At 41.0% G+C, this 91611-nt stretch carries 73 protein-coding genes and 2 tRNA genes; 44 read left to right on the top strand and 31 right to left on the bottom strand.

Features of this window, described 5'->3' with window-relative positions:
• Positions 1-78 precede the first annotated feature (78 nt).
• The 8 genes from BSHG_RS11510 to BSHG_RS11475 all read left to right on the top strand — a co-directional run bounded on the left by BSHG_RS11510 (position 79) and on the right by BSHG_RS11475 (position 12102).
• On the top strand, positions 79-1089 hold the full coding sequence (locus tag BSHG_RS11510) for a FecR domain-containing protein (RefSeq protein WP_008659096.1): 1011 nt from the start codon (positions 79-81) through the stop codon (positions 1087-1089).
• A 309-nt stretch (positions 1090-1398) separates the two neighbouring features.
• Positions 1399-4704, top strand: a complete 3306-nt coding sequence (locus BSHG_RS11505; RefSeq protein ID WP_005786045.1) for a SusC/RagA family TonB-linked outer membrane protein — start codon at positions 1399-1401, stop codon at positions 4702-4704.
• Between the two features lie 12 nt (positions 4705-4716).
• The gene (locus tag BSHG_RS11500; RefSeq protein WP_008659098.1) at positions 4717-6261 is read left to right on the top strand and encodes a SusD/RagB family nutrient-binding outer membrane lipoprotein; all 1545 of its coding nucleotides are present in this window, start codon (positions 4717-4719) and stop codon (positions 6259-6261) included.
• Positions 6262-6288: 27 nt separating this feature from the next.
• Positions 6289-7341: a glycoside hydrolase family 18 gene (locus tag BSHG_RS11495; RefSeq protein WP_008659099.1), complete on the top strand. Its 1053-nt coding sequence runs from the start codon at positions 6289-6291 to the stop codon at positions 7339-7341.
• A gap of 17 nt (positions 7342-7358) precedes the next feature.
• On the top strand, positions 7359-8495 hold the full coding sequence (locus tag BSHG_RS11490) for a DUF1735 and LamG domain-containing protein (RefSeq protein ID WP_008659101.1): 1137 nt from the start codon (positions 7359-7361) through the stop codon (positions 8493-8495).
• 22 nt (positions 8496-8517) lie between these two features.
• Positions 8518-9531 (top strand): BT_3987 domain-containing protein, encoded by a 1014-nt coding sequence (locus BSHG_RS11485; RefSeq protein WP_008659103.1) that lies wholly within the window; start codon positions 8518-8520, stop codon positions 9529-9531.
• A 249-nt stretch (positions 9532-9780) separates the two neighbouring features.
• Positions 9781-11049: an MFS transporter gene (locus tag BSHG_RS11480; protein ID WP_005786054.1), complete on the top strand. Its 1269-nt coding sequence runs from the start codon at positions 9781-9783 to the stop codon at positions 11047-11049.
• Positions 11050-11103: 54 nt separating this feature from the next.
• Complete coding sequence (locus BSHG_RS11475; protein ID WP_005786056.1) at positions 11104-12102, top strand: glycoside hydrolase family 130 protein; 999 nt, start codon at positions 11104-11106, stop codon at positions 12100-12102.
• A 103-nt stretch (positions 12103-12205) separates the two neighbouring features.
• Here BSHG_RS11475 and BSHG_RS11470 read toward each other — a convergent pair whose 3' ends face one another.
• Positions 12206-12679: a Dps family protein gene (locus tag BSHG_RS11470; RefSeq protein ID WP_005786060.1), complete on the bottom strand. Its 474-nt coding sequence runs from the start codon at positions 12677-12679 to the stop codon at positions 12206-12208.
• Between the two features lie 141 nt (positions 12680-12820).
• On the opposite strand from BSHG_RS11470, the gene BSHG_RS11465 reads away from it, so the two are divergent.
• Positions 12821-13747 carry a hydrogen peroxide-inducible genes activator gene (locus BSHG_RS11465; protein WP_032497454.1) on the top strand — a complete coding sequence of 309 codons (927 nt, stop codon included), beginning with the start codon at positions 12821-12823 and terminating at the stop codon, positions 13745-13747.
• A 104-nt stretch (positions 13748-13851) separates the two neighbouring features.
• Here BSHG_RS11465 and BSHG_RS11460 read toward each other — a convergent pair whose 3' ends face one another.
• A complete protein-coding gene (locus tag BSHG_RS11460; protein ID WP_005786065.1) occupies positions 13852-14604 on the bottom strand; it encodes a NigD-like protein in 753 nt (250 codons plus the stop codon).
• A 187-nt stretch (positions 14605-14791) separates the two neighbouring features.
• Between BSHG_RS11460 and BSHG_RS11455 the strand changes: the two genes are divergently transcribed.
• Both BSHG_RS11455 and BSHG_RS11450 read left to right on the top strand, forming a co-directional pair.
• Positions 14792-15340: an RNA polymerase sigma factor gene (locus BSHG_RS11455; RefSeq protein WP_005786067.1), complete on the top strand. Its 549-nt coding sequence runs from the start codon at positions 14792-14794 to the stop codon at positions 15338-15340.
• Between the two features lie 54 nt (positions 15341-15394).
• Complete coding sequence (locus BSHG_RS11450) at positions 15395-16654, top strand: outer membrane beta-barrel protein (protein WP_008659106.1); 1260 nt, start codon at positions 15395-15397, stop codon at positions 16652-16654.
• 232 nt (positions 16655-16886) lie between these two features.
• On the opposite strand, the gene pflA is transcribed toward BSHG_RS11450, so the two are convergent.
• Entirely contained in the window at positions 16887-17612 is a 726-nt protein-coding gene (gene pflA, locus BSHG_RS11445; protein WP_005786072.1) for a pyruvate formate-lyase-activating protein, read from the bottom strand.
• A gap of 4 nt (positions 17613-17616) precedes the next feature.
• Positions 17617-19845, bottom strand: a complete 2229-nt coding sequence (gene pflB, locus BSHG_RS11440) for a formate C-acetyltransferase (protein WP_008659111.1) — start codon at positions 19843-19845, stop codon at positions 17617-17619.
• Between the two features lie 254 nt (positions 19846-20099).
• Between pflB and BSHG_RS11435 the strand changes: the two genes are divergently transcribed.
• Positions 20100-20184, top strand: a tRNA-Ser gene (locus BSHG_RS11435).
• A 784-nt stretch (positions 20185-20968) separates the two neighbouring features.
• Positions 20969-21436, top strand: a complete 468-nt coding sequence (locus BSHG_RS11430) for a hypothetical protein (protein WP_005786094.1) — start codon at positions 20969-20971, stop codon at positions 21434-21436.
• A gap of 181 nt (positions 21437-21617) precedes the next feature.
• Here BSHG_RS11430 and BSHG_RS11425 read toward each other — a convergent pair whose 3' ends face one another.
• Both BSHG_RS11425 and BSHG_RS11420 read right to left on the bottom strand, forming a co-directional pair.
• Positions 21618-24191, bottom strand: coding sequence for a hypothetical protein (locus tag BSHG_RS11425; RefSeq protein WP_008659113.1), 2574 nt, complete (start codon positions 24189-24191; stop codon positions 21618-21620).
• Positions 24192-24242: 51 nt separating this feature from the next.
• On the bottom strand, positions 24243-24641 hold the full coding sequence (locus BSHG_RS11420) for a PH domain-containing protein (protein WP_008659114.1): 399 nt from the start codon (positions 24639-24641) through the stop codon (positions 24243-24245).
• 318 nt (positions 24642-24959) lie between these two features.
• Between BSHG_RS11420 and BSHG_RS11415 the strand changes: the two genes are divergently transcribed.
• Positions 24960-26615 (top strand): glycoside hydrolase family 31 protein, encoded by a 1656-nt coding sequence (locus tag BSHG_RS11415; RefSeq protein ID WP_005800839.1) that lies wholly within the window; start codon positions 24960-24962, stop codon positions 26613-26615.
• An 85-nt stretch (positions 26616-26700) separates the two neighbouring features.
• Here the strand turns inward: BSHG_RS11415 and BSHG_RS11410 are convergent, their stop codons facing one another.
• From BSHG_RS11410 to BSHG_RS11395, 4 genes are all read right to left on the bottom strand, one after another.
• A complete protein-coding gene (locus BSHG_RS11410; RefSeq protein ID WP_005786100.1) occupies positions 26701-27174 on the bottom strand; it encodes a copper resistance protein NlpE N-terminal domain-containing protein in 474 nt (157 codons plus the stop codon).
• Between the two features lie 36 nt (positions 27175-27210).
• The gene (locus BSHG_RS11405; RefSeq protein ID WP_005786101.1) at positions 27211-28500 is read right to left on the bottom strand and encodes a hemolysin family protein; all 1290 of its coding nucleotides are present in this window, start codon (positions 28498-28500) and stop codon (positions 27211-27213) included.
• Positions 28501-28656: 156 nt separating this feature from the next.
• Positions 28657-29457: a M48 family metallopeptidase gene (locus BSHG_RS11400; protein ID WP_005786103.1), complete on the bottom strand. Its 801-nt coding sequence runs from the start codon at positions 29455-29457 to the stop codon at positions 28657-28659.
• Between the two features lie 41 nt (positions 29458-29498).
• Positions 29499-31871, bottom strand: coding sequence for a TonB-dependent receptor (locus BSHG_RS11395; RefSeq protein ID WP_008659121.1), 2373 nt, complete (start codon positions 31869-31871; stop codon positions 29499-29501).
• A gap of 106 nt (positions 31872-31977) precedes the next feature.
• Here BSHG_RS11395 and BSHG_RS11390 point away from each other — a divergent pair, with 106 nt between their 5' ends.
• Together BSHG_RS11390 and BSHG_RS11385 are read left to right on the top strand one after the other, a co-directional pair.
• Positions 31978-32415, top strand: coding sequence for a putative signal transducing protein (locus tag BSHG_RS11390; protein ID WP_008659123.1), 438 nt, complete (start codon positions 31978-31980; stop codon positions 32413-32415).
• A 31-nt stretch (positions 32416-32446) separates the two neighbouring features.
• Entirely contained in the window at positions 32447-33265 is an 819-nt protein-coding gene (locus BSHG_RS11385) for an alpha/beta hydrolase (protein ID WP_005786111.1), read from the top strand.
• 216 nt (positions 33266-33481) lie between these two features.
• On the opposite strand, the gene BSHG_RS11380 is transcribed toward BSHG_RS11385, so the two are convergent.
• A complete protein-coding gene (locus BSHG_RS11380; RefSeq protein ID WP_008659124.1) occupies positions 33482-34306 on the bottom strand; it encodes a DUF4595 domain-containing protein in 825 nt (274 codons plus the stop codon).
• A gap of 169 nt (positions 34307-34475) precedes the next feature.
• Here BSHG_RS11380 and BSHG_RS11375 point away from each other — a divergent pair, with 169 nt between their 5' ends.
• Both BSHG_RS11375 and mnmA read left to right on the top strand, forming a co-directional pair.
• Positions 34476-35762 (top strand): O-acetylhomoserine aminocarboxypropyltransferase/cysteine synthase family protein, encoded by a 1287-nt coding sequence (locus tag BSHG_RS11375; protein ID WP_005786117.1) that lies wholly within the window; start codon positions 34476-34478, stop codon positions 35760-35762.
• A gap of 4 nt (positions 35763-35766) precedes the next feature.
• The gene (mnmA, locus tag BSHG_RS11370) at positions 35767-36828 is read left to right on the top strand and encodes a tRNA 2-thiouridine(34) synthase MnmA (protein WP_005800832.1); all 1062 of its coding nucleotides are present in this window, start codon (positions 35767-35769) and stop codon (positions 36826-36828) included.
• A gap of 124 nt (positions 36829-36952) precedes the next feature.
• Here the strand turns inward: mnmA and BSHG_RS11365 are convergent, their stop codons facing one another.
• From BSHG_RS11365 to tilS, 9 genes are all read right to left on the bottom strand, one after another.
• Complete coding sequence (locus BSHG_RS11365; protein WP_005786122.1) at positions 36953-37630, bottom strand: LuxR C-terminal-related transcriptional regulator; 678 nt, start codon at positions 37628-37630, stop codon at positions 36953-36955.
• A gap of 105 nt (positions 37631-37735) precedes the next feature.
• Positions 37736-38326, bottom strand: a complete 591-nt coding sequence (locus BSHG_RS11360; protein WP_005786125.1) for a DUF4251 domain-containing protein — start codon at positions 38324-38326, stop codon at positions 37736-37738.
• 68 nt (positions 38327-38394) lie between these two features.
• On the bottom strand, positions 38395-39825 hold the full coding sequence (locus BSHG_RS11355; protein WP_008659129.1) for a Na+/H+ antiporter NhaC family protein: 1431 nt from the start codon (positions 39823-39825) through the stop codon (positions 38395-38397).
• Positions 39826-39849: 24 nt separating this feature from the next.
• On the bottom strand, positions 39850-40722 hold the full coding sequence (locus tag BSHG_RS11350; RefSeq protein WP_005786129.1) for a VIT1/CCC1 transporter family protein: 873 nt from the start codon (positions 40720-40722) through the stop codon (positions 39850-39852).
• Between the two features lie 334 nt (positions 40723-41056).
• Positions 41057-41485 (bottom strand): hypothetical protein, encoded by a 429-nt coding sequence (locus BSHG_RS11345; protein WP_005795500.1) that lies wholly within the window; start codon positions 41483-41485, stop codon positions 41057-41059.
• 32 nt (positions 41486-41517) lie between these two features.
• Positions 41518-42693 (bottom strand): MFS transporter, encoded by a 1176-nt coding sequence (locus tag BSHG_RS11340; protein WP_005786133.1) that lies wholly within the window; start codon positions 42691-42693, stop codon positions 41518-41520.
• 24 nt (positions 42694-42717) lie between these two features.
• The gene (pbpC, locus tag BSHG_RS11335; protein ID WP_008659133.1) at positions 42718-45057 is read right to left on the bottom strand and encodes a penicillin-binding protein 1C; all 2340 of its coding nucleotides are present in this window, start codon (positions 45055-45057) and stop codon (positions 42718-42720) included.
• 8 nt (positions 45058-45065) lie between these two features.
• The gene (locus tag BSHG_RS11330) at positions 45066-50660 is read right to left on the bottom strand and encodes an alpha-2-macroglobulin family protein (protein ID WP_008659134.1); all 5595 of its coding nucleotides are present in this window, start codon (positions 50658-50660) and stop codon (positions 45066-45068) included.
• Between the two features lie 258 nt (positions 50661-50918).
• Positions 50919-52226, bottom strand: a complete 1308-nt coding sequence (gene tilS / locus BSHG_RS11325) for a tRNA lysidine(34) synthetase TilS (protein ID WP_005795493.1) — start codon at positions 52224-52226, stop codon at positions 50919-50921.
• A gap of 124 nt (positions 52227-52350) precedes the next feature.
• On the opposite strand from tilS, the gene feoB reads away from it, so the two are divergent.
• The 3 genes from feoB (at position 52351) to BSHG_RS11310 (ending at position 55166) form a co-directional block, all read left to right on the top strand.
• The gene (feoB, locus tag BSHG_RS11320; protein WP_005795491.1) at positions 52351-54834 is read left to right on the top strand and encodes a ferrous iron transport protein B; all 2484 of its coding nucleotides are present in this window, start codon (positions 52351-52353) and stop codon (positions 54832-54834) included.
• Complete coding sequence (locus tag BSHG_RS11315; RefSeq protein WP_005786141.1) at positions 54831-55043, top strand: hypothetical protein; 213 nt, start codon at positions 54831-54833, stop codon at positions 55041-55043. The genes feoB and BSHG_RS11315 overlap by 4 nt, the downstream gene beginning before the upstream one ends.
• A 51-nt stretch (positions 55044-55094) precedes the next feature.
• A tRNA-Cys gene (locus tag BSHG_RS11310) sits at positions 55095-55166 on the top strand.
• Between the two features lie 78 nt (positions 55167-55244).
• On the opposite strand, the gene BSHG_RS11305 is transcribed toward BSHG_RS11310, so the two are convergent.
• The 8 genes from BSHG_RS11305 to BSHG_RS11270 form a co-directional block, all read right to left on the bottom strand.
• Positions 55245-56447: a HEPN-associated N-terminal domain-containing protein gene (locus BSHG_RS11305; protein ID WP_008659135.1), complete on the bottom strand. Its 1203-nt coding sequence runs from the start codon at positions 56445-56447 to the stop codon at positions 55245-55247.
• A gap of 775 nt (positions 56448-57222) precedes the next feature.
• Complete coding sequence (locus tag BSHG_RS11300) at positions 57223-58281, bottom strand: hypothetical protein (RefSeq protein WP_008659136.1); 1059 nt, start codon at positions 58279-58281, stop codon at positions 57223-57225.
• Positions 58282-58321: 40 nt separating this feature from the next.
• Positions 58322-58990 (bottom strand): hypothetical protein, encoded by a 669-nt coding sequence (locus tag BSHG_RS11295; protein WP_032497376.1) that lies wholly within the window; start codon positions 58988-58990, stop codon positions 58322-58324.
• Between the two features lie 2 nt (positions 58991-58992).
• The gene (locus BSHG_RS11290; protein ID WP_155267956.1) at positions 58993-59364 is read right to left on the bottom strand and encodes a hypothetical protein; all 372 of its coding nucleotides are present in this window, start codon (positions 59362-59364) and stop codon (positions 58993-58995) included.
• A gap of 299 nt (positions 59365-59663) precedes the next feature.
• The gene (locus BSHG_RS11285) at positions 59664-60938 is read right to left on the bottom strand and encodes a site-specific integrase (RefSeq protein WP_008659139.1); all 1275 of its coding nucleotides are present in this window, start codon (positions 60936-60938) and stop codon (positions 59664-59666) included.
• Positions 60939-60974: 36 nt separating this feature from the next.
• Positions 60975-62159 (bottom strand): site-specific integrase, encoded by a 1185-nt coding sequence (locus BSHG_RS11280; RefSeq protein ID WP_008659140.1) that lies wholly within the window; start codon positions 62157-62159, stop codon positions 60975-60977.
• An 81-nt stretch (positions 62160-62240) separates the two neighbouring features.
• Positions 62241-63743 carry an Eco57I restriction-modification methylase domain-containing protein gene (locus BSHG_RS11275; protein WP_008659142.1) on the bottom strand — a complete coding sequence of 501 codons (1503 nt, stop codon included), beginning with the start codon at positions 63741-63743 and terminating at the stop codon, positions 62241-62243.
• Entirely contained in the window at positions 63737-64642 is a 906-nt protein-coding gene (locus BSHG_RS11270; RefSeq protein ID WP_008659145.1) for a hypothetical protein, read from the bottom strand. Before BSHG_RS11270 ends, BSHG_RS11275 begins: the two co-directional genes overlap by 7 nt.
• Before the next feature lie 869 nt (positions 64643-65511).
• On the opposite strand from BSHG_RS11270, the gene BSHG_RS11265 reads away from it, so the two are divergent.
• Together BSHG_RS11265 and BSHG_RS11260 are read left to right on the top strand one after the other, a co-directional pair.
• Positions 65512-66255 (top strand): Fic family protein, encoded by a 744-nt coding sequence (locus BSHG_RS11265; RefSeq protein WP_008659146.1) that lies wholly within the window; start codon positions 65512-65514, stop codon positions 66253-66255.
• A 767-nt stretch (positions 66256-67022) separates the two neighbouring features.
• Positions 67023-67616: a hypothetical protein gene (locus BSHG_RS11260; protein ID WP_009291886.1), complete on the top strand. Its 594-nt coding sequence runs from the start codon at positions 67023-67025 to the stop codon at positions 67614-67616.
• Positions 67617-68004: 388 nt separating this feature from the next.
• Here BSHG_RS11260 and BSHG_RS11255 read toward each other — a convergent pair whose 3' ends face one another.
• Positions 68005-71034: a glycoside hydrolase domain-containing protein gene (locus tag BSHG_RS11255; protein ID WP_008659149.1), complete on the bottom strand. Its 3030-nt coding sequence runs from the start codon at positions 71032-71034 to the stop codon at positions 68005-68007.
• An 18-nt stretch (positions 71035-71052) separates the two neighbouring features.
• Between BSHG_RS11255 and BSHG_RS11250 the strand changes: the two genes are divergently transcribed.
• The 3 genes from BSHG_RS11250 to BSHG_RS11240 all read left to right on the top strand — a co-directional run bounded on the left by BSHG_RS11250 (position 71053) and on the right by BSHG_RS11240 (position 74482).
• The gene (locus BSHG_RS11250; RefSeq protein ID WP_005800817.1) at positions 71053-72348 is read left to right on the top strand and encodes a hypothetical protein; all 1296 of its coding nucleotides are present in this window, start codon (positions 71053-71055) and stop codon (positions 72346-72348) included.
• Positions 72345-73358 carry a hypothetical protein gene (locus BSHG_RS11245; RefSeq protein WP_008659150.1) on the top strand — a complete coding sequence of 338 codons (1014 nt, stop codon included), beginning with the start codon at positions 72345-72347 and terminating at the stop codon, positions 73356-73358. The genes BSHG_RS11250 and BSHG_RS11245 overlap by 4 nt, the downstream gene beginning before the upstream one ends.
• Positions 73359-73477: 119 nt before the next feature.
• Positions 73478-74482 carry a hypothetical protein gene (locus BSHG_RS11240; protein ID WP_005800815.1) on the top strand — a complete coding sequence of 335 codons (1005 nt, stop codon included), beginning with the start codon at positions 73478-73480 and terminating at the stop codon, positions 74480-74482.
• Positions 74483-74593: 111 nt separating this feature from the next.
• Here the strand turns inward: BSHG_RS11240 and BSHG_RS23460 are convergent, their stop codons facing one another.
• Both BSHG_RS23460 and BSHG_RS21800 read right to left on the bottom strand, forming a co-directional pair.
• Positions 74594-74725 carry a winged helix-turn-helix domain-containing protein gene (locus BSHG_RS23460; RefSeq protein ID WP_229729471.1) on the bottom strand — a complete coding sequence of 44 codons (132 nt, stop codon included), beginning with the start codon at positions 74723-74725 and terminating at the stop codon, positions 74594-74596.
• Positions 74726-74816: 91 nt separating this feature from the next.
• Positions 74817-74987 (bottom strand): hypothetical protein, encoded by a 171-nt coding sequence (locus BSHG_RS21800; RefSeq protein WP_008659151.1) that lies wholly within the window; start codon positions 74985-74987, stop codon positions 74817-74819.
• 815 nt (positions 74988-75802) lie between these two features.
• Between BSHG_RS21800 and upaY the strand changes: the two genes are divergently transcribed.
• The 18 genes from upaY to BSHG_RS11150 all read left to right on the top strand — a co-directional run.
• Positions 75803-76321, top strand: coding sequence for a capsular polysaccharide transcription antiterminator UpaY (gene upaY / locus BSHG_RS11235; protein ID WP_005786163.1), 519 nt, complete (start codon positions 75803-75805; stop codon positions 76319-76321).
• Positions 76322-76340: 19 nt separating this feature from the next.
• A complete protein-coding gene (locus tag BSHG_RS11230; protein ID WP_005800814.1) occupies positions 76341-76814 on the top strand; it encodes a UpxZ family transcription anti-terminator antagonist in 474 nt (157 codons plus the stop codon).
• A gap of 30 nt (positions 76815-76844) precedes the next feature.
• Complete coding sequence (locus BSHG_RS11225) at positions 76845-78053, top strand: UDP-N-acetylglucosamine 4,6-dehydratase (RefSeq protein ID WP_008659156.1); 1209 nt, start codon at positions 76845-76847, stop codon at positions 78051-78053.
• Positions 78054-78064: 11 nt separating this feature from the next.
• Complete coding sequence (locus tag BSHG_RS11220) at positions 78065-79207, top strand: LegC family aminotransferase (protein WP_008659159.1); 1143 nt, start codon at positions 78065-78067, stop codon at positions 79205-79207.
• Positions 79208-79212: 5 nt separating this feature from the next.
• The gene (locus BSHG_RS11215; RefSeq protein ID WP_005776094.1) at positions 79213-79434 is read left to right on the top strand and encodes a phosphopantetheine-binding protein; all 222 of its coding nucleotides are present in this window, start codon (positions 79213-79215) and stop codon (positions 79432-79434) included.
• A gap of 1 nt (position 79435) precedes the next feature.
• Positions 79436-80653 carry an ANL family adenylate-forming protein gene (locus tag BSHG_RS11210; RefSeq protein WP_005795364.1) on the top strand — a complete coding sequence of 406 codons (1218 nt, stop codon included), beginning with the start codon at positions 79436-79438 and terminating at the stop codon, positions 80651-80653.
• Complete coding sequence (locus tag BSHG_RS11205) at positions 80650-81372, top strand: SDR family oxidoreductase (RefSeq protein WP_005795362.1); 723 nt, start codon at positions 80650-80652, stop codon at positions 81370-81372. The genes BSHG_RS11210 and BSHG_RS11205 overlap by 4 nt, the downstream gene beginning before the upstream one ends.
• 2 nt (positions 81373-81374) lie before the next feature.
• Positions 81375-82016 (top strand): acetyltransferase, encoded by a 642-nt coding sequence (locus tag BSHG_RS11200; protein WP_005795360.1) that lies wholly within the window; start codon positions 81375-81377, stop codon positions 82014-82016.
• A gap of 14 nt (positions 82017-82030) precedes the next feature.
• Complete coding sequence (locus tag BSHG_RS11195; protein ID WP_005795358.1) at positions 82031-83080, top strand: nucleotidyltransferase family protein; 1050 nt, start codon at positions 82031-82033, stop codon at positions 83078-83080.
• A gap of 15 nt (positions 83081-83095) precedes the next feature.
• Entirely contained in the window at positions 83096-84265 is a 1170-nt protein-coding gene (locus BSHG_RS11190; protein WP_008659160.1) for a glycosyltransferase, read from the top strand.
• Complete coding sequence (locus BSHG_RS11185; RefSeq protein WP_005795354.1) at positions 84252-84776, top strand: acyltransferase; 525 nt, start codon at positions 84252-84254, stop codon at positions 84774-84776. The genes BSHG_RS11190 and BSHG_RS11185 overlap by 14 nt, the downstream gene beginning before the upstream one ends.
• Positions 84773-85957 (top strand): hypothetical protein, encoded by a 1185-nt coding sequence (locus BSHG_RS11180; RefSeq protein ID WP_008659162.1) that lies wholly within the window; start codon positions 84773-84775, stop codon positions 85955-85957. The genes BSHG_RS11185 and BSHG_RS11180 overlap by 4 nt, the downstream gene beginning before the upstream one ends.
• Positions 85944-87200, top strand: a complete 1257-nt coding sequence (locus BSHG_RS11175) for a lipopolysaccharide biosynthesis protein (protein WP_005795350.1) — start codon at positions 85944-85946, stop codon at positions 87198-87200. Before BSHG_RS11180 ends, BSHG_RS11175 begins: the two co-directional genes overlap by 14 nt.
• A gap of 6 nt (positions 87201-87206) precedes the next feature.
• Complete coding sequence (locus BSHG_RS11170; RefSeq protein WP_005800803.1) at positions 87207-88244, top strand: EpsG family protein; 1038 nt, start codon at positions 87207-87209, stop codon at positions 88242-88244.
• Between the two features lie 10 nt (positions 88245-88254).
• Positions 88255-89511 carry a nucleotide sugar dehydrogenase gene (locus BSHG_RS11165; RefSeq protein WP_005795347.1) on the top strand — a complete coding sequence of 419 codons (1257 nt, stop codon included), beginning with the start codon at positions 88255-88257 and terminating at the stop codon, positions 89509-89511.
• A 7-nt stretch (positions 89512-89518) separates the two neighbouring features.
• On the top strand, positions 89519-90490 hold the full coding sequence (locus BSHG_RS11160; RefSeq protein WP_005795345.1) for a glycosyltransferase family 2 protein: 972 nt from the start codon (positions 89519-89521) through the stop codon (positions 90488-90490).
• A 9-nt stretch (positions 90491-90499) separates the two neighbouring features.
• Positions 90500-91306: a glycosyltransferase gene (locus tag BSHG_RS11155; protein WP_005795343.1), complete on the top strand. Its 807-nt coding sequence runs from the start codon at positions 90500-90502 to the stop codon at positions 91304-91306.
• A gap of 28 nt (positions 91307-91334) precedes the next feature.
• Positions 91335-91611: DegT/DnrJ/EryC1/StrS family aminotransferase (locus BSHG_RS11150; RefSeq protein WP_008659165.1), on the top strand; the 277-nt coding region annotated here is incomplete at its 3' end.

The raw sequence follows: 91611 nt of genomic DNA on the forward strand, positions 1-91611 counted from the left end.
TTATTTAGTAACTTTGTTTTCTGAACTGTATTATACGTAACAGTGTATGATATAGGTATTAAAGATTTGGTTAAAACAATGGATGAAACAAAACTACTGAACTATCTGAAAGGAGAATCAGATGCCGAAGAGTGTCTGGAAGTGGAGGCATGGTATTATGCTTCTGCAGAACACAAAAAACAACTGGACCAACTTTATTATATGCTTTTTGTCGGTGAACGTAAGGTGGCAATGGATGGTGTGGACACCGAAAATTCACTAAGCGTTTTGAAGGACCGGATAAAGCACAAAGAGTCAGAGAAAAAATCAGTGCATAGAATACGTGTATCAAAATGGAAACGTTACGCGATGCCTTTGGCAGCTTTCCTGTGCGGTCTGTTGGTGTCTGTCGGTGCCCTATACTGGATTTCCTCCGGAAAGTCGGCAGGATATATTTTTGCTACCGAATCAGGGCAGCGGGCACAGGCAGTTTTACCGGATGGAACGAAAGTATGGTTGAATGCTTCAACACAGATCGTCTATAAGCCTTCTTTCTGGAAGCGGGAAAGACAGGTCGACTTGAGTGGTGAGGCTTATTTTGAGGTATCACGTAATAAGACAAAACCCTTTGTTGTTAATAGTAATGATGTCAGGACTTGCGTGCTCGGTACAAAATTCAATGTCCGGGCACGTCCGTCCGAAGAAAAGGTGGTGACCACTTTATTGAAGGGATCAGTAAAAGTCCAATTGCCGGGGCAGTCTGAAGAGGAAGGTATTTTGTTGAAGCCGGGACAGATGCTGAGTGTGGATACCCGTACGATGCAACCCATGCTTACAGAAGCCAGCCGTCCGGGAGATGTATTGCTATGGATTAACGGAAAACTGAAATTCGAACAGGCCACACTTCAGGAAATAGTGCAGTGTCTTGAAAAACATTTTGATGTTCATTTCATTATTTCGGATGCACAATTGCAAAAAGACCGTTTTACCTGTACTTTTAGTACGGACGATGATATAAGACAAATTCTTTCTATACTCGCTCTTACCAAACGTTTCGATTATAAATGTGAGGATAACAATATAATATTGACTCCTAAGACGAATAGATAACAAAAATATTTTATAACCTAAATCACGAAGAGGGGGCTGTTTCTGTAAAGAAATAGTTCCCTTTTTTTATCTTCTGATCTGTATTCTTATTCTTTTTTTATTCTTTTTTCGAAAAAATCCGCTTCTTGATTTAGTATGTTTATAAGTTGAAATGTACTATTAACAGAAAAGAGATATAGTTAACCTAAAAATCTGTAGTGATGAATAATGACCCTTAATTTAAAACCAACCTTAACATGTATTAGCGATCCTTTATGCTAAACCTTTCAATTTTACCTAAAAACATTTTCTAATTAAAAAAAGAACAAGATGAAGAAATCAGTGAAACACAAGTTTCAGTACTTGCTATTTTTTCTATTGTCGATGCCTGCTTTTATCTTTGCTTCAGCGCAAGATATACGGGTGAATATCGACTTTACCAAAGCCTCTTTGGGCAGTGTCCTGAATGAAATAGGACGTCAAACCTCATTATCTATTGTGTATAACACCGGGGATGTTAACCCCACTCAACCTGTTTCTATCAAGGCTTCTAACGAAAATATCACGACGGTCATGAACCGTCTGCTTCGTGGGACGGGACTTTCCTATTCTATTATGAACAAACATCTTATTCTTTCGACCACTGATAAGAACCATTCGATTCAACAGGAGAAAGTTACGGTTACAGGAAATATTTCGGATGCCAAAGGCGAACCACTGATCGGAGTGAGTATTCTGGTGAAAGGAACATCGAACGGGACCATTACCGATATGAACGGGCACTTCTCCTTGCCGGTTGCGAAAGGAGATGTTATTGAGATCTCCTATATCGGTTATGCTCCGCAGGCCATTACGGTGACAGACTCCAAGCCTTTGAAGATTGTTATGAAAGAAGACGCAGAAGTGCTTGACGAAGTGGTAGTGACTGCCTTAGGTATCAAGCGGGCGCAAAAGGCGTTGAGTTACAACGTACAGCAAGTAGGTGGTGATGCTATCAATACAGTGAAGGATGCCAATTTTATCAACTCTTTGCAAGGTAAAGTTGCCGGAGTAACAATCAATAACTCAGCCGGTGGAGTTGGTTCTGCTTCGAGAGTCGTGATGCGCGGTACCAAGTCCATTACGAAAGATAATAATGCTCTTTATGTAATTGACGGTATTCCGATGTTCAATGTAAGCTTTGGTAAGAGTGAAGGTTCTTTTGCCACCCAAAGCGGTTCGGACGGAGTAGCGGATCTTAACCCGGATGATATTGAAAGTATCAATATGCTGACCGGTCCTTCTGCGGCAGCTTTGTATGGTAATGCGGCTGCCAATGGAGTCGTATTGATCAATACCAAGAAAGGATCTGCCGAAAAGACAACTCTGACTGTCAGCAATAATACGATGTTCTCTGACGCATATATGATGCCGGAGATGCAAAACCGGTATGGAAACAATCCGGGAGAATTTGCAAGCTGGGGCAATAAAACCAAGCAAAGCTATGATCCTTCCCGTTTCTTTAATACCGGAGTGAATGTAATTAACGCTATTTCTTTTTCGACCGGAACAAAGAAAAACCAGACCTATGCGTCGGCTTCAACAACCAATGCGACAGGTATTTTGCCTAATAACAGTTATAGCCGCTACAATTTCTCTATCCGGAATACGGCCACTTTCCTGAAAGATAGGCTGACTCTGGATGTAGGTGCCAGCTATATCATTCAGAATGACAAGAATATAACGGCACAGGGACAATACTTCAACCCGCTGCCGGCACTCTACCTCTTTCCCCGTAACGACAATTTTGAGGAGATCCGTATGTTCGAACGATATAGCGAAAGCCGTGGAGTGAACGTACAGTTCTGGCCTTACGGACATCAGGGATTAAGTTTGCAAAATCCATATTGGATTATGAAACGCATGAACCGCAAGACAGAAAAGAAGCGCTACATGATTAATGCAAGCTTAACTTATAAACTCACGGATTGGCTCAATGTAGCCGGACGTGTCAAGGTGGATAATTCCGATATTCGCATGACTCAGGAACGTTATGCATCGACTCTGACTACCTTTGCCGGTGCCAATGGTTTCTATTCCGATCAAAATCGTACGGACCGCAATACGTATGCCGATATGATGGTAAACATTGATAAGAGAATAGGGGACTTCTCGCTGAATGCCAATATCGGTGCGTCTATCAAGGATTTGGTTTACGAACAAATGGGGAATGAAGGTGATTTGGCAGGGATACCTAACTTCTTTACAGTGAGAAACATCAATTATGAAAGCAATTATAAACCTAAACAATTCGGATATCATGACCAATCTCAGGGTGTATTTGCCAATATAGAATTGGGATGGCGGAGCATGGCATATCTGACCCTGACCGGACGAAATGACTGGGAGTCCCAACTGGCATTTACCAAGCATTCTTCATTCTTTTATCCTTCCATCGGAGGTTCTGTCGTTTTATCCGAGATGTTCCGGTTGCCCGAGTTTATTTCTTATGCAAAGCTACGTGGCTCATACAGTTCTGTGGCTTCATCTTTTGAACGTTATTTATCGAATCCGGGTTTTGAGTTCAATGAACAATCCCATCAGTGGGGATCTTCAACCACTCTGCCTGCCACCAACTTGAAGCCGGAAGATACCCGTTCGTGGGAGATCGGTTTGAATGCCAGACTGTGGAATCATTTCAGTATAGATGCCACTTACTATCATTCGAATACCTATAACCAGACCTTTAATATCACTTTGGCATCGTCGAGTGGTTATTCTTCGGCCATTGTACAAACGGGTAATATTCAGAACTACGGTTTGGAGTTGGCGTTAGGATACAATAATACATGGGGAGACTTTAGCTGGAACAGTAGTCTGACTTATACGATGAATCGTAATAAAGTGAAACGTCTTGCCAGCGGTGCTACGAATCCGATAACCGGTGAAATTATCGATATGCCCGAACTGCGTATGGCTGTGCTGGGTGCCGACGGATATGGCCCCAGAGTTATATTGAGAGAGGGCGGAACAATGGGAGACCTCTATGTGGATAAAGGGTTGCGTACAGACGGTAACGGTAATATCTGGGTAGATTCTCAGACAGGCAAAGTTGGAGTGCAGGATTATGCCGAACCGAAGAAAATTGGTACGATGAATCCTGATTTCAACATGGGATTCAGCAATACATTCTCTTATAAGGGCATCAATCTGGGAGTGGTTCTGACTGCTCGTGTCGGTGGATTGTGCGTCTCGAACACTCAGGGTATACTTGATTATTATGGTGTGTCCAAAGCTACAGCCGACGCTCGCGATGCCGGAGGAGTGTGGATCAATAACGGATTTGTAGATGCCAAATCTTATTATCAGACCATCGGTGGTTCTACCGGAGGGTTGGGACAGTACTATACTTATAGTGCAACGAACATACGATTGTCCGAACTGAACCTAAGCTACACGTTACCTCGTAAATGGTTTAATAATAAAGTAGGCATAACGGCAGGTATCGTAGGGAAGAATCTTTGGATGATTTATTGTAAAGCACCGTTCGATCCCGAAATGACACCTTCCACTACCAGTAACTTCTATCAGGGAGTAGATTACTTTATGCAACCGAGTACACGTAATATTGGCTTCAATGTCAAATTTCAATTTTAAAACCAGTCGATCATGAAAAAGAAAATATTAAATATAGTTTTGGCCGCAGCTGTCACACCTTTCCTGTGCTGCTGTACCGATAATTTTGAGGAGTATAATACCAATCCCTATGAACCCCATTCACTCAATCCGCCCATGCTGTTTGCAACCATGATTACTACCGGAATCAATGTACAGCAGAATGACAATCAGATGATCGATCAAATGGTAGCCGGACCTTTCAGTGGTTATCTTACGATGGCCAACTCATGGGGTGGGTCCAACTTCAATACTTTTAATCAGACGGAATCCTGGAATCAGATTCCTTTCAACACACCCTTTGAAAAATTCTATTCCAATTACTTCAAGTTGGAGACTGCGACAGGTGGAAAAGGCCACTATTGGGCGATGGCAAAACTCCTTCGTGTGAATACAATGTTGCGTGTAACCGATTGTTACGGTCCCATTCCCTACAGCCAGGTGGCCAATGGTAAAACGGCTGTTGCCTACGATAGCCAGGAAGATGTGTATAAACATATGTTTGAAGATCTGGATTATGTAATACAGATGTTGGGTGAATTTGTAGATGAAGTGGGGGGACTGAAACCGTTGGAGGGTTATGATCCGGTCTATAATGGTGATTATAATAAATGGATGCGTTTTGCTAATTCACTTAAACTGCGTTTGGCTGTCCGCATCAGTAATGTGTCCCCCGAACTTGCCCGTACGAAAGCCGAAGAAGCGGTAAAGAGCACCCGCGGACTGATAGATACGAACGATAATAACGCGTATGTCGGTGTAGGTGCCGAGCCCAATCCTCTTTGGCTGGTGGCCTCCAGTTGGGGAGAGATCCGTATCAATGCCACTATAGCCAGTTATATGAAAGGATATTCCGATCCTCGCAGTGCAGTCTATTTCACCACCTCCAAGTTGGGAGGCGATAGCCCGTATATGGGTATGCGGTCAGGGTTGGAAGGAGTGAAGCCGGCAACTTATTCGGGATATTCCATGCCCAATTACGAACAGAAAGACGACATGTTGATGTTTTGTGCGGCTGAAACCGCCTTTTTGCGTGCTGAAGGCGCCCTGCGTGGTTGGGATATGGGAGGTAGTGCCCGTGACTTCTACGAGCAAGGCGTTAAGCTATCATTCGACCAACGGAAAGTGAGCGGGGCAGACGAATATCTGGCCAATGCAGTGGCTGTGCCTGAACCTTTTGTCGATCCGGTAAACCCGGCTAAATGTAATTATACACCGAAAACCAAGATCACGATTGCCTGGAACGAAGGTGCTTCGACGGAAGAGAAACTGGAGCGGATCATTACTCAGAAATGGATTGCTAACTTCCCTCTGGGCTTTGAGGGTTGGGCCGACTATCGGCGCACAGGTTATCCGGAAGTGTTTCCATCTGTCAGCAATTTGAGTAATGGAGTGATCGACACCAATCGGCAATTGCGGCGTTTACCTTTTCCCTTGTCCGAAAAACAGGGAAATTCAGCCAATGTTTCGGCTGCCGTTTCAATGTTGGGTGGTCCGGATACCGGAGCTACCGATCTTTGGTGGGCTAAAAAGAATTGATGTTTAAGCTAATAAAGAGAAAAGAAAATGAAAAAGAGATATTTAAATATAGTAGTTTTTGCATTGTTCGTCAGCATGCTTTGGGGTTGCAGTGACTGGACCAAACCTGAAGCGGAAGACTTTTTTGAAATGCCGGGAAATGATTATTACGAGAATCTGAGAGCATATAAACGTTCGGAGCATTCGGTTGCATTCGGTTGGTTTGGAGGCTGGACGGGTGTCGGGGCTTCGATGGTGGGCAGTCTGATGGGGCTTCCCGATAGTGTGGACTTCGTTTCGATTTGGGGTAACTGGAAAAATCTTGATGAGGCCCGGATGTTGGACAAAAAGAAGGTGAAAGAACAGAAGGGTACACGCGCCTTAATGTGTTTTATCGTGGCTAATGTAGGCGATCAGTTGACTCCGGAAGAGCATAAAGAGAATTATAAGGAGTACTGGGGCTGGAAGGATGGTGATCAGGAAGCTATCGACGGTGCCATCAGAAAATATGCGAATGCTATTTGTGACTCCATTGATAAGTATGGATACGATGGTTTCGACATCGATTATGAACCTAATTATGGTTCTCCCGGAAACTTGGCAAGTTATCCCGAGAATATGCTCACTTTCGTGAAAGCACTGGGAGAAAGAATCGGACCTAAATCGGGTACGGGACGGTTACTTGTGATTGATGGCGAGCCTCAAAGTATTCATCCGGAAACCGGGCCTTACTTTGACTATTTCATTGTGCAGGCATACTCTAACCTTGCGGGTAATTCCGACGCTAATCTTGACAGACGTCTGGCTGGTACGATTGCCAACTTTAAAGGAATACTTCCTCCGGAGAAAGTGGCTAATATGTACATCGTTACGGAGAATTTCGAATCTTATGCTCCGGCAGGAGGAGGTGATTATGTAGATCGTTACGGAAACAAAATGAGAGCACTTGCCGGCATGGCACGCTGGACTCCGACTATTGACGGAAAACAGGTACGGAAGGGTGGAGTAGGCACCTATCACATGGAATATGACTATCCGGGCGACATCGAATATAAGTACCTGCGTGAAGCAATCAGAATAATGAATCCTGCTGTAAAATGACTTTAAAGAATTTGATTATGAAAAGAATAACAATAAAACAATGTTTGCTTGCCTGTTTCGTTCTGCCGATGATCCTGGCAGGATGCAACGATGCCGATTACCAGGTTATCGACAATGCGATTTATTTGAATGAAGCATCCGAGAATGGTTCGGCAAAGGTTACCGTTGATCCTGAAAATGTAACAACAACTACTCTGACCGTACGTGTGGGACAGCCTGTAACCGAAAATGTGACTGCTGTCCTGACGGTAGATCCTTCTATTCTTAAAGAGTACAATGAAGCTAATGAAACTTCGTACGAAGTCCTTCCCGAGCAGTATTTTACTTATGACAAAGAGATAAAGATAGCGGCAGGCGATGTTAGCGCAATCCCCAGTGAGTTTAGAGTGAAACCTTATTCAAACGAAAACGGAGAATTGTATGCTATTCCGGTATCTCTCACAGAAATTCAGGGGCCGGTGTCCACAATCGGGCTTTCGTCGAAGTTTATCATTTTGCTGGATAAGCCGCTGATACAGTCTGTACCGTTTATGAATACGACCAATGCCGTGAAGCCCGCCAAGGACGAATTGTGGGGAGTGACAACCAATGAATGGTCACTCGAGGCTTGGGTACAGATGGACGGATTCGATATTAATAATCAGGCTATATTTAATTCGGGCAGCAGCGACCACGAGGTTTATATCCGTTTCGGTGACGCTATGATCCCTTATAATTCATTACAGGTGAAGACACTTGGAAGTCAGGTCAATACGGTGACTTTGTTTGAGAAGAATAAGTGGTATCATCTGGCCTTCGTTTATAATTCTTCCGGGTTATTGTCGATTTATATCAACGGAGTGCTCGACGTGACTCTGCAGACAAAGGGTGGCCCGGTTAGATTCGACAAGATGAACATGGTTTCGAGCGGTAGTTACTTCCGCAACAATTGTCAGATGGCCCAGGTGCGTCTTTGGAAGAGCGCAATCAGCCAGACGCAAATTCAGTCCAACATGTATTTTGCCGTGAAGCCCGCCGATCCGAACCTGATAGGCTATTGGAAAATGGATGAAGGTAAGGGAAATGCCTTTGTCGACTGTACCGGACACGGATACGATTTGGTGGCAGGAGGAACTCTTGTCTGGAAAGAGCATGTTCGTTTTGATAAGCAATAACTATGTAAAAAGAAGATAAGATATGAATAGACATTTGAATTTTGTGACCTTAATCTGCCTGATAACAGGCTTTGTATCGTTGGCTTCGTGCAGCAACGATGATGATGAAATGGACAAATATCAAAAGATATATATCAGAACGGGAGTTGCACCGGGGGCCGAAATGGGTGCTGCGGTAGTGGTGGATTGTGTGAGCAATTCCTCTACTGCCGACCGTTCTGATTTTGAAATACAATTGTGTGCCGTACAGCCGGTTACGCGGGATGTCACTGCCGCTTTGGGAGTAGATACGCTGAAAGTGGATACTTACAATTCTGCCAATAAGACGAAATGTAAGTTGTTGCCCCAAGATAATTATACCATTGAAACAAGTGAAGTTGTCTTAAAAACGGGACAGACAGTGGCCGATTCATCTTTTCAGGTCGTTTTGAAGAATATAGAAAAGTTGACTAATCCTGACGGATATGTGCTTCCCGTGGCGCTTAAAGGAGTTACGGGCATGGACGAACAGGCTGTCAGTACATCTATGAAGACGGTTTATATCCGGATTTATACCAGCGTGCTTTATACCAGTTATACGAAACCCGGGAATTGGTCCGCTGTAGATCGAAGTGCGTGGAGTGTAAGTTGCAGCAATGTTTATGCCGATGATGATGCCAAATATGGTGCACATCTGGCTATTGACGGTGAGATAAATACTACTTGGTTTACATGGGGAGTGGCTAATGCCGGAGAGTGTTGGTGGAATACGGTACTGGACCGGCCTGTTACCTTAACCGGATTTTCGGTCACTAAACAGAGTGCCTACGGATCGGGTTATAATCTGAGAAGTGCTGAGATTAAGGTTCGGAAAGAGGTTGAAACCGAGTGGGTTACTTACCCGAGAGTCTTGACTTTCAGAAATTTTAAAGGGGCTGATCCGCAATATGCGGCCATCGAACCACCTATCCCGAATGTAAAGGAATTCAGAATAAACTGTCTGACTCCGGATAATTATACCGGGTTTGCTGAGATAAATTTATATGTGAAGCAATAGAGGTGTTTAGATTGTAGATAAGGGGGCGAGAGGCATCGGGGATGAAAGTCTTCGGTGCTTCTTTGCGTGTGTCGTATTGATAAAGTTTAATAAAAAAAGGGTGATAGAGGTTAGTAGTTTTCCCGGGTGAGTTGTATTATTAAATAATGAAAGCAACTTCTTGTCGTAATCTTGGGTTATGTTTTTAATATCCCCTATCTTTGCTTACTGGAATTGTTAACCGATGGAATTATTATAAAAAACTAACTGATGAATAAAAAGCCGATAAGCCCTGTATGTTGGGTGCCTACTGTTTACTTTGCTATGGGATTGCCGTTTGTGGCCCTTTCGATGGTTTCTGTCCTTATGTTTTCCGATATGGAAGTGTCGAATGCACAGATTGCTTTCTGGACTTCTCTTATTATGCTTCCCTGGACATTGAAGCCTTTATGGAGTCCGTTTCTGGAAATGTTTAAAACGAAAAAGTACTTTGTTGTCGCTACGGAAATCATTACCGGACTGGCATTTGCATTGGTAGCACTTTCGCTGCCGCTGCCCGACTTTTTTCGTTATGCCATCGCTCTGATGGGGATCATTGCTCTCAGTGGTGCGACTCATGACATTGCGGGTGACGGAGTATACCTGACTGAACTGACTGCTACCCAGCAAGCCAAGTATATCGGTTGGCAGGGAGCTTTTTATAATCTGGCCAAGATACTTGCCAACGGAGGCTTGGTTTGGTTGGCAGGTATGCTGAAGGATGAATTTGGAGTGGTACATGCCTGGATGATTGTCATGTTGATGTGTGCGGGTATTATGATTCTGATCGGTCTTTACCACATCCGGATTTTGCCTTCGGGAGGAGGCGCTTCCGGTGAAGTGAATACGATGAGTGACGCATTGAATATGCTTTGGGAAGTCATCCGCTCTTTTTTCCAAAAAAAACATATTGCTTTCTACATTGTCTTTATCATTTTGTACCGGTTTGCCGAAGGATATGCCATCAAGATTGTACCGTTGTTCCTGAAAGCGTCGGTTGCGGATGGTGGATTGGGACTCAGCACTCAGGATATCGGACTGGTATATGGTACGTTCGGAGCGGGAGCTTTTATTCTCGGTTCGCTTTTGGCCGGTTATTACATTTCGGCTTTCGGACTTCGGAAGACTTTGTTTTCTTTATGTTGCGCTTTTAATATTCCGTTCTTGGTATATTTCCTGTTAGCCCTTTACCAGCCTTCCGATCTATGGATTATTGGTATGGCCATTGTGTCTGAATACTTGGGTTACGGGTTTGGTTTTGTCGGATTGATGCTCTTTATGATGCAGCAAGTGGCTCCCGGCAAACATCAGATGGCACATTATGCTTTTGCTACCGGTATTATGAATCTGGGGGTGATGCTTCCCGGAATGATGAGCGGATACCTGAGCGATTGGCTGGGTTATCGCGATTTCTTTATCTGGGTACTTATCGCTACCATACCGGCTTTTATCGTGACTTGGCTGGTACCTTTCACATATCCGGACGGAAAGAAGAAATAAAAAGAGATTTTCAATATAAACAAGATATATACATAATATTAATTTAATCGAATCATGGAAGAAATTAAAATTGCAGGTGCTGCTTTGCCGGCTATGCCTTGGGAAGAACGTCCGGCAGGATGTAAAGATGTAGTGTGGCGTTGTTCGGCCAATCCGATTATTCCGCGCGACTTGCTCCCTACTTCAAACAGTATATTCAACAGTGCCGTAGTTCCGTTTAAGGATGGCTATGCAGGGGTGTTCCGTTGTGATGATACTAATCGTCGCATGCGTTTGCATGTGGGATTCAGCAAGGATGCTGTTCATTGGGATATCAACGAAGAACCGTTAAAGTTTCAATGTGATGATGCTGAGGTTGGAACCTGGGTCTATGGATATGACCCACGGGTTTGCTTTATCGAAGACCGCTACTATGTGACCTGGTGTAATGGCTATCATGGTCCTACTATCGGTGTGGCCTACACCTATGATTTTGTTACTTTTCACCAGTTGGAGAATGCCTTTATTCCTTTCAATCGGAATGGAGTCTTGTTCCCTCGTAAGATAAACGGTCGTTTTGCGATGTTGAGCCGCCCGAGTGATAATGGGCATACTCCTTTTGGAGATATTTTCTATAGCGAGTCTCCCGATATGGAGTTTTGGGGACGTCATCGTCATGTTATGTCGCCGGCTCCGTTCGAAGACAGTGCCTGGCAGTGTACCAAGATCGGTGCAGGGCCTATCCCGATTGAAACCTCGGAAGGCTGGTTGCTGATCTATCATGGTGTATTGGCTTCCTGCAACGGTTTTGTGTATAGTTTTGGTTCGGCACTGCTTGACATCGATCAACCCTGGAAAGTAAAATTCCGTTCGGGGCCTTATCTGATTTCACCTCAGAAGGATTACGAATGTATGGGTGATGTGCCTAATGTCTGTTTCCCATGCGCGGCGCTTCATGATTCGGAGACCGGACGGATTGCCATCTATTATGGGTGTGCGGATACAGTGACCGGGCTCGCATTCGGATACATTCCGGAGATTATTGAATTTACCAAACGTACAAGTATCATCTGAATCGAATAAAACAGAAAGGGTGTAGCTATCCCGCCGGGATGGCTACACCCTTTTGCTTGTATGGCTACACCTTTTCGGTCAGATGGCTACACCCTTTCGGCTGTTATCCGTTGTATGCAGTCAGCATCCAAACCATCTTTTCCTGTTCTTTCAGGTAGTCGCTCATCATGGCCACTGTTACTTCGTCGTTGTGTGAAGAGGCGAGAGACAGGATTTTACGTTCTTCCGCAATCAGATGCCCGTAAGTTTCGAGAATATGATTCAGAGCGTCGTCGGCCTTATTCACTCCGTCCACTTCCTTGATCTGCGCCATCTTCAGATAGTCACTGTATTTATTGGCGGGAGTTCCTCCCAGCATCAGTATACGTTCGGCTATTTCGTCCACCTTTTCGGCGGCTCCATTATATAAATCTTCAAACTTGCTGTGCAGTACGAAGAAACCGTGTCCTTTGATGTTCCAGTGAAATCCTCTCAGGTTTGCATAATGAATCTGAAAATCGGCAAGCAGTTGCTGTAATGACAGTACGATGGTGTTAGCTCCTTTTTCTTCCAAATGTGTATAATTTAAAGTCTTCATAATGATATTGTTTTTTTTGAGTTAATACTATATTTCTTCTTTTTATCTGGAACAAAGATACGGCACAAAATGATTCGTGTCAAACTGAAAATTTCTATCTTTGCATTGATAGATTCTATATCTTTAATAAATCAGAGAACGATGACTATACAACAATTGGAATATATTCTGGCTGTGGACCAGTTCCGGCATTTTGCTAAAGCTGCCGAGTATTGCCGGGTGACGCAACCTACTTTGAGTGCAATGATCCAAAAGCTGGAAGACGAATTGGGGGTGAAACTGTTCGACCGTAGCATGACACCGGTTTGCCCTACTACCATTGGTAAGAAAGTGCTGGAACAGGCCCGTAAGATTCTTTCGGAAGTTATCTGTGTCAAGGAGATCATCAGCGAAGAACAGCACTCCCTGTCGGGTACATTCCGATTGGCAGTGTTACCGACGATTGCACCTTATCTTCTGCCCCGTTTCTTTCCGCAACTGATGGAGAAATACCCGGATCTTGATATACGGGTGATGGAGATGAAGACGCCCGACATTCGCAAGGCTCTGCTGACCGGTGAAGCGGATGCTGCTATCATTGCCAGCATGCTGGATGATGCCGCATTAACGGAAGAGACCTTATTCTACGAGCAATTCCTGGGCTATGTCTCAAAGAAGGAACCGTTGTTCAAGCACGATGTGATTCGTACGTCCGATGTGACAGGGGAACGGCTTTGGCTTCTTGACGAAGGGCATTGCTTCCGCGATCAGTTGGTTCGTTTTTGTCAGATGGAAGCGGTTAAGATCAGCCAAATGGCGTATCGGCTGGGTAGTATGGAAACCTTTATGCATATGGTGGAGAGTGGTAAGGGGATTACGTTTATTCCCGAACTGGCAGTGATGCAATTGAGCGAAGAGCAGAAAGAACTGGTCCGTCCGTTTGCTATCCCGCGGCCTACCCGTCAGATTGTCCTGGTGACCCGGAAAGACTTCATCCGCACCAGTCTGCTGCAGGTTTTGAAAGAGGAGATTCAGGCGGCGGTTCCCAAGGAGATGCTTACCCTGCAGGCCGTTCAGTGCCTGGTATAATATAAAAACGACGGCGATATTTTCACAAACATCGCCGCCTTATTTCTTTTATGTATCAGAATTATTACTCGTTTTGCCTGATTGTGTAGGTGTTTCTTGTTGTTTTATTGAGAATGAAATGATTTTATTTTTAAATTTTTGTCTTCGTTGATATCTATTGTGACATACTGTATATTGTCATAAATGGTGTTCACACGGAGTTTTATTCCTTTGGCTGTCGCCAATTGCTCGGCTATACTATCCAGCTTGAAAGAAACAAGGCTCGAACCCAATTGATTGGGGGAGTCATTAAAGGCATTATGCCGGAACTCCAGATAGATATATCCGTCATCTTTTATGGGACCTGTTATTTCGTTTTGTACCAAGTTCAGCATGTGTTTTTTATTTTCATTCATGCTGCCCAGATATTGATATTCGATGGTCAGATAATCTTTCGTAAGTGCATGCGCTGTGACGTTGATACGGTCGTCTCCAATGCTGTCTGCTGTAGCTTCCGTCAGTGGGATGATCTCTTTCGTCAATATATCTTCTATCGTGAATATTTTACCGTTCTCATATCCGGGCTTCTCTTTTCCCATCTGCAGATAGCCAACGAAGACTCTTTGACCTTCTGCAACAGTGTATTTCCTGTTGCGTATATCGGCCGTATCTGCCGGAAGTACATTGTCTCCATTGTCCAACGCAATGAAAAAGTCCCTTGGAGTGTCCGCATTGGGAATCTTCATTGTGCCGATGGCTAATATTCCACCCGGAGGACAAGTGACCCACTCGTCGTTGTTGGCATCGTCCAGACATGACTGTAATATGGGCAATAACATCAGGATGACGGCAAAAGTTATTAAATTAAATTTCTTCATAAGTTTCTTGTTGGTTTTATCCTATTTATCCATTGAGATTTATTCTTTATTGTATTGAAAAAATGCAGGAAGTGATGAAATATTGCATCCTAAAATGTTAAAGAAACAAAAGTGATAAAAGAGTTGTTCTCTCTGTGCAGTATTTCTATCTTTGCTGCATTTATAAGGTAAACACGTGTTTAGGAGAATGAATGAGTTAGAGCTGTCGGAACGTTGCAGGCAGGGAGATAATCGTGCCCGCAAAGAACTTTATGAGCAGTACGCAGGGCGCATGCTTGGTGTCTGTCTTCGTTATGCCGGAGACAGAGACATGGCACAAGACTTGGTACACGACGGTTTCCTGAAGATTTTCGACTCCTTCGACAAGTTTACCTGGCGGGGTGAAGGCTCTCTGAGAGCATGGATGGAGCGTGTAATGGTGAATACGGCTTTACAGTTCTTAAGAAAGAACGACGTGATGAACCAGACCACGGCACTGGATGAAGTTCCCGAAACGTATGAAGAACCGGATGCTTCGGCTGTTGAAGCAATACCACAGAAAGTGCTGATGCAATTTATTAATGAACTCCCCGCCGGATATCGTACCGTATTCAATTTATACACCTTTGAAGATAAGTCGCACAAGGAAATCGCACAGATGTTGGGGATTAATGAAAAATCTTCTGCCTCACAGCTTTTTCGCGCAAAAAGTGTATTGGCAAAGAAAGTGAAAGAATGGTTGGTGACCAATGGTTGACATGTATTTACAGATACTGAGGTGAACCTTGGATTTCAAAAATGAAATAGAATGATGAAAGAAGACGAAAAATGGATTAAAGCATTCAAGGATAAGCTCGAAGATTATTCGGAGCCGATGCCTGCTTCCGGTTGGGAACGACTGGAAAGGGAACTGATGCCTGTAACCGAAAAACGAATATATCCGTATCGCCGGTGGGCGGTTGCTGCGGCAGCTGTGGTATTGGTGGTAACGACTGCTGTCAGTTTGTATTTTCTGAATAGTCCGGTAGCTGATGAAATCCGTTATGCAACGACTCCTTCACTGGCTGTCAACCCGGATGTATTGCCGGAACCTGCCTTGCCGGATGTACAGGTAGCTGTATCCGAACCCGTTAAGCCGGTAGGAACGACGAGCATCAACCCTGTTTCGGGCTATTTGGCAAAAAATACTGATCCGGTGATTGTTCCGGAGGTATCCTCCCTGGCAGAGAAGCGACCGGAGGCAGTGACGGAGGAAAAGAGAGCTGAGCCGCAACAGGAAGCAACTGCTGCAATCGAGAAAAAAGAAAGTGCGACGGCGCAGCCTCCAAAGAGGAAAGAAGCGCGGCGACCGTCCGGTAAAGACAAGTATCAGTTGCCTATCGGAGACTCTTCTGCTAAACGTGGTGGTAAATGGTCGATGGGAGTGGGTATCGGTAATGGAGGTGGACTTCCGACAAATGGTTCCGAAAATTTTGCGCCCCGTCCGATGACTAACAGGGTCGACTTGATGACGATCATGAATGGAGCTGTGAGTATTCCTGCCGATCAGGAAGTTATATTTGAGGAAGGGGTTCCTTACCTGAAGTCCAATACAACTGCCGTGGTGGATTATGAACATCATCAGCCGGTTAGCTTCGGACTGTCTGTACGTAAGTCTCTTCCCAAAGGTTTCTCTGTAGAGACGGGATTGACTTATACGTTGTTGTCTTCTGACATCAAACGGCAGGGGGATACCAAGATGCAGAGTCAGAAATTGCATTATATAGGTATTCCTGTACGTGGAAACTGGAATTTTCTGGAAAAGAAATATTTTACACTCTATGTATCTGCCGGAGGAATGGTTGAAAAGTGTGTTTATGGAAAGTTGGCGGATGATAAGGTGAATGTGAAGCCTTTGCAATTTTCTGTAGCCGGTGCCGTGGGAGCGCAATTCAATGCGACAGATCATGTCGGCCTATATGTGGAACCGGGAGTTTCGTATTTCTTTGATGATGGCTCCAAAGTACAAACCATCCGAAAAGAAAGGCCTTGTAACTTTAACTTGCAGGCAGGATTGCGATTCACTTATTAAAGTAGGGTGGCAAAAAATATGCCGGTTACATTATTTCCCTGTTCTTGCCTTGTATTGTAATGAATTGAGGCAAGAACAGGGAGATTTTTATGTCGTGACTTACAAAATTATAAATAAGCGCAATCGTCATAATTCACCGCAGAGTGAACTTAATCTATTGATGGCCAATGAATCTTTATCTGTGTAAATTCGTGTAATCTGTGGCGAATACGAGTTTCGACACTTATATAAGTCAATTCACTTGTACGGTCCGGAAATATTGCCTGAATAGTTTCTCAGCCTTTTCTATCTGCTCCGGAGTATTCTCTTTCACTCCTTTCAGCATATATTCTTTGTTCATTGCTTCATATTTGTGAACACCCAAGGTGTGGTAAGGCAATATTTCTACACGCTGAATCATCTGGTACGTTCCAAGATGCTCTCCCAGCTGCCGGATATCGTCTTCGAAGTCACTGTAGCCGGGCACTAATACGTATCGCAACCAGAATGGTTTATGATTGGTTTCAAGCCAGGCTGCGGTTTTCAGGGTCTGCTCGTTGCTTCTTCCGGTTAAAGACTGATGATGTTCCGGATTAAATTCTTTGATATCTAATAAAACCAGATCAGTCAATTCCAATAGTTCCTCTACATCATTGTTCCATAGCCCGCCATTGGTATCAAGGCAAATATGGATTCCTGCTTCCTTTAGTCTTTTAAAAAGTGGGATAAGCGATTTTGCTTGAAAAGTAGGCTCTCCGCCGGAAAAGGTGATACCTCCCTTTTTACCGAAGAAAGCTTTCTGACTGACGGCCATGCGAACTATTTCCTCAGGGTCGGTTGCTGTCCCTCCTTTGGCTTCAATTGTGTCCGGATTGGCACAATAGAGGCAACGGAAGTTACACCCTTGAAGGAAAACGACGAGCCGGAGACCCGGCCCGTCGAATGTTCCCATTGACTCGTATGAGTGTACGTTTATCATTCAATTACATTCTTTCGTGGAAACTGCGGCTGATTACTTCCAACTGATGTTCGCGGCTCAATTTCACGAAATTAACGGCATATCCTGAGACACGGATAGTCAGTTGCGGATACTTTTCGGGATGTTCCATCGCATCCCGCAACATTTCCCGGTTCAGCACGTTTACGTTCAGGTGGTGTGCGCCTTTTGTAAAATATCCGTCCATCATGGTCACCAGATTGTCGATACGGTCTTCTTGTGTTGCTCCCAATGATTTGGGAACGATTGAGAATGTATTGCTGATACCATCCTGTGAGTCGCGATAACGCAACTTGGCTACAGAACTCAGTGAGGCGATTGCACCATTTTTATCACGTCCGTGCATGGGGTTGGCACCGGGAGCAAAGGCAATGCCTTTGGCGCGTCCGTCAGGAGTGGCACCGGTCTTCTTGCCATACATTACGTTCGAAGTGATAGTCAGCAGCGAAAGGGTAGGACGGGCATTCTTATATACGGGGAGTTTCTTTAATTCTTCGCTAAAGAAATATACCAGGTCCACACCCAGGTGGTCTACACGGTCATCGTCATTACCGAAACAAGGGAAAGCACCTTCGATATCGAATCCCTCCGTCAGTCCGATGTCGTTGCGACGGGCTTTCACATGTGCATATTTGATGGCGGACAGTGAATCGATGGCGATTGAGAGTCCGGCTACACCATAAGCGAGGTTAATGCGGGGATCAGTATCCACGAAAGCCATCTGCGCCTTTTCGTAGTAATACTTATCGTGCATGTAATGTATGATATTCATTGCTTCGTTGTATACACGTGCAATTTGTATCAATACTTTCTTATAGTTGGCCATTACTTCTTCGAACTTCAGTGTTTCACCGGTCAATACAGGGATGTCTTTTACCATAACTGTACCTGTATTTTCGCAACGTCCTCCGTTGATAGCCAGTAGCAGGGCTTTGGCAAGGTTGGCACGTGCGCCGAAGAATTGAATCTGCTTTCCGATTTCCTGATATGAAACACAACAAGCGATTCCGTAGTCATCCGATTGACGGACTTCACGCATTAGGTCGTCGTTTTCGTATTGTACGGAAGAAGTGTCGATAGATACTTGTGCACAGAATGCTTTGAAACCTTCGGGTAACTCAGGGCTCCATAGTACAGTCATGTTAGGTTCCGGTGACGGGCCTAAGTTATAAAGTGTCTGCAAGAAGCGGAAAGAAGTTTTAGTAACTTTGGTACGTCCATCATTGAAACGTCCACCGATAGATTCGGTCACCCATGTGGGATCACCCGCAAAAATATCGTTGTACGACTGCATACGCAAGTGGCGTACCATACGGAGTTTGATAACGAATTGGTCGATCAGTTCCTGAGCGAATGTTTCGGTTATCGTACCCTGGCTTAATTCATATTCAAGATAGATGTCGAGGAATGAAGATACATTACCCAGTGACATGGCAGCACCATCCTGCTCTTTTACGGCAGCCAGATAAGCCATATACACCCATTGTACAGCTTCCTGTGCGGTATATGCCGGTCGGCTCAGATCCAAACCATAATATTCGCCCAATACTTTAATCTCTTTCAGGGCCTTGATTTGCTCGGCTACTTCTTCGCGAAGACGAATGCGGGCTTCAGTCATAGGACCTGTCAGATTATGCAGATCTTCTTTTTTAGCTTCTATCAGACGGTCAAGACCATAGAGAGCCAGGCGGCGATAATCACCGATGATACGTCCGCGTGCATAGTTGTCGGGAAGTCCGGTAAGGAATCCCAATGAACGGAACGAACGAATTTCTTCGGTATACACATCGAATACCCCATCATTATGAGTCTTGCGATAGTGAGTGAAGATATCCTTAACTCTGTCATCTACTTCCACTCCGTTTTCACGGCAAGCTTTCATAACCACATTGATTCCGCCAAACGGTTTGATGGCACGTTTTAACACCTGATCGGTCTGTAGTCCGACGATCAGTTCGTTCTCTTTATCGATGTAGCCGGCAGGGTGAGAGGTTATAGTAGATACAGTTATGTAGTCGAGTGCACGAATACCATTATTGTTTCTCTCTTCTTCGAGAGCTTTGAGACAGTGATTCCAGACAGCTTTGGTGCGTTCGGTAGGTCCTTGCAGGAAAGAAGCATCCCCTTCATAAGGAGTGATGTTGTTACTAACGAAATCCCTTACATTGATTTCTTTGCTCCAAAGTCCATCTTTAAAGGTCTTATTCAGTTCCATAAAATTAATCAGTTAGTGGTTAGTTATCCTTTAGAGCGCGCAAATTTACAACCTTTTTTCGGTTTAGGTATATAAAAGGGTCCTATTTTATGTTGAATAGCATAAAAATACCTATTTATGGGGAGAAGCTAGATAGCAGTTATTACTTCCAAATATACTTTTCTAATATTTTTTTGCGGAATAATTTGCAAGTTAAAAAATGATTCGTACCTTTGCAGCGCTTTAAGAGAAAAGCACTACTTAACCGTAGTTCTGGAGAGGTGGCAGAGTGGTCGATTGCGGCGGTCTTGAAAACCGTTGTACTGCGAGGTACCCGGGGTTCGAATCCCTGTCTCTCCGCTGGAAACAAAAAACAAAGTTATAAGTCCTTGAATTTCAATAATTCAAGGACTTTCTTTTTTTAGTATATAACATATCAGTCTGCATAATAAAGAACGAGGAGCAACGTAGATCAATGATAACCCTTGGGGACCTACCTTATATGTAGAATAGTGGGAAAATCGATTTTATTTGTTCCGCTACTTGAGCAGATGTCATTACCACACCGTCGGTGTCTAGTTGTAAATGCAATAGTTGAGGCCTCTTATATAGACCGTTGGCTTGAACGTTACTTTTTAAGGAGCGACACACATTATCAAAGTTTATCAATCAAAGCAAGGTTCTATTTTTTGTATTCCTTTTGTAAGATATATAGTCGGGCTATTCCTTTATTTCAGTGTTTTGCTATCCTCTAATTCATTATACTACATTCTTTTTTACTTTTTTCTATATATCAGTAATTGACCTGAGGTCGACATTATTTAAAAGATTTTCAGTTGTCGTCATTTGTGAAATTTACACCAATGGCTGGTTGTTTTTTAAAGAGACAATAAACGGTAATGGCTGATAGCGTGTTGGCTATGAAATGAATACTAACTTTATCTTCGGTGATTATAGTGGTAAGTTGTTGAATCTTATGATTAAATATTCTAACTTAAATGATTTTATTGCTGTATTCCTATTTTTTTAAGATAACAGATTGATGAATTATATCGTATTCACGTTAAATTAAATAATTTATGAGTGATCAAAATCAAAGCTTTTGTCTATCTTTGTAAATAGACTTAATTCTAAAATAAATAGTATGGCAAAAGAGTTGAATTTTACATTGGAAGGTGTACAAGGTGATTTAAAGTTGAAATACGGTCCTTTTAATCAACGTTTATACCAAGACGGAAGAGAGATCAAAAAACAAGGACGATTCAATCCGAAATATTATGTGATTAACACCAATGGGGAAAAAGAAGAAATAAAGGTTGTCTATGGTTTTGATTTTGTCCATGTCGCTGTGTTCCGCGGACAGAAAATCGATCTGGAGGAACGGCTATCTATCCGCGAATACATAGTGGGCGGTCTGCCTGTGTTACTTGTCTTTCTAGGTGGGTTGATTGGAGCCTTGTTCGGCATCATGGGTGCTACGTTCAATTATAATCATATGCGGCAGGAAAAATCTTTTATAAAACAACTGCTTGTTTCCCTGGGCGTTTCCATACTCTGCTATGTAGCTTATTTTATATTTGCTATTGGTGTCCAGTTGATAGTGGCTAGATAGGCTGGAAAGTAAAAGAAAGGTGGCTTCGCGGTTATTCCGTATGCCACCTTTTTTAGTAAACTTCTGAATGTCCTCCCCACGGATGATGGCAACTATCCATATTGGGAAAAGTAAAAACAGGCGAAAGGAAAAATGAAAACTGTATTTTCTCTGTATTCTTTCGGGAGATTCCCGTTTTTTATCAATTCCCGTAGGTACCGATTAATCCATTCGTTGTGATAGTTTCTGCACTTATTTTCAGTTTCCGGCATCTACTGTTATTATAGAACCGGATATGTGCTTTTCCCTCCTTATCCGGAGTGACAGACGGATTCCAGTATAATGTACGACGATAGTCGGGGACAGGAGGGAGCACAGAATAATTGGGGTGATAGAATTCTTTAACTTGGCTGTAACCATCGAGCCATGTTTTTCGGACACCTTTCCCTGCTTCTGTCGGTATCTTACCTTCCGGATATGTTTCGATCAGTACGGCACAACTATATAAGTCGGATACATCGAACGGAGTCAATCGCGGATCTGCATACTGGCAAATCGTAGATAGATTTTCAGTGATATAAATCGATTTAATGGCTTCGAGTCTTATATATTTGTACTTATTATAATCCATTTCTGTATGCCGGGTGCGTTCATAGTTGATTACAAAAAGCGGCATTTTACTTTTATAATACAGGTAATTTCGTCCTGAAACAGGACTGAAATTTTTATTCATGTTCATCATAAGTTCGTGTATGTCGTCACCAATAAATTTTCCACTGTCTTTTATGTCGTCCAGTTCGGAATGTACATCATAATAAGCAATCGATTTCGAACGGCTTTCATATATCTCTTTTTCTTTGGTTCTCTTTTTGGCCTTGATGGTTACCTCTTTTAAACGGTAGTTCTTTTCATGGTTACCTGCCTTTTCCAGCGAATCTGCGTAAGCGGCAAAGAAGGCTTCGATATCCTCTTCAGGTAGGGGAGTGGTTTCCACTTCGGGCATAAGTTCTTTCTCTTTTTCTGCATTGGCAATGCTTACCTGCATATCCGCATAATGATATTTTCGGGGGGCAGGACTGAATAGCCTATCCAATAAAATACGGTAATCTTTCTTTTTTCTATTGACTGTAACTGCCAATATCAAGTCCCATTTTCCGTATATATCGGATATTAGTGAGAAGTGTCCTAAACTATCTGTAGTGATGGCTTCGATGAAACTGCTGTTTTCCTCATTCTCCCCGCGTTTCTTCAGGAAGCAGGACACTTCTACGTTAGGCTTGGGAAGTTGCCGGACGAAAGAGACAACCTGCCCTCGCGTTTCGATACCTTGCTCCGGTCCGTATTTAAGGTCAAGAGACTCAATTCCTGTCATTTGTTTCCAAGAGTAGCGGCGCCATCCCTGCACTCTTAATAAGAGATCGATTGCCTTGCGGTGTGTATCGTCCCGGGATTCGAAATAATATTGGGGATTGTTGACATATCCTTTTATTTCGGACATTAATAAAAGATCGGTCAACATATTGTGCCCTGATTCTACTTCATTCATGCCGTCTCTCACAGATAGGGCAAATGGGGTTTGTACCGGAATCTTTTCTTTTCCGGTCAGGGTGAATTCAAGGTTTACCAATTCGTAAGGGGCGTATGTCTCTTTGTCTGCCTGTACCTGAACGGATAATTGCTCTTGGGGATAGGTAAATATCAAACGATCCGATAGGACCTCTCCGTTACTGTTGAATAACGCGATTCGGGAAACTCCGGGTACTAATTTACTTTTATCTATTTTGAAGCGAATCGTTTCATTACCTTCGACATCGATCAGGCAGAATTTGTATAGTTTGCCTCCGCTGATGACTGCCAGTCCCAATACGTCGGAGGGGGTATTGGAATTCTTTTGCACTGCTATTTCAATGCTGTCTGTGTATGATAAATTGTCGGCATGTAATATATATCCTTCCGGTAAGGCTTCCGGCATATTGAACTGGTGTTTTTTGCCATTAAATTCGACTATTGCTTTTTGTTTCTCTCCCGTGGGCGTGTAATTGAAAATTCCCCGTCCATCATGTGTTACATTGAAACGGGCTGTTTCTTGTTTTTCTTCGTTAATAACAATACCGGTGAGGGTAATGGGGTTTCCATAGGTATCTGTCGCTTCAAAAGCCACTTCGGATTCTATCCCCCGAACCAGATTTCCACCTTCGGGGAAGAACTTTAAATTTACTTTTTTACCTTTTGTCGGCTTGGGACGCTCCAGCGGGTAGTTTCCTGTCGCATATTTCCGCATCTCTTTTTCCGTAAAGTCGCCTTCTGCCTTAGGTTTGTCGAAAACCGGCAACAGTCTTGAGAAAATGATATCTCCTCCAAAATTCAGCATATATTTTGTGTAGGCACGAACTTCATAAAATCCTGAATAAAACGGGATTTGGTTTAGTGTGAAATCTCCGTGGCATTGTCCGTTTTCTATTTTTAATGTCCGTTTGTCGATAACTTCACCACCGGGATTTAATAATTCGACATATAAAGTCTTGCTCAGGTCAGTGGCCGGATGCAGGTCGGAAGTGACCAGGAAACATTTAAACCAGATATTATCACCTTGGTAATAACTGGTATTGTCAAATTGCATGTAAACCTTCTCTTGAGGGATATATTTGGAAAAATTATCGATCAGGTAGGCGCATTGGCTTAGTTTTTGGACAATACTGTCCGTGGTTTGTGCAGATACACTCAGGCAAAACAGGTATAATAGCAAATGTACCTTTAATATTTTAGGTGTTTTCATTTCGTATCTTGGGTTAGATGGGAGATTGGTTTTTCCGTTGTGAGTCCTGTCTTAAATAAAGTTCTTTACTCTTACATCGGGATTCGTCTTTTGCAGGGCTTTTATCAGTTCCCGGGGTGATTGGGGATCTATCATGACAAACCCGGTGGCGTGTCTGATCTTTATTTTCTGCATGCCCAAGGCATGGCGAGTATACGTAACATCGGTGATATGACTGAATGTTCGTTTTTGGCGGAAGAAGTCATTTACTATTTGTAAATCTCCGTTTTTCTTGACAATGTATTTGCAGAATGTTTGTGAAAAATAGATGGTTACACTGGGACCTATACATGCGGTACCTATCCAGATTGCTTGTATAGTTATGAAACTGATCGCAATGCATGCTATTATACCTATGGCGAACAACCAAACTCCTAATTGGGGATTTCGCGCTTTAAATGTTTGTTCCATCTTTTTTTAGATTGTATGTGTAACTGTCTGATAAAGATAGAAAAAAATATAATGAAAGAATCTTTTTTCTATTCTTTTCTGAATTGTGACTGCGAAAATAATTATTTAGGGCCTGTTGGATTCCGAAAGTTCCGGTGAAAAAGATAAAAGCTTCTCTAAACCACCGTGGCTGCGATCGATGAAAAATAGGCAAGGGAGATTTGAACAGGTGCGTGCTTGTAATATGCAAAATTCGGACAAGAATTTGGAATCGGAAAATTTAGATTCTGTTTTTATGCGGGAAGCTACAGTCCGGAAATAATAATTCTTTGCCGATAGATGATCTGTTCTTTCTTTTTTATCTATTTTTGCCCCTTGAGAATTTTAATTATTAATCTAACTATCATGAAACGAAAAGCGACTTTACTATTTCTCGTGACATTCGTGCTGCTGCTCGGTGCAGTCGCACAGGAAAAATTGAAAACAGTGATCGAACCCCTGCAAAATGAAAGATGGTGGGGTGGATTCGTGGCTTTAGGAAATCAAATGCCATTCAATGATCACTTGCGGATGCAAGACATGTCACGCAATAATATGAACAACCAAGTAGTGCCGTTCATGCTTTCTTCGGAGGGCAGGTATATCTGGGCCGAAAATCCGTTTTGTTTTGAAGTAAAGGATGGGCAGCTGATTATTTATTCAGACTCGGAAAAGATAGAGCCGGTGAAGGCCGGAACTACGCTGAAAGAGGCTTTGCTGGCTGCATCGGCTAAACATTTTCCACCTTCGGGAAAGATTCCGGAACCTACTTTCTTTTCTCTTCCGCAATATAATACCTGGATTGAGCTGATGTATGATCAAAATCAGGAAGACATTATGAATTATGCCCATAAAGCTGTGGAGAACGGATTTCCTCAGGGGGTGTTTATGGTAGATGATAACTGGCAGAGATATTATGGTAACTTTGACTTCAAAACCGAGAGGTTTCCGGATCCGAAAGGGATGACTGACGAGTTGCACCGGATGGGATTCAAGGTGATGTTGTGGGTGGCTCCCTATGTTTCGCCCGATAGTCCCGAATTCCGTGAATTGGAAGCAAAAGGATATTTGTTGAAAGATAAAAACGGGCGCACGGCCATTATTCATTGGTGGAATGGTTACAGTGCCTGTTATGATACCACAAATCCGGAGGCTATGAATTATCTGAAGGAACAGTTAAAAGCCAATCAAGAAAAATATGGTATCGACGGATTTAAGTTTGATGGTGGAGACGTAGCTTATATGACAGGAGAGTATACTTTTCATGATAAGAATGCCAATGTGAATACTTTTATGGAAAAATGGGCTGAGATAGGTTTGAGTTTTCCTTACAATGAATTGCGTGCATCTTGGAAGTTGGGTGGCCAGGCATTGGTACAGCGGCTGGGTGATAAAGATTATTCTTGGCGTGCGACTCAGTTATTGATTCCCGATATGACTGCTGCCGGATTGTTGGGGCATTATTATACTTGTCCCGATATGGTAGGCGGAGGACAATTCGGAGCTTTTCTGAATGTGAAGAAATTTGATGAAGAACTTATTGTACGTTCGTGCCAGGTGCATGCCCTGATGCCAATGATGCAATTCTCGGTAGCTCCTTGGCGTATTCTCAGTAAAGAGAATGTGGCTATTTGTGCGAAGTATGCCCATCTTCACCAGCAAATGGGAGATTATATTTTGGAGTTGGCAAAACATGCGTCAAAGACCGGTGAACCCATTGTTCGCCACATGGAATATCAGTATCCTCACCAGGGATTCATCGATTGCAAAGACCAGTTTATGCTGGGGGATAAATATCTGGTAGCTCCGATGCTGACATCCGGAACAAGCCGTACCGTAATGTTGCCAAAGGGTAGATGGAAAGATGATCGGGGCAAGGTGTTTAAAGGGCCGCGGACAATGACAATAGATGTTCCCCTTGAACGTTTGCCATATTTTGAGAAACTGACGAAATAATTTCTGGGCCGATAAAACAAGAAAAGCCACACTGTCAATATGTACAGCGTGGCTTTTGTTTTTGTAAGTTTAAGCTAATTCGGCGTTACTTTACACGGATAATGTTGTAATTCAGATCGCTTTCCGATACTTCCAGGCTGTCATCAGCCAGTGTCAGGGTAGTATCATTGGCAATTACGAAATAAACAGGTTCACTTCCGTCACTCGGATTCAGTTTGATGGCCGTTTTCTTTTTATCTTTGACGGTTTTCTCCACTTTTACCGGCTTTCCTTTAGAAGTAAAAGTCTTGTCTTTGCCTTTACCTTCAGCATCCAGATAAGTGACGTCCAGTGTATACGTTGTATCGGTTGCGTTCGCCAGTGTGTTCAAAGTTAACACGTAACGGATGCCCGGACCGTCAGCAGCAGGAAGCACACCTTCATATACCTGGGTTTCTTCCATTGTGGGTTCCATAGCTACTGCCAGACTGTCTGCGACTGCTTCTTCAGCTTTCGTTCCTTTTGATTGGCAGGATACCAATGCAGCAACGACGGCTGCTAACATAATTACTTTTTTCATTGTTAAGTGCTTTAAATTAATATAAAAAGTGAGTTGCTATTCCTCCTCTTCTCTCTTAATAACCAACAGCTTATCGACTCTTCCACGGTCCATATCCACTACTTCGAACTGAAGGTTTTTGTAAGTGAATATATCTCCGGCTTTGGGAATACGTCCTATCAGGAACATAGCCAATCCGCCTAAAGTTGTAAAGTCTTCCGATTCGATATCATCATAAGAGAGTATTCCCATCTCTTCCATAAAATCTCCGATATTCATTGAAGCCTCTACCAACAAGGAGCCGTCCTGTCGGCGAACGATTTCCTCTTCTTCCGTATCGTCCTCTTCCAGAATGTCTCCAAAGATACTTTCGGTCAAGTCATGCAGGGTAATGATTCCCTCTGTGCTGCCATACTCGTTTACAACAACTCCGAACTTATTTTTGTTCTTCTTAAATAGCTCTAAAACTTTTTTAGCGTATAAACTTTCGGGTATAAACAAGGCGGGACGTGCGATTTCTCTAAGGTTGAATTCCTGTTCGCTACCTATCATCAGTATGATATCTTTCACAGAAACCACACCTGCTATTTCGTCGGTGTCGTCATCAATCAGGAGGTATTTACTGAAATGCTCGTTGTCGATGATCTGAAGCACTTTCTCTTTGCTGTCAGTCGTATGTAGCACCACCAGATCACGTCGGTGAGTCATCAGTTCGTTGGCACGTTTATCCGAAAAGCGAAAGACATCACGTAGCATTTCGGTTTCTTCTTTGTCAATCACACCCTGCTCCGAGCTTTGGTGAAGAATCATTTTCAGTTCTTCCTGAGTCATCAGGCGTTCTTCGCTTTTCAGACCGATCAGTTTGTTGAGCAGGCGGGTGGAAATGCTGAGCAACCAGACAAAAGGGAATGAAATCTTGGTCAGCAGAATCATGACGGGACTCAGCAAGGTTGCATAGCGCTCGGGATTGCTGAGAGCGATGGATTTGGGTACAAGCTCACCGATAATCAGTGACAGGTAGGTAATGACGATTACGGTTGTGATCATGGCCAGGTCCTTTGCATAGACTTCGGCTCCCGGTATCATGGCAAAGAGCGGAGTCACATCATCGGCAATGGCTACTCCACCGAAAGCACCCGATACGATACCGATCAGCGTGATACCAATCTGAATGGTAGAAAGAAATTTTTCGGGTTCTTCCAATTGTTTCAATACTCCCCGGGCAGATTTGTTCCCTTTGCTGACCAGGGTTTCCAGACGTGCTTTACTTGAGGATACTAAGGCAATCTCGTACATGGCAAAAATGCCATTCAGTACGAGTAAAAGAATAATTACTAAGAATTCCATATAAGTTTGAATAGTTTCATGACCGCAAATTACACCAAAGTACGGACTCACGCAAAAACTATCGGAATTATTAATGAATTTTTTCAAAAATACCGAGGCCGGACCTCATATATTGGGATCCGGCCTCGGTTAAACTCAGTTTTGTGGTTCTCGAACTTACTTGTTCTTAGTATAGTTGTCTGCTTTTTCTTTGGCGCGTGCTACACGTTTGGCTGTATCGGGGTGTGAAGAGAACATTTTCTGGAATTTAGACTCTTTGGGGGCCTCGGCTGAGAGTTCCAGTAGTTTGTTCAGAGCATTGTACATTGCATACGGATCAATGTTATGTTTGATGCTGAATTCGAAACCATAATCATCGGCTTCGCTCTCTTGCTTCTGAGAATATTGGGCACCGGCTAATGCTTCTGCCATAGCTCCCAGTTCCGAATCAGTCAGTTTGGAAACGGTAGAGCTGGCTGCTCCTGCAGCATTCTTTACTGCCGAACGAAGATATGCACTCTTCATGGCATCTTTAGAGTCTGTATGAATCACGTGACCGATCTCATGTCCGACAACTGCCATCACTTCATCGTCCGTCATAATATCCATCAATCCGGCACAGATGCGGACACTGCCGTCACCACAGGCAAAAGCATTCACGTCGACAACCTCATATACTCCGAAATTCACTTTCAGTCCGTCTACTTCTTTGATATGTCCGGTCAGTTTCTCCAGGCGTTTGCCGTATTCGCTGTCGGCTGCGGTCAGCGGATTGTGGGTGTCCATCCATTGCATGTATTCTTTGCTCATGGCTGCGATGTCCGAATCGGACAAGGTGATGGCTTTCGCTGCGTCGCTACCGGCTTGTACCACTTTGCCTACATTGATTTTCTTTCCACCGATTTTGAACTGTGCGGATGCTGTCGTGAAGCACATTCCGCATAAAAGTGCCGCAATAAAAACAATTCTTTTTTTCATTTTGTGAGTTTTTATAGTTAATAATATAGTTGTTTCGAGATTTAATATTCAAATGTGATACCCAAGGTTGGCATTAATGTTCCGCTTTTCTGGGTTATGTATTTCATTTTGTAGCGCTGTTCTGCCATGGGGGCGGATGGATTTTCGATAACGCCTGTACTCATCAGGATATCCGGTTGCTTGAATTTGCTGTTTGTCACATTCTGCAAATCGATGTAGAATCCCAACATACAGCGTTTCAGATAAAATGTTTTGTCCACTCGTACATCCAGTTGGCCGAAGGCGGGCAAGCGTCCGGTATTGTACTTTGTGTAGTCATAGTATGGACGTCCCTGTGCATTCCATGCCGTAACAAGAGATGATTTTTCCACATCATAAGGGGTATAGGGTGCTCCTCCTATACAGCTGATTTTCATGCCCAGGCTCCAGTTGTGTGGAAAGTTATAAGTTCCACTCATATTGAAAATGTACCGGTTGTCCCAAGCGGAAGCGATGTACTCCGATTGTTTGTTGTTGCGGTATTCGCTTTTGAACAGGGTGAACGAGGATGCCAGATTCAGTTTTTTAGCTATCAGCCATTTCATTAATATTTCTATGCCGTATGCACGTCCTTGGGCGGTAGAGGACAAGGCTTCGTTTCCGATGACTCCGTAGTCATTGCCTTTGCAAGCCAGGGGGATGCCGTCTGCGATGGAGAACGGTATTTTATCATATTGTTTGTAAAAACCTTCGGCAGACAGTTCGAATGTATTTCCCGGATGCCAACTCAGGCCGAGACTTTCTTGACTGACGCTCATGTAACGGAGGTATTTGTTGACCCATGCTCCATTGTTATCTTTAAATCCCAATCCGGTATAAGGCGGGAGCTGATAATATAGTCCTGCATTTCCACTTAAATATAATCCGTCTGTCAGCCGGTATGATAGTGACAGGCGGGGTGAGAGTTGGTCGCCCATCCCTTTCATGCCGGAAGAAAAGTTGTTGGCATCGGTCCGTACGCCGAGTGAGGCAGTGAATCGTTCATTGGTAGTTGCATAGTTGATGGTTCCGAATATGCCCCAACGCCACATACCCAGATACGTGTGATAATCAAACGTCCTGCCTTCATCAATATACACTCGTTGAAAGGTGGTGTTGGTGTATTGGGAATAATCCAGATTGGCTCCGAAATTAATTTTCCAATTACCGAAAGTCGAGGTGTTCTCTATCCGGAATTTGGTCTCCTGTTCCACTGAGCGCAACTTCAGGGATAAGTTGTCCGTACTGCTTTCGTCATTATTCAGATATTTGGTATTGCGGTTGTTCAGGTAACTGTGGCTGACGACTACAGATTGTACATGTATGCCTGCATAGTGACGGTATACGGCTCCCAGTGTAAAAGTCTCCTGCTGTATCTTGGGCAGGTAACTCAATATGTATTCCGCTTTTTCTCCATCCAGCTTGGTATTCAGTTTCATGTTATCGATTCCTCCGAGCCCCAGTATTGTCAACTCGTTGTTGGCATTGAAGCGAGTTTTCAGTTTAAATTGTGCGTCGGTGAAAGTTGGCAGGAAAGGTAACCCCAACATGTCAAATAAAAACTGGAGGTATGACTGACGCACCGAAACCAGATAAGATGTCTTCTTTCCTATATGTCCGTTCGATGCTAACGAGACTTCCGAGGCTCCTAAAGTTGCTTTTAATGAATTGCGTTCCATATCTCCGTCCCGAAGCTTAAAGTCGAGTACCGAACTCATGGCATTCCCTCTGTCGGTCGGAAAAGCTCCCGTATAGAAATTGACTTCACGAATCAAGTCTGCGTTGATGATGCCCACCGGACCTCCCGAGGCCCCTTGAGTGCTGAAATGATTAATATTGGGAATTTCTACTCCATCCAGATAGAAACGGTTTTCGGAAGGAGATCCTCCGCGTACGATCAGGTCATTTCGATATCCGGCAGGGGAGAAGGCAACGCCCGGATAAGATTGGACAATACGTGAGATATCCCGGTTGGCTCCGGGGCTTTTCTCGATTTCCTGCAATCCGATGATACGTAGCCCTACAGGACTCTCCGGGTCTCTTCGGAAAGGAGAAGCAGTAACCGTGACTCCTTCTAATTCGGTCAGGTTTTCTTCTGTTTCTATTTGGATGGTGAGATCTTTAGTAGAGACGATATATTCGGGGGTGAGTATGGTTTTGTATCCTACAGCAGACGCCTGCAGACGATAAATGCCCGGAGGGACTTCTCCGATGTTGAAGTGCCCTTCGGCATCTGTCACTCCTCCGCGTCCCAGCCCTAAGACCAGTACATTGATAAATTCCAGCGGTTGACGACTGGCTTTGTCAATCACAGTTCCCTTTATTCGGTGTGTCGGTTGCGCACTGACTGTGGTGAGCAGGCCGAGTAACAACAGGAACAAAACATTTTTCTTCATTGGCCCGGTTCGATATACTTTGTGAATTCTGTGCAAAGTTATATAAAAATGGTTTCGTCTCTCGTTTTTATCTGCTATTTTTGTGGGAAAGTTTTAAATAGAAAAGATGAAAACCATAAAACTGATTACTTGCGATGATGCCTTTCAAGCTCATATTATACAGGGAGCACTTGCTAATGAAGGTATTGATTCTCTATTACATAATGAAAATATGTCGACCTTGTTGCGGGGTTTTGTCCATGACATCTCAGGAGTGGATGTCTTGGTGGCGGATTGCGATTATGAAGCAGCCATGCAGTTGCTGAGGCAGAATCAGATGATACCCGAAGAACAGAAGTTTTGTCCTTTCTGCGGTTCGGACCGGATTAAGTTTGTTCTTAAAAAGGAGCATCGTGTGAGGGCTGTCAGCGCTGCCATTGTTTCTATGCTGGCTACTGTCCCGCCCGGAGGCAATCATTGGGAATATATCTGCGACCATTGCGGGAAAGCTTTCGAAAAGCCGGTTACGGAATTCAACCCTTCTGCTTTGGAAGAGAAAGATTGAAAAGACAAACTCTAAAAAACATAGATTAAAAATGAAAAGAAGAAATTTATTTTTGGCTTGTCTGCTTTTATTTGTATTGCCGCTTAGTGCCGCAAGGGTAGATACGCTGATGGTGAAGAGTCCCTCTATGAATAAGGAGGTGCAGGTGTTGGTAGTGACCCCTGATGTTGCTTTGGGAAAAAATGCAGCAGCTTGTCCGGTACTTTACTTGTTGCATGGGTATGGCGGTCATGCTAAGACCTGGATTCAGATAAAACCGAACTTGCCGGAAATAGCAGATGAAAAAGGGATCATTTTTGTGTGTCCCGACGGCAAAGACAGTTGGTACTGGGACAGCCCCAAGAATCCGGCGTACCGATATGAAACGTTTGTTTCTTCAGAGTTAGTGAACTACATTGACCGTAATTATAAAACGATTGCTGATCGGAAGGGACGTGCCATTACCGGTCTCAGCATGGGAGGACATGGGGCAATGTGGTTAGGTATTCGCCATAAAGACGTGTTTGGAGCGGCAGGAAGCACCAGCGGAGGTGTCGATATCCGTCCTTTCCCCAAAAACTGGAGCATGAACAAGCAGTTGGGTGAACTGGCCTCAAATAAAAGAATATGGGACGAACATACGGTAGTCAATCAACTCGATAAGATTCAGAATGGTGATCTTGCTTTAATTATAGATTGCGGTGAGGATGATTTTTTTCTGAATGTGAATAAAGACTTTCACGATCGGTTGTTGGGCCGTAAGATAGATCATGATTTTATTACCCGTCCCGGTGAACACAATGGAAAATACTGGAATAATTCCATTGATTATCAGATTCTTTTCTTCAGCAAGTTCTTTGCCGGAGAGTAAAGAGCGAGTGATAAGGGGCATCATGGGATTATACGTCCCGTTCCTCCCTCGGCGTATGGAATCCGGAGAGGTGCCGGTGAGTCCGGGGAGGAATTGTTTGTAAGGAAAATGCCAATATATGTAATGCCCCATAACAATATATGTAATCGAAATAACATATATTGTTATGGGGCATTACATTACTACTTCGTGGAGGCAGGATTGAAGTCGTTCCCCTTATTCGATGGTGATGCCGATGGTTCTCGTGTCTGTTTTTGTTTCATCGTATGCATTACCGTTTATGTCGATCACAGTACCTGTAGAAGTGGTCTTAGCGATGATTCCGGTTGGCTTTTCGTTTTCATCCAGTTCATAAGTGTATTTTGTATACTCCTCTTTGTTTTCTTTCGGAGTGTTGCCGATAATCAGGTGTTTGGACTGACGGCCCAACAGTCCGGCATAAATAGCGTCGTTGTGGAAAGACAGGGGGTAAGTTTCGCAAACTTGCAGGCAAGGGAGCTGATACAGGTTCTCCGTATTTCCCGCCTGATAATTGGTTTGCAAGCCATTGGCAATGATATGGCTTAAATTCCCGTTGTCGTCGTATGCCAACTCTACGGAAGAATAAGGCGTACTGTTTATTTCTTCATCGATCCGGGTAAGATATTCACCGGAATAGGTGAAGGTGTACTTTCTGACCTGGTCGGACAATTTGTAAGTACATTCGGTGGCATATCCCGCACTTCCTAAGATATAAATGGCGGTATTTCCGTTTTCATCTGCCAATGTCACTTCGTTACCGGAGTAGGAGAGAGTCGTTTCGTGGGTCAGGCTCTGCCCGTAGAACTCCTGTAATGTGGTATGGGTCGTTAGTTTATTGTTATCGTATACATAAGTATCGGTGCGTAATACGTCGCCTCCGTTACTGTGCAGATTCTCTTTCAGGATCATCAGGCTGAAATCGGGGGCCGGAGGAAATTCCCGTTCTTCCTTATCATCGGTACATGCCGAGGTAGCTATGACAGAAAATGATAAAAAGAAACAGTATAGAAGTTTATTCATATCAATAATGTTTTATTTGCCTGCAAATGTAGTTAATAACCTGCTCTATCTACCACGATTGTGGTATAAAAATGCCTTCAATGTGCGATTTCTTTCCATACCGGATTCCTCTATCTTTGCCACATATAAAGATTGGACACTGACAATGAACTCTAAATATAGATAGCAAATGGAAACGAAAAAATTACATTTTGAGACTTTACAACTCCATGTTGGACAGGAGACTCCCGACCCGGCAACCGATGCGCGTGCCGTACCTATTTATCAGACAACTTCCTATGTGTTCCGGGATTCGGCCCATGCCGCCGCACGATTTGGATTGCAAGACCCTGGGAATATTTATGGACGACTGACCAATTCCACTCAGGGAGTATTGGAGGAACGCATCGCAGCACTTGAAGGGGGAGTAGGTGGGCTTGCCGTGGCTTCCGGAGCTGCTGCCGTGACCTATGCTATTGAGAATATCACCCGTTCCGGTGATCATATTGTGGCTGCCAAGACCATTTATGGGGGCACATATAACTTGCTGGCGCATACTCTGCCTGCTTATGGAGTAACGACCACTTTTGTAGATCCGTCCGATCTTTTTAATTTCGAACGGGCGATTCGTGAAAATACAAAGGCGATATTCATTGAAACTCTGGGAAACCCCAATTCCAATATTATCGATATGGATGCCGTAGCTGCCATTGCCCATAAATATCGGATTCCGCTGATTGTGGATAATACTTTCGGTACGCCTTACCTTATCCGTCCCATTGAGCACGGGGCAGACATTGTGGTACATTCTGCCACAAAATTCATTGGCGGACACGGCAGTTCGTTGGGAGGAGTTATTGTCGATTCCGGTAAATTTGACTGGGTTGCTTCCGGTAAATTCCCGCAACTGACCGAGCCGGATGCAAGTTATCATGGGGTACGGTTTGTCGATGCTGCCGGGGCTGCTGCCTACATTGTCCGTATACGTGCGGTGTTGCTGCGCGATACGGGTGCTGCCATCAGCCCGTTCAATGCTTTTATCTTGCTGCAAGGGTTGGAGACTTTGTCTTTGCGTGTAGAACGGCATGTGGCCAATGCTTTGAAGGTTATTGATTTTCTGGTGAACCATCCGAAGGTAGCGGCTGTTAATCATCCATCATTGCCCGGTCATCCGGATCATGCCATCTATCAACGTTATTTTCCTGGCGGGGCAGGTTCTATCTTCACTTTCGAGGTAAAGGGAGGAACGGAGGAAGCGCAGAAGTTTATCGATAGTCTGCAGATATTCTCTTTGCTGGCCAATGTGGCCGATGTGAAGTCGCTGGTGATTCATCCGGCCACTACCACACACTCGCAGTTGAATGCGCAGGAGCTGGAGGAACAGGGGATTAAACCCGGAACGGTCAGACTTTCGATAGGTACGGAGCATATTGAGGACATTATTGATGACTTACGTCAGGCATTAGAGAAAATTTAAAAAAATGGATATAGCAGCATTATTATCGGGAGGAGTGGACAGTTCGGTTGTTGTACATCTGCTTTGTGAGCAGGGCTACAAGCCTACACTGTTTTACATCAAAATAGGTATGGATGGGGCGGAATACATGGACTGTTCTGCCGAAGAGGATATAGAACTGTCTACTGCCATAGCCCGACGCTACGGTTTGGCACTGGAGGTTGTCGATTTACATCGGGAATACTGGGATAATGTGGCTGCTTATGCCATAGAAAAGATACGGAAGGGGCAGACTCCGAATCCGGATGTGATGTGTAACAAGCTGATTAAGTTTGGCTGTTTCGAGCAGCAGGTCGGAAAAGATTTCGATCTTACGGCAACCGGACATTATGCTACGACCTTGCAACTAGGCGGGAAAACCTGGCTGGGTACAGCCAAGGACCCGATAAAAGATCAGACTGATTTCCTGGCCCAGATTGACTATTTGCAGGTTTCGAAATTGTTGTTTCCGATAGGTGGGCTGATGAAGCATGAAGTGCGTGAGATAGCGTTGCAGGCCGGATTGCCCAGTGCCCGTCGGAAGGATAGTCAGGGAATTTGCTTTTTGGGCAAGATAAATTATAACGATTTTGTCCGTCGCTTTCTGGGAGAAAAAGAGGGGGCGGTGATCGAATTTGAAACAGGTAAGAAGATTGGTACTCATCGCGGCTATTGGTTTCATACCATTGGCCAGCGAAAAGGATTGGGATTGGGAGGAGGACCCTGGTTCGTTGTGAAGAAGGATATTCAGGATAACATTATTTACGTCTCCCACGGTTATGATGCCGAGCAGCAGTATGGTTATGAATTCAGGATGAAAGACTTCAATTTTATTACAGATAACCCGTGGGAAGGCTCGACAGGCGAGGAGGAAGTAACATTTAAGATCCGGCATACACCTGAGTTTATCAAAGGCCGTTTGCTACATGACGAAGAGGGATACCGGATTATTTCTTCCGAAAAATTACAGGGAATTGCACCGGGACAGTTTGGCGTGATTTATGACGCCGAATCCCGGGTTTGTTTCGGGAGTGGAGAAATAGGATAAGAATATAACGAAAGCTCCTTCAGATGACACCGGTTTGTACAGAGATGCGGCTTAATAATCGGTCGCTGCTCGAGGTCTGTATGAATCGGTGTATTTGGGTTGATTTTCGGTACGCTCTTCTGCTTTAGATATAATATTCCGCCAGATCCACAATGCCTGCCCGCATGGCATATTTGGTAGCCTCGTGCACATTGTTCACTCCCAGTTTGCGGAATATATTTTTTCGGTGACTGTTGATGGTATGAAAACTCAGATGCTTCTCTGCCGCTATCTCTTTGGTCGTTTTGCCGGAAGCTATTTCTTTTAAGATTATTTTTTCCGTCGGTGTGAGCAGACGGTCTTCCTGCGGTACGAAAGTGTGCACGGCTGAAGCAGTGTTTACATTTCCACTTCCCGATAATAACAGATTGCTTACATGATTGCAGATAAAGCGCTCTTTTCGTGATGCGCATTGCAGGGCCGACATTATCTCTTCCTTGGAGTTGTCTTTCAGCACGACTCCGAAAGCATTGCTGCTGAACAATACCTGCCTCAGAAATCCGATGCTCAATTCATCCGAAAACAATAACCAGTCTGATTCTTTGAATCGTTCCTGAAGGATGATCAATTCATCTGCACCGGAAAAATCAAATAGTGTATAGTCTAAAATAACCACCGCTTGCGGATGAATGCGCAACAACTGGACCAACTCCATCTTATTGTCGGCTTCCAGCAACAAGCTTACCTCTTTTTGCTTGCTTAACAGAAACATCATTCCTGCTTTCGTGATGTCCTGATTATCTGCGATGATATATTCTCTCATAATCTGTCCATAAAAAAACTCCGTTGCAAATGTACACTTTTTGTGCGATTTGCAGCGGAGTTATGTGAATTAGTTACGAGCTTAAATAGAGTCTCGTCACTCTTATTACCATGAACGGCCTTTAAATACATCCGACTGGTTCAGCGGAACAAGGTTGCCGCTCAACGTTAATGTATTGGAGTTGAAGTTCGGATTAATGGTCACAGTGGCGTTGTTGCCTCCGTTTGTCAATGTGATAAAGACTTGTGCCGAGATACCGATACCTTGTACGCTGAAGTTGCAGTTCACATTGCCTCGTTTGTCGGTAGTCACTTTTACATCCGAAGTGGTTCCGTCCACTGTTACACCGCCAATTCCGTTAGGGCCGGGATACGGAGTATTGAACGCTACCTGTACGGTTGCTCTCTGTCCGTTCAACATTACAAAGTTAGTGTTGGACGATACGAAAGCTGTCTGGCCGCGTTTGAAGATTACCTGATCGGCTTCCAGTACAAACTGTTTGTCTTTGATAGCCTGTACGGCTTGCTGATAGGCCACTTGGTCGGCAGCTTGTTCCTCAGCTTTCAGTCTGGCTCTTTCTGCGTCTCTTTGTGCTTTACGGTCAGCGCGGCGTATGTCTCTCTGTGACTCTTGTGCATACATTAAAGTCGATGCACTTACTAATACTAATGCTACTAATGCAATAAACTTTTTCATAACTTTTTTTTGTTTAGGTTTAAAACTGTTGTTCGTTTATTCCAAGAACAACTCCCTTTTCAGATTGTTCACTTGCGTCTCACAATTTTATATCCGATGGCAGCAATCGTAATGCTCATTAACGGACTGATAATGTTGAAGAAGCAATAGGGAAGATAAACCAGTGTAGGAACACTCAGTATCGTGGCTTGCGTCATTCCGCAGGTGTTCCATGGTATTAATACGGAGGTCACTGTAACAGAATCTTCCGTGGTTCGACTGAGCAAACAGCTTTCATAACCTTTCTTTTCATAAATATCCCGGAACATGTTTCCGGTCAGGATAATGCTAATATACTGATCGGCTGTGGCGAGGTTCAGGAAAATACCAGAGCAAACCGTAGAGGCCACCATGCTGACTGTATTTTTCATGAAGCGGACAAATACGGAAGTGATACTTCCTAACATGCCGCCGGCAGTCATAGCCCCGCCGAAACACATCGCACAGATAATAAGCCATACCGTATTCATCATGCCTGCCATACCCCGGGTAGCCATCAGTTCGGTGAGTGCTTCATTGCTTGTCTGTAGACTGGTCCCTCCATAAAGAGTCATCATCAGTCCTTTGAAGATGGACTGTGTGCCTTCGGAATTTTGCAAACCGGATATTTCCTGTAACAGGTCGGGTTGGAAGAATACGGCGAATGCCCCTGCCAATGCCGCCGACAGAAATAAGGTGATGACGGAAGGTACCCGCCGAGCAATCAGTACACCTGTAACTACCGGTACAATCAGCAGCCATGGTGTAATGTGGAACTTTCCTGCCAGTGCGGCCGAGAATTCGGCTATATGTTCTGTGCTTCCGGCATTGTGTGACAATCCGGCTACTGTAAAGATAACCAAGGTAATGATTAGTGAAGGTACGGTAGTTATCAACATATAACGGATATGTCTGAAGAGGGGAGTATCGGTAACTGAGGCTGCTAATATTGTCGTATCCGATAATGGAGAGATTTTATCTCCGAAGTATGCGCCCGAAATAATGGCTCCGGCTATCCAGCCTTCTTCGAATCCCTGTGCTTTGCCAATGCCCATTAAAGCGATTCCGATGGTAGCAATCGTAGTCCAGGAGCTTCCGGTCATAACCGATACCAAGGCACAGATAATGCAGGTAGAGGTCAGGAAAAAACTGGGATGTATGATTTGCACTCCGTAATAAATCAATGTGGGGACCACACCGCTTATCATCCATGCACCGCTCAATGCGCCGATAATCAGCAGAATGATTAGGGCGGTAGATACGCCTGTAATGTTGTTTGTGATGGCCAGTTCAAAGTCTTTCCAGCCTATTTTGTAGAATCCCATACCGATCAGTATGCAAACGGCTGTTGTAGTCAGCAGGGACACTTGGCTACCTCCGCTGAGTGCATCGCTGCCAAAGGTACGTATGGTGGCAAATAGCATGATAACCAATACGACCAGAGGGATCAGAGAAACAAGAGGTGAGGGGGCTTTTTTCATGATTCTTCTTTTCCTTTTTTATGTTTAAGCGTCTATTCCTGTAAATGTTTTCAGTGCATAGCCTATCAGAAAGCTAATGCCGGCTACGCTGAAACTAAGTACTGCCATCTCGGTGAATCTTTTGCGGAAACTTTCTCCGCGTGCTACCGAATAGTAATAATTAAATAATGCAATGATTACCAAAGCCATGGCCAGCATTACTCCCAAAGCTATCAGTACGTTTTCGATCAGTATGAAGGGAGCAACCAGCGCCACTACCGTGATGATATAAGCAATACCCGTATAGATGGCGGCCTTTATGGGATGTTTCGTTTCTCCTCCTTCCGATTTGGTCGAGAGATATTCGGAAGAAGCCATTGATAAAGCTGCGGCAATCCCCGTGATGCTTCCCGTCAGGGCTATCAGCCTGGAGTCACTCAAGGCCAGAGTGAATCCCGCCAATGCCCCGGTAAATTCCACCAAGGCATCATTCAGACCGAGCACTACCGAACCCATATATTCAAGTCGTTCTTCGTTGATTAGCCCGATTAATTTCTGTTCATGAACTTCTTCTTCATTGGCCAATTGCCGGAGGTCCGGATAATCTGTATATTTGGCATAATCATGATGTGCATTCTCTTCACTTGACTCCATCAGTTTAATGGCAAATGTAATACCCAGGATTCTTGCCAGCCAGTAATATTTGGCTATACGCAACTTGTCTGGTGCAACGTCGGTTTCCGTATATTTCTTCAGTGTGGCATAGTGCGCTTTTTCTTCTGCTGAGATCAGACGTAATACTTTGCGGTTCGATTCGTCTTTTTCAATAGAGGCCAGTCGTTCGTATACGATACTTTCGGTTTTCTCATTTCGTTGGAAACGGATAAACTCTTCCTTCACTTCTTTCTTCAAGTCCATCTTCATCACTTTTAATTTTGCAAAGATACAATAAATGGCGCAAATGTCATTTATTTCATGAAGTTGAGTCGGGATATTTAAAAGTTCTTTAGCCACATTAAGAATAGGCAATGCTCCTTTTTTCTGAGAGCCTGTTGATTTCAGCCGTTCAGAAATACGTGGTAATTGGCGGTATGGACTTTAATAACTGTCCGGAAATACTAACTGATATTTGAGCTTTCTTTATAGGGAGGGTAGTTTATGGGGCATTAGGTCTTTTATTCCCTTCGGCTTTCCCTGCTGTTCTGGGGGCGACCTCAGTGAAAAACGAGCGGAGAGAGCTCTTGCATGGGTACTAAGTATGTGGTCTTTTGCGCCACCAGTAGCGTATAAATAATGTGCCTGTGAACATAAGTGCCAGTGAGAGTCCGGTGTAAAATACCGAAATGAAAGTGTCGGGCAACAGGTGTAATGTCCGGATGGTGATTCCCATTGCTATCATGAAACACATGACGATCCATCCCTTTGCATCGAAGAAAGAAAAGGGGCAATTTTTCTCTTTTTTCTTTTGCTCAATCCGGCGAGTGTGTTTGTAGTAGAGCTTTCGGAAGACAAGGACAAAAAAGAGCAGGAAAACAACTGTGGCTTCGCCTACCTTAAAAAGCCAATATTGTGAGTCATTAAGCCAGGTGACAATACCAATCCGGAGAATATTGGCTCCCGCCACTATCCAGACGATGCCGGCTGTGATTAATAACACTTGTCTGTTTACTCCGTACTTCATGATTTATATAACAACTTTTGTTACTATTCGGATTATCGTTTTGAAAAAAAAGTAATCAGCAGTGAGCCGGTAGTCAAGGCCACTCCTGTGCCTATGACTCCATGCCAACCGAATGCCTGCCAGAAAGTTCCTGCCAGAAATGTCCCGGTGGAGGCTCCTATGAAGTAAGTTGTCATAAAAATAGTATTAATGCGGTTCGAAGCACTCGGACAGAGTTCGAAGATACGGGTTTGATTGCTCAATTGGATACATTGCATGCCGATATCGATGATGATGATACCGGCAACGATTCCCCAATAGGAGTTCTCTCCGATAAAGAGAAGCAACCAAGCTGATAAGATCAGTCCGCATCCGATGAAATTGAATCGTCTGACTCCCACTTTCCGTACATACTTACCTACAAGAGAGGCTGATAAGGCGCCGGCAATGCCGCACAATCCTAACATACCGATGATGTGGCTGTCAGCGTAGAAGGGGGCACTTCCCATTTTAAATGCCAGACATGACCACATGGCTAGAAATGAACCGAAAGCAAGTGCGGCGCGGACTGAAAAGATGCGGAGCTCGGGATACTGCTTCAGCAGTGAAAGCAAAGACTTCATTAAGTCGCTGTATTTGCCCTGAAAGTTCGGGCGTATGTCCGGTAATACCCGCATGACTACCATACCACATATCAACATCATGCCGGCAGCGATGTAATACATCTCACGCCAACCAAACAGTTCTCCTATAAACCCGCTGACTACACGTGAGGCCAAAATGCCGGTCAGTAGTCCCGATACGACGATTCCTACATTTCTCCCTTTGTTTTCCGGACGTGAGAATTGGGAAGCTATCGGGATGAATATCTGTGGCATCACCGAACAGATGCCGGTGAGGAGCGAGGCACACAGGATGACGTGGATGTTGGGGGCCATCGCGATCACCAGCAACGAAACGATTAATATGGAGAAGCTGGTGAGAATGATCCGCTTTCGCTGATATAAATCGCCTAAGGGGACGATAAACAATAGTCCGAGGGCATATCCGATCTGCGTTACCATGGCAATCAGGTTTGTTTCGAACTCCGAAACACCCAATTCATGGCGGATCATATTCAGTAAAGGCTGGTTATAGTACAGATTGGCTACCGATATACCTGCAACAATAGCAAGTGTCCAAAGAATCGAAGCCGGTAGTCCGCCGTTTTCTTTCAAAATCTGTTTCATGGCACAAAGTTATCATTTTAGAGGCTATTCCACAAAGAACGTTGTCGAAATTGTATTTCCCTCGTCATCCACTGCCGTCAGGGAGTGTTTGCCGGGGGACGGACGGAGAGAAAGTTTGTGGAAGTCCTGCGTTTGCGTCAGGTATGTCTCGTCCAGATGCCAGTAGATGGTTGTATTCGGATGACTGTGAACCAGTTCGACAGTCAACTGCCCTTTGCTGCCATCCATCTGTTTGGGCAGATGGATACGGGCTCCCATTGGCGGATAAATAAATTGCATCGGTTGGAACCGGTCTTCTCCACATCCTGATTTAAAGGGAGGGAGAGGACGATATTCCGGGTGATGTTGCTTATAATACCATTCCCATACGGGAGGAAGGGTAAACCAGTTACGGCGGACAACCGGTTCGCTATTGGCACAATTCTCGTATATTCGGAACCGTTCATTTGCCGATAAGGTGACCGGGTGATGATAAGGGCAAGCTTCTGTTTTGAGACCTGCCGGAAGGATCAGCAAAGTATCTGTTTCTTCACAGAATCGTCCTTTCAGATGGCCGGACTGCCGACAAATTTCTGCTTCAACCAGTTCGCCCTGAGGACGTTCGAACCAGGGAGAAGAAGGGAGCAGGTTAAATACATCGAACAGGACAGGGCCTGCCGTACGGGCACCAACCAACCCGGGTTTTCCCTCACCCGTAGCATTCCCTACCCATACACCCACTGCATATTTAGGAGTTACACCCACTGCCCAGGCATCCCGGAAACCATAACTGGTACCGGTTTTCCAGGCAATGGTTTGCATGGAAGGAATGGTACGCCAGTCTATTTCTTCCGGTCGGTTCACTTCTTTTATTGCATCAAAAGTCTGCCAGACGGCTCCGGATTGGAACGATGGACGATGAACGGAGATGGAATCCGACAGGAGGAGTGTACACGGGAATTGAGGTAACCGGTTGAGGCTGCGTCCCATGTTGGCATAGGCCGAAGTGATATCCCATAACGTGGCTTCTGCACCTCCCAGAATCAGAGAAAGTCCGTAATGGCTTGAGGGACGGTTCAGGGTAGTCAGTCCGATTTGTTTCAGGAAACTGTGGAACTTAGGTACCCCGTAACGTTGCAGCATTGTTACCGAAGGTATGTTAAGAGAGCGTGCAATGGCTTCCGAGGCCGGTACGGCTCCTTCAAATTGCAGATTAAAATTTTGTGGAGCGAACCCATTGATGTTGACGGGAATGTCCGGCAACAAAGTATTTGGGAGAATTTCTCCTTCTTGTAGCATGGCATAATAAAGAAAAGGCTTGAGAATACTGCCGGTGCTCCGTGGCGACCGGATGACATCTACTTGGTTGCCGCTCTGCTCTTTGTCGAAATGTACATTGCCACAATAGGCTATCGCCTGATTCGTCCGGATGTCAATCACAAGAATCGCCAGATTACGGATGTCACTCCGTTTGAATTCACTGTTCCATCGTTCTACCAAACTTTCAATTTGGGTCTGTATACCTCTGTCGATGGTCGATACGGAGTATTTTCCATTTCGGGTTTGATAGAAATAGTCTGTCAGGTGAGGCGCTATGTGTGGAAGAGGTAAAGGTTCCTGCGGGAGTGGTTCACTGATGGCCAGTTCATATGTCGAAGTATCCAGAATTCCTTTTTTATGCAGGTGTGTCAATAGTCGGTTCCGTTTATCGAGGAGTGCTTGCCGACTCTTCGAAAGATGGATCATGGCGGGTGAGTTGGGGAGTACAGCCAACATGGCCGATTCTGCCCATGATAGTTCTTCAGCCGAATGTCCGAAGTATCGCCAGGCGGCCGCATCCAGTCCTACTACGTTTCCTCCGAAGGGGGCATGTGAAATGTAAAGTGACAGTATCTCTTTCTTAGATTTACGAAATTCCAAACGGGTGGCCCATACCATTTCAATCAGCTTTTCCTTGAATGTACGCGGCTTGTTCCGAGCCAACCGAATGGTCTGCATGGTAAGGGTGCTTCCTCCGCTGACGATACGTTTGTGCTTGAGGTTTTGAACTACGGCTCTGCCTATTGCCAAAGGATTGACTCCCCAATGATGGTAGAACTGGCGATCCTCGAATTCAATCAAGCAAGTGGCAACTTTCTCGGGAATATTGTCGCGCGGGGGAAAACGCCATTGTCCATCCGTGGCGATACGGGCACCGAGAAGTTCACCGTTCCGGTCTGTTACGACAGTAGAATAAGGGGAGGTGAATAATTGGCTGGGAAGGCAAAATATATACAGGACAAGAAGGAGGAAAAGGGCAGGTTTCCACCAACTTTTGATACTTATCTTCCACCCCCTCCCTTGAAAGGAGGGGGGAAGATTGTGTGGCTTAAGAATCTGATTCATCAGTTTTCTTATTCGATGCTTTGTCTGACAACTTTAGTTCTGCCTGCCTGTGTCCTTGCCTGTACATTGGCATCATACATCGCTTCACACTGGATGGCCGGCATGACAAAGTCACCTGAATACGTTGCCTGCAACCGGACGGTAAATGTTTTGGCTTGTCCCTGTTGCAAATTAAAGTAAGTCAGTATCCGGTCATCGCGGATATCCTGATAGCTATAAGGAGCAGAAGTGGTAATCTGTCCTGCCATTCGTTCATTGAAAATCTCCCATCCGGCAGGGATGATGTGTGTTAATGCCAGATTTGTATAATCGGTTGTACCGCTGGTATTGGCAACAGTTACCACTGCCATAAAATTTGTTCCTTGATGCAGAGAATGCGTATCTATCGGTGAACCGTTATTATCAACGTACTTTACACTTATCCGCAGGTTATTGGCTATCGGAGGCAGTGTGTCGTTCAGTAATTGGGTCCGTGTGATCAGGTCTGCATTCAAAGCTCCTTTTCCATTGTTTTTCAGAATTACCTTTCCTTCACGTGATGAAGTGGAAATAAGTGTCTCGTATACTGCTTTTGCTGATTTTACTGCCGGTTGCTGTTTTCCGTTCAGTGTCCAACTGAAATCCAATGTGCCGGACAACTTTTCTGCCAGACGTCCCATTGCCATCAGTGAGAAAGCGGTGGACTGTGTACTGAACCACGTCTCTCTTGTCAGATTATGTGAAACGATTTTAGCTTGTTCCATGGCTTCGCGCTGACGATTCATTAGCAATAGCGTTTCAAGTATCATTGCTTCGTCCCGGTCGGATGAACCATATACATAATTATTCGATGAATAGGGTTCTACAGTCGTTTTTGCACTGAATACCAGTTCGCCGGCTGCTTTTTCTTTACCGTTGAGTGCATAAGCGGCTGCCAAACGCCATTTGGCTTGTTGCGAAAGTGTAGGCAGTTCTTTCATGCGGTTCATTGCTCCATGTTCTGGTGCTCCGGCCATGGCCAATGTATAGAGGCGGAAGGCCTGCTGGAAATCTGCCTGCCAATACCACCAGCTCTGTTCTTGGGCAACGGGTTGCCAGTTTTGGGCTGCTGCCCGTTGGAAACGTTTCCATTTGTTCAGTACATTACTGTTTACTGCATAACCCTTTTCTTGTGCCAGTACCAGGAACATACCGGCATAGGAGGTGATCCACTCGTCTGCCGAGGCATTTCCGGGCCAATAAACGAAACCTCCGTTCGGTAGCTGGCGTCCGTATAACTGACGGATAGCTTCCTGTACATTGACTTTTATCTTTTCCGATTCTTCGTTGTCTACTGTTTTGAACTGGCTGATAAATAGCAAAGGGAGAGCTTTAGAGGTTAATTGTTCCGTACAGTTGTGCTGATAATTGTAGAGAAAGTCAAAACGGCGGCTGATGTCGACAGACGGAATACGTGAGACTTCGAGCTGTATACTGTTTCCTTCCGAGCCACTGCTTAACTGATAATTGAGTTCTTCGCTCTTTCCGGTTTCCACCCATTGGCTTTCACGCAGGGTGACCACCGGATTCGGATTACGAACCTCTATCTCAATGGTCTCTTTGGTGTTTTGTCCGTTTCCGTTGGCAGTAAGATGAATGGTGGCTTTTCCGGTTTTCGTACCTGTCTTTAACTTGAAAAAGATCAGGCGGTCACCCGTTTGAGTGAAGGTAAGCGTTTGTTGCTTGTTACCTGTCACTTGTGTTCCTGCACCGGAAGCTTGTATGGATACGTTGACGTTCTTTACATTGTTTTCCAATGCAAATACGTTGACTGGTACTTCAATCTCTTCATTGGTGCTCAAAACTCGTGGCAATGTTGAAAGAATCATCAAAGGGGTACGTACCGGAACTGTCTTTTCGGCATTTCCGTATGCTCCGTCCTGACCTGCTACTATCATAGCACGGACAGAACCTACATACATGGGTAAAGTGATTTGGTGCGTACGGCTTTTCCCCTTACCGATACTGAAAGGACCGATAAATTTCACAACAGGTTTGAAGCGATTCGCTTTTTGGTCCGATGGCTTCAGTGTCTCGTCACCACCTGTGCTGAACATTGATCCATAGCTTCCTGCCGTGGCTCCTAATACATCGTCGTACATATCCCACGTACGGATTCCCAATGCTTCGCGGGCATAAAAATTATTCCAGGGATCCGGTGTCTTGAAATTGGTCAAGTCTAATAGACCGTCATCTACAATGGCAAGTGTATATGTCATCGGCCTGCCATGCTTCTCGTTTATGGTAAGGTTGAATGCCTGTTCGGGACGAAGTACTTCCGGCATCTTGATTTGCGGTTCAAGAACGGTTTGCTTGTCGGTCACGAATACCGGCATAATGCCGTACATCCGGATAGGAAGATCGTTCACCGTCTGTGCATGGGGCTGTAGCAAGCTGATATGGAGATAAACATTCGGAGCCATTTCAGGGGTTACCTTAAATTGATATTTAGTGTCTTCTTTCCCTGATACCTCGATCCATTCCCGTTGAATTACAGACGAACCGTTTTCGAGCGTAACCAGGGCCCTTCCACCGGCAGATGCCGGTAATATGGCTGTTACGGTTTCTCCCGGTTCGTAAGAGTCTTTGTCAATGGAAAAAGATAACATTTTGATGCCACTCGGGTCACTCTTATTAGAACGCCCTCGCCAGTCAGGCCAGTCCACGTAGATGGTACCTCCTGTAGCATGTCCGCTTTCACGGTCTTTGACGTAAACCAAATAGCGTCCCCAATCCGGATAATTCACTTTGAAACAGAATTGTCCTTTGCCACCTGTTGTGTTGAGTCTTCCCGTAGCTACGGGGGTGATGGAACTGCTGTTGATGTATGTTTCAAATGATTCGTTGTCGTTTTCCCACCACCAACTCCAACTGATGCGGTATATTTTGTATTCCAGACCGGAACGATTTACCGGCTTTCCGTCGGAGTTGACCGTTACGATATCAAAAATATGCTCTTTGTCTGTTTCGATATATCTGCCTTGTGGCTGGTTCAGATTGATACCCACGTATGACGGGAAAGGAGAGTAGGGAACTGACAGAGTCTGGATACTGGCATCTCCGCCCGGTTCGAATACCTGAGTCGTGATATTGGCACGAAGCATTCCCGGAGCATTCTCAGAGGTCGGAAGTTTCAGCATGAACCCGGTATTACCATTTTCATCCAGGGTACCGTTGAAAATATCGGTTCTTATTGATGTGAATTCTGTTGCCGGATTATTAAAGATGTATGTCTCGTAGTTCTTGAATTGTGTATTGACTTTCGACAGAGACATTTCGACTTTTGCTTTCAGACGCGATGCCGTTGCTCCGGTCAGCCAAGCTGATGAAAGATGTGCTTGTACTTCTTTATCCGCAGCTTTCAGAATCTCTCCGGGCAGTTTCAGGTTTATTTTCAGACGGTTCGGCTTTATGGTCTCTACACGGAGTGATTTGTGGAAAGCGGTACCTCCCACTTTTACATAGGCGTTCCATAATCCGGTGGGATCTTCCGGTTGTGTCGGGACCTTGAATGTATAGAAACCATTCAGCCCATTGGTTGAAATTTGTTTGCTGTAAAATTGTCCTCTTGGATTGTAAAGCTCCAAAGTTACGGGATGTTTATCCGGAATACGTTTGTTACGGTCCTCCAGAACAAACGAGATATGCAAGGTGTCTCCTGGTCGCCATACACCTCTTTCACCGTATACAAATCCTTTCAAGCCTTTTTGGATGTCTTTGCCGCCTACATCAAAACGACTGGTAGACTGCTCTTCTCCATCGGCTACTTTTACATAAGCTTTCTGTTTTTCCGATTCTGCCACTACAATAAAAGGTGTTCCTTTCGTTTCTATTATTGCAAAACCTTCCGCATCTGTCAATGCTTCTCCGATAGGCTGTAACTGGAAGTTGTAGACAATGACTTTAGCTTTTTCTACCGGTTTGGTGTCCAGAATATTGCTTACGGCTATCCAAAGTTTGTTCATCGAATTACGTTTTACGATCATACCTATGTTGGAAGCCAGTACGTTACAAGCTGCTATCCGGTCGGACGTCATATAATAGGACGGATGGCAGGGATTATCCCGTTCATCCCATCGATATTGGCTCCAGTCGGCATTTTCATTCCCGCTGAAGTAATAATATGTTTCCGGTTTGTCCCAGACGGCTTCATCTTCTTCCGAAAGGATATCAGATTTGACCTTGGTCAGAGATTCGGTTTCTTCGGAAAATTGCATTTTCGGATTCTCACCACTGCCGCAAGGATAAGCCGAATATTCCTGCTTGAAGGATAGGATAACACGATAAATAGCACCCGGTTCCTGATGAATCAGGCCTGCCAGGTCGATGGAATAGTTTTCCCATTTATGGAGATCTTTTGAAGGATCTTTACCCAAAAACAGTGTCTTTTTATAAACCAGTCTTCCCGATCGTCTTAGTTCGTTGGCCGAGGACAGTGAGTTATTTTGCATAAACATTAGCACATTGTTCTCAAAAATGCGGATAACCCGTAGGTCTACAGCATACAGACTGACAGCCCGGAAAGGAATTACAAGATTTTTTGAATCGGGAATGATGGCACCTGCAGAAGATATTTCGACTTGAGGTTTCAGGTTCAGTTCGCTGAAAGAGATAGAATGGGAACCGCCCAATGCTTTGCCTTGATTGTTTTTCACTCCTTCATGTATTTTCAGGGTCAGTTTACTGAGATGACCGGCTTCAAAATAAACATTTACCTTATTATCCGTAATCTGGAAAATATAGGATGGAATCTCGGGTATTTCGATTAGACCTTTTAAATCCTGAGTATCAGAAACCGGATCAGAGAAGACGATTTGTATCCCGTTCTCAGGCTGACTGATACGTTCGGCGGAAAGGAAACGGAAGCTGTCTTTGGCAGGAATTGTAATGGACTCACTTTGTTTCCTGTCCATTCCGACAGGTTCCCCGTCTACTGTAATTTTAAGATCGTAATCCTGTTCTTTTCTTTGGATATTACTGATAATGAAACTATATTCTAATGGATTAGATGTGGATCCTATGGTGATTGTAGAGGTACCGTTAGTGGAAAGTATTTTTTCAACTTGTTCTTTAGTTATTTTATCACTAAAACGGATTTCTCCCTTTACGGTTACCTTATCGGGTGAAGAAGAGGCTATTTCCAATGGAGCGGTATGCAGTGTGAAATTACTTTCTTGTACCCGGAAAGAGAAATCGAAAACTTTCAATTTGCTATCCACTTCGACAAAATCGCCTAGTTGGAACGAGCCTTGATATAACTTGCCCGGCTTTAGTTCTCCTTCTTCCGGAAGAAATTCGATGGTGTTATTACTCACCCAATAAGCTTTGCCTTTTAACGATGGAGTAAAACTGAACGGACAGTCTTTCAGTTCATTGTTAAGGTCTACCATTGGTTGATCTTGAGTCAGTTCGATTCGTATGGGAGAAGATTGAGAAATGACTCCACCTGTATAAGCATTGACATAAGGAGCATATTCCGATGACGGAATAATTTCTTTTGCGCTGCGTGTGCAAGCGAACAGTCCTGCGATAATTACTGTAAGAACACAGGAGAATAGAATTAAAAGATTCTTTTTTCCTTTCATAGCAAATAAGCGTTTAGTTTATTATTATTTTGTCAACCAATGATTTATATTTCTTTACTCTGTACTGAATTTCACTTTAGGCTTTAACCAGCTTCCATCTGTCAGTCAAATCGCAGATATTATTACATCTGTATCTCTATCGGAAGTTTACAGGCCAGATCAATCATATATTTTCAAGGTTTATATTCACAAAGATACAATTTATCCTATAAAGAGTTTACTATTTGCACCCTCAAATTTATGCTTCGTATCTTTAGGTTATTCCTCAATAAAATCTGAATGTTCGGAAACGATTCGGACTATTATTACCCGCTTTGTGTTCTCGTTTACCTTAAATCGGTTATCCGTACGTTCTCCTATCAGCCAGGCTATTTGTTCTCCAAAGCATAATATCCATTGCTTTTCTTTTTCACTCAAAGAGAATTTTTTATCCGTCAGGTAGTCACTGACATGTTTTTTACCGGTCATTCCGAAAGGTATAAAAACATCTCCTGGTTTCCACTTGCGTATCTCCCATGTTTTATTTATTTTGTCAGCATCGAAGCAAGCCGTGTTTTTATCTTTTGGAATTATAAATTCAGAAGTATAATCGTACTCTTCCATAACTAACCGGAAAGGTGGCTGGGACTTTTCTGCAGTTGTATCTTCTTCGATTAATAACAGGTCACGGTCTTTTATGACTCTCCATCCTTTACCAAGGAAGGTTTTTCCTGGTTGTCCGTCGAGCGTTTGCCTTATATTATCTATTTGGGTCGTGTTGAATCCTAGCGGGTGTAATACTTCGAATAAAATGGCTTCGGGTACCGGTTCTTGCAGCAAGGCTTCTATCCGGATGCCTTCGGGGGTCAATATACGTTTACGCGCCTCCCCTATACTTTGATTGTATAAAGTTGCTGCGTCATTCAGATAGTTGGTAGTGCGGATGATACTCTCTTTCACCGATGGATTGATCTCTTTCATCAGGGGCAATAAGTTTAAACGAATCTTATTCCGGGTATATTCATCCAAAAGATTGGTGCTGTCCGTTACGTAATCTTGGTCGATATATTGCAGATAGGCTATTATTTCTTCGCGACTCAGGCAAAGTAAAGGGCGAACAATGTTACCGTTTCGTGGACGAATTCCGAGTAATCCGTTGATACCCGTACCGCGAATCAGGTTCAACAATACGGTTTCTACACTGTCATCTTTATGATGCGCTGTTGCGATAACACTGGCTTCACGTTGTCTCCTAAGCGTTTCGAACCATTCATAACGTAATTCCCGGGCAGCCATCTCAATAGAAATATGTTTCTTTGCGGCGTATTGGGTTGTATCGAAATGTTCTATGTGTAAAAGAACCCCTGATTCATGGCATAATCGGCGCACAAAAGCTTCGTCTCTGTCCGATTCTTTATCCCGCAAATGGAAATTGCAGTGAGCAGCTTCGCAGGTATACCCCATTGATAGCAGGAGACGTAGCAATGCCACAGAGTCGGCCCCTCCGCTTAATGTCACCAATACCTTGTCATTCAGACAAAACAGCTTCTCTTTTTCGATGTATTGTGCTACTCTATTTTGTATCATATTGCAAAGATAATAGTTTTGCTAATAATGATAAGAAATCTTCCTTATTTAAAAACAATCTAAATAATTTGCATGCCCCAAAGTTATGAATTATCTTTGCGGAAAATTTTGAGGTACACACACTATGCGATTGTCCGAATTAAAAACAGGTGAGAAAGGAGTCATTGTAAAAGTTTTGGGACACGGTGGCTTCCGTAAACGAATTGTGGAGATGGGCTTTATCAAAGGTAAAACCGTAGAAGTATTGCTTAATGCTCCATTGAAAGACCCGATCAAATACAAAATAATGGGTTATGAAATCTCTCTGCGACGACAGGAGGCTGATATGATTGAGATTATCAGCGAGCAGGAGGCAAAGTCACAAACACAGGAGGCTGCTTATCATCAGGGGCTTACTGAAGATATCGATGTGAAGGAGGAAGACTTGAAACGGGTTGCTCTTGGAAAGCGACGCACGATTAATGTGGCGTTGGTCGGTAACCCGAATTGCGGTAAAACGTCTCTCTTCAATCTGGCTTCAGGTGCTCACGAACATGTGGGTAATTATAGTGGTGTGACGGTAGATGCTAAAGAAGGGTATTTTGATTTCCAGGGTTATCACTTCAAAATAGTTGATTTGCCGGGTACTTATTCTTTGTCTGCCTATACTCCCGAAGAAATTTATGTGCGCCGTCATATTATCGACGAGACACCTGATGTGATTATCAATGTGGTTGATTCTTCAAATCTGGAGCGTAACCTCTATCTCACTACCCAGCTTATTGATATGAATGTACGTATGGTAGTGGCTCTTAACATGTATGATGAACTGGAAGCCAGTGGTAATACGCTTGACTATCTCCTGTTAGGAAAGTTGTTCGGAGTTCCGATGGTGCCTACTGTCTGTAAAAGGAATATCGGTGTGGACCGTCTTTTTCATGTAGTCATCAACCTTTATGAAGGTGCCGACTTTATTGATAAAAAAGGGCATATACATCCGGAGGTGGCAAAGGAAATTATGGATTGGCACCAGTCCTTACCCAATTTTAAAGACCATGGTGAACATCCGGCTGATTATACCCATGGCAAAGAACCGGTGGGTAAAGTGTTCCGCCATATTCATATCAATCATGGACCCGATTTGGAGAAAGCCATTGATGCAGTGAAAGAGGAGATTTCGAAGAACGAGTTTATCCGTCACAAGTATTCTACTCGTTATCTTGCTATCAAGTTATTGGAGAATGATCCGGAAATAGAACGTTTTATTCATACTCTGCCCAATGCTGTGGAAGTAGAAAAGAAGCGGGATAAAGCAGCCCGTCGCATTCAGGAGACGATGAATGAAGATAGTGAGTCGGCTTTGACTGATGCCAAATATGGTTTTATCAGTGGTGCTCTGAAAGAGACTTTTACCGATAACCACCTGGAGCAGGAACAGACAACTAAGGTGCTCGACTCTATTGTAACCCATCGCATTTGGGGATATCCCATCTTCTTTCTTTTTATGTATCTGATGTTCGAAGGTACCTTTGTGATCGGTGAATATCCGATGATGGGTATCGAATGGCTTGTTGAGGCACTGGGGAATCTGATCAGGGATAATATGTCTGAAGGTCCGCTGAAGGATCTGATGATTGATGGTATTATTGGTGGAGTAGGAGGAGTTATCGTCTTTTTGCCTAATATCCTGATATTATATTTTTGTATTTCTTTGATGGAGGATTCGGGCTATATGGCTCGTGCAGCTTTTATTATGGATAAGATCATGCACAAGATGGGGTTGCATGGCAAGTCGTTCATTCCTTTGATTATGGGTTTCGGTTGTAATGTACCTGCTATTATGGCTTCGCGTACTATTGAAAACCGAAAGAGCCGTTTGATTACCATGCTTGTTAATCCATTGATGTCATGTAGTGCCCGTTTGCCTATCTATTTGTTATTGGTCGGTGCTTTTTTTCCAAAGAATGGTAGCTTGGTCCTATTGGCTATTTATGCTATCGGCATTGCATTGGCAGTTATCATGGCGCGTCTGTTCAGTCGTTTTCTGGTCAAAGGGGATGATACTCCGTTTGTGATGGAGCTCCCTCCTTATCGCATGCCGACCATGAAATCCATCTTCCGCCATACATGGGAGAAAGGTGCGCAATACCTTAAAAAGATGGGAGGAATCATCATGATTGCTTCTATCATTATCTGGTTCTTGGGGTATTATCCCGATCACGATGCTTATCCTACCCAGGCAGAACAGCAGGAAAATTCTTATATTGGTCAAATCGGTCAGGCAGTGGAGCCTGTGCTCAAACCGTTGGGCTTCGACTGGAAGCTGAGTATCGGTTTGCTCTCCGGTGTCGGTGCCAAAGAATTGGTGGTAAGTACACTTGGCGTACTCTATACAAATGATGCCGATGCCGATGTAGTCAGTTTGGCCGAACGAATTCCGATTACACCGCTTGCGGCATTTAGCTATATGCTGTTTGTGTTAATCTACTTCCCGTGCATTGCCACGTTGGTAGCCATCAAGCAGGAATCCGGTAGTTGGAAGTGGGCTATCTTCACGGCAGGATATACCACGGCGTTGGCATGGCTTGTTTCATTTGCCGTCTATCAGATAGGAGGAATGTTTTTATGAATTGGCAGGAATGGGTAGTCGGGCTACTGATTGTATTGTGCGTAGCCCGTATTCTTTATGGTATTTATCTTTTTTTTCGTCGTGTGAAGGAAAATGATAACCCTTGTGCGAGTTGTGCAAGTGGCTGTGAATTAAAGGATATGATGGAAAAGAAGCAGAAGGAGTGCTCGTCCAAGAAAAAGAATACAAAGAAAAATTGTTGCAGATAGTTTGGTAGTTTCAAAATTTGTACTACCTTTGCAACCGCAAACGAGAAACAAGGTTCCTTGGATGAGTGGCTTAGTCAGCGGTCTGCAAAACCGTGTACGGCGGTTCGAATCCGCCAGGAACCTCAAGCAAAGCTCCGAAACTACTGATAATAAAGGGTTTCGGAGTTTCTTGTTTTTGAGGGGGCGCAAATAGGGACGCAATTATGTTATTTCTACAAGTTCGAGAACATCACTACTGGAACGCTGATTATAGAAAAGAACTATATTGTTATCAGTACTTTTCAAGGAACTCTTATAAATAATCCCATCTATTTTTTTTCCATTAGGTAATCTATGAATATATCGCAGGTACTCTGTGAATACTTGAGAAGGTATGTAATCTATGTGAATACGGTCATCTCTTTCTATTCGTTTCGTAATTTCCCGATTAAATGAATGTAGAAATTCGATGCCTTCCCAATCTTTTCCTATCCAGAAGCTTGGTTTTGGGAGCTTAGTCAAATCTAGAACTATCAAATTCTTTTTTAGATTGAATTTTCCTATAACATATTTTCCTGTACCTTCTCCATCTGGACTACTTTCAACTATTGCTGTCTTTTTGTCAAAGGCTCCATAAAACATAGATATGCCTGCTGGACTCATACGGCTTTGCTTTGCCTTATTATCTGGTGAAGATGTTATTTCATCAAATTTATTAACGGTTTCTCCTTCGTTAATAAATCTGCATCTATATAACTCTGTACCAGCACTAATGTTTGAGTAGAGATTGTGTGCAGTAATTTTGGCTCCCAATTCAGTAAGAATATCCATCAAGCCATTGTCATTTGAAACTTCCTCTCCCGTAAATTCTGGTCTTTTGAAGAAAGTGAACCGTTGTTCATGCTTTACCATTCTTTGGAATGTCTTCCACATAAATGATAGTTCTTGACTTTCAGACATCATATAAGGTGTATGCTGTATCCATTCATCATTTATAAAGCAGCTTTCCATATCGTTATCGAGTACTTCACTATCTGTAGTTAAGTTTATATCATAGAAAAGTTCTTTTGTACTTTCATAATTATGGGCAAAGGAAGGGGTCACATAGCATCCTACACGCTGAAACCCAGGGATTCTTTCTTTGTCATCGTCAAAAAATGAACTTGCTAAATACAAGCCTTCATCACTTGGATTGCCATAATAGGACATAATCTTATCGACTATATACCCCATTAAATGGTTTAAGTCAATAACTTTTTTCTTTTTACCGCAATAGCTACATGTTCCTGATATTGAATTTTTATTAATGTATTGTTTCAAATAGGAATCATCAAAGTGATTTGCACAAACATATTTTTCTTTCAATTCGGGAAGGCTATATCCCCGTTCTTGACTTTCTATCCAATCTTGTTTAATTCGTCCCATATTGTATTAATATAATGTAATATGGCAAAAGTAATTTTATTTTCGGAAGATTCAAACGATTAGTGAATTAACTTATTCTGGACAGCCTGCTTGAATGCTAAATTAAGGTGGTTACTTTCGCTTAGCAAGGTTTTCTCGATTAATACTACAAAGTATTCGCCCTGGAATTGAAAATGCCGTAGCCGGCTTAAAAAATGACTTTGTCAAGAAATCAAAAAAGCTCCACTATCTTTTAGTTATTCTTTGGCAATTGGGCTATATAGCATACCTACCAAGATATAGGTCAGTATGGCGTTGGGTTGTTATTAGCATAGCATTTCCTTTAGAAGCGTCAGCATACCACTGCATATACAGTGCTTCTTTCTTTCTGGTAAGACTACCAAAGCCCATAATAGCCAGATTGTAGTGTCTGGTCACTGCATATGATAGTTCTTCATAGGTCTACTCAATAGGAGCGAGGACTATCACGTACCATTCTTTACGCTTGTTCTACAAAGTTTCGATATTACGATTGCACTTTCTCCTTCTCAGTAGTGCTTCGGTTGCGTATTCCACCATTTACAAAGGAAGCGTAATAGCCACGACCATAATTCTGGAAGAAGTGTACATTGGGCTCAACGTTTCAACTATTAATGAATAGTGATTCATCTACAATACACTAAGGTATTCTATTTCACCCAAGGGGTACACTATATAGGGGGTTATCTATATTGTCAATACTTCACTGTATATTGTGTTATAATATAGGGTTACTTTTCTAACTTATTAAGAGATACTAATTATTCCATAAATTACCCCGTAGTAGGGGTAAATTGAAGCTCTCCGAGCGACTTTTCCGAATAAGGAATTTTTCAATATCTTTTTTGAAGTCGTTTATATTATACGAATGACGGTCATAGTATTTATCCAATACTTTGAGGATTGAGGTATAGGCTTTGCTTCTTGCGCTTTTAATATCTTTAGGCTCTTTTTTATCTTGAGAACGTAAATCTCGATACTCCTCGACAAAACACTCAAATCCTAACTGCTCTAATCCAGCTATAATATACTTATCCTTTGTTGTAGGTTTTGCATTACTATAATCCAACTGATTGTAGAAAACAAATTTTCCGACTTCTCTTGTCCAGAACTCATACAAATCATAGTAATTATCAATTAGGTCTCCAATGGTTTCTATATGCCCCATTTGATGACTTTGAAAAGAACTGTGAAAATTGAGTGTAAACTCTATCCTTAGCATATTATTCCCGCACTTTCGCATTCGGGCAAAGGCTTCATCTCTTCGCTCTCTTTTCTTCCAATGGGAATTCTTTGCAATCTCTATGTCTTTGGCATAGAGTTTCACTCTTTTGTTTTCATTCTTCTGCTTACCTTTTGTTTTAAAATAGAGTGTTCCTTGGTCTATACATTTATCATCTCGTTTTAGTGACGAATATGCAACCACCATATGAAGTATCTCTTTGGCAGGATAGCTCATGTTAATATTTGCCCCTATCTCACATTGAGTAAATTCAGCTTTGCGAATTTCTTCATAGGAAATATTAAAATCTTTAGCTAAATTGCGAATAGTCTGTTCAAATTTATCTTTGGTTAGGTCGTTAAAAGTCGCTTTATGGTAGGCTCGCTTGCGAAGGCTTCCAACAATATTTACAGTATTAGTTCCTTTGGCGTGAGCAACCTTTAACGAATGTTTGTCAAACTTCGTCTTGTTAGCAAGTCGATAATTGCCGTATTCCTTTTTATCTGGATGTTCAAATACTTCTTCAGAGGTTTCTCTGCAATTATCAAAATTCCCCGAAAAGTCTTTCAATGTTATTTTTATACTATCTATCATTAGCCATATTTTAACAGCTTCAAAGATAGTTGTTTTTGTATTAGAACTCAACTTTCACCGTTTGTTCTTCAATAGATTTTGCTTTGGATTTCTTTTTAACCCAAGTTCCTTTCTTGGAACTGTAATAGATTCCGTTCTTTTTAAGTACTTTATCGAAAGCCTTTTGAGATTCTTCGTCTTCCATTCCTGTGCAATTCCAGTCTGTCTCATCGTCCCAACCTGTGCTTGAATTGAAATAGTCATTCAAGTCAACTACTATTTCGCTATCTGTTTTCTCGATATTATTTGAATTGGATTTTTCCAAATATTTATCAATTTCTGATGCTAATCCTTTGGTGTTGGTTTTTATCGTGGCAAATAAAGAATTACTGATATTCGTAATGTTTGCCGATAAATATGAATTAAAATCATCAACATATTGAAGATATATTGTGACATTATTGGCATTCTTTTTTTTGTCGTTTTTGTTTGCTCCTTCTGTAATTTTATCAACAACATTGTTGAATTTGACAATCATAGTTTTCTCTGTTTCTGTTTTGCCAGTGGAAATGTCTATCTTATAGTTATCGAAAGGAGACTTTGAAGGTAAAGTTGTTTGAACCTTTGATAATAAATTTCCATTCTTGTTGAAAGATGGTAGAAAGGGGGAAATAATGGCGATTAATAAGCCGATAGCTATAATGCCCCAAAGTATATTTTCTTTCTTCATTGTCATTTTCTGTATAAATCATTAATGGTTTTTCCTGTGGAATTGTGAATGAGTGGAGCATTATCCTTTTCTTTCAGCCTTTCTTGTTCTTCTCTCATATTTGCACGTAATTTTTCCTCTTCAAAGATTTCTTTTCGTCTATATGCATCGGATGGCTGCAATGCCATGATAAGCAATGCAATGAAAATGATTAGAGTAAATATTCCCCATGTCCCAAATACATACTCTAAAAATCCAGAAAGATTACAAATTATGAAAGATAAAAATGTCCAACCCCCAAAGCTACGCATTTTAGATGAAGCAGCCCAACCGATTATGAAATGGGGGAGCAGGGCTATCAATAGAATGATTGCTACAAATGATATTACATCCATAAATATAATATTGAAGTTCTTCATAAGCAACCGATAGAAGAGTTATTCAAAGAAGAAGTGGGCTGCCGTCCATTTCCAGTAAGGTATCGCCAAACACCTGCACGCAGATAGACGAACAACCCACCCTATGATGAGTCATTCGTACCAAAGCGTGCACTTTTTAGGTTTAAATTGGCGATTTTAACTGGAAAGGCACTTCTTATTTTCAAAATCACGTTCCGAAGAACGCTACAAAGATAATAAGACTTTTCGTCTCTACATGCTATCTTATTCTGTTTTTCTACATAAGCATAATCTTTCTACGGTTTGTTTTTACGTGGAGTTCGCTTTTTGCTCGTTAATAATTCCTTGACTTGAAACAGGTCTACCTTTTGTGCGGAATATTCAGCAAGACTTGAACTCCATTTGGTATAACGTTCGGTTGTTTTCGTACTACTGTGTCCCATATAATTTTTAAGGTCATTCAGTGGTATACCTTGTATAATTGCCAGAGTGGCAAAAGTTCTTCTTGAGGAATGGAAAGTGATATGTTTGTCTATATTCGCTTTCTTGGCAAGTTCTCTCAAAGTCTTATTTATCAGTTCCTGTGGATATGTATGAAAGATTTTTTTGTTACGTTCAACATTATCAATATTCCCTTCAGGTGCATACATTAAAACTTCTTCTGCCAATGGGAATATTGGTACGGATACACACTTTTTTGTTTTAATTGCTACAAAGCTCAGAATAATCGGTGAGCGTTCTACATCCAAATCCCCCCATTTGACCGCCAAAGCATCTCCAATTCTTATCCCTGTGACACAAGAGAATAAGTACATCAATAAAACTCTATATTCGATTGACTTCTCTTTTACTTTGTTAATCAAACAAAACATTCTCCTTAATTCATCAATTTCAAGAAATATATTATTTTCCTTATCGTTTGGAATGGCTAAATCAAGTGTCTTATACGGATTCTTAATTGGAATCCTCAAATCTTCTATATATCGGATAACTGCTCTGATATGCTTGATTCGATTACGCCTGCTTCCTTCTACAGTTCCTTTGTGGTTCTCAGTTCCTCTCTTAATAAGGTATTTGTCAAAATCATCAAGTAGCTTCTTACTGATATCTATAATTCGTATCTCTTGACGAAATTCTTTAAGCGACCTCAATGTGGTCTGGTAGGTATTCCAAGTACTTTCTTGGATTTTACCTATTTCCCTCTTTTTTGATATGTATTCTTCAAAGTAATAATAGAAAGATTGGTTTTCTGATTGATTATATTTTTTCTGTTTCCCAGAAACAATCTCTTTTAGTAGCTCCTTAGTAATTTCAACCCCATTTACTTCGGCATTGCGAACTTCTTTCTTGATACGATTCACTTCCTCTTGAAGTATAATATCTAAACCGTCAGAATTTAATATACGCTGTCCTACCTCGTCCCATTGCTCTGGAGAACAATTGATACCTAATGAGAACTTCGGTTCTTTCTTATCTATTCTTTGAAATCGTATGCAAATGGGCATTTTGCCATCCTTCTTTTTTTTATCAACACGCAGGTATAATGTTGGTTCTTGTATTTTGATAGCCATATTTTTACATTTTTCTGCTAAAATAGACATTATTACTTAATTTTCACCGGAGAAAGTACTAATATCTTTTGCTGATTCTTTTGCAATGGAGAGGTCATATTTCAAATATCGCTGTGTCATATTGACTGACTTATGACCCAAATACTTTGATATTTTATATATATCGACATTGTCTATTACAAGCAGCGTCGCAAACGTGTGGCGGCTTGAATGGTAGGTTATGTGCTTGTCAATTCCTGCAAGTTTTGCCTCCTTGCGTAATGCTTGATTAACGGTAGGTTCTGCAAAATTATAGAAGACTTTTTCATCGCTACCAATCAGCTTACCATTATTTGACCTTTCCATTAATATATCACGAGCCATTGGAAATAATGGTGTTATTACCTCTGTTTTTGTCTTAATCATCATTCTTCGGATAAGACAGTTTGCAAAGTCAATATCTTTCCATCTTAAATCCATCGTATCAGAAAAACGTAAACCGCAGAAGCAAGAGAACTGATACATCTTTAGTATTTTGTATTCTTTGGAGCTTTTGTCAAAACGTTCTGTATACTCCATGATGGTGTGTAACTCTGACTTATCAAGGTATACTTCCTTTACCTCCGAACTGGGAATTTTAAACCATCGATAAGGATTATCAACTGGTATATTATGCTTTTGTATATCAAGAATGACCGTTCTAAAGTTCTTGTGCTTGGGATTTCTACCACCTGGCGAGTTACCATTCACTTCTCGCATGTGGTCGTCGAATTGCTCAATGAATGATAATGATATGTCACTGATTCGGAATTCGGCTTTGAATTCTTTCAGTACATTAAACGTGGTCATGTAGACACGGATAGTTTCTGGATTTAAACCTTCTTTGCGCTTGCGTTCTACAAATTCAAGATAGTAATCATAGAACGAACTGTTTTCAGGTTTTATTTTCTTCTTTCCTGAATAATAGTCTCTCACCAAATCCAACGTCAATTCCTGCCCGTCTGCCAATAAACGGTTTATGTATAGGTCTAACTCCAATACCTTCTTATTAAGCTGTATTAGCAATGCTTTATTCTTTGGCTCATTTTTTTTTATGTCCCAATGCTCTTTCCATACATCAAGATTTGTAGGAAACTTGGTATCTTTGAATCCAACCCGTACTCTTAGATAAATTGGATATTTGCCATTTCGCTTTACTGGCTTATCAGTTCTTATGCATTTGCAAATAGAGTATTCTGCCATTATTGTTAATAATTTATCTGGTTCACAAGAGCTAAGTTAGCTGGCATCTTCCAAACGGCAAAATATTTCCTTGCTTTTTAATTAAAAACCGTATATTTTGTAAAATATATTATTGTTTTTGTCTTCTAAATTGTGATAATCTAAATTTTCTGTAGTGATTCTGGTTATAATCTCTTTCGTATTTTTCGTTACTTCATGCAAATCTTCTATAGAAGGGGCAATAAATGGTATTTTCTTTATATAATTAGAAGAATTATTTGTAGATGAATTGATTGTTCTGATGAGTATGTTGCAAGTAGGAGAATTGAAAAATGCCAGTAGGTAGTATAAGAAATTTTCGTTTTTAGGAAATACTCCAACGATAGATTGGTCAAACAATCTATTATTAATTAAAGCGGCTGTTATAGAAGATGAACTAACCATAGGTATACCAATGCCTTGCTTGAAATAAAAACTCGAATTTTGATATCGAGATTTTTTATTTGTAATATAGTGATTTACATTTTCTTTGGTCCAAGACATAAACCACATATCGCTTTTCCAATATTTAGTATTTCCACCTTTGACTATCGGTACATAATACTTGCCATTTGCCAATCCCATTAAGTCCCGATAAGAACAGTTGTATTGAACTTTGTTACAATCAACAAGCTCATAGTGTTTGCTATTTTTTATGTCCCTGTTTAGAACTTTTAAAAAACTCTTATCATCACCAGAGTAAAACCCTGTTGCACAATCGCATATATCACCAATACACACGTTGTTGTTATTTATGCAATTTAACACATGTTCATTTGGGTTAATCACGAATGAATAATCACGATTGGTAAATATCTGATTTTGAGATAAGCTTACTTTGGAAATATTAGATAAATTGTTTTTAAGTAATTCGTCTACAGATTTGAAATTACTATATATATTGAATTTGTTGTTAAGATTTTCTTCTATGATTGAATTCTTTTTTAAAGAAATTATCATTAAATTAGCATATCCAAAATTTACATTAGGAAAAAATGAAGAAGGGAATAAAGAGATTTCTGTTATCATTGTATTGGTAAGAATGTACTTTCTTACTTGTTTATGCATATGTACATTTAGCCATGTATCTGGAATGATAAAAGATAATTTTCCTCCTTCCTTTAGTAGGTTTATACTATGAATTAGAAATAATGTGTAGCTCTCTTTGGCATACAATCCATTAAATTTGTCTTTTAGTTGTTTTCTTTCTTCAATTTCACGCCATGCTCCATATGGTGGATTGGCTATTATGGCATCATAAACTCCTCCTTTTACGATATAATCATCTAATGTTGTATCTTTTAAATAATCAGTTTGTCTAATTTGGATGCTTTTGCTTTTTCTATATTTTTGGAGAAGCATTTTTACGGAATCAATACTTAACTCCAAAGCATCTATTGAAATATTAGGGAATAGATTGATTATGCTGTCTATAAATACACCATCTCCAGCACAGGGTTCTAAAATACGTTCAGAACCATTCAAATTTAGTAACTTAGTCATATAAGTCACTATTGAATTTGATTTTGTATAATAAGCTTGATATTTTCGTTGATTTTCTACCATGTGAGATATTGTAATAAATTATTTATCCTCAGATGGGCTACGAAATCTTGAGATAAATCGTTTTCCCAATCTATGTTATTATCTATCCATTCTTTTATATTATATCCAGAATACTTATATATTTCAACATAAGTATCTGCACCAGAATAAGCGTTCCAAATACCACTATTTTTTAATGTGTTGAAATAATTGTTATTTTCCATTGATCGAACAAATAGCAATGGGTTGTAGTTGTCATTTAAATCATGATAAATTTGAGCTACCAGTAACAGTCTATTTGTATTTCCTTTTTCATTGGAACCAAATCCACTCTTAAAATCCACTACATATTTTTCTATTCCGATTTTAAAATGTAAGTCCAAGTTCATTTGAATTTCTCCAGATGTAACCATTTCCCATACAGCTAGATATGAATTTATAAGGCTTTCTTTTTTATTGTCTAAGATATCTAGTTCATTTATTTTGTTAGTAAACTCACTTGTCACTCTATTTTTTATATCAGAGAAAGAAGGGGGAGTAAACAACTCTAAGTCATTTATTGGATATTCAAATGCAAGCTTACAGAATGGCTCCCATAATTCACCTATCCTTCTTGAAAATGCCATATATTCATATGCCCAAACTGAATTTCGAGTTTCAAGCATGACAACATAATTGCAGTATGTTATCATTAATATACACTCTAAAAGCTCTATTTTAGTCCAGTTTTCCTCTGCTGCTTTCTTCTTTGTTGCTAAAATAAGTTCTTCTTTGCATGATACTAATTTTGAATTTAGTATTTTTGCTTTGCCTTTATGGTCTAATTTCTGATTCAATATACTTTTTAAGTTTTCAGATTCACTACGAAAATAAGTCATCAACTCATTTTTTGCATTTCTAGTATTCCTTGTTATATCCATTGTGAATAGGTATTAATTCTATTCGCAAAGATACACATTTTATCAGAATCATGAAATTTAGTGCTTAAATAGCTTTATGATAAACCTATCTACAATATTCATTCATTATTCATGAGCTAAGTTAGATGGCATTTTCCAAACGGCAAAATCTTTTGGGAAATTTCGATAAGAAAAAAGCTAAAATTTAACATTGCCATTGTTTTTCAGTGGCAAAACGGGGGCGCAAACAGGGGCGCACTATTTTGAGTTCTCCAAATCTTAATCTTTCATTGGATTTTCGAGGTATTTGTAACTTACTAAATTCCATTGGTATAAAATTCAATATGCTGATTGTCAGTAACACAAGTCTTCCGCCAGGAACCTCTTAAAAAAAACTCTTGTAACTAACTGAATTTCAGTATATGTTACAAGAGTTTTTTCTTTTTAGGATTAGAAGGGGCTCACCGTAAAAATCTTGACTATGTTCCTCCCTTCAGGCATACTCGCTTACTTTGATTTAGTCAATCATGTCTCCTGAGCAACTTGCTTCATCCTCTTCCTTGAGGATACTCTTAGGCAATTGTTGGCTAGAAGCCGGTATCTACTGTTCAAGGCACCGGGCAAGTGGACGGACAGCCAAAAACGGAGGGCTGGAATCCTGTTCAAGCAATTCCCGGATATAAAGGCCGTGTGTTATTATGCGTTAAGATTGGGAAAGATTTTTACTGATTATATAGACAAGGATGTGGCGTGTGCCAAAAACTTAGAGGTGGGTGTTAAGAATAGAACTTTTATAATGGAAGTGTGCTGTATCTAAGTACTTTTTAGTAGTTTTGCATAATAATGAAATCGAGAAATAAAATCTCTCTTTTAAGCAATAGATAGGATATATGAAACATATCTTCAATAAGGAACAATGCCAAAAAGCAACATTCATTCTTGAAAGCCCTTTGGCTAAACTGTCGGAACTTTACTCAAGCGAGATAAAAGACTTGGCTGTTGTATGGTGCTATTATTCGGGGAGAATAGAGGGTAATACCTATACCTATGTTGAAACAGAAGCATTGCTTAAAGACGGCATCACTTCCGAAAAAAAATATGAAGATGCTAAAATGCTGAAAAATCTATATAATACATTCATTTCCGAACTGGAATATATTCATCAAGAGAAAAATAAGGAGATTATAGATGAACGTACTCTTTTCAGACTTCATCAATCTATTTTCACAGGTTTGGTTTCTAATGAGGAATCAGGCTTTTTAAGGACACGTGCAGTTAGGATCAGCGGTACTGATTATGCTCCTCCAAAAGATTTGCAAGAAATAAAAAGTAAATTGGGAGAGATATTATATGAGCAAGATGTTTATACTAATCCATTGGAAAAGGCAGTTTTCTTACATTGTAATATTGCACGGCTGCAACCTTTTATAGATGGGAATAAAAGAACTTCTCGCATGATAGAAAGTGTTGTCATGATGAATGCTGATATTATTCCTGTATATTCAGCAAAAGATGCTGATATTTTGAATTACAGGAAAGGGTTGATTCGATTTTATGAAACGGGGGATTACACTAAGTATTCTGACTACTTTCTAAATAGGCAGTTGGAACGCATTAAAGAAATAGATATATAATTTAAATCAAGACTAATTTAGTCGAATGTAAGAACTGTATTTGCTAATTTCCTTGATAATCAATGATTTTAGGAAAATTTTAAAAAAACGCCAGGAACCTCTTAAAGAAAAGGGAGTAAAGGATCATATCTGAATTCGGGATCGTCCCTAAATTTTGAGGGATTATTTTATTATGCATGAGTCATAGCTACAATTCACTTTACAATTACCTCTGCTTACTCTATTCACAACCTACTTATGAAGATAAGAAGGATAAACAAAAGATATTTCGACTGTATAACGATTTGTTTTCTGAGCAAAAATAATATCCGAATGCTTATCCGTGTGCTATAATGGGTGACGGATAATACCAATGCGGTCTTGTTACTTGATGAAGAAGACTCTACACGTTATATCGTTTATGCAGAGCCGAAAAAATAATATCTTTTTACCATCTACTTTATCTATATAGGTACCAGTTCTTATTTCAGCTTTTCCAAGAAAAAAACTCTATTTATGCTTATGCTATTTGCATGTGCTGATTGTTTTCTTATTGCCAAACGTTACTTGCAGATTATTTTAGTATTCACTCTGGAGTGGATGTCCCGATATGTACTGATTTTAGTGGTATAGATGCTTGATTTTTGATGTGCGAATTGGGGTACTTTATAAGTTCTTACCGTTTAAATCCATATAAATTTAGGTTTTTCCCTATAAGTAATTATAGAATTCACAGATCAGGTATGATTTTCCTGCTTTACTTTTGTTGCAAACCTAAAAAAAACATCATGAAAAAGATTTTATTTATTCTATTTACAGTTCAGTTTATTCTGATCCCTCGGATAACAGGAAGTTATGGTGCAAATTCTATCGGAAATAATCATGGACATTCGGTAACTAATCAAGGAAAGAAAACCATCAAGAAAGACATCTTTGGAGATACTGTCATTGAGGACAATCACGGTAATAGGAAAACCATTAAGAAAGATATCTTTGGAGATACTGTCATTGAGGACAATCGCGGTAATAGGAAAACTATCAAGAAAGACATTTTTGGAGATACTGTCATTGAGGACAATCGCGGTAATAGGAAAACTATCAAGAAAGACATTTTTGGAGATACTGTCATTGAGAACAATTGCGGTAATAGGAAAACCATTAAGAAAGACATCTTTGGAGATACTGTCATTGAGGACAATCGTGGTAATAGGAAAAGCATCAAAAAAGATATCTTTGGAAATACTGTCATTGAAAATAATAAAGGTTATAAAAAGACCATTAAGACAGATATATTCGGTAATAAAATAATCGAAGATAATCATGGGAAAAAGCAAATTATTAAAAAAGATATATTCGGGAATGTTATTATTGAGAATTACTAAGGCATCTATCTAAGTATGATAAAGAGCAGGACTTGCAGTGTGGACTTATGCTCAGAATCAAAAACATTTTTTATATAATATCAACAACAATAGACTGATAATGACACGGACTATGGAGTATTACTGTTAACTGCTTCTCAGCGTGAGGATGACGAGGAAAAGAAAGAAAATCCGATACCGGAAAATTTTGTTTTTTACAATTGAACCTGAGGCCGTAGCATTGGCTGCAAGTGAATTTTGTCAATCTTGTGGATTCTTCTAATATGTCTGTTTTTTTATATGTTAGCTTCGAAAATTAGACTGAGTCAGTTTAAAAATGGAGGTGTGCCGGGATGTACTTTCCCGCCTGGTCAGCATTTTCGGCACGCCCCCATCCATGTATCTACTTTTATTCCAGAATAAAGATGAATCCTTTGTCTTTGGGAACTTTTATTTTATCTTTTGGCGACAGGCTGAATCCTTCCTGGAAACCTTTGATGTCAGGAGCCGTCAGCCTGGCTTTATCAGCGTCAATGCCCAGTTTCTCCCAATCTATCTGCAGTTTTATATCACTGTCTTTTTTTGCCCAACTGGCAATGGCAATCATTACTTTGCCATCTTTCACAAACGAGGTTGCCAGAATGTCATTGCGTCCTGTCTTCACTGGATTGTAGGATACCCAATAGCCCATCATGCGGCTGTCTTTTATGCCGAATGCATCCCACACCTTCCAGAGTTGTGAGGGGACGGATTCCATCGGTTCGCGTGCGGTCATCCCGTACAGCATGCCCCGGTAAGGATTGCCGCCATCCTGCAACATTTCGCTCATCATGCCGAAGGGGATACCCGATACGTCTGTCAGCCAGTATTCCGGTGACTTTTCGTATTTAAAGTATTCTCCAAACCAAAGGCGGTCCAGGTAAGGCATGTGTTCCATGTAAAGGAATATGCTGTTGATGTAACCGTCGGCCGGATTGAACTGATTGGCTGAATGGACATCGATGCGCGGATCGGGACGGTTACTTTCCAGTACCCGGCGGATGCGTTTCATCGTGTTACGATCGAAAGCCAAGTCATCGATATAGACTCCGTCGATGCCGACATTTTTTGTCAGCCAGTTCAGTCCTTCCACATAGAAGTTGTGCCAGCGTGAAATGCCGGTGTTCACGATTGCCGCATCCTTGTAAGCATCTACAAACCAGGCTCCGATGTAGTCGCCGTCCAGATGTTCCTGTAGCCAGGCATAGCCTCCTCCCTTGCCCGGTGAGAAGATTTCGTGTCCAAGGCTCTTCAGGGCAAACAGCTCCGGTGCATGGTTCGTCAGTTCGCGTACCGTATAGTATATTTTCACTTTATATCCTTTGGCATGCGATTCGTCTACGTACTGCTTCATGAAGGCAGGGCGGAAGAAAGGATAGTTGATATGCGGATTCACCGCATTGCCGTGATGCAGGTTGATAACGTTTGCTCCTGTTTCTCCCACAACGTCTACAGCCTGGTAGGCGTGTGCGTCGCCCTCTTTCAGTTTCTCGGCAGGCTGGTATCCGTGGTAGTAGTGGTCGGTCCATTGCTTCATCGTGTCGATGGGCTTGAAGGGAGTTACCAGTACCAAGAAGTCGAAGTTCAGCTCTTCGCCCTTTTGGAGGGTACGGCTGCCACTGTATGTCTTGATGTCTACCTGGTTTCCTTTCTCTTTATAGCTGATGCCGCCTTTACCGTCGTTAAACCAGGATGGAGGCATGTTCAACGGTTGCATTTTGTAGAAGTTTGTGTTTAGTGGACGGCGATAGTTCTCTGCACGGAACAGGCATTGCATGCCGGCGTTTACATCGCCAAACCAGAAACCTTCCTGATTCCGCTCCACATTCCATTTCCATTGGTCGCTTTTCGGGCGCAGTGAGCCTTCATAACCCATTCCCAAACGATATTTGGCCGTTGTTGCCGGCATGGAAGTTAACAGGGCTATATCGTCTACCGATGTATTTTCGGCAGCCTTTACTTTGATCTGATAATTCATGAAACCATCGAATTCCATACTTGCAAGTACTGTTATGTCCAGTGCCCCTGCTTTTCCGGTAGCGGTCCAGCTTACCGTTCCGTCTTCCTTCTTGCCGAACTTTAGCGGTGAAGTGATGGTGACGGGCAGTGGCTTTCCATTCTGGCGAATGACAAATTCCATCGGTTGTGACAGAATGTCTTTGGGTTCTTTGCCTATGGAAGTCATCTCTTCGGTGAAGTAACTCTGGATGGAAGCCGGCAGTCCCAGTTCGCCGGCAGTGACGCTGCGTCCCAGCACGCTGATTGTACGGTCTGCCACCTTTATCGGAATGAATGGCTTCACCGGCCGGTTATTGACTGCATACTGTGAATTCAGCCAGCGCAAACGTGACAAACGCCACAAGTCTCCGTCTCCTTTGTCTACCAGTACGTTGTCCGACAGGTTAATGGCTATGTTCACTTCCTGTGAAGCACCGCTCAGGTCGCTCACGGTGACCGTGCCCCGGTAGATCCCTCTGCCGGCATGTTCCGGCATCTGGATGCCGATCCATAAAGGTTGTACACGGCCTTTGCCGACGTTTACCTCCGGATGTATCGGGCGTCCCAGCCAGTCGGTTCCTTCTGTGTTGAAACACGTAAGAGCTGATGCAGGTATACTTCCGTTCTTTCCTTTCAGGTCGGTAAAGGTTACTTTGACTCCGTTCACCGGATTCTTGAATGCCCACAGTCCCAGTTGCAGCACATAGTATTCGTTCAGATCCGCTTCACCGAAAAACTCGCCTGTGGCTCCTTGCGTCACCTGGCGGTATGACAGATCATCGAACATGCGGATGGGATATTTACGGTCTTCGGGCAACAGCAGGAAAGGCTTGTTGCTGTTAGCATCGATCAATGCCTGCTTCTCCTGTGCTGTGGCGATGATTTCCATCGGATAGAAGCTGTTGAAACTGCCCAGCGATTCGAAACGTACCAGCTTGGCTTGTACCGCCTTTCCGGCCGGAGTGGCTTTACAGGTTGCTTTCCATTGCGGATCCGCCTTATCCGGTTGCTGAGGATAGTTTACTTTCGGATAGGGCCCTCCCGAGGTGTGGTAGGGGAGGTAGTACACATAATAATCTCCGGCATTTCCGCTTGCGTCAAATCGGATGCGTCCGTATTCACGGTTGATTTCCACCGGAAGTACATTGTCTACCGCTTTGCCGGTAGATGCATTGATCACAATAATCCCTTTTTGTTCGGGATTGGCGTCACGTCTGCGCCAGGGGATATAAGCTTCCGCTACGGAGGCGGGAGTGTTCACGGAAACAATGGCGCGATGGTTACCCAGTGTGTCGGGTGTCCAGTAGTTTTCGCCGTAAAACGAGGCTTCGGGGACGAAGTCTTGAGTCGCTGCCGGAAGGGTTAACAAAGCTGACAGTGCCCATAAAAAGAGTTTCTTCATAATGTTTATCTAATAACTATGTGCAAATTTACAAAGAATCATTTATGGATTTGGCAGATCGGCCGTTTTTTTATTATAAACCGTTTCTGCCCAAAAGCCTGTGTGGTAATCGGGTATGCGATTAGCGATGTTTCGCTCCGATTATCAGGAAGAATCTTTTTGTGGGAAAAATATTTTTTATATTATCTTTGCGCCCTCAAAATGAATAAACCCTACACTATGAACAGAAAGCAAATTCTGTGTATCTCGCTTCTGGCATTCTCGCTGTGTGCCTGTCAGGATGATGATACAGCCGATATTCTCGATGCTTTTGGCACTCCGCCTGCTTTGACGAAGATGACGGCACAAGAGTTTCTCGATCAGGGAGAACAGATGTTTGAAGATGGCGAAAGCGTGGACGAGATTGTTTCCGCCGATCGTGCCTTCTATGTGAATAACCCCTTTAATGTTTCGATGGCGGATGGAAAGCTCCGGCTGTTCAACGGCATGGCGCACGATTTCAAGGAAGTCTCCCTTTGGCTGACGATGCCCCATTTGCGTGACACCATCCAATTGATGCAATTTGAGGAAGTCCCCGGTTTTTATAACATCAAACTTGATTCTCCATTGAAAATGGGAGAGGTCGTCTATGCTTCGAAGAGTGGAAAGCCTGTCCGTGTGAATAATCTGGCACTACTGTCGCCCGACCAGTATGAATTGCTGCTTTCGTGCAACGACTCCGTATTCGATATGCTGAAGACCATCAAGATGAAAACCCGTATCCAGATGGGAAAGTACGGCAGTGGAAACTGGGGAGTCATGACAGCAAATGCAGCCCGCTACTATGCCACATCGGCGGTGAATATGGCTGTCATGTTCAGTTCCGAAATTTTTCGTGATTCATTGATGAACTACAAAGGTAGCATTCACAATGATGCAGGAAAGGAGATCGACCGTGAAGGGTTACTGAATTCAATTCTCAATAAACAAAGTCTTGTGTTCGGAGTGGTTACCGGTTCCGGTATCGCCGGGCTCGGTGGAGGAAATGCTTTGGGATTGCGTGAAGAATATCTGGCCGGATTCTTCTACCAGAACCGGGTGGCAATCGATTGCAACTGGGTGCTTCATGTCTGGATTCACGAGCTAGGGCACTGTCTGGGCTATGGTCATTCTAGCAGCCTGTGTTACGGGTCGGTGCCCGATGAAATAGTACCGAAAGTGTATCGCTACATGATGAAGCACCGCATGCTGCCTTATATCATCAATCCCTTTAAGAGTTACAATGATTATAATCCCGGCATCAATGATGCCGACAATCCCGACATAGAGCTATGATGAAGAGACATAATATACTGACGGTACTGGCAGTCCTGCTGCTCACCTTTGCCGCATGCGATAAAAATAGTGACCCCGGATTCAGTTTCACGACTGACTCCATCCTTACATTGACTTTCGATAAAGAGCTGGATGCCGCCTTTGTCGGAGTGGGGACCCAAAATTACAATCCGGTGGGAATGCGGCGTTCGGGCGATACTCTTTTCATTGCCAACCGTGCCGAAGGTTCTGACGGTGTGTGGGTGGTATGCGCTTCGACCGGGGAGTTGCTTTATTCGCTGACCGGCTGGACCTACAACGGGAAAAACGAGAAGTTCGACAATCAGGTGATGGATGTGGCGGTCAGCAGCGATTACATCTTTGTGGTGAACCGTTCGTCCCGGATCGACCTGTTCCGACGGAACGATTATTCGTATGTGACCACCATCGGGCGTACCGGATGGCAGTCGAGTTCTCTGTTGCAATGCGAAGCGGCCGAAGTGGCTGGTGATAAATTGTTCATCCGTGACAAACAGAAGATTAAAGTGGTGCAGATTTCAGATTGTACGCCTGAAAATCGTTTTAAGGTTCCTGTCTTTGCTCAGAATACGGACAGTACGTCTTCTAATAACGGTTTTAATCTTGAGTCCGTTGCGCGGCATGAAGGCTTGATCTATGTGTCCGACTACGAAACCTCACGCATCCTGGTGATCGATCCCGCCACCGTGGCGGTCAAGGGAGAGCCGGTACGCTTTTTGCGCTCTTACCGCATGCCGAACAAACCGCTCAGTATGGGATTCTTTCAGAACGAAATGTATGTTGTCTGCGCAAATAACCGCATCGTGAGAGTAGACCTCCGTACCGGGAAAGAGCTCGGCTCTTATTCATCCTTTGCCGGAGGAGTGGGGCTGGGAACTCCCGGACGCCTCTTTTTCCATAATGATACATTCTATCTTGCAGGGCGCAATGCCAATGCTCCCCGGCTGATACAGGGGAAAGTTATGTTTGTTGAAATATCCGAGCTGGACTAAAAAAATGAATAATTACGATTCGCTGCAGATTATGCAGGTTTGTACACTCCTCTATATCCGGATGACGGTTTAAGAGAAGAAAACTTTCTGTGTCGTCTGTGGTGAGAAAACAATCAAGCATGAATTTGAAATTTTTATATCTGTTATTATTGATATCTGCCCTGTGTATATCCTGTTCCAAGGACGAAGAACCTTCGGATAAGGGCAGTACTTCTCCCCAAGAGCCGGTTTACACCACCTTTACAGATGCCGGCGAAGTGGTTGTTCCCGGAGTGCTTCCGGCCAATTTCACTCCCCGGTCCGTACGGGTCAAGGGGGACACTTTGTTTGTTGCCAATACCAATGCCGCCGACCGTTCCGTGCTATTGCTGAACCTGACGACAGGCGAACTGATCGGACGTATCGATTCATGGGTACGGAAAGGTGTCAAAGAGACCTTTAATGCCGAGATAGGCGACATGGCTGTTTCTGACCGTTATATCTTTGTGGGTATGTACAACTCCCGTATTAATATTTTTGACCGTCGCACCCTTCAGTTTGTCAATGCCATCGGGCGTTCAGACGGAAAGTGGGGAGACGATATTTATAGCATGACCCATTGCTACGGACTTCGTGAGTGTGGCGAGAGACTGATGGTGCGTGATAAAAATACCATTCGCGGCTATTGGATTTATGAAGCCGTTACCGAACCTGCGTTCCGGGTTCCCTGGATCGGAAAGGTGAAAGTGCCCGAAGGAGTCGGATATGACTATCAGGCCCGTATCCATGGTATGGCAGAGTATGACGGGCGTATGTATCTGACCGACTGGTACAACAAGAGTGTGCAAGTGTTCACTCCGTCGAAAATGGAGATCGTGTTCGGTGAAGAGACACATATCACTTCCGATGCCGTGTTTAAGTACGATGATATTCAACCGCTCGGACTGCTTGCCTACGGAGGCGAATTACTGATGTCGGTACAGAAGAGTGGGAAAATACAGCGTTATGATCCGGAGACAGGAGACCTGCTCGGAGTGCTGGCCGAGTTTCCGGGTAAGGAGATCGGGCGCATGGAGATAGCCCGGGGAATGCTTTACTACATTGACCTCAAAGCCGGGAAACTGATGAAGGCAAAAGGAGAATAAAGAACGACGAGAGTGTGTCATGACTCACCACAGAGTAATCTGTGGTGAATACGAGTTTCGACACACCCTCGTTCTTTCATCTGCATGTCCTATCCGAAGCAGAAGTAATACTCAGAACCGTCGCTGACATAAAAAGAATCTGCTTTCTTTTCGATAAAAAGAACTGTTCTCTTTTGCCAACCATCCGACAGCAAGCATTACATCGTCTATATTCAGGCAGGTCAAGCTGCAAAGTTCTTTCACAGAGACTTTTCTTGCATGTATAAGTATTCGTCATACTTTTCTGGAGTTTTCTCCGATTTTCACTTTTTCCATATTACTATTTATAGCCTATTTAAATCAAATTTGGTGGTAAATTCTTTATCTCCAAGTTGATAATTGTCCTTTTTGCTTGCTTTGATAAGAAAAAACAGACACCGGCTGAATAAGATAACTCAAGTTTAGGAAGTGAATTTACGCCGTCTGAACCGGTATCTTCATCCTTATATCTTTCTTCAATTAACATTGTTAACGCATTTTACAGGTTGTCAGGTTCTTGTGCGCAAATAACAAGTCTTTTGCATTTAAAGAACTTCTTATTTATATCCAAAGAACAAGCTTTAACTCTGTGTTAAAACAAAGCTTTTGAAGACAGAAATCTTACTTTTTAAAGATGTTGATTTTCAGATAGTTTAGCCTAAGATTCGCTTCTTCACCTCACGAATGGACACTTCGGGCGAAAGCCGGGATACTTGCTTTTTTGTCAACTATAAACGAGGGCTTGCACTTCCGAAAACTGAATTAGATTCCATGAGTAAAAGAAAACTTACCACCAAACTTGACGAAGAACCTGTTTTCTAAAGTAGGTGTCGTCTCGCGCGTAAGGAGAAATTTTTTTGTGTAAATGATAGGAGGCTAGGGTACTTACCTATTGGACTACAAACAGATACGTAATATAAAGTAGATGGAAGAAAAGGGGAGGGTTGTTTCAAAAAACGTTCGTTTATAAACACAAAGGTAAGGCACATTTTTATAACAACAAAATATTTTTATAAATAAATTGAGTTTTTCTTTCTTTATCTATTTTAGTATACTGATTGTAAGAGCATTATATACATGAAATAAAATCTTTATATATGTGTTTTTTCTATAAGAACATGATTTTTAGAAAAGGTCGAAAAAAGGTGTTCCAAAAGACGAACGTTTTTTGAAACAATTTCATTCGTTTTACCACTAAAAATAGTTTCGGAAATTCTTACGGTTTGAATGGGAAAAGATGTCTCGTCCAAACCGCGTAGCGCACCCGAAAGTAACCTCTCGACTTTTAATATCCACTAATAAATGTCTGAACAACAGGAGTATTGGTTTGCCGCTCGGACAAAGAAGGATCAGGAGTTTTCTGTTCGCAATGCTTTAGAAAAGCTTGGAATAGAATACTTTCTTCCAACACAATTTGTCATCCGTCAACTGAAATATCGTCGTCGTAGGGTAGAAGTTCCTGTTATCAAGAATCTTATTTTTGTCCGGACCACGAAAGACCGTGCTTGGTCTATCACGAAGGATGATCATGTTCCTCTTTATTATATGAAGGATCTCTATACCCATACTTTGTTGATCGTTCCCAATAAACAGATGGAAGATTTCAAGTTTGTGATGGATTTAGCTCCGGAAAATGTAACTTTTGATGATCTTCCCCTTACTGTTGGTACAAAAGTGCAGGTCGTCAAAGGAGAGTTTTGTGGCATTGAGGGCGAATTGTCCAGCCTTGCCAACCGTACTTACGTAGTGATTCGTATCCACGGAGTTCTTTCTGCCAGCGTCAAAGTACCTAAAAGTTACCTTCGTATTCTTTCAGCGTAATTCGTAATTTCAAAATTATATGAATCAAGTCCAAAATCTGCAACACATTGCCCGTGAGTTGCTTTATTTGGGTATGGATGGTTCTCCCATCTATACCGATCATTTCCGTCAACTGAACACCGAAGTTTTTCGCTTGTCCGAAGCCCTTTTCTCTATGAAAGGTGCCACATCCGAGGAAGAAGCAGCGATTTGTCTGTCCCTGTTAATGGGCTATAATGCTACCATTTACAATGATGGCGACAAAGAATCTAAGATACAAAGCATTTTAGATCGCTCTTTTGCCGTATTGGACCATCTTCCCGCTTCTCTATTGAAATGCCAATTGCTGACTTATTGCTATGGCGAGGTATTCGAGGAGGATTTAGCACAAGAAGCACATCAAATAATGGATAGCTGGAAAAATAGGGCACTTTCAGAAGAAGAATTGGAAGTGATGGAGACATTGCAGACAATGGAAGATAATCGGTATCCGTGTAGTGAGGTAGAAGATTGATTGTATGCATTTTTGAAGAATAATATAAATATGCTTAATGTAGATAATTTTATCGGCGATCATATCACTTTTCGTCGTTCCAGCATGTTTGCTCCCGATATTGCAGCAAACAGTGATCGTCTTCGCCAAGAGGTTGAAGGTAAGAGTTTATTAGTGATTGGTGGTGCGGGTTCCATCGGTTCTTCCTATATAAAAGCCATTCTTCCTTTTAAGCCTTCCAAACTTGTTGTGATCGATTTAAACGAAAATGGATTGGCCGAACTCACCCGCGATTTGCGTTCCACTTACGGTCTGTATATTCCGGACGAGTATCGTACTTATACATTGAATTTTGCAGATCCCATCTTCGAGCGTATGTTCCGTAAGGAGCAGGGTTTTGATATTGTAGCCAACTTTTCGGCACACAAGCATGTACGGAGTGAGAAAGATGAATATTCGGTACAGGCTCTGATTGAAAATAATGTAATAAAAGCCAAAAAACTGCTTGATCTGTTATCGGAATTTCCTCCCCATCATTTCTTTTGTGTTTCTACGGATAAGGCTGCCAATCCTGTGAATATAATGGGTGCCAGTAAACGTATCATGGAAGATATGATAATGGCTTACTCCTCTAAATTTAAAGTCACTACTGCCCGTTTTGCCAATGTCGCCTTTTCCAATGGCTCCCTATTGGCCGGTTTTATTGACCGTATCATGAAGAAACAGCCTCTGGCTGCCCCCAATGACGTGAAACGTTATTTCGTTTCACCTGAAGAAAGCGGCCAGATCTGTATGCTTGCCTGTATTCTTGGGAATAACGGAGAGATTTTCTTTCCAAAGCTGGGTGAGGAAAAGATGATCACTTTTTCTTCTATCTGTGACCGTTTCCTCCGCACTCTGGGCTATGAAAAGAAAGAGTGTGCTACAGATGAAGAAGCCAGAAGATATGCTGCCGAAATGGCGGATGACAGCAAGATATATCCTGTTGTTTATTTTAAAAGTGATACCACGGGTGAGAAAGGCTATGAAGAGTTCTATGTGCCCGGTGAGCGGTTGAACCTGGAACGTTTTTCTTCTTTGGGCGTGATTGAGGATGTCAGTAAACGTCCTTTGTCTGAATTGGATTCCTTCTTTGATGAACTGGAGTCTCTCTTTGCCTTTCCGGACTGTCATAAGTCTGATATCGTGACTGCGCTTAAAAGATTCCTTCCCAATTTCGAACACGTGGAGAAAGGAAAGAATCTGGATCAGAAAATGTAATGTTTACAAGTATGTATAATAATATAACTACTTTCATCCATAACTTGTTTGGTACGGATGAATTTGTCCCGTTGCACGCTCCTTTATTTATCGGTAACGAAAAAAAATACCTTGCAGAATGCATTGATACTACTTTTGTTTCGAGTGTGGGCAAATTTGTCGATCGCTTTGAGGAGCTTGTTGCTTGCTATACGGGTTCAAAAAGAGCTGTTGTCTGTGTAAGTGGTACTAATGCATTGCACATGGGTATGCTTCTTGTCGGTGTCGAGCGTGATGATGAAGTTTTAACTCAGGCTCTTACTTTTATCGCTACCTGTAACGCCATCAGTTATATTGGTGCACATCCTGTATTTCTTGATGTGGATAGAGATACTTTGGGGCTTTCTCCTCTTGCTGTAAAAAGATGGTTGTCTGGGCATGCGGAAGTAAGGAATGGGCAGTGTTATAATAAGAAGACGGGACGCCGTATCAAGGCTTGTGTTCCTATGCATACATTCGGGCATCCTATGAAGATTGACGAATTGTCGGTAGTGTGCAACGAATATCATATAGAACTTGTCGAGGATGCGGCCGAAAGTATCGGTAGTTTCTATAAAGGCCGTCATACGGGTACTTTCGGAAGAGTGGGAGCCATCAGTTTTAATGGTAATAAAACGATCACCACCGGTGGTGGGGGTATGTTGCTTTTCCAGGACGAAGAGTTGGGCAAGTTTGCCAAACATTTGACAACCCAAGCCAAAGTTCCGCACCGTTGGGCCTTTGTTCATGATCATATTGGCTACAATTACCGTATGCCTAATATCAACGCCGCATTGGGTTGTGCCCAAATGGAGAATCTTGACAGGTACGTTTCCAATAAACGTGAGACAGCAGAACGGTATCGTGAGTTCTTTTCTCATATTCCTGATGTTGAGTTTGTTGTTGAGCCTGCGAACAGCCGTTCTAACTATTGGTTGAACGCTGTACTTTTGAAAGACCGCCGGGCCCAACAGTCTTTCCTTGAATATACGAACGATCATGGTGTAATGACCCGCCCCGTTTGGGAATTGATGAACAGACTTGAGATGTTTCGTGGATGTGAGACGGATGGTTTGGAAAATACTGTGTGGTTGGAAGAAAGAATTGTGAATATACCAAGTAGTGTAAGATTATAAAAAATATGGAAGAGAAGATTTTAATTATTATCAATGAGATAAGGAAAGCTAAAAATTTGTCAGAATTGAGTGTTATTAACTTAAGTGATACTTTAAGAGATGATATTGGATTTACTTCATTTGATTTGGCAGAACTTACCGTTCGAATAGAGGATGAATTTGATATTGATATTTTCGAGGATGGGTTAGTAAATACTGTTGGTGAAATAATTGAGAAGTTACGTTAATATGGGACTGTTTTTAGTAGATCAACATAAATCATATACTTATGAAGATCTGTTGCAACGGATAAATGCAACAAAGTCATACATTCCACTGATGCAGACGAATAATTTATATGATTTCTTTTTGAATATGATCTTATCTTTGATTTCCGATCAGCCTCTAATTCTTTTAGACTCAGATACTAAAATGAATGAATTAGAAGGAATAGAAAATACAGATATAAATGAGCCTAAGAATATTCTTTTTGATGATAAAGCAGATATAGATGATCTGATAAATAGTGTTTTAACCTCAAAATCAGAAATAACTATATTTACATCTGGTACTACAGGGCAGCCTAAAAAAGTAGTACATACTATTGGGACGTTGACTCGTTCGACAAGAATTTCGTTTAAATATCATTCTCAAATATGGGCTTTTGCTTTTAACCCGACTCATATGGCTGGTTTGCAAGTCTTTTTTCAGGCTTTTGCAAATAAAAATGCTTTAATAAATGTTTTTAATAAAAATCGAGTTGAAGTATATGAATTGCTTTCGGAATACCATGTAACTCATATTTCTGCTACTCCCACCTTTTATCGTTTATTGTTACCAGTAGAGAAATCTTATCCTGAAGTGTGTAGAGTGACTTTAGGAGGGGAGAAATCTAATACTAAACTTTATGAATCAATGCTTTTGATATTTCCGAATGCTCGAATAAATAATATATATGCTTCAACTGAAGCTGGTTCTTTGTTTGCAGCAAAAGGAGATTTATTTCAGATTCCAGTCGAATTGAAGGATAAAATTAAAGTTGAGGATGAAGAATTATTAATTCATAATTCTCTTTTGGGTAAATCTGATAGCTTTTCATGTGTGGGAGATTATTATCATTCTGGTGATTTAATAGAATGGATGGACTCTGATAAAGGATTATTTCGTTTTAAAAGTCGTAAGAATGAACTGATAAATGTTGGTGGGTATAAAATAAATCCTGGAGAGGTTGAGAGCGTCATAATGCAATTTGATGGTGTTCAACAGGCTTTTGTTTATGGCAAACCAAATTCTGTTTTAGGTAATATTCTTTGCGCTGAAATAAAGATTGAGGAGGGATGTAGTTTGTCTGAATTGGATATTCGTCACTGGTTGGCTGATAAGTTACAAGAGTTTAAAATTCCACGTAAAATAAAATTTGTGGAGAATATAGCATTAACAAGAACAGGAAAATTAAAACGAACATGAATATATTAGTTACAGGTTGTTCTCGTGGGGTGGGTCTCGAGATTTGTAGAGTTTTGTTAGAGGAAGGACATGTTGTTTATGGAGTTTCTCGTAGTTATTCGAATGAATTCCGAATACTTGAAGAAAAATATGAAAGTAAACTCTTTTTTAAAAGTGTTGATCTCTCAGATACGACCAATATTCACAAGATTATTTTTAAAGAGTTTCTTACTAACTCAGTCCTATTAGATGGTTATGTAAATAATGCAGCTGTAGCTTATGATGATATTATTACCAACTTACAAATAGATAAGTTAAGGGCAATGTATAACGTGAATGTATTCTCTCCGATGCTATTGACTAAATATGCAATTCGTAATATGTTATTACATCATACTCAAGGAAGTATAATACATATATCTTCTATAAGTGTTCATACAGGGTATAAAGGGTTATCTATGTATGCTTCTAGTAAAGGGGCATTAGAAGCATTTTCCAAAGATACTGCTAGAGAATGGGGACAGTTAGGTATTCGTTCTAATGTGGTAGTACCTGGTTTTATGGAAACGGCGATGAGTTCTTCTTTAACAGAAGAACAGAAAGACCGTATTTACAAAAGGACTTCTTTAAAACAGGCTACTGATGTACGTTCTGTGGCAGAAACTGTCGCTTTTCTATTATCAAAGAAAGCTTGCTCTATTACAGGACAAAATATATTTGTTGATAACGGTACTATTTAGTAATGAAACCTACTCTTTTTATTGTTGGTGGTAGTAGTACTGCCTTGGAAATCCGAGAAACTGTAGATCAGTTTTTTAAGGATAAATATTTTGCTGTTTATAACGTTATATCAGATGAAGAACCTCCTATTTTACAAACTTATATTAGAGACTCGTCTTTATTAGATAGATTATCTACAATTGAGGTTTCTCATTATATTATAGGATTTACCAACAGAACTTTACGCTTACGGTTTGTTGATCTTTTTGGTGGATTTAACAGTGTACTTGATAATGTCATTCATCCATCTTCTTATATTTCTCCTTCAGCTATATTAGGTAAGGGTAATTATTTGGCTGCTAATGCTGTTATTTCTTCCAATGCTCTTATTGGAAATTCAAATCTGATTAATTACAATGTGACTATTGGGCATGATGTCGTTGTTGGTTCTGATTGTTTCTTTAATCCGGGAGCCAGAATTAGTGGTAATGTAAAAATTGGGAATGGATGTTTATTTGGTGCAAATTCTTTTGTATTTCAAGGACTTGAAATAAAAGATGATTGTCAGATTGATGCATTATGTTACATTGATAGAGTAATAGAAGCAAATAGTATGTGTACAAGTAATGGAGGGAGCTTAAGAGTATATAGGAAACGGTATTAATAGATACTAAAGAAATGGATTACCAACAGTTGATTGTGGATATAAATGTTTCCATATTGCATACATTGGAGCAAATGGATAAATGTAATAGGAAGCTTTTATTAGTGTTTTCAGAAGGAGAATATTTCGGTTTGGTTAGTATTGGGGATATTCAACGTGCTATAATTGGTAATAAATCCTTGGATACGCCTATTAAGAATATTTTACGAGATAGAATTATTACTGCTGACGACACTTTAAGCCTTGATGAAATCAGAACTTTAATGATGTCTTATAGAATGGAGTTTATTCCAATTCTGAATACCGAGAGGAAGCTTGTTAAAGTTTTAATGTGGAGTGAGCTTTTCCCCAATGAAGATAATGCTCCAATAGATCAGTTTGATCTTCCAATAGTAATTATGGCAGGTGGGCAGGGAACACGTTTAAAACCGTTAACAAATATTATTCCTAAGCCATTAATCCCTATTGGAGAAAAAACTTTTATGGAGGATATCATGGATCGTTTTGTTAAATGTGGAAGTAATAACTTTTATGTTTCTGTAAATTATAAAGCAGATGTCATCAAACATTATTTTTCTACTCTTAGAGATTCGTCATATCGAATAAACTATTTTCAAGAGAATGTTCCTTTGGGAACTGCTGGTAGTTTAACATTAATGAGAGATAAAATACACACTACCTTTTTTGTGTCCAATTGTGATATTATAATTAATGAAGATTACAGTCAGATACTGAAATATCACAAAGAAAATAAAAATGAATTGACAGTTGTTGCGGCTCTTAAAAATTATCCAATAGCTTATGGCGTTCTTTATACTAAGGAAAATGGTCTGCTAGATTCAATCGTAGAAAAACCTGACTTGACTTTTAAGATAAATACGGGACTGTATATTCTTGAACCCAATTTATTGGATGAAATTCCAGAAGGGCAATTTTATCATATAACTTCTCTAATAGATAAGCTAAGAAAAGAAAATAGAAGAATAGGGGTTTTTCCTGTTAGTGAAAAATCTTGGATTGATGTAGGTAATTGGAATGAGTATTTCTCAATTATTAATAAATAGTCGATTATTATAGGCATGAAGGTTCTAATAATTGGAAATAGAAGTCATCAGTTTATATACAATTATGTGAAGACTCTAAAAAAAGTTTATCTTAATTCAGATTTAGAAATTGATATTCTTTCTCAAGATAGTTCAGATCTCTCTTTTCCTTCTGATAAGTTTTATAATAATATTTATGCTTTAATAGTACCTTCTTTTTTTAAAAAAAATCGTTTCTTAAAAGTTCTTTATCAACATATATTGTTTCGTAAATATATTAAAAGACTTGATTGTTATGATGTAGTTCATATTCATTATGTTGAGAATATAATAGTACGAGATATTAGGTTCTTTTCGAAATATATCCGTGGAAAGTTAATTGTTTCAATATGGGGAAGTGATTTTTTACGTGCATCGGAAGATAGGAAAAAAAATATGACTGTACTATTTAATAGAGCAGATCATATAACTATTGCATCGGATAAAGTTATAGAAGAATTTAAAACTTGTTATCAAAAGAGTTCTTTTCTTTCCAAGATAGTTTTATGTCGTTTTGGGTTGGAACCTTTAGAAAGTTTGATTTCGATTTTAAGGAGTGGTGCAAATGCAAGAATTAGTAAATCTAAAATAGGATTATGTGCAGACAAAATAGTAATAACTATTGGATATAATGCCAGTAGGTTACAACATCATATTGATATTATAGAGAATATAGAACGATCTCCTTTGCTGTCTCCCTTTCATGATAAGGTAGAATTTCTTTTACCTGTAACCTATCCCGAAGATGCCGAATATATTGGTATAATAAAAAAAACAGTTCTTAATTCGAAGTTTCATTATAATGTAATTGAACAATTTTTGTCTGATGAAGATATTGCACATTTAAGAGTTGCATCTGATATTTTTATTCAGCTACAACCTACAGATATGCTTTCTGGATCGATGTTAGAACATTTAAGTGCCCAGAATATAGTTATAACAGGTTCGTGGTTACCTTATGATTGTTTAGATCAGTGGGGCGTTTTTTATAGGAAAATAGATTGTTCGGAATTAATATCAAATGAATTATATGATGTTTTGAATAAGTTTGTTTCTTATAAAACACTCACTTGTAAAAATTCGGAAATAATAATAGATAAGTTTAGATGGAATAATGTAATTCAGGATTGGCTGGATTTGTACATAAACAGATATGATAATAAATAAATTTTTTAAGAAGGTTTATCATTTAATTTATCCTCCTAGAGTTAGATTTAAACATGGCCAACGTTTTTACAGTAACTCTTTAATTGATACATTATTTCCAGAACTAGTGGAAATAGGTGATGATTTTATTTCTGCGCCAGGATCTATTATATTGGCACATGATGCTAGTACTCTTTGGCATACAGGTAAATATCGGGTACAGAAGACTAAAATTGGAAATCGTGTTTTTTTAGGAGCTAATAGTATTATTTTACCAGGAGTTGTAGTAGGTGATGATGTGATAATAGGCTCAGGAAGTGTTGTCACTAAAGACATAGCTTCTAATTCTGTTGTAGCAGGAAATCCTGCAAGAGTCGTTTCTACTATAAGTGAATATATTGATAAATGTGAGCAACGTAAAATTCTTTATACTCCTGATGAGAAATTTATTGATTTAATTACTAGAGGTGAAATAATTACTGAGGAACGACAAAATGAATTGAGGGACACTATTTATACTCAACTGAAATGAAGAGAATGTGTTTGTCACTTATAGGTGATATCTGTTTTCCCGAAGAATTTAAACAGATTTTTACTCTAGACGGAAAGTTTCTAATTACAAGGAGTTTAGGATCTGATTGGTGTTTTGAGATGAGTGGGGAAAGTATGTTTTATGCATTATGTGAGATAGAGAAATCCCAAAAAGAATCCCTTTTTGATTATAAATTAAGCATAATAGAAGCCATTGATAGACGTATAATTTGGGGTAATGGAAAACTATTGCATCGTAGCTTTACAGGAGATTATGATATACAATTTCGTTCGACAAATTCTGCATTGAGAACGCTGTTATATGCTTGTGAAGATGGATTTGATACAGATAAAAATATCAGAATCATAGCGAATGAACAATTTAAATACTTTTTTGAATGGAAAGAAGGTATTTGGTTTTGTCATGATTCAAGTGAGTATGGTGGAAAAACCCCCTTTTCGCATATTAGATCAAAAGTGGCAGGTAAGAGTTGGAGGAATACTTTAACCTTGAATACTCATATCGACTCTTTGAATACACTTCTATTACTAAAATTCTATAGGAAAGAATATCTTCTTAACTTTGATTTAGACTATTGGATAAACAAAGGTCTTATTTCCATAAATCAACTTTTAGGATTAACTAATAAAGGAAAAATAATGAATAAATTACAGGAAATAGATAATTATTGTTTGAATTTATTTTTGAAAGAACAACATAATTCTTTTTGGATTGATTGCGTATATGAGAAAATTGTTCATCCTATAATTTTTAAATTTGTGTTTCCTACTGTCTTTTTTAATAATGGATTTATTTCTAGGGATTTATCTGTTTTAAATAGGCATATAGATTATCAATTAGTTAATATTGTTGATTTTGCTCGATTGCTGAGTCTCTACAAAAAAAATAGGGAAACAGAGATACTAACTGCAAGTATTTTAAACTATAATGAAATAGAGGATAGATTAGAACGAGCTATTGAATTTGTTGAAAGTAACAAATACCTGTTGAATTATATTCAATCTAGTGATTTACAAAGAGCTTGGTATGCAGAGATGTATTATGCAATGTCAAATATAAATTCTAAGTATATAAAAATAGCACAGAATCTTTATTCTGATCAGTTATATTGTTCTGAGAGCCCTTTTTATAAATTGGATTTTTTGAATGAAAAGAATTAATTCAGATTTTATTTCAGGTTTTATCAAGAGAGGAGGTTTTTCTGTCTTTTTCTCTACAGCTTTGGTAAAGATAAGTGCGGCACTACTTTCTATTATCGTCGTGCAATTACTTACTAAAGAGGACTACGGAATATTATCTTACGTATTGTCTATATATGCTATAGCAATCGTTATTGCAGGATTTGGAGGAAATTATTCGTTGTTAAGATTTGGTTCAATTGTAAACTCATTCTTGAAAAAAAAACAGTATTATTATTATACCCAAAGGATCGGAATCAAGTATACTTCGGTTGTTGTTGCTATTATAGTAGTTTATTCTTGCTTTCTACCTGAAGGAATGAAGAATGCGCAACCTCTAGTTATTTATATGTGTCTAGGATTGTATAGCTTTTATATGTTAGAAACAATGCGTAGTTATTTCCGAATTGTAAATTTAAATAGAACGTATTCTAAACTAAACGTGTACAATTCTGTTATATTATTATTACTGACGGTTTGTTTGACATTATTTTTTAAGAACTATGGCTATATCACTGCTCTTATATTAGCACCATTATTGACTTTCTTTTTATTTAGGAAAAAAATATCTTATATACAATTTAGTAATCAGATTGAAATATCTAAAAAAGAATATTGGGGATATGGAATACATACGAGTGTAAGTGCAATTGCTAACCAGATTATCTTTTCTATTGCTCCTTTACTTTTAGGTATATTGAATGAACCGGAACACAGTATAGCAAGTTTTAGGGTTGCCACTATAATACCTTTTAATCTTTTAACTCTACCTGGAATTTTGATGATCTCTGATTTTAGCTATTTATCTAGGAACTATATGGATAGTAATTGTTTAAAGCGATATTATTATAACTATCTGAAAGTGGTAATTCCTATTTCATTTGTAGTCTTTTTATTATTGATTATATATGGGGATTTTGTGGTAGAGAATCTATTTGGGGCACAATATAATGATTGTGTATATATGTATAAGATGTTTATGGTTGCAACATTTGTTACATATATTTTTCGGAATCCATTAGGAAATATATTACTCGCTGTTGGAAAAGCAAAGTGGAATGGATATAATACTTATGCTTTTTGCTTTTTATATATTATTTTCTCACTTATATTTTATCAATATTGGGGTGCTATAGCAATTGTTTATGGTTTGTGCGCTACATTTATTTTGTCAGGTATAGTTTCTCTTTTTTTGTTTTATTACTATATAAAAGGTTTGCGGTAAAGGTCGATGTTTCCTTATTTTCTTATATATTTTTTCTTACTAATCTTTTGCTCTTTAGGAAGTGTCACTAAAAATCGATTTTTTCTAATTTGTGTATTTATTCTTTTTTCCATTTTCTCTGGGTTTAGGTATTATGTAGGAGTAGATTATGTTAATTATGTGAAAATATATAATCTTGAAGAAGGGTATGGAAGTCGAGAATTAGGATTTAACTTGATTCTAGATTTTTTGCGATACATCGGGGCTAGCTATCAATTCATGTTTTTTATAATGGCTGTTGTCATGCAAATACTGGTATATAATATTATTAAACGATATAATTACAGTGTTTGGATTTCAGTTTTTATTTATTATTGTATCTCTCCGTTTTATATTGCAACCTTTAATGGGATGAGGCAATACTTAGCAATCGCTGTTTTTATTGTTGCATTAAAGTATATTGAACAAAAAAAAATATTTAAGTATATCGTTTCTCTTTTGTTGGGAGGATTCTTCTTTCATGAATCGATTTTAGTTTTTATTCCTTTATATTATATATTAAATAAGACTATATCTATAAAAGGCAAATTACTTGCGTTTTTGTTGACTATTGCGGGTAGCTTGGCTATAGATAAACTTATTTCCTATACTCCATATATTGTGTATTTGACAAGAGATCGAGAAACTCATATAAGCTCATTCACTTATATTTTTGCGGGCATTTCAATCTTATTCATCATCTTTTGGAATAAGCTTAATTCTTTTAAAAGTAAGCTTATAATGGAGAATATGAATCTTTTTTGTTTTTTGTCATTATTAGTAGTGTTACTTCAATCTAATGGAGTACTTATTCAAATGACTCTCCGAATGAATAGTTATTTCTTCTTTGTGTATATCATATTGGTTCCAGCCGTTATATCATCTATAAAGAATGTCCATATGCGTATTGGTATGTATTTCAGCCTTCATTTAGTGCTGTTATTATACCTTGTCCGTACCATTTGTTTTAATGGGCATTTGTATGATTTGGTTCCTTATTCTATGAATTTCAACTTATTTAAATAAATATCATATTATGAAGATTGCTGTTATTGGCCTTGGATATGTAGGTCTGCCTTTGGCTCGCTTATTTTCAACAAAATATCAAACAATAGGTTTTGATATGAATCAGAAACGAGTAGAATCTTTAATGGGGGGGCATGATACTACTTTAGAAGTTACTGATGTTTTGTTACAAGCAGCTTTAGATAGTGGTTTTAAATGCACTTCTAACTTGGAAGATATACGTGATTGTAATTTTTATGTAATAGCTGTACCAACACCGGTCGATAGAAATAATCGCCCTGATTTAACACCGTTGATATCAGCTAGTGAAACTGTGGGAAAAGTAATTTCAAAGGGTGACATAGTTGTTTATGAATCGACTGTGTATCCGGGGGTTACTGAAGAAGAATGTTTACCTGTTGTAGAACGTGTGTCTGGATTAAAATTTAATCTCGATTTTTTTGCTGGCTATTCACCAGAAAGAATAAATCCAGGTGACAAAGAACATACTGTTGAAAAAATAAAGAAGGTGACATCCGGATCTACTCCAGAAATTGCTGACATAGTAGATAAAGTATATAATTCTGTTTTGATAAATGGAACACACAAAGCTCCTTCTATCAGAGTTGCTGAAGCATCTAAAATCATAGAGAACTCTCAACGTGATGTTAATATTGCATTTATGAATGAATTAGCGAAAATATTTAATGCAATGGATATTGATACCAATGATGTGATTGAGGCTGCTTCGTCAAAATGGAATTTTATAAAATTGAGACCAGGATTAGTTGGTGGACATTGTATTAGCGTTGATCCATATTATTTGATACAAAAAGCACAAGTGTATGGGGTCTTACCAAGAATAATGTCTTCAGCCCGGCGATTAAATGATGGTATGGGCGATTATGTTGCTAATCAAGTAATCAAGTTGATGAATAAAAAGGGAGTATTGGTGAAAGATTCTAATATATTGCTACTTGGTATTACTTTCAAAGAGAATTGCCCTGATATACGCAACACAAAAGTTGTTGATATATATTCAACTTTGTTAGAGTATACTAAAAATATTTCCGTTTATGATCCTTGGGCAAATGCAGAAAAAGTGTATGAAGAGTATGGCATTCGTATGATTGATAATGTTAATGAAAAAAAATACGATGCTATCATATTGGCGGTTGGACATAATGAGTTTAAAACAATTGATATAAAAGCACTTGGTAATGATATTTCTGTTGTTTTTGATGTAAAGTGTTTTTTAGATAGAGCAATTGTTGATGGACGACTGTAAGAATAATATGGTTTCTGGATTGGTTAGCGTTATTATTCCGACTTATAAACGTCCCAATATGTTGGGGCGAGCTATAGATAGTGTACTTGAGCAAAGCTATAGTAATATAGAGGTGATTGTTGTTGATGATAATTCTGATGGTGATAAATATCGCTTGGAAACAATCCAATATATGGAAAGGTATGCTGATGATCCTAGAGTTAAATATATAAAACATAAAATAAATCAGAGTGGATCTGCTGCTCGTAATACAGGAATTCAAAACTCTGTAGGAGAGTATATCGCTTTTCTTGATGATGATGATTATTTTTTTAAAGATCGAGTAAAGGAAGCCATACTTTTCTTGCGGAATTCAAATGTGGATTGTGGTGGTGCTTGCTGTAATTATGTAAAAAAATATAAGAAGAAGATATATAAAGTGAGTAAAAATGTAGGCTGCTTTGATTCATGTTATGAATTATTATCTGCACAGATTGATTATGCCGCAGGTTCTACTTTAATGATTAAAAGAGAAGTATTGAATAAGGTGGGGTTGTTTGATGTTTCTTTTAAGCGCCACCAAGATTGGGAATTCTTGATCCGTTTATTTAGATTTTATCACATAGAGATTCTTCCTTATGTGGGTGTAGTAATTTGTGCTGATGGAATAAGAAATACACCTCGTACTGATGTTTTGTTGGAAGTAAAAAAGAAATTGCTACAAACGTTTGTCACTGACATAGAAATGTTGGATGGGCAAAAGCAAGCTGATATCTATCGAGTACAATGGAAAGAAATTATATATAATTACTTAAAAGAGAAAAGATATGGTACAGCTATTTCTTTTGCTCAAAAAAATATTTCATGGACTTCTTTTGAAAAGAAGGATATACTTAATATTATATTGTCTTGTGTCGTGGGCGTTATCCCATCTTTTATGATTGTAGTGTATTCTATTTATGATTTGAAGTTTAATAGATTTAAAAAAGATATTATATAAATTATATCTATGCTATATGTTATTATGTCCTTGTATGCGAAAGATACTTTATTGAAAGTTCAAGAAGCGATAGAAAGTTTACTTAATCAGATATATACTCCTTTTTATTTATATGCAATTTGTGACGGTCCTATAAAGAGTGACGTAGCTTCCTATGTAGCTAATTTATCAACAAATCATGTCCATATTAGTACGAGAGAAAGGAATTTAGGCTTGGCTTATTCGTTGAATGAGTTGTTGAATACTGTTCTAAAAAAGGAGGATTGTACCTATATTGCTCGTATGGATGCTGATGATATTTCCATGCCGGAACGTTTTGTGAAGCAGATCGCATTTATGAATTCACATCCGGATATTGATTGCCTTGGTACCTGGGCAATAGAAATTGATGATGACGGAAAAGAATATTTTCGAAAAAAAATGCCGATAACTCATGAAGAATGTTTGGAACTGTTTAAAAAGCGGGATTGTATGATTCATCCTACTGTGATGTTTCGACGTTCATATTTTGAGAAAGCTGGTTTATATCCCGAAGACACCTACTTTGGAGAAGATACTATGATGTGGGCTAAAGGTTTTAAAAGTGGATGTAAATTTGCCAATGTACCCGAATATCTGTTTAAGTTTAGATTGGATTCAAACTTCTTTGAAAGAAGGCGGGGGTGGAAACATGCAAAATCTATTTATACTTTACGTCATCGTGTTAATAGAATGTTAGGGTTCGGATGGAAGGAAGATTGTTATGCATTGCTATATGCTATGGCCAAATTAATGCCTAAATCTATTCTTGACATAATCTATAAAACAGTACGTTGATTTTACTTTTCTTATAAAACATAAACTCATGAAAATACCTTTTTCACCACCTTATATTGACGAGGCGGTCATCAACGAAGTCGTTGATTCGTTACGTTCCGGTTGGATCACATCCGGTCCGAAAGTGAAGGCTTTGGAGGAAGAAATTAAATCTTTCTCAGGAGCAAAAGAAGTGCTTTGTGTCAATTCCTGGACATCAGGAGCTATTATGATGTTGCGTTGGCTGGGAGTGAAGGAGGGCGATGAAGTGATTGTTCCTGCCTATACTTATAGTGCAACGGCATTGGCAGTGCTCCATGCCGGAG

The sequence above is a fragment of the Bacteroides sp. 3_2_5 genome, from assembly GCF_000159855.2.
GTDB lineage: Bacteria > Bacteroidota > Bacteroidia > Bacteroidales > Bacteroidaceae > Bacteroides > Bacteroides fragilis.

Excerpts from the sequence above, each read along its gene's own strand:
- BSHG_RS11510 (WP_008659096.1), top strand. The coding sequence starts at position 79 with ATGGATGAAACAAAACTACTGAACTATCTGAAAGGAGAATCAGATGCC.
- BSHG_RS11505 (WP_005786045.1), top strand. The coding sequence starts at position 1,399 with ATGAAGAAATCAGTGAAACACAAGTTTCAGTACTTGCTATTTTTTCTA.
- BSHG_RS11500 (WP_008659098.1), top strand. The coding sequence starts at position 4,717 with ATGAAAAAGAAAATATTAAATATAGTTTTGGCCGCAGCTGTCACACCT.
- BSHG_RS11495 (WP_008659099.1), top strand. The coding sequence starts at position 6,289 with ATGAAAAAGAGATATTTAAATATAGTAGTTTTTGCATTGTTCGTCAGC.
- BSHG_RS11490 (WP_008659101.1), top strand. The coding sequence starts at position 7,359 with ATGAAAAGAATAACAATAAAACAATGTTTGCTTGCCTGTTTCGTTCTG.
- BSHG_RS11485 (WP_008659103.1), top strand. The coding sequence starts at position 8,518 with ATGAATAGACATTTGAATTTTGTGACCTTAATCTGCCTGATAACAGGC.
- BSHG_RS11480 (WP_005786054.1), top strand. The coding sequence starts at position 9,781 with ATGAATAAAAAGCCGATAAGCCCTGTATGTTGGGTGCCTACTGTTTAC.
- BSHG_RS11475 (WP_005786056.1), top strand. The coding sequence starts at position 11,104 with ATGGAAGAAATTAAAATTGCAGGTGCTGCTTTGCCGGCTATGCCTTGG.
- BSHG_RS11470 (WP_005786060.1), bottom strand. The coding sequence starts at position 12,679 with ATGAAGACTTTAAATTATACACATTTGGAAGAAAAAGGAGCTAACACC.
- BSHG_RS11465 (WP_032497454.1), top strand. The coding sequence starts at position 12,821 with ATGACTATACAACAATTGGAATATATTCTGGCTGTGGACCAGTTCCGG.
- BSHG_RS11460 (WP_005786065.1), bottom strand. The coding sequence starts at position 14,604 with ATGAAGAAATTTAATTTAATAACTTTTGCCGTCATCCTGATGTTATTG.
- BSHG_RS11455 (WP_005786067.1), top strand. The coding sequence starts at position 14,792 with ATGAATGAGTTAGAGCTGTCGGAACGTTGCAGGCAGGGAGATAATCGT.
- BSHG_RS11450 (WP_008659106.1), top strand. The coding sequence starts at position 15,395 with ATGAAAGAAGACGAAAAATGGATTAAAGCATTCAAGGATAAGCTCGAA.
- pflA (WP_005786072.1), bottom strand. The coding sequence starts at position 17,612 with ATGATAAACGTACACTCATACGAGTCAATGGGAACATTCGACGGGCCG.
- pflB (WP_008659111.1), bottom strand. The coding sequence starts at position 19,845 with ATGGAACTGAATAAGACCTTTAAAGATGGACTTTGGAGCAAAGAAATC.
- BSHG_RS11430 (WP_005786094.1), top strand. The coding sequence starts at position 20,969 with ATGGCAAAAGAGTTGAATTTTACATTGGAAGGTGTACAAGGTGATTTA.
- BSHG_RS11425 (WP_008659113.1), bottom strand. The coding sequence starts at position 24,191 with ATGAAAACACCTAAAATATTAAAGGTACATTTGCTATTATACCTGTTT.
- BSHG_RS11420 (WP_008659114.1), bottom strand. The coding sequence starts at position 24,641 with ATGGAACAAACATTTAAAGCGCGAAATCCCCAATTAGGAGTTTGGTTG.
- BSHG_RS11415 (WP_005800839.1), top strand. The coding sequence starts at position 24,960 with ATGATCTGTTCTTTCTTTTTTATCTATTTTTGCCCCTTGAGAATTTTA.
- BSHG_RS11410 (WP_005786100.1), bottom strand. The coding sequence starts at position 27,174 with ATGAAAAAAGTAATTATGTTAGCAGCCGTCGTTGCTGCATTGGTATCC.
- BSHG_RS11405 (WP_005786101.1), bottom strand. The coding sequence starts at position 28,500 with ATGGAATTCTTAGTAATTATTCTTTTACTCGTACTGAATGGCATTTTT.
- BSHG_RS11400 (WP_005786103.1), bottom strand. The coding sequence starts at position 29,457 with ATGAAAAAAAGAATTGTTTTTATTGCGGCACTTTTATGCGGAATGTGC.
- BSHG_RS11395 (WP_008659121.1), bottom strand. The coding sequence starts at position 31,871 with ATGAAGAAAAATGTTTTGTTCCTGTTGTTACTCGGCCTGCTCACCACA.
- BSHG_RS11390 (WP_008659123.1), top strand. The coding sequence starts at position 31,978 with ATGAAAACCATAAAACTGATTACTTGCGATGATGCCTTTCAAGCTCAT.
- BSHG_RS11385 (WP_005786111.1), top strand. The coding sequence starts at position 32,447 with ATGAAAAGAAGAAATTTATTTTTGGCTTGTCTGCTTTTATTTGTATTG.
- BSHG_RS11380 (WP_008659124.1), bottom strand. The coding sequence starts at position 34,306 with ATGAATAAACTTCTATACTGTTTCTTTTTATCATTTTCTGTCATAGCT.
- BSHG_RS11375 (WP_005786117.1), top strand. The coding sequence starts at position 34,476 with ATGGAAACGAAAAAATTACATTTTGAGACTTTACAACTCCATGTTGGA.
- mnmA (WP_005800832.1), top strand. The coding sequence starts at position 35,767 with ATGGATATAGCAGCATTATTATCGGGAGGAGTGGACAGTTCGGTTGTT.
- BSHG_RS11365 (WP_005786122.1), bottom strand. The coding sequence starts at position 37,630 with ATGAGAGAATATATCATCGCAGATAATCAGGACATCACGAAAGCAGGA.
- BSHG_RS11360 (WP_005786125.1), bottom strand. The coding sequence starts at position 38,326 with ATGAAAAAGTTTATTGCATTAGTAGCATTAGTATTAGTAAGTGCATCG.
- BSHG_RS11355 (WP_008659129.1), bottom strand. The coding sequence starts at position 39,825 with ATGAAAAAAGCCCCCTCACCTCTTGTTTCTCTGATCCCTCTGGTCGTA.
- BSHG_RS11350 (WP_005786129.1), bottom strand. The coding sequence starts at position 40,722 with ATGGACTTGAAGAAAGAAGTGAAGGAAGAGTTTATCCGTTTCCAACGA.
- BSHG_RS11345 (WP_005795500.1), bottom strand. The coding sequence starts at position 41,485 with ATGAAGTACGGAGTAAACAGACAAGTGTTATTAATCACAGCCGGCATC.
- BSHG_RS11340 (WP_005786133.1), bottom strand. The coding sequence starts at position 42,693 with ATGAAACAGATTTTGAAAGAAAACGGCGGACTACCGGCTTCGATTCTT.
- pbpC (WP_008659133.1), bottom strand. The coding sequence starts at position 45,057 with ATGAATCAGATTCTTAAGCCACACAATCTTCCCCCCTCCTTTCAAGGG.
- BSHG_RS11330 (WP_008659134.1), bottom strand. The coding sequence starts at position 50,660 with ATGAAAGGAAAAAAGAATCTTTTAATTCTATTCTCCTGTGTTCTTACA.
- tilS (WP_005795493.1), bottom strand. The coding sequence starts at position 52,226 with ATGATACAAAATAGAGTAGCACAATACATCGAAAAAGAGAAGCTGTTT.
- feoB (WP_005795491.1), top strand. The coding sequence starts at position 52,351 with ATGCGATTGTCCGAATTAAAAACAGGTGAGAAAGGAGTCATTGTAAAA.
- BSHG_RS11315 (WP_005786141.1), top strand. The coding sequence starts at position 54,831 with ATGAATTGGCAGGAATGGGTAGTCGGGCTACTGATTGTATTGTGCGTA.
- BSHG_RS11305 (WP_008659135.1), bottom strand. The coding sequence starts at position 56,447 with ATGGGACGAATTAAACAAGATTGGATAGAAAGTCAAGAACGGGGATAT.
- BSHG_RS11300 (WP_008659136.1), bottom strand. The coding sequence starts at position 58,281 with ATGATAGATAGTATAAAAATAACATTGAAAGACTTTTCGGGGAATTTT.
- BSHG_RS11295 (WP_032497376.1), bottom strand. The coding sequence starts at position 58,990 with ATGAAGAAAGAAAATATACTTTGGGGCATTATAGCTATCGGCTTATTA.
- BSHG_RS11290 (WP_155267956.1), bottom strand. The coding sequence starts at position 59,364 with ATGGATGTAATATCATTTGTAGCAATCATTCTATTGATAGCCCTGCTC.
- BSHG_RS11285 (WP_008659139.1), bottom strand. The coding sequence starts at position 60,938 with ATGGCTATCAAAATACAAGAACCAACATTATACCTGCGTGTTGATAAA.
- BSHG_RS11280 (WP_008659140.1), bottom strand. The coding sequence starts at position 62,159 with ATGGCAGAATACTCTATTTGCAAATGCATAAGAACTGATAAGCCAGTA.
- BSHG_RS11275 (WP_008659142.1), bottom strand. The coding sequence starts at position 63,743 with ATGGTAGAAAATCAACGAAAATATCAAGCTTATTATACAAAATCAAAT.
- BSHG_RS11270 (WP_008659145.1), bottom strand. The coding sequence starts at position 64,642 with ATGGATATAACAAGGAATACTAGAAATGCAAAAAATGAGTTGATGACT.
- BSHG_RS11265 (WP_008659146.1), top strand. The coding sequence starts at position 65,512 with ATGAAACATATCTTCAATAAGGAACAATGCCAAAAAGCAACATTCATT.
- BSHG_RS11260 (WP_009291886.1), top strand. The coding sequence starts at position 67,023 with ATGAAAAAGATTTTATTTATTCTATTTACAGTTCAGTTTATTCTGATC.
- BSHG_RS11255 (WP_008659149.1), bottom strand. The coding sequence starts at position 71,034 with ATGAAGAAACTCTTTTTATGGGCACTGTCAGCTTTGTTAACCCTTCCG.
- BSHG_RS11250 (WP_005800817.1), top strand. The coding sequence starts at position 71,053 with ATGTGCAAATTTACAAAGAATCATTTATGGATTTGGCAGATCGGCCGT.
- BSHG_RS11245 (WP_008659150.1), top strand. The coding sequence starts at position 72,345 with ATGATGAAGAGACATAATATACTGACGGTACTGGCAGTCCTGCTGCTC.
- BSHG_RS11240 (WP_005800815.1), top strand. The coding sequence starts at position 73,478 with ATGAATTTGAAATTTTTATATCTGTTATTATTGATATCTGCCCTGTGT.
- BSHG_RS21800 (WP_008659151.1), bottom strand. The coding sequence starts at position 74,987 with ATGTTAATTGAAGAAAGATATAAGGATGAAGATACCGGTTCAGACGGC.
- upaY (WP_005786163.1), top strand. The coding sequence starts at position 75,803 with ATGTCTGAACAACAGGAGTATTGGTTTGCCGCTCGGACAAAGAAGGAT.
- BSHG_RS11230 (WP_005800814.1), top strand. The coding sequence starts at position 76,341 with ATGAATCAAGTCCAAAATCTGCAACACATTGCCCGTGAGTTGCTTTAT.
- BSHG_RS11225 (WP_008659156.1), top strand. The coding sequence starts at position 76,845 with ATGCTTAATGTAGATAATTTTATCGGCGATCATATCACTTTTCGTCGT.
- BSHG_RS11220 (WP_008659159.1), top strand. The coding sequence starts at position 78,065 with ATGTATAATAATATAACTACTTTCATCCATAACTTGTTTGGTACGGAT.
- BSHG_RS11215 (WP_005776094.1), top strand. The coding sequence starts at position 79,213 with ATGGAAGAGAAGATTTTAATTATTATCAATGAGATAAGGAAAGCTAAA.
- BSHG_RS11210 (WP_005795364.1), top strand. The coding sequence starts at position 79,436 with ATGGGACTGTTTTTAGTAGATCAACATAAATCATATACTTATGAAGAT.
- BSHG_RS11205 (WP_005795362.1), top strand. The coding sequence starts at position 80,650 with ATGAATATATTAGTTACAGGTTGTTCTCGTGGGGTGGGTCTCGAGATT.
- BSHG_RS11200 (WP_005795360.1), top strand. The coding sequence starts at position 81,375 with ATGAAACCTACTCTTTTTATTGTTGGTGGTAGTAGTACTGCCTTGGAA.
- BSHG_RS11195 (WP_005795358.1), top strand. The coding sequence starts at position 82,031 with ATGGATTACCAACAGTTGATTGTGGATATAAATGTTTCCATATTGCAT.
- BSHG_RS11190 (WP_008659160.1), top strand. The coding sequence starts at position 83,096 with ATGAAGGTTCTAATAATTGGAAATAGAAGTCATCAGTTTATATACAAT.
- BSHG_RS11185 (WP_005795354.1), top strand. The coding sequence starts at position 84,252 with ATGATAATAAATAAATTTTTTAAGAAGGTTTATCATTTAATTTATCCT.
- BSHG_RS11180 (WP_008659162.1), top strand. The coding sequence starts at position 84,773 with ATGAAGAGAATGTGTTTGTCACTTATAGGTGATATCTGTTTTCCCGAA.
- BSHG_RS11175 (WP_005795350.1), top strand. The coding sequence starts at position 85,944 with ATGAAAAGAATTAATTCAGATTTTATTTCAGGTTTTATCAAGAGAGGA.
- BSHG_RS11170 (WP_005800803.1), top strand. The coding sequence starts at position 87,207 with ATGTTTCCTTATTTTCTTATATATTTTTTCTTACTAATCTTTTGCTCT.
- BSHG_RS11165 (WP_005795347.1), top strand. The coding sequence starts at position 88,255 with ATGAAGATTGCTGTTATTGGCCTTGGATATGTAGGTCTGCCTTTGGCT.
- BSHG_RS11160 (WP_005795345.1), top strand. The coding sequence starts at position 89,519 with ATGGTTTCTGGATTGGTTAGCGTTATTATTCCGACTTATAAACGTCCC.
- BSHG_RS11155 (WP_005795343.1), top strand. The coding sequence starts at position 90,500 with ATGCTATATGTTATTATGTCCTTGTATGCGAAAGATACTTTATTGAAA.